Annotated in this window: 115 protein-coding genes, 1 tRNA gene and 5 pseudogenes; 56 read left to right on the forward strand and 65 right to left on the reverse strand. The window is 55.8% G+C overall.

The features are described from left to right. The first annotated feature begins 89 nt into the window (after nucleotides 1–89). Nucleotides 90–1025, forward strand: a complete 936-nt coding sequence (locus tag DXY37_RS10185) for a YihY/virulence factor BrkB family protein (protein WP_115126593.1) — start codon at nucleotides 90–92, stop codon at nucleotides 1023–1025. A gap of 49 nt (nucleotides 1026–1074) precedes the next feature. Then, the gene (locus DXY37_RS10190; protein WP_115126594.1) at nucleotides 1075–1425 is read left to right on the forward strand and encodes a hypothetical protein; all 351 of its coding nucleotides are present in this window, start codon (nucleotides 1075–1077) and stop codon (nucleotides 1423–1425) included. 20 nt (nucleotides 1426–1445) lie between these two features. Here the strand turns inward: DXY37_RS10190 and DXY37_RS10195 are convergent, their stop codons facing one another. From DXY37_RS10195 to DXY37_RS10235, 9 genes are all read right to left on the reverse strand, one after another. Beyond that, nucleotides 1446–1817 (reverse strand): DUF2834 domain-containing protein, encoded by a 372-nt coding sequence (locus tag DXY37_RS10195; protein WP_115126672.1) that lies wholly within the window; start codon nucleotides 1815–1817, stop codon nucleotides 1446–1448. Continuing rightward, nucleotides 1810–2091: an exodeoxyribonuclease VII small subunit gene (gene xseB, locus DXY37_RS10200; RefSeq protein WP_115126595.1), complete on the reverse strand. Its 282-nt coding sequence runs from the start codon at nucleotides 2089–2091 to the stop codon at nucleotides 1810–1812. The genes DXY37_RS10195 and xseB overlap by 8 nt, the downstream gene beginning before the upstream one ends. Nucleotides 2092–2135: 44 nt before the next feature. Further along, a complete protein-coding gene (gene xseA / locus DXY37_RS10205; protein WP_115126596.1) occupies nucleotides 2136–3293 on the reverse strand; it encodes an exodeoxyribonuclease VII large subunit in 1158 nt (385 codons plus the stop codon). Further along, a complete protein-coding gene (locus DXY37_RS10210; RefSeq protein ID WP_369818458.1) occupies nucleotides 3283–3459 on the reverse strand; it encodes a hypothetical protein in 177 nt (58 codons plus the stop codon). The genes xseA and DXY37_RS10210 overlap by 11 nt, the downstream gene beginning before the upstream one ends. Before the next feature lie 114 nt (nucleotides 3460–3573). After that, a complete protein-coding gene (locus DXY37_RS10215) occupies nucleotides 3574–3717 on the reverse strand; it encodes a chlorophyll a/b-binding protein (RefSeq protein ID WP_066911871.1) in 144 nt (47 codons plus the stop codon). A 69-nt stretch (nucleotides 3718–3786) separates the two neighbouring features. Then, complete coding sequence (hrpB, locus tag DXY37_RS10220; protein ID WP_115126597.1) at nucleotides 3787–6324, reverse strand: ATP-dependent helicase HrpB; 2538 nt, start codon at nucleotides 6322–6324, stop codon at nucleotides 3787–3789. Between the two features lie 15 nt (nucleotides 6325–6339). Beyond that, on the reverse strand, nucleotides 6340–6594 hold the full coding sequence (locus tag DXY37_RS10225) for a hypothetical protein (RefSeq protein WP_115126598.1): 255 nt from the start codon (nucleotides 6592–6594) through the stop codon (nucleotides 6340–6342). Further along, nucleotides 6572–6955, reverse strand: a complete 384-nt coding sequence (locus DXY37_RS10230) for a hypothetical protein (protein WP_066911878.1) — start codon at nucleotides 6953–6955, stop codon at nucleotides 6572–6574. The genes DXY37_RS10225 and DXY37_RS10230 overlap by 23 nt, the downstream gene beginning before the upstream one ends. Nucleotides 6956–7011: 56 nt before the next feature. Further along, the gene (locus tag DXY37_RS10235; RefSeq protein ID WP_067096781.1) at nucleotides 7012–7275 is read right to left on the reverse strand and encodes a DUF2973 domain-containing protein; all 264 of its coding nucleotides are present in this window, start codon (nucleotides 7273–7275) and stop codon (nucleotides 7012–7014) included. 192 nt (nucleotides 7276–7467) lie between these two features. Between DXY37_RS10235 and DXY37_RS10240 the strand changes: the two genes are divergently transcribed. After that, nucleotides 7468–8649, forward strand: coding sequence for a trypsin-like peptidase domain-containing protein (locus DXY37_RS10240; protein WP_115126673.1), 1182 nt, complete (start codon nucleotides 7468–7470; stop codon nucleotides 8647–8649). A 6-nt stretch (nucleotides 8650–8655) separates the two neighbouring features. Here the strand turns inward: DXY37_RS10240 and DXY37_RS10245 are convergent, their stop codons facing one another. Beyond that, on the reverse strand, nucleotides 8656–8847 hold the full coding sequence (locus tag DXY37_RS10245) for a hypothetical protein (RefSeq protein ID WP_115126599.1): 192 nt from the start codon (nucleotides 8845–8847) through the stop codon (nucleotides 8656–8658). A 115-nt stretch (nucleotides 8848–8962) separates the two neighbouring features. Further along, nucleotides 8963–10687, reverse strand: coding sequence for an ABC-F family ATP-binding cassette domain-containing protein (locus DXY37_RS10250; RefSeq protein WP_115126600.1), 1725 nt, complete (start codon nucleotides 10685–10687; stop codon nucleotides 8963–8965). 77 nt (nucleotides 10688–10764) lie between these two features. On the opposite strand from DXY37_RS10250, the gene DXY37_RS13375 reads away from it, so the two are divergent. Continuing rightward, nucleotides 10765–10935, forward strand: coding sequence for a hypothetical protein (locus DXY37_RS13375; protein WP_170951851.1), 171 nt, complete (start codon nucleotides 10765–10767; stop codon nucleotides 10933–10935). On the opposite strand, the gene DXY37_RS10255 is transcribed toward DXY37_RS13375, so the two are convergent. Both DXY37_RS10255 and DXY37_RS10260 read right to left on the reverse strand, forming a co-directional pair. Further along, nucleotides 10913–11140, reverse strand: coding sequence for a hypothetical protein (locus tag DXY37_RS10255; RefSeq protein WP_115126601.1), 228 nt, complete (start codon nucleotides 11138–11140; stop codon nucleotides 10913–10915). The two genes, DXY37_RS13375 and DXY37_RS10255, sit on opposite strands and share 23 nt — an antisense overlap. 63 nt (nucleotides 11141–11203) lie before the next feature. After that, the gene (locus DXY37_RS10260; RefSeq protein WP_067096697.1) at nucleotides 11204–11518 is read right to left on the reverse strand and encodes a hypothetical protein; all 315 of its coding nucleotides are present in this window, start codon (nucleotides 11516–11518) and stop codon (nucleotides 11204–11206) included. A 140-nt stretch (nucleotides 11519–11658) separates the two neighbouring features. Here DXY37_RS10260 and DXY37_RS10265 point away from each other — a divergent pair, with 140 nt between their 5' ends. Beyond that, nucleotides 11659–11952 (forward strand): hypothetical protein, encoded by a 294-nt coding sequence (locus tag DXY37_RS10265; protein WP_115126602.1) that lies wholly within the window; start codon nucleotides 11659–11661, stop codon nucleotides 11950–11952. A 6-nt stretch (nucleotides 11953–11958) separates the two neighbouring features. Here DXY37_RS10265 and DXY37_RS10270 read toward each other — a convergent pair whose 3' ends face one another. From DXY37_RS10270 to DXY37_RS10295, 6 genes are read right to left on the reverse strand one after another with little or no spacing between them, the layout of a single operon-like run. Beyond that, nucleotides 11959–13113, reverse strand: coding sequence for an anhydro-N-acetylmuramic acid kinase (locus tag DXY37_RS10270; RefSeq protein WP_115126603.1), 1155 nt, complete (start codon nucleotides 13111–13113; stop codon nucleotides 11959–11961). Nucleotides 13114–13121: 8 nt separating this feature from the next. After that, nucleotides 13122–13826, reverse strand: coding sequence for a TrkA family potassium uptake protein (locus DXY37_RS10275; RefSeq protein ID WP_067096688.1), 705 nt, complete (start codon nucleotides 13824–13826; stop codon nucleotides 13122–13124). 24 nt (nucleotides 13827–13850) lie between these two features. Then, complete coding sequence (locus tag DXY37_RS10280) at nucleotides 13851–15254, reverse strand: TrkH family potassium uptake protein (protein ID WP_115126604.1); 1404 nt, start codon at nucleotides 15252–15254, stop codon at nucleotides 13851–13853. A gap of 4 nt (nucleotides 15255–15258) precedes the next feature. Next, on the reverse strand, nucleotides 15259–17103 hold the full coding sequence (locus DXY37_RS10285; protein WP_115126605.1) for an SLC13 family permease: 1845 nt from the start codon (nucleotides 17101–17103) through the stop codon (nucleotides 15259–15261). Continuing rightward, nucleotides 17096–18808 (reverse strand): GTPase HflX, encoded by a 1713-nt coding sequence (gene hflX, locus DXY37_RS10290; protein ID WP_115126606.1) that lies wholly within the window; start codon nucleotides 18806–18808, stop codon nucleotides 17096–17098. The genes DXY37_RS10285 and hflX overlap by 8 nt, the downstream gene beginning before the upstream one ends. Beyond that, nucleotides 18805–19977 carry an NAD(P)/FAD-dependent oxidoreductase gene (locus DXY37_RS10295; protein ID WP_115126607.1) on the reverse strand — a complete coding sequence of 391 codons (1173 nt, stop codon included), beginning with the start codon at nucleotides 19975–19977 and terminating at the stop codon, nucleotides 18805–18807. Before DXY37_RS10295 ends, hflX begins: the two co-directional genes overlap by 4 nt. A gap of 69 nt (nucleotides 19978–20046) precedes the next feature. Between DXY37_RS10295 and DXY37_RS10300 the strand changes: the two genes are divergently transcribed. Together DXY37_RS10300 and DXY37_RS10305 are read left to right on the forward strand one after the other, a co-directional pair. Further along, nucleotides 20047–20820 carry a phosphoadenylyl-sulfate reductase gene (locus DXY37_RS10300; RefSeq protein ID WP_115126608.1) on the forward strand — a complete coding sequence of 258 codons (774 nt, stop codon included), beginning with the start codon at nucleotides 20047–20049 and terminating at the stop codon, nucleotides 20818–20820. Nucleotides 20821–20822: 2 nt separating this feature from the next. Next, complete coding sequence (locus DXY37_RS10305; RefSeq protein WP_115126609.1) at nucleotides 20823–21551, forward strand: type III pantothenate kinase; 729 nt, start codon at nucleotides 20823–20825, stop codon at nucleotides 21549–21551. Here the strand turns inward: DXY37_RS10305 and bcp are convergent. Then, nucleotides 21499–21966 (reverse strand): thioredoxin-dependent thiol peroxidase, encoded by a 468-nt coding sequence (bcp, locus tag DXY37_RS10310; RefSeq protein WP_115126610.1) that lies wholly within the window; start codon nucleotides 21964–21966, stop codon nucleotides 21499–21501. The two genes, DXY37_RS10305 and bcp, sit on opposite strands and share 53 nt — an antisense overlap. Here bcp and DXY37_RS10315 point away from each other — a divergent pair. Both DXY37_RS10315 and DXY37_RS10320 read left to right on the forward strand, forming a co-directional pair. Next, complete coding sequence (locus DXY37_RS10315; RefSeq protein WP_244277080.1) at nucleotides 21965–22633, forward strand: 4'-phosphopantetheinyl transferase superfamily protein; 669 nt, start codon at nucleotides 21965–21967, stop codon at nucleotides 22631–22633. The genes bcp and DXY37_RS10315 overlap by 2 nt on opposite strands. Before the next feature lie 230 nt (nucleotides 22634–22863). Continuing rightward, nucleotides 22864–23487, forward strand: coding sequence for an alpha/beta hydrolase (locus DXY37_RS10320; RefSeq protein ID WP_115126611.1), 624 nt, complete (start codon nucleotides 22864–22866; stop codon nucleotides 23485–23487). A gap of 90 nt (nucleotides 23488–23577) precedes the next feature. Here the strand turns inward: DXY37_RS10320 and DXY37_RS10325 are convergent, their stop codons facing one another. Continuing rightward, nucleotides 23578–25782, reverse strand: a complete 2205-nt coding sequence (locus DXY37_RS10325; protein WP_115126675.1) for an AAA family ATPase — start codon at nucleotides 25780–25782, stop codon at nucleotides 23578–23580. A gap of 146 nt (nucleotides 25783–25928) precedes the next feature. On the opposite strand from DXY37_RS10325, the gene DXY37_RS10330 reads away from it, so the two are divergent. The 3 genes from DXY37_RS10330 to DXY37_RS10340 are packed head-to-tail and all read left to right on the forward strand — an operon-like array spanning nucleotide 25929 to nucleotide 30708. Then, entirely contained in the window at nucleotides 25929–26990 is a 1062-nt protein-coding gene (locus tag DXY37_RS10330) for an efflux RND transporter periplasmic adaptor subunit (protein WP_170951861.1), read from the forward strand. A gap of 11 nt (nucleotides 26991–27001) precedes the next feature. Continuing rightward, nucleotides 27002–30403, forward strand: coding sequence for an efflux RND transporter permease subunit (locus DXY37_RS10335; RefSeq protein ID WP_115126612.1), 3402 nt, complete (start codon nucleotides 27002–27004; stop codon nucleotides 30401–30403). Then, on the forward strand, nucleotides 30400–30708 hold the full coding sequence (locus DXY37_RS10340; protein ID WP_115126613.1) for a hypothetical protein: 309 nt from the start codon (nucleotides 30400–30402) through the stop codon (nucleotides 30706–30708). The genes DXY37_RS10335 and DXY37_RS10340 overlap by 4 nt, the downstream gene beginning before the upstream one ends. A gap of 3 nt (nucleotides 30709–30711) precedes the next feature. Here DXY37_RS10340 and DXY37_RS10345 read toward each other — a convergent pair whose 3' ends face one another. Further along, on the reverse strand, nucleotides 30712–32370 hold the full coding sequence (locus DXY37_RS10345; protein ID WP_115126614.1) for an alpha-D-glucose phosphate-specific phosphoglucomutase: 1659 nt from the start codon (nucleotides 32368–32370) through the stop codon (nucleotides 30712–30714). Nucleotides 32371–32545: 175 nt separating this feature from the next. Further along, a complete protein-coding gene (locus tag DXY37_RS10350; protein ID WP_244277082.1) occupies nucleotides 32546–32917 on the reverse strand; it encodes a hypothetical protein in 372 nt (123 codons plus the stop codon). A gap of 632 nt (nucleotides 32918–33549) precedes the next feature. Here DXY37_RS10350 and DXY37_RS10355 point away from each other — a divergent pair. Then, entirely contained in the window at nucleotides 33550–34464 is a 915-nt protein-coding gene (locus DXY37_RS10355; RefSeq protein ID WP_170951852.1) for a LysR substrate-binding domain-containing protein, read from the forward strand. Between the two features lie 39 nt (nucleotides 34465–34503). On the opposite strand, the pseudogene DXY37_RS10360 reads toward DXY37_RS10355, so the two are convergent. Next, nucleotides 34504–34773: pseudogene (locus DXY37_RS10360) on the reverse strand (phospholipase D-like domain-containing protein); the annotation flags it as partial. Nucleotides 34774–34983: 210 nt separating this feature from the next. Between DXY37_RS10360 and DXY37_RS13540 the strand changes: the two are divergent. Then, nucleotides 34984–35199, forward strand: a complete 216-nt coding sequence (locus DXY37_RS13540) for a hypothetical protein (protein ID WP_179948840.1) — start codon at nucleotides 34984–34986, stop codon at nucleotides 35197–35199. 543 nt (nucleotides 35200–35742) lie between these two features. Here DXY37_RS13540 and DXY37_RS10370 read toward each other — a convergent pair. From DXY37_RS10370 to sufR, 10 genes and pseudogenes are all read right to left on the reverse strand, one after another. Beyond that, nucleotides 35743–36714, reverse strand: a complete 972-nt coding sequence (locus DXY37_RS10370) for a hypothetical protein (RefSeq protein ID WP_115126616.1) — start codon at nucleotides 36712–36714, stop codon at nucleotides 35743–35745. A 52-nt stretch (nucleotides 36715–36766) separates the two neighbouring features. Continuing rightward, complete coding sequence (locus DXY37_RS13780; protein WP_371638120.1) at nucleotides 36767–37444, reverse strand: phospholipase D-like domain-containing protein; 678 nt, start codon at nucleotides 37442–37444, stop codon at nucleotides 36767–36769. A gap of 6 nt (nucleotides 37445–37450) precedes the next feature. Beyond that, nucleotides 37451–37954: pseudogene (locus DXY37_RS13785) on the reverse strand (phospholipase D-like domain-containing protein); the annotation flags it as partial. Continuing rightward, nucleotides 37955–38230 (reverse strand): hypothetical protein, encoded by a 276-nt coding sequence (locus DXY37_RS13790; protein WP_371638108.1) that lies wholly within the window; start codon nucleotides 38228–38230, stop codon nucleotides 37955–37957. It abuts the pseudogene before it with no gap. A gap of 16 nt (nucleotides 38231–38246) precedes the next feature. Then, a complete protein-coding gene (locus tag DXY37_RS10380) occupies nucleotides 38247–38429 on the reverse strand; it encodes a hypothetical protein (protein ID WP_170951853.1) in 183 nt (60 codons plus the stop codon). A 10-nt stretch (nucleotides 38430–38439) separates the two neighbouring features. Then, nucleotides 38440–39513 (reverse strand): DUF4912 domain-containing protein, encoded by a 1074-nt coding sequence (locus DXY37_RS10385; RefSeq protein WP_115126617.1) that lies wholly within the window; start codon nucleotides 39511–39513, stop codon nucleotides 38440–38442. A gap of 194 nt (nucleotides 39514–39707) precedes the next feature. Continuing rightward, on the reverse strand, nucleotides 39708–40466 hold the full coding sequence (locus DXY37_RS10390) for a phycobilisome rod-core linker polypeptide (protein WP_067096647.1): 759 nt from the start codon (nucleotides 40464–40466) through the stop codon (nucleotides 39708–39710). Nucleotides 40467–40559: 93 nt separating this feature from the next. Continuing rightward, nucleotides 40560–41150, reverse strand: coding sequence for a phycobiliprotein lyase (locus DXY37_RS10395; protein ID WP_115126678.1), 591 nt, complete (start codon nucleotides 41148–41150; stop codon nucleotides 40560–40562). Between the two features lie 78 nt (nucleotides 41151–41228). Beyond that, nucleotides 41229–41612 (reverse strand): hypothetical protein, encoded by a 384-nt coding sequence (locus DXY37_RS10400; protein ID WP_244277083.1) that lies wholly within the window; start codon nucleotides 41610–41612, stop codon nucleotides 41229–41231. Beyond that, entirely contained in the window at nucleotides 41609–42283 is a 675-nt protein-coding gene (sufR, locus tag DXY37_RS10405) for an iron-sulfur cluster biosynthesis transcriptional regulator SufR (RefSeq protein WP_115126618.1), read from the reverse strand. The genes DXY37_RS10400 and sufR overlap by 4 nt, the downstream gene beginning before the upstream one ends. Nucleotides 42284–42752: 469 nt before the next feature. On the opposite strand from sufR, the gene DXY37_RS10415 reads away from it, so the two are divergent. The 7 genes from DXY37_RS10415 to DXY37_RS10445 all read left to right on the forward strand — a co-directional run bounded on the left by DXY37_RS10415 (nucleotide 42753) and on the right by DXY37_RS10445 (nucleotide 49571). After that, nucleotides 42753–42938: a ferredoxin-thioredoxin reductase catalytic domain-containing protein gene (locus DXY37_RS10415; RefSeq protein WP_115126680.1), complete on the forward strand. Its 186-nt coding sequence runs from the start codon at nucleotides 42753–42755 to the stop codon at nucleotides 42936–42938. Then, nucleotides 42935–44374 carry a Fe-S cluster assembly protein SufB gene (sufB, locus tag DXY37_RS10420; protein ID WP_067096636.1) on the forward strand — a complete coding sequence of 480 codons (1440 nt, stop codon included), beginning with the start codon at nucleotides 42935–42937 and terminating at the stop codon, nucleotides 44372–44374. Before DXY37_RS10415 ends, sufB begins: the two co-directional genes overlap by 4 nt. A gap of 54 nt (nucleotides 44375–44428) precedes the next feature. Then, the gene (gene sufC, locus DXY37_RS10425) at nucleotides 44429–45217 is read left to right on the forward strand and encodes a Fe-S cluster assembly ATPase SufC (protein ID WP_115126620.1); all 789 of its coding nucleotides are present in this window, start codon (nucleotides 44429–44431) and stop codon (nucleotides 45215–45217) included. Nucleotides 45218–45219: 2 nt separating this feature from the next. Next, a complete protein-coding gene (locus DXY37_RS10430) occupies nucleotides 45220–46416 on the forward strand; it encodes a SufD family Fe-S cluster assembly protein (RefSeq protein ID WP_115126621.1) in 1197 nt (398 codons plus the stop codon). Then, complete coding sequence (locus DXY37_RS10435; RefSeq protein WP_115126622.1) at nucleotides 46413–47681, forward strand: SufS family cysteine desulfurase; 1269 nt, start codon at nucleotides 46413–46415, stop codon at nucleotides 47679–47681. The genes DXY37_RS10430 and DXY37_RS10435 overlap by 4 nt, the downstream gene beginning before the upstream one ends. A gap of 110 nt (nucleotides 47682–47791) precedes the next feature. Next, entirely contained in the window at nucleotides 47792–48904 is a 1113-nt protein-coding gene (gene mtnA, locus DXY37_RS10440) for an S-methyl-5-thioribose-1-phosphate isomerase (RefSeq protein WP_115126623.1), read from the forward strand. Then, nucleotides 48891–49571, forward strand: coding sequence for a class II aldolase/adducin family protein (locus DXY37_RS10445; RefSeq protein ID WP_115126624.1), 681 nt, complete (start codon nucleotides 48891–48893; stop codon nucleotides 49569–49571). The genes mtnA and DXY37_RS10445 overlap by 14 nt, the downstream gene beginning before the upstream one ends. Here DXY37_RS10445 and DXY37_RS10450 read toward each other — a convergent pair. After that, nucleotides 49556–51469, reverse strand: a complete 1914-nt coding sequence (locus DXY37_RS10450) for a prolyl oligopeptidase family serine peptidase (RefSeq protein ID WP_115126625.1) — start codon at nucleotides 51467–51469, stop codon at nucleotides 49556–49558. The genes DXY37_RS10445 and DXY37_RS10450 overlap by 16 nt on opposite strands. Before the next feature lie 65 nt (nucleotides 51470–51534). Here DXY37_RS10450 and def point away from each other — a divergent pair, with 65 nt between their 5' ends. The 5 genes from def (at nucleotide 51535) to DXY37_RS13380 (ending at nucleotide 53525) form a co-directional block, all read left to right on the forward strand. Continuing rightward, nucleotides 51535–52140, forward strand: coding sequence for a peptide deformylase (def, locus tag DXY37_RS10455; protein ID WP_115126626.1), 606 nt, complete (start codon nucleotides 51535–51537; stop codon nucleotides 52138–52140). A gap of 4 nt (nucleotides 52141–52144) precedes the next feature. Continuing rightward, nucleotides 52145–52342, forward strand: a complete 198-nt coding sequence (locus DXY37_RS10460; RefSeq protein ID WP_115126627.1) for a hypothetical protein — start codon at nucleotides 52145–52147, stop codon at nucleotides 52340–52342. Nucleotides 52343–52399: 57 nt separating this feature from the next. After that, nucleotides 52400–53008, forward strand: coding sequence for a DUF3747 domain-containing protein (locus DXY37_RS10465; protein ID WP_115126628.1), 609 nt, complete (start codon nucleotides 52400–52402; stop codon nucleotides 53006–53008). Between the two features lie 53 nt (nucleotides 53009–53061). Then, complete coding sequence (rpsU, locus tag DXY37_RS10470; protein WP_006043142.1) at nucleotides 53062–53232, forward strand: 30S ribosomal protein S21; 171 nt, start codon at nucleotides 53062–53064, stop codon at nucleotides 53230–53232. A 149-nt stretch (nucleotides 53233–53381) separates the two neighbouring features. Next, a complete protein-coding gene (locus DXY37_RS13380) occupies nucleotides 53382–53525 on the forward strand; it encodes a hypothetical protein (protein WP_170951854.1) in 144 nt (47 codons plus the stop codon). Between the two features lie 31 nt (nucleotides 53526–53556). Here DXY37_RS13380 and DXY37_RS13795 read toward each other — a convergent pair whose 3' ends face one another. Further along, nucleotides 53557–53652 (reverse strand): hypothetical protein, encoded by a 96-nt coding sequence (locus DXY37_RS13795; protein WP_371638122.1) that lies wholly within the window; start codon nucleotides 53650–53652, stop codon nucleotides 53557–53559. 161 nt (nucleotides 53653–53813) lie between these two features. Between DXY37_RS13795 and DXY37_RS10480 the strand changes: the two genes are divergently transcribed. From DXY37_RS10480 to DXY37_RS10490, 3 genes are read left to right on the forward strand one after another with little or no spacing between them, the layout of a single operon-like run. Beyond that, nucleotides 53814–54155, forward strand: coding sequence for a histidine triad nucleotide-binding protein (locus DXY37_RS10480; RefSeq protein ID WP_115126630.1), 342 nt, complete (start codon nucleotides 53814–53816; stop codon nucleotides 54153–54155). Nucleotides 54156–54179: 24 nt separating this feature from the next. Beyond that, nucleotides 54180–56165, forward strand: coding sequence for an ABC transporter ATP-binding protein/permease (locus tag DXY37_RS10485; RefSeq protein WP_115126631.1), 1986 nt, complete (start codon nucleotides 54180–54182; stop codon nucleotides 56163–56165). Nucleotides 56166–56175: 10 nt separating this feature from the next. Next, complete coding sequence (locus tag DXY37_RS10490) at nucleotides 56176–56391, forward strand: chlorophyll a/b-binding protein (RefSeq protein WP_115126632.1); 216 nt, start codon at nucleotides 56176–56178, stop codon at nucleotides 56389–56391. 14 nt (nucleotides 56392–56405) lie between these two features. Here the strand turns inward: DXY37_RS10490 and DXY37_RS10495 are convergent, their stop codons facing one another. From DXY37_RS10495 to psbX, 4 genes are all read right to left on the reverse strand, one after another. After that, nucleotides 56406–56894, reverse strand: coding sequence for a hypothetical protein (locus DXY37_RS10495; protein ID WP_115126633.1), 489 nt, complete (start codon nucleotides 56892–56894; stop codon nucleotides 56406–56408). Further along, on the reverse strand, nucleotides 56891–57379 hold the full coding sequence (locus DXY37_RS10500) for a Tol biopolymer transporter periplasmic protein (protein WP_170951855.1): 489 nt from the start codon (nucleotides 57377–57379) through the stop codon (nucleotides 56891–56893). The genes DXY37_RS10495 and DXY37_RS10500 overlap by 4 nt, the downstream gene beginning before the upstream one ends. Nucleotides 57380–57417: 38 nt before the next feature. Further along, complete coding sequence (locus DXY37_RS10505; protein ID WP_115126635.1) at nucleotides 57418–58395, reverse strand: Ycf66 family protein; 978 nt, start codon at nucleotides 58393–58395, stop codon at nucleotides 57418–57420. A gap of 81 nt (nucleotides 58396–58476) precedes the next feature. Then, nucleotides 58477–58599 carry a photosystem II reaction center X protein gene (gene psbX / locus DXY37_RS10510; RefSeq protein WP_066910860.1) on the reverse strand — a complete coding sequence of 41 codons (123 nt, stop codon included), beginning with the start codon at nucleotides 58597–58599 and terminating at the stop codon, nucleotides 58477–58479. An 89-nt stretch (nucleotides 58600–58688) separates the two neighbouring features. Between psbX and DXY37_RS10515 the strand changes: the two genes are divergently transcribed. Next, nucleotides 58689–59018, forward strand: coding sequence for a YggT family protein (locus DXY37_RS10515; RefSeq protein WP_115126681.1), 330 nt, complete (start codon nucleotides 58689–58691; stop codon nucleotides 59016–59018). Nucleotides 59019–59039: 21 nt separating this feature from the next. Here the strand turns inward: DXY37_RS10515 and accC are convergent, their stop codons facing one another. Beyond that, nucleotides 59040–60386 carry an acetyl-CoA carboxylase biotin carboxylase subunit gene (gene accC / locus DXY37_RS10520; protein WP_115126636.1) on the reverse strand — a complete coding sequence of 449 codons (1347 nt, stop codon included), beginning with the start codon at nucleotides 60384–60386 and terminating at the stop codon, nucleotides 59040–59042. A gap of 148 nt (nucleotides 60387–60534) precedes the next feature. Between accC and DXY37_RS10525 the strand changes: the two genes are divergently transcribed. The 3 genes from DXY37_RS10525 (at nucleotide 60535) to msrB (ending at nucleotide 62384) form a co-directional block, all read left to right on the forward strand. Beyond that, nucleotides 60535–60616 (forward strand) — tRNA-Leu (locus tag DXY37_RS10525). A gap of 29 nt (nucleotides 60617–60645) precedes the next feature. Further along, a complete protein-coding gene (locus tag DXY37_RS10530) occupies nucleotides 60646–61932 on the forward strand; it encodes a glycosyl transferase (RefSeq protein ID WP_115126637.1) in 1287 nt (428 codons plus the stop codon). A gap of 26 nt (nucleotides 61933–61958) precedes the next feature. Continuing rightward, nucleotides 61959–62384 carry a peptide-methionine (R)-S-oxide reductase MsrB gene (gene msrB, locus DXY37_RS10535; protein WP_115126638.1) on the forward strand — a complete coding sequence of 142 codons (426 nt, stop codon included), beginning with the start codon at nucleotides 61959–61961 and terminating at the stop codon, nucleotides 62382–62384. A 42-nt stretch (nucleotides 62385–62426) separates the two neighbouring features. Here msrB and DXY37_RS10540 read toward each other — a convergent pair whose 3' ends face one another. The 3 genes from DXY37_RS10540 to DXY37_RS10550 all read right to left on the reverse strand — a co-directional run bounded on the left by DXY37_RS10540 (nucleotide 62427) and on the right by DXY37_RS10550 (nucleotide 67732). Next, entirely contained in the window at nucleotides 62427–63602 is a 1176-nt protein-coding gene (locus DXY37_RS10540; RefSeq protein WP_115126639.1) for a PRC-barrel domain-containing protein, read from the reverse strand. Between the two features lie 60 nt (nucleotides 63603–63662). Next, a complete protein-coding gene (gene smc, locus DXY37_RS10545) occupies nucleotides 63663–67214 on the reverse strand; it encodes a chromosome segregation protein SMC (RefSeq protein ID WP_244277085.1) in 3552 nt (1183 codons plus the stop codon). A 131-nt stretch (nucleotides 67215–67345) separates the two neighbouring features. After that, the gene (locus DXY37_RS10550) at nucleotides 67346–67732 is read right to left on the reverse strand and encodes a hypothetical protein (protein ID WP_170951862.1); all 387 of its coding nucleotides are present in this window, start codon (nucleotides 67730–67732) and stop codon (nucleotides 67346–67348) included. 61 nt (nucleotides 67733–67793) lie between these two features. Here DXY37_RS10550 and DXY37_RS10555 point away from each other — a divergent pair, with 61 nt between their 5' ends. Both DXY37_RS10555 and DXY37_RS10560 read left to right on the forward strand, forming a co-directional pair. After that, entirely contained in the window at nucleotides 67794–68234 is a 441-nt protein-coding gene (locus DXY37_RS10555; RefSeq protein WP_115126640.1) for a hypothetical protein, read from the forward strand. Next, entirely contained in the window at nucleotides 68231–68629 is a 399-nt protein-coding gene (locus DXY37_RS10560; protein WP_115126641.1) for a phage holin family protein, read from the forward strand. The genes DXY37_RS10555 and DXY37_RS10560 overlap by 4 nt, the downstream gene beginning before the upstream one ends. Nucleotides 68630–68643: 14 nt before the next feature. Here DXY37_RS10560 and DXY37_RS10565 read toward each other — a convergent pair whose 3' ends face one another. Both DXY37_RS10565 and DXY37_RS13385 read right to left on the reverse strand, forming a co-directional pair. Beyond that, entirely contained in the window at nucleotides 68644–69837 is a 1194-nt protein-coding gene (locus DXY37_RS10565) for a class I SAM-dependent RNA methyltransferase (protein ID WP_244277087.1), read from the reverse strand. Nucleotides 69838–70128: 291 nt separating this feature from the next. Continuing rightward, nucleotides 70129–70413 (reverse strand): hypothetical protein, encoded by a 285-nt coding sequence (locus DXY37_RS13385; RefSeq protein WP_170951856.1) that lies wholly within the window; start codon nucleotides 70411–70413, stop codon nucleotides 70129–70131. A 63-nt stretch (nucleotides 70414–70476) separates the two neighbouring features. Between DXY37_RS13385 and DXY37_RS13695 the strand changes: the two genes are divergently transcribed. The 3 genes and pseudogenes from DXY37_RS13695 to DXY37_RS10590 form a co-directional block, all read left to right on the forward strand. Beyond that, nucleotides 70477–70608, forward strand: a complete 132-nt coding sequence (locus tag DXY37_RS13695) for a hypothetical protein (protein ID WP_256377377.1) — start codon at nucleotides 70477–70479, stop codon at nucleotides 70606–70608. Between the two features lie 131 nt (nucleotides 70609–70739). Further along, on the forward strand, nucleotides 70740–71105 hold the full coding sequence (locus DXY37_RS10580) for a DUF805 domain-containing protein (protein ID WP_115126643.1): 366 nt from the start codon (nucleotides 70740–70742) through the stop codon (nucleotides 71103–71105). A gap of 650 nt (nucleotides 71106–71755) precedes the next feature. Continuing rightward, a pseudogene (locus DXY37_RS10590) lies at nucleotides 71756–71890 on the forward strand (DUF3104 domain-containing protein); the annotation flags it as partial. Between the two features lie 164 nt (nucleotides 71891–72054). Here DXY37_RS10590 and DXY37_RS10595 read toward each other — a convergent pair. Both DXY37_RS10595 and DXY37_RS13390 read right to left on the reverse strand, forming a co-directional pair. Then, on the reverse strand, nucleotides 72055–72933 hold the full coding sequence (locus tag DXY37_RS10595; protein WP_115126646.1) for a glycosyltransferase family 32 protein: 879 nt from the start codon (nucleotides 72931–72933) through the stop codon (nucleotides 72055–72057). 1651 nt (nucleotides 72934–74584) lie between these two features. Then, entirely contained in the window at nucleotides 74585–74725 is a 141-nt protein-coding gene (locus DXY37_RS13390) for a hypothetical protein (RefSeq protein WP_170951858.1), read from the reverse strand. A 318-nt stretch (nucleotides 74726–75043) separates the two neighbouring features. On the opposite strand from DXY37_RS13390, the gene DXY37_RS10610 reads away from it, so the two are divergent. Further along, on the forward strand, nucleotides 75044–75268 hold the full coding sequence (locus DXY37_RS10610; protein WP_067096734.1) for a hypothetical protein: 225 nt from the start codon (nucleotides 75044–75046) through the stop codon (nucleotides 75266–75268). A 52-nt stretch (nucleotides 75269–75320) separates the two neighbouring features. Then, nucleotides 75321–75449, forward strand: coding sequence for a hypothetical protein (locus DXY37_RS13700; RefSeq protein ID WP_256377378.1), 129 nt, complete (start codon nucleotides 75321–75323; stop codon nucleotides 75447–75449). 122 nt (nucleotides 75450–75571) lie between these two features. Here the strand turns inward: DXY37_RS13700 and DXY37_RS10615 are convergent, their stop codons facing one another. Beyond that, nucleotides 75572–75913, reverse strand: coding sequence for a hypothetical protein (locus tag DXY37_RS10615; RefSeq protein WP_067096462.1), 342 nt, complete (start codon nucleotides 75911–75913; stop codon nucleotides 75572–75574). 987 nt (nucleotides 75914–76900) lie between these two features. Between DXY37_RS10615 and DXY37_RS10620 the strand changes: the two genes are divergently transcribed. After that, on the forward strand, nucleotides 76901–77182 hold the full coding sequence (locus tag DXY37_RS10620) for a DUF3764 family protein (protein ID WP_115126649.1): 282 nt from the start codon (nucleotides 76901–76903) through the stop codon (nucleotides 77180–77182). Nucleotides 77183–78052: 870 nt separating this feature from the next. Here the strand turns inward: DXY37_RS10620 and DXY37_RS10625 are convergent. Next, nucleotides 78053–78709 carry a response regulator transcription factor gene (locus DXY37_RS10625; RefSeq protein WP_115126650.1) on the reverse strand — a complete coding sequence of 219 codons (657 nt, stop codon included), beginning with the start codon at nucleotides 78707–78709 and terminating at the stop codon, nucleotides 78053–78055. Between the two features lie 1087 nt (nucleotides 78710–79796). After that, nucleotides 79797–79883, reverse strand: a pseudogene (psbE, locus tag DXY37_RS13800) (cytochrome b559 subunit alpha); the annotation flags it as partial. A 115-nt stretch (nucleotides 79884–79998) separates the two neighbouring features. On the opposite strand from psbE, the gene DXY37_RS10635 reads away from it, so the two are divergent. The 7 genes from DXY37_RS10635 to DXY37_RS10670 all read left to right on the forward strand — a co-directional run bounded on the left by DXY37_RS10635 (nucleotide 79999) and on the right by DXY37_RS10670 (nucleotide 88024). After that, entirely contained in the window at nucleotides 79999–80301 is a 303-nt protein-coding gene (locus tag DXY37_RS10635) for a hypothetical protein (RefSeq protein ID WP_115126651.1), read from the forward strand. Between the two features lie 1113 nt (nucleotides 80302–81414). Continuing rightward, complete coding sequence (locus DXY37_RS10645) at nucleotides 81415–81648, forward strand: Nif11-like leader peptide family natural product precursor (protein ID WP_170951859.1); 234 nt, start codon at nucleotides 81415–81417, stop codon at nucleotides 81646–81648. Between the two features lie 277 nt (nucleotides 81649–81925). Next, a complete protein-coding gene (locus DXY37_RS13105; protein ID WP_136975593.1) occupies nucleotides 81926–82435 on the forward strand; it encodes a hypothetical protein in 510 nt (169 codons plus the stop codon). 450 nt (nucleotides 82436–82885) lie between these two features. Further along, a complete protein-coding gene (locus tag DXY37_RS10650) occupies nucleotides 82886–83158 on the forward strand; it encodes a DUF3303 domain-containing protein (protein WP_115126654.1) in 273 nt (90 codons plus the stop codon). Between the two features lie 1442 nt (nucleotides 83159–84600). Beyond that, nucleotides 84601–85635 (forward strand): chlorophyll a/b binding light-harvesting protein, encoded by a 1035-nt coding sequence (locus tag DXY37_RS10655; RefSeq protein ID WP_115126655.1) that lies wholly within the window; start codon nucleotides 84601–84603, stop codon nucleotides 85633–85635. A gap of 617 nt (nucleotides 85636–86252) precedes the next feature. Beyond that, complete coding sequence (locus DXY37_RS10665) at nucleotides 86253–87062, forward strand: alpha/beta fold hydrolase (protein ID WP_115126657.1); 810 nt, start codon at nucleotides 86253–86255, stop codon at nucleotides 87060–87062. A gap of 2 nt (nucleotides 87063–87064) precedes the next feature. Beyond that, nucleotides 87065–88024: an NAD(P)/FAD-dependent oxidoreductase gene (locus tag DXY37_RS10670; protein WP_115126658.1), complete on the forward strand. Its 960-nt coding sequence runs from the start codon at nucleotides 87065–87067 to the stop codon at nucleotides 88022–88024. Nucleotides 88025–88078: 54 nt separating this feature from the next. Here the strand turns inward: DXY37_RS10670 and fldA are convergent, their stop codons facing one another. The 4 genes from fldA to DXY37_RS10685 form a co-directional block, all read right to left on the reverse strand. Beyond that, nucleotides 88079–88585: a flavodoxin FldA gene (gene fldA, locus DXY37_RS10675; protein WP_115126659.1), complete on the reverse strand. Its 507-nt coding sequence runs from the start codon at nucleotides 88583–88585 to the stop codon at nucleotides 88079–88081. Nucleotides 88586–88739: 154 nt separating this feature from the next. Beyond that, on the reverse strand, nucleotides 88740–88907 hold the full coding sequence (locus DXY37_RS13395; RefSeq protein ID WP_170951860.1) for a hypothetical protein: 168 nt from the start codon (nucleotides 88905–88907) through the stop codon (nucleotides 88740–88742). Between the two features lie 279 nt (nucleotides 88908–89186). Next, nucleotides 89187–90836 carry a SulP family inorganic anion transporter gene (locus DXY37_RS10680; RefSeq protein WP_115126660.1) on the reverse strand — a complete coding sequence of 550 codons (1650 nt, stop codon included), beginning with the start codon at nucleotides 90834–90836 and terminating at the stop codon, nucleotides 89187–89189. A gap of 4 nt (nucleotides 90837–90840) precedes the next feature. Next, on the reverse strand, nucleotides 90841–91209 hold the full coding sequence (locus DXY37_RS10685; protein ID WP_115126661.1) for a hypothetical protein: 369 nt from the start codon (nucleotides 91207–91209) through the stop codon (nucleotides 90841–90843). Between the two features lie 117 nt (nucleotides 91210–91326). Between DXY37_RS10685 and DXY37_RS10690 the strand changes: the two genes are divergently transcribed. From DXY37_RS10690 to DXY37_RS10705, 4 genes are all read left to right on the forward strand, one after another. Beyond that, nucleotides 91327–92289: a DnaJ C-terminal domain-containing protein gene (locus DXY37_RS10690; protein WP_115126662.1), complete on the forward strand. Its 963-nt coding sequence runs from the start codon at nucleotides 91327–91329 to the stop codon at nucleotides 92287–92289. A gap of 52 nt (nucleotides 92290–92341) precedes the next feature. Next, nucleotides 92342–93343 (forward strand): porphobilinogen synthase, encoded by a 1002-nt coding sequence (gene hemB, locus DXY37_RS10695; RefSeq protein ID WP_115126663.1) that lies wholly within the window; start codon nucleotides 92342–92344, stop codon nucleotides 93341–93343. A 161-nt stretch (nucleotides 93344–93504) separates the two neighbouring features. After that, nucleotides 93505–93903, forward strand: coding sequence for a VOC family protein (locus DXY37_RS10700; protein ID WP_067096422.1), 399 nt, complete (start codon nucleotides 93505–93507; stop codon nucleotides 93901–93903). Next, nucleotides 93903–96278, forward strand: coding sequence for an endonuclease MutS2 (locus DXY37_RS10705; RefSeq protein ID WP_115126664.1), 2376 nt, complete (start codon nucleotides 93903–93905; stop codon nucleotides 96276–96278). The genes DXY37_RS10700 and DXY37_RS10705 overlap by 1 nt, the downstream gene beginning before the upstream one ends. Before the next feature lie 13 nt (nucleotides 96279–96291). Here DXY37_RS10705 and DXY37_RS10710 read toward each other — a convergent pair whose 3' ends face one another. Further along, entirely contained in the window at nucleotides 96292–97524 is a 1233-nt protein-coding gene (locus tag DXY37_RS10710) for an ABC transporter ATP-binding protein (protein ID WP_115126686.1), read from the reverse strand. A 60-nt stretch (nucleotides 97525–97584) separates the two neighbouring features. Between DXY37_RS10710 and cgtA the strand changes: the two genes are divergently transcribed. Then, nucleotides 97585–98574, forward strand: a complete 990-nt coding sequence (cgtA, locus tag DXY37_RS10715) for an Obg family GTPase CgtA (protein ID WP_115126685.1) — start codon at nucleotides 97585–97587, stop codon at nucleotides 98572–98574. A gap of 116 nt (nucleotides 98575–98690) precedes the next feature. Next, nucleotides 98691–98873: a hypothetical protein gene (locus DXY37_RS10720; RefSeq protein ID WP_115126687.1), complete on the forward strand. Its 183-nt coding sequence runs from the start codon at nucleotides 98691–98693 to the stop codon at nucleotides 98871–98873. Between the two features lie 106 nt (nucleotides 98874–98979). Here the strand turns inward: DXY37_RS10720 and DXY37_RS10725 are convergent, their stop codons facing one another. After that, the gene (locus DXY37_RS10725) at nucleotides 98980–99198 is read right to left on the reverse strand and encodes a CP12 domain-containing protein (protein ID WP_115126665.1); all 219 of its coding nucleotides are present in this window, start codon (nucleotides 99196–99198) and stop codon (nucleotides 98980–98982) included. Between the two features lie 157 nt (nucleotides 99199–99355). Between DXY37_RS10725 and DXY37_RS10730 the strand changes: the two genes are divergently transcribed. Further along, the gene (locus DXY37_RS10730; RefSeq protein ID WP_115126666.1) at nucleotides 99356–99853 is read left to right on the forward strand and encodes a hypothetical protein; all 498 of its coding nucleotides are present in this window, start codon (nucleotides 99356–99358) and stop codon (nucleotides 99851–99853) included. On the opposite strand, the gene DXY37_RS10735 is transcribed toward DXY37_RS10730, so the two are convergent. The 4 genes and pseudogenes from DXY37_RS10735 to DXY37_RS10745 all read right to left on the reverse strand — a co-directional run bounded on the left by DXY37_RS10735 (nucleotide 99834) and on the right by DXY37_RS10745 (nucleotide 103365). Further along, complete coding sequence (locus DXY37_RS10735; protein ID WP_371638125.1) at nucleotides 99834–101246, reverse strand: ABC-F family ATP-binding cassette domain-containing protein; 1413 nt, start codon at nucleotides 101244–101246, stop codon at nucleotides 99834–99836. The two genes, DXY37_RS10730 and DXY37_RS10735, sit on opposite strands and share 20 nt — an antisense overlap. Next, nucleotides 101244–101678, reverse strand: a pseudogene (locus DXY37_RS13805) (ATP-binding cassette domain-containing protein); the annotation flags it as partial. The gene DXY37_RS10735 and the pseudogene DXY37_RS13805, both read right to left, overlap by 3 nt. A gap of 62 nt (nucleotides 101679–101740) precedes the next feature. Continuing rightward, nucleotides 101741–102379: a DUF2301 domain-containing membrane protein gene (locus DXY37_RS10740; RefSeq protein ID WP_115126668.1), complete on the reverse strand. Its 639-nt coding sequence runs from the start codon at nucleotides 102377–102379 to the stop codon at nucleotides 101741–101743. Then, a complete protein-coding gene (locus DXY37_RS10745; RefSeq protein ID WP_115126669.1) occupies nucleotides 102376–103365 on the reverse strand; it encodes a glutathione S-transferase C-terminal domain-containing protein in 990 nt (329 codons plus the stop codon). The genes DXY37_RS10740 and DXY37_RS10745 overlap by 4 nt, the downstream gene beginning before the upstream one ends. A gap of 55 nt (nucleotides 103366–103420) precedes the next feature. Here DXY37_RS10745 and DXY37_RS10750 point away from each other — a divergent pair, with 55 nt between their 5' ends. Next, a complete protein-coding gene (locus DXY37_RS10750) occupies nucleotides 103421–104368 on the forward strand; it encodes an aspartoacylase (protein WP_115126688.1) in 948 nt (315 codons plus the stop codon). Here DXY37_RS10750 and DXY37_RS10755 read toward each other — a convergent pair. The 4 genes from DXY37_RS10755 to DXY37_RS13400 form a co-directional block, all read right to left on the reverse strand. Beyond that, the gene (locus DXY37_RS10755) at nucleotides 104347–104715 is read right to left on the reverse strand and encodes a hypothetical protein (protein WP_115126670.1); all 369 of its coding nucleotides are present in this window, start codon (nucleotides 104713–104715) and stop codon (nucleotides 104347–104349) included. The genes DXY37_RS10750 and DXY37_RS10755 overlap by 22 nt on opposite strands. Before the next feature lie 80 nt (nucleotides 104716–104795). Then, nucleotides 104796–105155, reverse strand: a complete 360-nt coding sequence (locus tag DXY37_RS10760) for a hypothetical protein (RefSeq protein ID WP_244277089.1) — start codon at nucleotides 105153–105155, stop codon at nucleotides 104796–104798. A 114-nt stretch (nucleotides 105156–105269) separates the two neighbouring features. Further along, the gene (locus tag DXY37_RS10765; protein WP_244277091.1) at nucleotides 105270–105584 is read right to left on the reverse strand and encodes a hypothetical protein; all 315 of its coding nucleotides are present in this window, start codon (nucleotides 105582–105584) and stop codon (nucleotides 105270–105272) included. Nucleotides 105585–105658: 74 nt separating this feature from the next. Further along, nucleotides 105659–105817 carry a hypothetical protein gene (locus DXY37_RS13400; protein ID WP_170951850.1) on the reverse strand — a complete coding sequence of 53 codons (159 nt, stop codon included), beginning with the start codon at nucleotides 105815–105817 and terminating at the stop codon, nucleotides 105659–105661. Between the last annotated feature and the right edge of the window lie 106 nt (nucleotides 105818–105923).

A 105923-nucleotide genomic window follows, 5' to 3' on the forward strand; every position in this document is an offset into this window, starting at 1 on the left:
CGCATGTGATGCGAAGAAAGCCACCCTTGAGGGGTGGCTTTTTTTGTGCCCTGGCACGCTAGTTTGGACCGATGACTTCGACAGAATTCATGGCGAAGATGCTGTCGATTCGTCAAATTTGCCGCTCTCTTTGGAGGGCTTGCCTGCGTTGGGCGTCTTTTGATTGTGTTGATCTCAGTGCCGCTTTTGCTTACTACACACTTCAGTCAATCTTCCCGATTCTGTTGATTTCATTGTCTTTGGCGTCCTGGCTTCTGGGACGGCAGCCGAACCTTGATGATCAAATTCTGATCTATGTTAGCGGTTTACTACCGCCTCCTGCGGTTGAGATTATTCGCCAAACTCTTCAGCAACTTGTTTCCCAGGGATTTGGTGCTGGCCTCCTTGGTGCAGCTGTTTTGTTGGTCACTGCTGGCAATGTTTATTTGACATTGCAGCGTGGAGCTGACCGTTTATGGCGTGATGTGTTGCAGCCATTGCCTGATGCATTGCCGCTTGGAGCTCAGGCTTATCGCTTTGTGCGGGTGAGAATCGAAGCCTTTTTCGTTGTAATTTTGATAGGCCTTCTCATCGTTGTTGATCAAATCAGCGTCAATCTGCGAATGGTACCGGCGGCTTTTGTTGATGAACTGGCTCGTTCCTTGCCCTGGCTAACTGATATTTTTCCTGATTTGCCTGTGCTTCAGTTTGGTCGATTGTTGATTCCTTTTCTGGGTTTCTCAGGCATGGCTTTGTTGTTGCAGTTTTTGCTTCCAAGTCGAAAAGTTCCTTTTGTGCCGTTGATTCCTGGCTCTTTGCTGATCGGGTTTTTGCTGACAATCCTCAATCTTGCTGTCAGTCGAAGTGTTTTGTCACTGGGGTCTCGATTTCAAGCTTATGGCTTTATCGGCGGAGTCCTTGTGTTGACATTGTGGGTCTGGATGGTTGGTGTTGTGATTTATTTCGGACAGTGCTGGAGTGTGGAGCTGGCCAATATGCGTATGAAGAAGGGCGGTGATCCGTTCTTTCCAGTCGTTCCAGATTGACCTGAATCAGAGATCATAGAGATCCTTCATTCAACGGGGTTTGGTTGATATGGGTCGACTGCCTCCTCTGATCTGGCTCCTGGCCCTCTTGTTGTTGCTGCCGACGCCTCTCGGTAGAGCATTGATCGATGTGATTGGCGGAGTGGCCTTGGTTCTGCTGACACTCCCTGTGATCCTCGGGGGTGTGGGTTGGATTGGGTGGAAGGTGTTGCAAAGCCGAATGCAGGTTTGTTCCAACTGCGGTTCAGCATCGTTGCAGGCAACCCCAGTTTGTGCTGTTTGTGGGTCTTCTTTTTCAACAGCCGATGCCTCCAGTGTTGCCAACTCGAAGGTTGAAGTTGATTCAACCCCTGCCAGTTCTGTCACGATTGATGTGACTGCGGAAGATGTAGAAAACTGAGGCGGACCTGGTTGCGTTGGTCACTCAGGCATTGGATCGATCGGTTGATTCCCTTTTTCAAGCTCCACAAGACGGCGTTCACGCAAATGCAGAAAGAAGGGTCCACCGCAGGCAAACGACACTGTGATGCAGAGCAGCAAGGAGACCCACCAGCGTTTGACCTGCAAACGGCGCCCTTCAATGGAGATCCAGATGGTGAATGCCGTGGCGCCAATGATCAGATCGCGGCTGAGTGATCGTGACGCTGCAGTCAGATTGGCATCCCTGATGAAGCCACTGAGATCGAAGCCTGAGCCCGTTCCCGTCTGCATAAATTCCAGATTGGCTTGCCAGGGCAAGACGGCACCCACCACGGCCAGAAACAGATAGCTCCAGATCAGAACACTACGCATCATTCCGCTGCTCAAAGGTCTCAGTGGTCAATGTTTCTTGATTGAGTTGAAGAATATTCTGTTCTGTTTGGCTGAGGAGTTGTTCACATCGATTCAGATAAATCTCTGCTCGTTGATAACTGCTCTGAAGTTCGGATATCGGTAGAGCTTCATCCTGAAGCCTTGCTAGGAGCAGGTCGAGAGCCTGAAGCGCCTCCTCATAGTTCAGTGCTTCAGCTTCCTTGCGCCAAGTCGCCTGTGGATCATTGTTGATCGTTTGGGATTTTTTCGGCATGGAGAGAAGTGGGCGTTGGCATCATTCAGAGGGTTTCGTCTGGGTCAGGGGGATCCAATGTTGGCCTGAACGGATTGGACAGTCACTCCGATCTGACCATCTCGAAGCTGAATAACCAGATCGTCATTGGGCTTGGCCTCACTCACCGACTCCAGCACTGTGCCGTTGAGCTGCATCACCTTGGCAAAACCTCGCCTCAACCAGCGATCGGGCGAGAGGGCCTTCAGCATTTGCTGGCGTTGATCCAACTGCAGTCGGCTGCGCTGCAGCACAGTTTGTGGCTGCACACTTTGCAGCAGTTGATGCTTCTGCCGCAGCCGCTCTCGTTCTCGCTTGAATCGCCATCGTTGTTGTTGAACCAACTGCAAACGTTGCTGCCGGACTGTTTGCAAGGCTGAGTCTCGACTCGGGAAGAGGCTGACTATCGCCGCGGTGGGGGTGGCAGCTCGGTGATCCGCCACCAGATCGGCCACGGTGAGGTCGTCCTCGTGTCCCAGGCCTGTCACGACCGGACAGCAGAAAGAGGCAATGGCACGACAGACCTGTTCGTCATCGAACACTATTAGATCCTCTCGGCTTCCTCCTCCTCTGGCCAGAACCAGAGCATCCAGCTTCAACTGAGGCTGCACCTGGTTGAGTTGCTCCAGTGCTGCGCAGATTTGTGGAGCGACGGAGCCCTGAACTGGGATTGGAACAATCAGCAGCTCGGCCAGTGGCCATCGCTCTCTTGCTGTTCTCAGCATGTCCGCCAAGGCTGAGCTGGGCACGCTCGTTAACAGCGCAATTCGAGTTGGGACTAACGGCAGATGTCTTCGTGCTGCTGGATCAATCAACCCTTCTGATGCCAGCAGCGCTTTGACAGCTTCAAAGCGTCGCTCCACGGTGGAGAGACTCGGGCGGATGTCGATGGCCTGTACGGCGAGACTGGCTCGTGCCGCCCAGAAATTCAGCTTTCCCACCACCGTGATGCCGTCTCCGTCCGCCGGCACGTAATCGAGTTGGTTTAACCGTGAGGCCCAGCAGACCACCGTGATGGTGGCCTCCCCATCGGTGAGGTTCATCCAGAGATGTCCCTTTTTGACCTGGGGTCGTGATGCACTGCCCTGGACCAGAAAGCGGGGGGCGAAACCACGCTCGAGCAGTGAGCCGACAGTGCTGTTGAGCTCCTTGACGGAGTAGCTGGGGATAGCGTTAGCGGTCAAGGCGGCGATAGGCGAAACCCCAGTAGATGCAAATAGCACCAGCGATCACACTGAGGATGCGGCCCCATTGCTGGTCCAGCTGGGTCAGCCCGATCGACAGAAGCACCAGTGCACTGCTCAGCAACCTGGCACCATCGCGGCGATTGCCGGCGAAGAAACGGGGCAAGGGCAGAGAACAACTTTGCATACTCTCTCGCAGTGACGGCAGACATTGAAAAACCCCACCGGCAAGCCGATGGGGTTTTGGAGTGCTTATCGATCTCAGTGCGTGATCTCGCAATCAGCCGAGGCCGATCTGGGACAGGATGCCCTGGCCGGTGAGCAGCTCGGTACCCAGGCCGATGACGAAGCCCATCATGGCCAGGCGGCCATTCCAGGTTTCAGCAAAGTTGACGAAGCCGAAGCGGGATGCGTTGTCAGACATGGGTCGTAATCCGTGACTTCAACCAATGTAACAAACAATGGAGTTTTGTTGCCTGTCGTGAATGCGACATTACGACCACTTCTTTGACTTGCTAGTAGGAGCAGCTGTCATCGGTGATTCCGGCCACGGGTGTTTCGGGTACCGGCCGCGCATCTCACGACGCACGTCGTCGTAGCTGCCGGCCCAGAAGCCCGCAAGGTCCTTGGTGCGCTGCAAGGGACGGCCAGCTGGGGACAGCAGTTCAAGGGTCACAGGCAATGCTCCGTTCAAAAGGATCGGTCCCTGGCTGCTGCCGAACATTTCTTGCAGCTTCACCGACAGCACGGCGTCGTCATCTCCGTAAGTCACTCTGGCGTCTCTGCCGCTCGGAATCCTCAGCCGCTCGGGAAGCAAGGTGTCCAGTTCCCGTCGCTGTGCCCAGCTGAGATCACTCCACAACGCTTCGATCAGGTCGTCGCTGTTCAGTTCTTGCCAGCTCCTGCAGCTCAGGCTGGCCTCATTGATCCAACGCTCAGGTGCTCTCTGGAGTTCTTGGAGTGTGCGATTGGGCCATGGCCCTCCCAGGTGGATGTGGGCAATCTGAAGGCGCCGACGCAGCTGTTCGCAGCGTTCAGTCCAAGGGAGAGGGTGGAGGCCATGGTCGCGAAGGTGCTGCAGCAACGCATGGCTCACCAGATCGGCCGAGGGGCGGGGCAGCTGCTGGCGCTGCAATTCGATCGCACCAAGGTTCAGCACTCGCTCAGCGCGGAGTCCCTGCTGTTTGTCGTTCCACACGACCTGTTCGTGCCACCCCACCTGTTCAGAGGCGATGTCTTCGAGATAAAGACGGCTGATGGGCACTGCCAGGCGAATGCGTGCATCTCGCTCCTTGAGATCAAGTCGGGCGATGGCCAGGGCCTCGGCGCTGCATAAGGGGTCTGATGTTGGTAGTAGAGCGCCACGACCCTGTCGCAGCAGGAATGCTCCTAGTCGTTCTGGTCGAGCCAGGGCAAGCCACTCGGGGAATGCCGTGGCGATCAGCCGGGCGACAGCGAGGTCCTCTGGGTCGTTCAAGGCCAACGGCGTCTCTGGTGGCTTGATCCGACGCAGTTGTCTTTGCCACTGCCGGCTCTGCTGGCGCATGCTGCCGAGGCTGTCGTGAAGATTGGAGCGCGCTGTGTCTCTCAGCCGCTGCAGACGATGGCCGATGTCACACCCATGATCCCGGCTTCCGGGGAGATCCTTTTCACTCAGTAGCGCAGCCAGATCGCAGGCCAGTGCTTCAAGTCCCCAACGCCTCGCTTGGATCAACATCAGCCCCAGCCTTGGGTGCATGCCGAACGCTGCCACTTGTTGGCCAATGGCTGTGATCCGCCCCTGATCCGTCAGCAGTTTCAGCTGCTTTAGCTGTTGCTGCCCTTCCTGGAATAGTGGTTTTGGTGGTGGCTCCAGCCAGTCGAGCTCTTCTCCCAGACCAGCACCCCACTGAGCCAGGTCAAGAACGGTGGGTTGTGGATCGGCCCGTTGCAGTTCCGGAGGGTCTTGGGCTGGTCGGCGTTGCTCGTCAGCCGCTGACCAAAGGCGCACGCAGCGTCCGGGTCCCTGACGACCGGCTCGTCCCCGCCTCTGATCCGCGCTGGCAACGCTGGCTGGTACGGTCACCAACCCCTCCATGCCGGTGCCTGGATCAAAACGTGTGTGGCGATTCAAGCCCGCATCCACCACGAGACGTATGCCATCCAGGGTGAGAGAGCTTTCCGCGATGGATGTCGACAGCACAATGCGTCCCTGCCAGCGCTGGTCGCAGGATCTGAGGATTTCGGTCTGAAGTTTGAGGGAGAGCTGGCCGTGCAGTGTCAGCACCTGCCACTTCTGCAGATGCTGCACTCCCACGAGCTTCTGCCGGCACCGTTCGATCTCACGCACACCGGGGAGAAAGACGAGCACCCCAGGGGGAGTGTCTCCCGTGTGACGACCCTGTTCGAGCTCGATCAATTCCTCTTCGAGCACCCTCAGCACATGCGTTTCAAGCTGCTCTTTGTTGCGAGGCGGGCAATGGCGTGTCTCCACCGGGAACGCTTGTCCCTGACTGGTGAGCGTGTCAGCAGCATCGAACTGAGCACTCAGCGCCTCGACCTCGAGGGTCGCTGACATCAGCAGAAGCTTGAGATCCGGCCTCAGCAGGCGTCTGGCTTCTCGCAGCAGTGCAAGGGCCACGTCACTGTCGCGGCGGCGCTCGTGGAATTCATCGAAGATCACAACTCCCACCCCAGGTAGGTCAGGCTGTGACTGAAGACGCCGCAGGAACAGCCCGTCAGTGATGGCTTCGATGGTCGTGGCGTCTGAGCGTTGCTGTTCGTTGCGGACTGAGTACCCCACGCGTTTGCCCACTGGTTCGCCGATGGACTCAGCCAGTCGTGTTGCTGCCGCTTTCGCCGCCAGTCGTCGCGGCTCAATCAGCAGGATGCTTCCCTCAGCTCGCGGAGCATCGACCAGTTCCCCCATCAATGCCAGAGGAACTCGGGTGGTCTTGCCTGCTCCAGGTGGTGCCTGAAGGATCAGCATTCCTGAGCTGTGGAGTCGAGCGCAGAGCTCAGGCAGAAGACCATCAATGGGAAAGGAACCCAAGGGCGACGATCGGCGTCAGCTGACGAAGTTGATTATCCCCAGCAGCAAAATGCTGGTCAATGCGCCCATTGCAGTTAGTAAGCGGATGAGCGGTGCGCTGCGATGTTTCAGCGTGGCCATGAAGAAATCCTTAAAGGCCTGACCAGAGTTTTTTACCCCGATGTTGACCGGCTTGGCTGTATCTGTTGGCACGGCGTTACACGTCACGAGCTGCCGAAGGGAGACCGTGCCAGCAGCCTGAGGGCGGTCAGCGCACGTGGCGAGCCCCATCAACCGGGTGGTAATCCTCTCCGGTGAGTTCCTCGTAGACGATCGCAGGCAGTCCTGTCTCGAACATCGTCTGCAGGGCTTCTTTTAAGTAGGGGTTCCAGCCACCGGTGCTGACCTGGCCATGCCTGACAGTCCAGTCCCAGGTGCCCTGAAGATCCCTGGGGATTCGCCCTTCGCGGTCGCGTCGAGCGACAAGATCGAGTGATTCCACCAGCCCCACCTGGATTGGATCCTTGCCGTAGGCGGGCGTCAGGCTGAGTTCCAACCGCACAGGATCTTCCTTGAGAAGGCGCAGTCGAAAGCGGGGAGGGAGTTTCACGGATTTGATCACCGCGGCAACGATCCGTGTTCTTTGATCCAACAGGAGGTTCCCCCTACGAGTCCGAGTCGAGCTGCCGCGCAGCTTTCTTACCTAACCTATTCATTGGGGCGCACACCAGGTTCGCCAGCCTCATCTTCACCACTGAATCGAACGGTAAGTAGGTCCTCCTCGGTCAATCGGCCATCACCATCGAGAAGTTCCGGGTGAATGGTCACTTTGCCCGTTCGGTCTGAAGGGGTTTCAGTCGTTCCTGGAGAACGCACAGCTGCGCTGAATCCGCGTCCCATCACCCGGAAGGCTTGCCACAGCAAGGCCAGGAAGACCAATCCGTAAATCAGGGGAAAAAGACTGCTGATCATGGGATGACGGCGGTTGTCGAGCTGGGACACACCCTCTCTTGCCCCCCATCATCGCTATTGCTCGCCCAGTTGTGCTCGTTCATGGCGCACTGTTTGGTTGCATCTGGTCATGGAATCAAGGGAGAGCCCCCCTATCCGCAGTGGATTGCCCTCATTAAGGTCAGTTTCTCGTCATTCCTCATTGCCCTCTCCATGGCTGTGGCACCCACCATTTCTGTCAAGAAGCCGGCTTCGGTGACGCGTGTCCGCCGCAGGGTCCTGCCTTTGATGATGGGGCTGTCGTTGGCGGCTCCGGTTGGGCTGGTCTTACCGCAGCGGAGTGCTCTGGCCGCGCCTCAGGTTCCAGCTTCAGCGGGTCTGGCAGCTCAATCCTTTGTGGCAGCGGCCGTTGCGAAAAGCGGTCCTGCAGTGGTCACGCTGGAAACGCAGCGAACGGTGCGAACAGCCCGTGGGTCTGGGTTACCAAATGGACTGTTAATGGATCCCTTCTTTCAACGATTCTTCGGCTTGCAGGGCTCGGCGGCCCCCAGAGCCCGAGTCGAACGTGGTCAGGGCAGTGGTGTGATCTTCGATGGGCAGGGACTGGTGCTGACCAACGCCCATGTCGTTGAGAACACGGATCGGGTGATGGTGGGATTGCCTGATGGCAGACGCGTGTCCGGCCAGGTGTTGGGTCAGGACTCGGTGACCGATCTCGCGGTCGTGAAGCTCCAGGGAGGAGGTCTCTGGCCAACCGCTCCGCTTGGCGATTCGGATCGGTTGCGCGTTGGCGACTGGGCCATAGCTGTCGGCAATCCTTTCGGGCTTGAGAACACCGTGACCCTGGGAATCGTGAGCAACCTCAACAGGAACGTGTCCCAGCTTGGAATCCAGGGCAAACGTCTGGATCTGATTCAGACCGATGCGGCGATCAACCCTGGGAACTCCGGTGGCCCTTTGCTCAATTCCGCGGGTGAGGTCGTGGGGATCAACACATTGGTGCGCTCGGGTCCTGGCGCCGGCCTTGGATTCGCGATCCCGATCAACAGGGCCAAAACGATCGCCTTGCAGCTGGTGAACCAGGGACGAGCCAGTCACCCCATGGTGGGGATCGGTTTGTCGACGATTCCAGCGTCAATGCCTGGCGGGACCGTGCCACCCGGCGCAGTGGTCCGCTCGGTGATGCCTGGTGGACCAGGAGCTCTGGCCGGCCTTCAGGTCAACGATGTCATCGTGTCAGTGGACGGACAGGCCGTGCGTAATCCAGCTGAAGTGGTGACAGCCATTGATCGCAGCGGGGTTGGTCAGCCACTGATCCTCAGCGTGCAGCGACGGGGAAGGCAACTGCCAGTAACGGTGAGGCCCGTTGAGATGCGTGCTCTGAAGATGCCCTGATCTGGGTCAGGCGTCATCTGCATCCTTCAGTTGCTCGACGCAGCGTGTGATGCATTCACCATCGTCTAGGGAGCATGTGGTGATGCACTCGAAATAGGTTTCCACGGCATCCCATGTCTGCTCATGGTCGCCTGCTGGATTGGGGCTGCTCAGGTTGACGTCTTGGATACCGGCGGACTGCAGTTCAGCGTTTCTCATCGAGTGCCGGGATCGGTGATGTCAGCCTATGCACACGTTCAGGGCGGGTAAAGCGAAATAAGTCTTCCTGCCTAACAGTTCGTGAAGTTTCGTCTTGCGTGCCGTTGGATTGGACTTACGCCGCACTTTTACGTTTCGCGTCTCGCTCTTTCTGCTTCTCGCGTTTGGCCTTTCTCTTTGCGTCCTGTTGCGCCTGCCTGAGGGCGGCTTCGGCGGCCTCTTTCTCTTCGGCTTTCTTTTCAACGTAATAGGAGTAATCCCCTCGATAAAGCACGAGTTCGCCATCCCGCAGCTCAACGATGCGATTGGCCACACGGGAGATGAAATACCGATCGTGAGACACGAGCAATGCCGCTCCCTCGTAGGCGCAGAGAGCGTCTTCCAGCATCTGCTTGGCTGGGATGTCGAGATGGTTGGTGGGCTCGTCCAACACCAGGAGATTGCAAGGTGTCAGCAGCATCAGGGCCAGTGCAAGCCGTGCCTTCTCGCCACCGCTGAGCTTGCCGACCTCTTTAAAGACGGTGTCGTTGCTGAAGCAGAAGCTGCCCAGCAGCGAGCGCACCTGGGTCTGCGTCCAGTCCGGTACCGCTTCAAACATGGTGTCGATCACGGTTTTGCTCAGGTCCAGAGCCTCTGCCTGGTTTTGTTCGAAATAACGCGCGATCACGTTGTGTTCGCCTAGGCGGGCAGATCCCTCATCCGGTGACTCCATCCCCATGATCAGTCGCAGAAGCGTGGATTTGCCCGCTCCGTTCGGCCCGACAAAAGCAATGCGATCCCCTCGCTCCACCTCGAGTTCCGCTCCGAGAAAGAGGATTTGGTCGCCGTAGCTGTGGGTGAGGTTCTCCATCAGAGCGACTTGGGCGCCGGACCGGGGTGCATCCGGGAACCGAAAACTTGGTCCGCCAACACTTTCGATTGGAGCGTCCACCAGCTCCACCTTGTCGAGCTGTTTTTCCCTGCTCTTGGCCTGGGTGCTTCGCGTGGCACTAGCCCTGAATCGATCGATGTAGGCCTGCTGGGTGGCGATCTCCTTCTGTTGACGGTCGAAGGCCGCCTGAGTCGCCTCCTTTTCCAGCTGCTTCTGTTCCAGATGCGCGGTGTAATTGCCGAGATAACTTTTGGAGATTCCCCTTTCGGTGGCGACGATCTGGTTGCAGACGCGATCGAGAAAGGTTCGATCGTGACTGATGACCACCAGGGCTGCTGTTTGTTCTTGCAGGTAGCCCTCAAGCCACTGGATTGTTTCCACATCCAGGTGGTTGGTTGGCTCATCGAGCAGCAGTAGATCCGGTTCCTGAAGAAGAATCTTGCCGAGGGCGATGCGCATCTGCCAGCCACCCGAATAGTCCCCGACCTGACACTCCGCACTTTCTGGCGTGAAGCCGATTGTGGGCAGCAGCTTGTCGATGCGGGCATCCAGTTCGTAGCCATGCAGGGCTTCGAATCGGTTTTGCAGTTGTCCCAGCTCGTGGATCAACTCATCGAGGTGGTCGGGATCTTCAGCTGCTTGGTCAGAGCCCATTGCCTCCTCGACTTCGCGCTGGCGGTTCAGCACCGTGGCGGCTTCCCCAAACGCCTGAAAGAGTTCCTGCCGCACTGAGCGATTGGGGTCGACATCAAATTCCTGCTGCAGGAATGCGATGCGTGGTTCCCCCTGGCGAACGACCGAGCCGCTGGTCGGCTCTTCATGGCCCGCGATCAACCGCATCTGAGTCGATTTGCCTGCGCCGTTGACACCCACAAGGCCAATGCGATCGCCTGGTTTGATCTCCCAGGTGACGTCCCGAAGCACTTCCCCTGTGGGATAGATCTTGCTGACGTGCTCGAGTCGCAGCACCGGCGAAGACGCAGAGAAACTCAATCATCTCGCGTCGAGGTGTGGGCAGACTGTGCTCATAGAGAGAAGCTGCGTTGATGCGAAGGCTGGAGCAGGTCGCCGCCCTGGTAGTGGCCGCAGGGCTGGCTCTGGTGAGTTACTGGTTGTTCTTCAGCTGGGCCGGGGGAGGTGGCAGCAGGGATCGTCTGCCTGTTCCGGCTTCACCCAGCCAGTCCAGCCAACTGATCAGAGACCGCCTCTCGCTTTGACCAGCCACTGTTTGCTGAGTTCGTCATCCAGGCTGTTGATGAACGCCTTGACCTCGTCATGGGTCACTGAAAGGTTCATCTGTTCTCCCACCTGACAGATGGTCTGAACGGCTCCTTCAGGATTCTGAAGAGCCTGCCTGAACAAAGCGCGTGTCAGATCCCGGTCCTGTTCGATTTTTGCGTAGAGCTCTGCAGCGTTGCTCATGGCGCACCACCATCTCCATCAACCCTATCCATGCCCGCCCTGAGCGCCCATGGCCCTTCTCTGTTAGGCAGCTTGGTCGAGATCGGCTTCCTTGAGGCCCGCTGCGGAGGCATCCTCCATGCTGCGCGCATCCATGCAGAGAACCTTGCGGAGCTGCGCATAGTTGGCCGCCTGGGACACCCTTCCTTCCTGGACAGCTCCGTATTCAGCTCGCTGCAGCACATGGTGCAGGTGTGTGAGCAGATAGGAACTAATCACAGCTGAGACCAGTACATCGCTGTTTTCAGCGGCACGGCGGGATCGACGCGAGCCGCCAGCCCTTCGGTTGCGAGGTGCTGGCTGGCGGGTGCTGGGGGCCTGGCTGGTTGTGCGTGGCATGGCAGTCCTGGCGGAATCGTTGAAGTGCAGTCCTGGGGTGATGAGCCGCGTGGAAGGGGTGAATCGATGACCGCATCATAGTGCTGGATACTACCCTTGCGCATCTCAGTACACTTTTAGGTATCTCTGTCTCACGGTTCGTGGCGACCCGCCAAACCTCATCCAGCGGGAAGCCGAAATCGCCCCGGATTCAGGTGGTTCTGCCCGAAGATCTCTGTCTTCGCCTTACAGCTCTTGCTGAGCAGGAGTCCCGAACCGTCAGCAACATGGCCAAAGTGTTGATTCAGCAGGGGGTTCAGAGGCTGGAGCAGGCGGGTTCCTCAGTGGTGCCAGCTCCGACATCCACGGAGCGATTGCGTTCCGCTCTCGAGGCGCAGCAGCCTCGTCGACTCCGTGGCGCTCCCAGGCGGTTGCGGTTGCACCGACCCGACTGAGAGGGTTCAGGCCGGTTCGGCGCGGACCCCCAGAACACAGCTGCGTTGAGATCCAGTGATCGATGGCGCATTGCCTGGATGATTGCGGTGATGCCACCAGGCCAGCAGCGCGAACACCATGGCTTCGCGCGTCTCGCATGGCAGTCCCAGCTCGTCGCTTGGGCGCACTCTGAGGCCATGGCAACGCGCTTGCAATTCCCGCATCAGAGTTCTGTTGCGGCGACCTCCACCGGCCACCACCATCTCTACTGGCAGGGGAAGATCGAGATCGCTCAGATGCTGTAGATCCTGAGCTACCACTGCAGCTGTCAACGCTGTGAGTGTCGCCATCTGGTCTTCGGGGCAGGCCGGTTGGAGCTCGCTGAGCCTCCGTTCCAGATCCTTGCGACCGAACAGCTCCCGACCGGTCGACTTCGGTGCTCTCTTCAGGAAATAGGGCTCACGGAGCCAGCTCGTCAGCGGTTCATCCATCACCTGCCCCAGCGCAGCCATGGCTCCGTTCTTGTCACAGCGCTCTTTCCCATCGCTAAAGACGGTCATCGCTAGGTCAATCAGGCTGTTGGCGGGGCCGCAGTCCCAGCCGAGCACAGGTTTTTTCCGGTCTGGACCGCGTGATGGGGGAATCAGGGTGATGTTGGCGATGCCGCCGAGATTCAGCAGTGCCCGCCAGCCTTCGATCCTGCCGATCAGAGCCGCATCGGCCATGGGTACCAGGGGTGCACCCTGCCCTCCCAGAGCCAAGTCAGCGGCTCGGAAGTCGTACACCACAGGTCGCTGCAGTATTTGTGCGAGCAGCGGACCCTGAAGCATCTGCCAGCTGCTCCCACGCCGGCTCTGGCCTCTTGTGTCGCAGTCAGGTGGGCGGTGCCAGATGGTTTGACCATGGCAGCCGACGAGGCTGGCTGAACGATCGGGATCGCATGCTTCAGCAGCCTTTGCCTGATGATCAGTTATCGCTTCAGCCAGTTCTAGAAAGGCCGCTGCAGGCGTTGCTTCACCCTGGGCCACGGCCAGCATGCGCTTGCGTAGATCTGAGGGATAAGAGCAGAAAGCACTGTGGATCAGGCTCCAGCGTGGGCGGCTTGTTAGTCCACTGAACTCAGCAAGAACGGCATCCACTCCATCGGCGCTGGTGCCGCTCATTAGCCCAAGAACGCGCATGATTCCGCTCAGGTGCGGGGGAGGTTCTGGAGGTCATCCGTCAAACCCATCACCACCAGAACGTGGCCTTCCATCAGAACGTGTGTTGCGGGTGGATTCACCATCAGGTCGGCAGCCGGGCCGGCTGCCAGCACATTGACGCGGTAGTTCTTACGCAGGTTGAGATCGCGCAGTGAGAGTCCAACAAAGCGCTCCGGCACTTTGATCTCCTCGATCGAGTTGAGCTCGTCGAGCTCCAACCGCTCCATCAGATTGGGACGAACTAGTTCAAGACCCAGGCGCTCTCCTTGCATCCGAGAAGGAAACACCACGCGGTCGGCACCAACGCGTTTCAGCATTTTTTCGTGTAGATCGCTGGTGGCCCTCGCAATCACCCGGCGCACTCGAGTGCCCTCGCTGTCTTTGGCGATCAGGGTGGCTGTGATGCTGGCTTCGATCGGTTCGCTGATCGCCACGACCACGGTGTCCATGTCGAGGATGCCGGCTTCCCTGAGCGATTCCTCGTCGGTGCAGTCGAGGACCCTTGCTTCGATCGACGGCTCAAGTTGCCGGAGTTCCTCGATCGCCTTCGGGGAACGATCCACAGCAAGCACGTCTGCTCCGCTCTGCATCAACTGGCGGCAAACAGCACTGCCGAAGCGTCCGACGCCCACGATGCCAAAGCTGCGGGGGTCGCTGTCTTCAGCAGGCGACCAGTGCCACCAATCCCTCATCGCATTAGCCCCAACGAGTCGCGTTCAGACATAGAGATCCTCTCGGGGATAACCAATCCGATTCTGGCGCTGCAGCTGGTTTCGGTCGAAGCTCTCCCAGATGGCACTCAGCAGCAGCAGGATCCCCAGTCGGCCCACAAACATTCCCACCACCAGGATCAGCTGACCAAAGCGCCCGAGCTGTTCAGTGACGCCCAGGTCCATCCCCACGGTGGCAAAGGCTGAGATGCAAGTGAACAGAAGTTCCAGGAAGGTGAGTGGCTCTTCGCCATTCTGATTGGTGGTGAGGGCAAGAAGTAGTGCCATCACCAGCACAAACATCAGCGATGCCATCACGATGCTGACGGCCCTCAGCACCACCTTGTCGGGAATCTGACGATGCCGGATGACGACATCATCCTGACCGCGAAGTGTGGATCGCGTAGCGGCCATCAGTGCTGCCACCGTGGTGGTCTTGATGCCTCCACCAGTGCCTCCAGGGCTGGCTCCGATGAACATCAGGGCCATCAGCAGCAAGAGTCCGGAGTCGGAAACACTGTGTTCGGAGAGTGGAACAGTGGTGAAGCCCGCTGTTCGAGCACTCACGGATTCGAAGAGGGCGCTCATCAGCCGCTCAGGCCAGCCCATCGTGGTGAGGATGTGCCCTTTTGAGAGGGATTCAGTCAGCAGTAACCCGAAGGTCCCGATCAGGATCAGCAGAATCGAGGTTCTTAGCACCAGTCGTGTGTGAAGACTGAGATTGCGGCGTTTAAGTCGTTGACGGTTGCTCCAGAGATCGCTGGTCACACGCCAGCCGAGTCCACCCAGAACGATGAGCAGCATGATGACGGCATTCACAACCCGATTTGTTCGGTAGCTCTCGAGGCTGTCGTTCCAGAGGCCGAACCCCGCGTTGTTGTAGGCCGAGATGCTGTGAAACACCGATGCCCACAGCCTTTCTCCACCCGCAGGAAGGTCTGAAAAACCGTAGGTGTAGAGCACAACGGCGCCCACCATGATCAGCACCGCTGCAGTGAGGGCAATGCTTCTGAACGTGCCGCCGACGCCACCCACGCCGAATTGATCGAGGGTCTGGCCACGATCCAGGCGACGTCGTAGGGAAGCTCCCCGCACCACAAATCCCTGCAGGAAGGTGGTGATCGCCATCAGTCCGAGGCCTCCCACCAGGATCATGACCGCCAGAACGCCTTGGCCGACGACGGTCAGATCCTTGCCGACGTCGATCACGGTGAGACCTGTCACGGTGACCGCGGAGGTTGCTGTAAATAAGGCTTCCCAGAGTCCGACACTCGTGCTGGAGCAGAGCGGGCTGGACAGCAGCAGTGTCCCGAGGGTGATCACCAGCAATCCCGTCACCACAGTGAACTGGGGCACGGTGAGGCGCCGGTACCAAGCCTGAGTGCGATGAATGGCCCGAGGCAGTGCCATGCGCTTAGCCTCCTCCCGCCTGGGCAAGGATCAGTCCTGGAACCAGGAAGGTCATCAGCAACGTGAGACCGGCTCCGTAGCGAGCCACATCGAAAAAGCGGTAACGCCCTGGTCCGAAAACCATCAGGTTGGTCTGGTATCCCATCGGAGTGAGAAACGACTGACTGGCTCCAAACAGCACAGTGAGCAACAGAGCCTGGGGGGTAAGACTCAGAGAGGGTGCGAGCTGCGTGGCCACAGGTACCAGCAGTGCAACCGAGGCGGCGTTGCTCATCACGCTGGTAATCAGATTGGTGGCCAGAAAAATCACCAGTAACGCCCAGTAAGCCGGCCAGTTCAGGAGCAGCCTCTCCATGTCGGATGCCATGGCATTGGCCAAGCCACTGGTCTGCAGAGCCACACTGAAGCTGGAAAGAGATCCGAGCAGAAGAATCACATCCAGTCTGATCGAGCGCTGAACCTCTCCTGTTCTTAGGCATCCCATCAGCACCAGCAGCACAACTGCCATCAGCACTGCCGCAACCAGGGGCACGGCGGTGACTGTGGGCACCAGCAGCATCAGAGCCGTAATGGTCACGGCCTGGGGCTTGCGACGGATGGTGGGTAAATCGTTTTCAAGCTGGTCGAGCACCAGCAGATCGTTGCTGGCCTGTAGCCCTCGGATCGCATCCAGAGGGGCTTGCAGCAGCAGCACATCGCCCTCACGCAGAACGGCCTGGCCAAGTCGCTCCTGAACCGTTTGCTGGCCTCGCCGGAGTGCAAGCACCGTTGCGTTATGGCGTTGTCGAAAGCGCAGCTCCCGCAGACTTGCACCAGCCAAAGTGGACCCAGCTGGCAGAAGAACCTCCACGGTTTTCTGACCGTTTGCGCCTTCGCTGGACAGGGCTGGCTCCGCTTTGACTAAGTCGAGATGATCAGCGGAAGGACGATTGGCGGAGGCCAGCTGAATCGTGTGGTCCTGTTGCAGGCGAAGCAGATCTGCGCGTGTGACCCTCAGCAATAGGCGGTCTTCCGCCTCGATGCAGCGGTCGGCAAGGGGTGGAAGGATTCGCTCGCCACCTCTCTGCAGCTCGAGAACGTCGACATCGAAGCGACGTTGCAGCCTGCTGTGCCTCAGGGTCTGTCCGACAAGCGAGGATGAACCTGGGATGGTGACTTCGGTGAAGTATCCAGTCAGCGACTGGTTAGTGCTGAGCTGATTATCGGGCACATTTCGGTCTGGCAGCAGGGCGCGAGGGGCAAGCAGCATGTAGCTCGCACCGGCGAGCCACACCGGCACGCCGATGGCGCTGAAGCTGAAGAGATCCAGGGACCCATAGCCCAGTTGTTGGCTGACGTCACTGGCCAGCAGATTCACGGAGCTGCCCAGCAGGGTCAGGGTGCCGCCCAGCAGTGTGGCGAATGACAGAGGTAGAAGAACCCTGGATGGTGCGATCCCTCGCTTTTGGCACCAGCTCTCCAGCACCGGAAGCAGGCTGGCCACAATCGGGGTGTTTGGCACCACGCCAGAGATCGGTGCCACCACCAGGGTCAGCAGACCCACCATGCGCCTGGGAGTACGGATGCGTTCGGAGGCAATCAGTTCTCTCAGGCGATCAAGGGCGCCGCTGCGGAACAGGGCTGCTGAAACGGCGAACAGTCCCATCAGCGTGATCAATGCTGGGCTGCCGAAGCCGCTCAGGGCCTGTAGAGGGGTCAGCACTCCGCCAATCATCAGCAGCGAGACACTGAGCAGCCCCACCAGCTCTGGTGCCATGGCTCCGCTGATGAAGAGGGCCACCGCGATCAACAGCACAGCAAGTGTGATCAGAGCGTCTCCGTTCTGCAGAGCGGCACTGAGCTCAACCATTGGGGGGTGCGCCTGTTGGCTCCGTGACAGGTGGGCTGACTGTTTCTGGTGTGGACTCCCAGAACGTCTGTTCAAGCCATGTTCGCAGACCCTTCAGGCCTGTCCCCTGCGTGGCGGAGAGGTAGAGGGCTTCGGGCTCCAGTTCACGGATCCGCTGCAAAGCTCCTGCATCACATCGGTCGATCTGGTTGGCCAGCACCTGTCTGGGCTGCTTACAGCCAAGACTGTCGAGGATGGAGTGCACAGCTTTGAGTTGTCCCTGCCAATCGGGATCTCCGAGATCCACCACCAGCAGGAGCTGGTCTGCATTGCGGGTTTCCTCCAGCGTGGCCATGAAGGCTTGCATCAACGGGGCCGGCAGTTCACGGATAAATCCCACCGTGTCGGTGATCAACAGCTCGCGGGGTCCTGCTCCAGCCCTCGGCAAGCAGAGCCGACGTGTCGTGGGATCGAGGGTCGCGAACAAAATATTTTCGGCTTGGACCGGGCCTCCTTGAGCGCGATCACACAGCGCATTGAGCAGCGATGACTTGCCGGCATTCGTATACCCAACGAGAGCTACACCGGGAATGTCCTGACGTCGCTCTCTGAGCCGGGCTCGGTGTGCTCCCAGTTGGCGTAATTCCCGGCCTAGGTGTTCGATGCGTCGGCTGATGGCACGCTTGTCTTTTTCAAGCTGGGTTTCTCCAGGTCCGCGGGTGCCAATGCCACCCCCCTGCCGAGACAGGCTCAATCCGCGTCCGGCAAGTCTTGGCAGTCTGTAGCGGAGTTGGGCCAGTTCCACTTGCAGGCGACCTGCAGCACTGGAGGCCCGCTGGGCAAAAATGTCGAGGATCAGCTCGCTGCGATCCATGACGGGACTATCCAGTAACCGTTCCAGGTTCCTGGCTTGAACAGGGGTGAGCTCTCTGTCGGTGATCACGAGCGTGGCGCCGTGCTTGCGGATGTCCAGAGCAGCCTCTTGCAGTTTGCCTGTGCCCCAGAGGGTCTGAGGATTGATCTGTCCCTGACGCTGGCGGCAGACGGCAACTGTTCTTGCACCGGCACTGCGGGCCAACCCTTCCAGTTCGGCCAGCTCACGCTCGTTCCGTGCTGGGTCCGTGCCGGTGAGCGTGAGCAGCAGCACCTGGTCCACCGTTGCCGTGTGCTCCTGCGCTGACTGAAAGGGTTCGCCATGCGGGTCTCCTTGCCCCGCAGGGGTGTCGCAGTGGCAGAGCATCGTTAGATCGCCCGTTTCGCCACAACTCCAGCCGCTCTCTGCTTGGGGATTTGGAACCCAGAGGGCACCGGAACGGATGCCACTGGGAGAGATCACTGCCTGATAACGCAGCCACGACTGCGGCTGAACATCCAGGGCGATCACCGCATCGCGACCATCAGGGACCAGCTCCGGAGAACGCCGTTCATGCAGCGTGCTGATCAGGCGCCATTGCCTGGGGCGGCGCCTGGAGCCGCCCTGAAGATGTCGGTCCAGTCGATCGGATTCTCCGAGAGGGCCAACCCAAAGCAGTCGGCAGACGCCACGGTCGTCGATCAGCAGATGCAGTGTTTCCTCGAGCTTCACAGCCAGTTCGGCAAGCCGCTCCAGCGTGAAAACGTCGGCGCCGGACTCATCGGGGTGGCGACGATGGCTGAGACGATCCAGCTGTTTGAGCTGTGATGGACGCAGCCCCCTGGTTCGTCCTGCCAGGTGAGCCTGTTTCAAGGACTGACCAGCCAGGCTCCGGCTGCGCGAAGCCCCAGCGACAGACCTGGTAACCGGGTCAGATAGGTAAGTCGGCGTAGCTTGAAGGCCAGAGGACCGGCAAGGGTGAGGCCTAGGCCGGTGATCGAGGCATCGCCAATGCCGAGGCTGAGCATTTCGCCAAGATCGTTGAACACAAAAGTGTTTTCATCACGGTCCCGCAGCTTTGCCTTCAGCTCCTGAGCTGCAAATTGACCTTGCTGGATGGCTGCCTGAGCCGAATGAGGCCAGCTGGAAAGCTCATCCGCATCAGGATTCACAGCAATATCTCCGAGAGCCAGAACCTCCGGATAACCCTGCAGGCGGAGCGATTCAGTCACTGGCAGTCGCCCCTGATGGAGCTCCAACTTGGGAGAGATGTCAGGAATGCTGGGACGGCTGCCTGCGGTCCAGATCAGTCCGTCATGATTCTGCTGGGACGAGCCCTGTGCTCCGCTCAGCATCACCGAAGTCGCTGTCACAGACTCCACTTTGGTGTTGAGGTGAACCGTGACACCACGCTTCTTCAAGGCTTTCTCGGCCTGCTCCCTGTTAAAGGCTTTCGATCTTGGCAGGATCTGATCACCGAGCTCAACGAGTTGCACTGTGGCGGCACCGTTGAGCATGTCCACGAGCTTGCAAGCCAGTTCAACCCCCGTGGCACCCGCACCAGCAATCACCAGGGAGCTCGTGCCTGATGGGCGCCGACGCAGCTCCTGCACTCGCTCCTGCAAAGGTTGTATATCGGAGAGAGTATGGAAATTCAGGGCGTTATCGCGGACTCCTTGGATTCCAAAGTCTTCGGGTTGTGCACCTGTTGCGATCACAAGCTGGCTGTAATGCAGGGCGTGCCCCGATGCTGTGGTGACGGACCGGGCATCGAGGTCGATGGAGCTGGCACGGTCTTGTAGGTGACTAATCCCATGTCCCTGCAGCAATGATGCGTAGTCAGGCGCAACCTCCCATCCCTTCAGCTCTCCGCTCATTAATTCGTAGAGGAGGGGAACGAAGACGAAGCGGTCACGAGGTTCGATCAGCACGACCGCTGGTCTTGGATGCAGGCGACTGAAGGCAAGCGCCGTTGACAATCCGGCAAATCCACCACCGATCACCACGATCGGTTGAATTTGCCCGCTGGCAGGGGGAGTCAAGGCATTCTCTGGTGCGTGTTGAAACCATAGGCAGACCTGTGGTCACCTCGGCATTGGAGGATGGAGTGCATGAGCCAGGGCACCACAGACATGATCAGCACCGCTGGTGGTGTGGATTCCGGCACGGCGGCTGCCGGTCTCGAAACCCTGCGCGCGGAGCTGGAGCCGCTGGAGCCTCAGCAGCGTCTGCAGTGGGCACTCAATCGATTCGGGTCTGGCTTCGCGATGACCACCAGCTTTGGGATCCAGTCGTCTGTCTTGCTGCACATGCTCAGCCGCCTCTCCGGAGGAGAGACCGTGCCTGTGATCTGGGTGGACACGGGATATCTGCCCGCAGAGACCTATCGCTATGCCAGCACTCTCTGCGAGCGACTGGGCACTCGGCTCGTTGTGGCGCAGTCTTCGATCTCTCCTGCCCGCATGGAAGCAGTACACGGCAGGCTCTGGGAGACCGGACGCGAGCAGGACCTCGATCTGTATCTGCGTCTCCGCAAAGTGGAGCCGCTGGAGGAAGCACTGAGTGGACGTGAGGTGAGCTGCTGGGCCAGTGGTGTGCGACGCGGCCAGACAGAGCTGCGCAAGACCATGACCGTGCTCGATCCGATTCGTGAGCGTCTGTCTCTACGCCCCTTGTTGCGTTGGACCAATCGGGATGTCTTCTATTACATGCAGGAGCATGACCTGCCTCAGCATCCGCTCTTCGATCAGGGGTATTCCACCGTTGGCGACTGGCACTCCAGTGCTCCAGACGGCCTTGAGTCCGAGGGCCGCGGCACTCGCTTCGGTGGACAGCGTCAGGAGTGCGGAATCCACGTGCCCGGAGTGATGGGCGATGGCATCTGATCATGGCCTCTGAGCAGCGCTGTCTGCTGATCGGCAACAGTCGCTGGCACTGGGCCGAGCAATCCAGGAGCGGTGTCTGGAGCTACAGCCATTCCCAGCCGCAACTGTCGCTGTTGGAGGGATCTCCACCACTTGGCTCGTGGGCGGCAGTGGGACCTGTACCTGCCCATTCTGTGCTCAGGCCGGACTGGCGTCTCTGCCTGGATGCGATTCCGCTTCGCAATGTCCCGGACTGGCTTGGCATCGATAGGGCGCTGGCGGGATGGGGCGCCTGGACCCAGTCAGCAGAGGCTGGCCCATTGATGGTTGTTGATGCCGGCACTGTGCTCAGCCTCACGCGCGTGAATGCAGACGGTGCCTTCAATGGCGGCTGGCTTGCGGCCGGATTGAGGCTGCAGTTGCAGGCCATGGCAGCAGGCACTCAGGCGCTGACAGATCCTCACTACCAGAGGCAGGATCCCTGCGATGGCCTGTCATTCCCCAGGGATTCGTGTGAGGCGATGCGCCGGGGAGTGATCGAAAGTCTTGTCGGCTTGATTCTCCGCGCCCAGGACCTCGATCCTTCTCCGCTTTGGCTCTGCGGCGGTGATGCTCCGCTGCTGGTGCAAGCTCTGCAGACCCAGGGGCTTGAGCTGAATCATGCCCCTGAACTGGTGATGCAGTCGCTGGTGACGCTGGTCAGCCCAGCCCCAGATCGCTCAGCACTTGATCAGCCATTGAATCGGCTTTGACCTTTCTGTAGATCAACTCAATCTTGCCTTCAGCATCCACCACGAAGGTATGACGCATCATTCCCATGAATTCACGGCCCATGAATTTTTTCAGGCCGTAGCTTTCGTAGCTGCTGGCCACTGCGCATGGTTCTTCGTCGGTGAGCAGGGTGAAGGGGAGTTCTTGCTTGCCAATGAAGCGTGTGTGCGATGCAGCGTTGTCTTTGCTGATGCCCAGCACCTTGATGCCATTGGCCTTGAGATCGCTCCAGCGGTCGCGGAAGTTGCAAGCTTCTTTGGTGCAGCCTGGCGTCGCATCCTTGGGATAGAAATAGATCACTACTCGCTGTCCTTTCAGGGATGAAAGCGTGAGGGGATCGCCGTTCTCATCTGGAAGTGTGAAGTCAGGGGCGGGATCGCCGATCTGCAGAGTCATGGATAACCGGACTGTCGGCGGCAGCGTAACTGCGTTGTGGATGCAGCAGATCGGTCTTGATGCTTCGGCTGGCGACCTTGTTGTGAGCAGCCAGGAGCGTGCTTGTGCCGCAGGGCTGACGGCGTCTCGGGCAAAGCAGTTCCTGGCCTCACGCGGCTGGATGCGCAGTTGTCTGTCTTCCCTGCATGGTGTTGACCCTTTGGAGGTGCCGCTGACCGCACCACCGGGTGCTCCACCTCGGCTTCCGGATGGGTGGGGCTATGTCAGTCTCAGCCACTGTGCTGATGCCTGTCTGCTGGGTTGGTCTCAACAGCCCATCGGAGTAGACCTTGAGCGTGCCGATCGAAAGATCCATGCGGCGGCGGCTTTAGTGCGCCGTTTTTTCACCGAGTTCGAGCAGGGTGAGCTGATGGAGCTGGAAGGCGACCAGCTGCGACAGCAGGTATTGGACCGATGGCTGCTGAAGGAGGCTGCGATCAAGTGGCAACAAGGTTCTTTGGCGCAGGATCTTGGTTTTTGGGAGGTGGCCTCCAACCTTCGGACTGCTGTGCATCACGGTTTGAATCTCAAGGTTGCTGCCCAGTTGTGGTCACAGGGGGAATGGCGACTTGGGGTTGCCGTTTCTGAGAAGGAATTTCTGCAGGACTGTCTGCTCTGCGCAGCGTGAACAATCTTCAGCTCAATCGACATGAATGTTGCTTGGGATGGATTCCACTGAATGAAGGAATCAACGTCGACGCTTCGCTGCAAGATCCATGCATCTACTGAGATGCATGAGTCTTGCCGAGATGGTCCTTGTGAGGCGAATTTGTCCTCATCTGCGCTTTTAGGCGGTGATTTTGTTGGCAAGTCTTTTTCCTGTGGATAGGATTAAAAAGACGTCTTTTCTCGCCGTCCGTGTTCACCCGTTTTGCAGCCGGCGCTCTCGCCGCCGCTTCCATTTCCACTCTGGCTGTCGCCGCTGAAGCTGGCACCAAGCGCCCCGTGCGCTGGGTCTCAGGTGGCGCTGTCTGGACCACCAAAGCCTCATCTTTCGCCAAGTTCTTCAACGACGGCGAAATCACTGACCGTGCTCTTGAAGCAGGCATCAACAACTCCGGTTGGACTGCTGATGAAATCCAAGAGGGCATGACCAAGAGCTACGACGTAGATCTGGTTGGTGTGTCTCGCTTCCTGTACTCCGCCGATGGCGTGAAGTTCCTGGACGACCAGACCCGCAGCTACTTCCCCTACTGGCAGAAGAAGAAGACCGCCGTGGTCGCTCTTCGCTCCGCCATCATCCTCGATGCAGCTGATGGAGAAATCTCTTCTGCCGGCATCATGCGGCAGTTGCCCGTTGACTTCCGTCTGAATGACAACGGCGTTTCTGACGGTGCTCAGAACGTTTGTAAGGACGGTCTCAACGAGCCTCAGTCCACATCCCTGTTGTCCTGGTATGTGTTCCTGCCCGCATGCGTGCAGGCCAACCAGATCCTCCCCGCTGAGCCTGTTCGTACCGCACCTGTTCGCGGCCTCTGGTGATTGTTGGGAACCCTCACCGGTTCAACAACTTTCTTCTTTCAGCTCCGGCTCTGCCGGAGCTTTTTTTATGACAGCTTTTGATGGAAGGTCTCAGGCCAGTCGACCTTCGATTCGCCAGTGACGAAGACTCTGGGGGAGATGGTTGCCACGTTGCTGTAAAAGTTCGCGGCGCAGCTCTGATAGTTCGATTTCACTGGCTTCACCGGTTTTTTCGAGAGCCTTTCGGTAAGGACGGTCTTCTCCGAGCCATCGTTCGATCAGGCTCGGCTCAACCGAGAGCTTCAGGGATTCTTGCCAGCTGCTCTGGTTTGTGACCCAGCCGCAGCGCTCAAGCTGGCTCAGCAGCCTCTGACGCTGTTCCTCTTGGCTCAGCCAGATGGATTCCAGAGCAGCCAGGGTCTGCAGTGATGACATCGATGTGCTCGCTCTCTTTCCACTGATGAGCAGCTCCAGCAGTCCCCCTGCGGGCCCAAGTTTGGGTTCACTCAGCAACAGCCTCAGTTGGGCGCCGCTTGTCGAGCGGGAGCTCACCCGGGCCCAGAACGTTTCAAAGTCAGGACCATTGAGATCCTCCTGATTCAGCCGCCCGCCCACCACTTCGAACTGGTGATCCGGGCTCAGTCGTTCCAGGTCGGAAGCATCGGCCAGTATGGCCGGATGATTGAGAGGATCAAGCAACTGCAGCTGTGCTTCCAGTCGTCGTTGTTCTGTTGAAGATGCACAGAGAATCGTGAGTCCTCCTTCGGCAACGGCTCCGAGGGGATCAAGCGACCAGAGCAGCGAACGCCCGCCAAGGATCAATACGCGATCCGTGCGCTGCCAGCAGAGATCGGACCACAGTTTCTGCCTCAGCTCCTGAAGTCGTTCGCCATCCACGGACAGTTGACGTTGCAGCCACCGCTCCAGCTGTGGTTGCTCCGGTCCGCTGCTCACCAACAGCGGGTGTTCGTCGACAGCCTCAGCGGAGGCTGCGAGCTGAGCAGCGCGCCGTTCAAGCATCCGTTCGCGTCGTTGTCCTTCCCAGCCCTGGCGACTCGGTGACCAGAAGGCTTCACCCTGAAGGGCACTGGGCAAATACTGCTGAGCCACCCAGTGTTCACGAAAAGCGTGGGGGTAGCGATAGCCCTTGCCGTCACCAAAGGCATCGCCATCGCGGTTGGCGTCGCGCAAATGGGCAGGCACTTCCTGACGCTGTGCTTCACGCACCTGACGCAGTGCTTCGAACATGCCGCTAGTGCTGTTGCTTTTTTCAGTGCATGCCAGGTAAAGAGCTGCCTGGGCCAATGGATACAGTCCCTCCGGCAGGCCAATGCGCTCAAAGGCCGCGGCGCAGGCTTCGACCACCACCACGGCCTGGGGGTCCGCGAGGCCCACGTCTTCCCCAGCTGAGATCAGCATGCGCCGGAAAATGAAACGGGGGTTTTCACCGGCTTCAATCATCCGTGCCAGCCAGAACAGCGCTGCGTCGGCGTCCGAGCCCCTCAGGGATTTGATGAATGCGCTGATCGTGTCGAAGTGCGCATCACCCTGCTTGTCGTAGAGCACGGCGCGCTGCTGAATGGATTCCTCAGCAATGCCAAGGTTGATGGCGATCACGCCATCCTGATTTTCAGGGGTGCTCTCCACTGCGAGCTCAAGTGCATTGAGCAGGCTGCGTGCGTCACCTCCCGCCACATTGACGAGATGGGCCGAGGCCTCAGCGCTGATCTCTACATGACGGTCGCCATAGCCACGCTCTTTGTCGTGCAGTGCAGTCACTAGCAAACGACTGAGGTCGTCCGGGCCCAAGCTCTGCAGACGGAACAACCTGGACCGACTGACCAGCGCCTTGTTGACTTCGAAAAAGGGGTTTTCTGTCGTGGCACCGATCAGGGTGAGTGTGCCGTTCTCCACCCATGGCAGTAATGCATCCTGCTGGGCGCTGTTGAAGCGATGCACCTCATCGATAAACAGGATGGTGCGCAGTCCATGGCGTTCAAGTCGCTGACTGGCATCGGTCACTTCGGAGCGCAAGTCTTTCACGCCCGCCAGCACGGCATTGAGAGAGCTGAAATGGGCTCGTGTGTGGTTGGCAATGATTCGCGCCAGGGTGGTCTTTCCGACTCCCGGCGGGCCATGCAGGATCAGATTGCCGACACGATCGGCTGAGATGGCTCGCCGCAGCAGGCGACCCTCCGCCAGGATTGCTGCTTGACCCACGAATTCATCGAGATTGCGTGGCCGCAGGCGATCGGCGAGGGGAGCCTGCCGCTGCCGAGCTGCTTCGCCGTGATGGCTGAACAGATCCTGTTTCAGAGGTCCGCCCAAGGCGTCGATTCCCGGTGAGACGATTCTTGCTCAAGTTGAGCCTTTGGCATCAAGAGCGCCGTCATAATGCGGCCGACAGAGTCTTGACTGTGCGTCTCAACCGACCCCTGATCCCCTTGGTCCTGACGGCCTTCATGCTCGCTGCCTGCGGTAAGGGCGGCGATGCGCAGAGGCCCCTTCCAGAAGTGAAGCAGGCCGCTGTTAGCGAGGCTGTGTTCACGGAGGATGTCGACACAGTCAGCACCCTGGAGGCCGGCGATCTGGTTCAGCTTGCGGCTCAGGCATCAGGCCGGATCATTGAATTGAAGATCACTCAGGGAGATCGGGTGACTGCAGGTCAGTTGCTCATGACCCTTGATCAAGCTCAGGAGCAGGCCAAACTAGCCGGGTTGAAAGCCAAAGAGCAGAGGGATCTGCTGGAGCTGAAACGCTATGAATTTTTGGTGCCGCTTGGTGCCGCGGAAGCCTCCGAGCGTGATCAGCGGCGCGCAATTTATATCGCCTCGCGAGAAGAGGTCAGAGCTCAAGAGGCCACGCTGGCTTACAGCAATCTGCAGTCACCGATCGCTGGAACTGTGGCGGACGTCACCGTTCAGGTCGGGGATGTGGTGAGAAATGGAGACCCATTCACCAAGTTGATTCGCAACAACATCCTGGAGGCCAGGGTGGAGGTGCCGTCTATCTATGCCAGTCGCATCAGGCTGGGTCTACCGGTGTTGCTCAGTCTTCCGGGTCGCAATGAGGTGATGGCAAGCAGCTCGGTGATGTCGGTTGATCCTGGGATCAACTCCGGAACCCAGGCCCTTCTGGTGCGGGCTCAATTTCCCAACCCAGATGGCAGGCTGCGCAACGGTCAGAGGTTGCGGACCAGGGTTCAGCTCGACTCCCGTCAGCAGCCATCCGTTCCCTTCGCTGCCGTGACGCAGACGTCCGGTCAGAGTTTTGTGTTCCGTCTTGGCACTCTCAAGGAGCTTGAAGCGCAGCCTGGTAAGGCTGATCTGGCCAGGATCAAACGGGGGATTGAGCGGGGCGTGATTCCTTCCGCCACCTTGTTTGCGCTGCAAACGCCTGTCAATCTCGGTGCCCTCCAGAACAATCGCTATCCGGTCACTAAAGGTTTGAAGCTGGGCCAGCACGTAATCACCAGCAATCTTCTGAGCCTGCGTCACGGTGTGCCGGTGAAGGTGCAGAACTGAGCGACTGAGTCATGTCCGCCTCTAATAATTTCATCACCAGGCCCGTTCTCACAACGGTCTGCAGCATTCTGATCGTGATCGTGGGATTGATTGCGATCCCAATTCTTCCGATCGAAAACCTCCCGGACATCGCTCCTCCCACCGTCAAAGTGAGGGCCAACTACACCGGTGCCGATGCCATCTCTGTTGAGGAGGGTGTCACCAGTGTTCTTGAGCAGCAGATCAACGGTGTCGAGAACATGGACTTCATTAAGTCCAACAGTTCCGCCGACGGGGTCAGCTCCATTGATGTGGCTTTCGCTAGCGGCACCAACGGTGACATCAACCAGGTCAATGTTCAGAACCGTGTGGCTCTGGCAGAACCGCAACTCCCTGAGGAGGTGCGCAAGGCCGGCGTGAGCGTCAATAAAGCGTCCAACTCGATTCTGCTCGTTTACAACTTTGGCAGCGCGGATCCTGATCAGATCACCTACAGCGCTGAGACGATCAGTGGGCTGCTGGATCTGAACCTCACCGATGCCATCAAGCGGGTGAGCGGTGTTGGCGACCTCACCTACTTCGGCAATCGAAAACTGGCGTTTCGGCTGTGGCTTGACCCCGACAAGCTCACCAGTTTTGGCCTCACCTCCACCGATGTGGTCAACCAGTTGTCCAGCCAGAATCGTCTTGTCGCCGCCGGCCAGGTTGGTGGTGAGCCCTCCCCGAAAGGGCAGCAGTTCACCTTCACCGTGCAATTGCAGGGCCGCCTGCGCAGCGTTGAGGAATTCGAGCAGATGGTGGTGCGAACCGCTGAGGAGGGAGGGTTGGTGCGCCTCCGAGATGTGGGCAGCGTCCAACTTGGTGGTGAGTCCTATGCCGTGAGCGCGACCGATCTTCAGGGTGTTCCGTCTGTTGGTTTGGCTGTTTATCAGCTCTCGGGCAGTAATGCTCTCGAGGTCTCCGACGGCGTGAAGCAGGTGTTGGCGAACTTTGAGATGACCATGCCTGTGGGCATGAAGATGGAGAAGATCTACGACAACACCGACTTCATCAGCGCCTCCATCCAGGGCGTGGTGAATTCCCTGCGGGACGCGGTGGTGCTTGTGGTTCTGATTCTTTTTCTGTTTCTTCAGAACTGGAAGGCCACGCTTGTTCCGGGGATCGCGATCCCTGTGGCATTGATCGGCACCTTTGGTCTGGTCCTTGGCTTCGGCTTTTCCCTGAATCAGCTGACGCTGTTCGGTCTGGTGCTTGCCACGGGTCTCGTGGTAGACGATGCGATCACCGTGATCGAGGACACCTCCACCAAAAAATCGGAGGGGATGACGGCGTTGGAGGCAGCGAAAGCCACCATGGACGAGCTGTTCTCAGCGATCATCGCCACCTCGCTGGTGAAGTTCGCAGTGTTCCTGCCAGTTCTGTTTTTTCCTGGCGCGACGGGAACGATTTACAAACAGTTCGCAGCCACGGTGATCTTCTCGATCGCCATCTCCACCTTCAACGCTCTCACCTTCTCACCGATGTTGTCAGCACTGCTGCTGGCGCGTGAATCAAAGGATCCTGGACGGCGGAGCTATGCCATCGCCGGCACGGTGATCGGTTTTGTGTATGGATTGCTGGTGGTCGGTGCTGGAGCACCTCTGGTGCTGATCCCGATGGCTGTTGGTGCCTTGATTGGTCTGCTGCTGGGGCGCTTGATCGATCGACCGGTCACACTGCCTTTCACCTTTGGTGGAGCCATGACCGGCTTGATTCTTGTGGGGGTCAGTCGGGTCATTCCAGTAACGCTCTATCCAGCTCTAGGCCTCACCCTGGGTTGGTTCACACCGATCATTTTCGCCAAGTTCAATAGCGCTTATGCCGTGATGGAGAGCCGCTACGCCTCCGCTTTGGAGTGGGCTCTCGGTCGTCGCCGACTGGTGATGAGCATCCTCGGCATCGGCATCCTGCTTACGGCCGTTGCTTTTCGGGCCATTCCCGGCGGGTTTGTGCCGATCGAAGATCAGGGTTATGCAATTGGCGTGGTGCAAGCGCCGGAGGGCGTCTCCACTCAGGTCACTGAAGCGATTAACCAGCAGGTGGCTGCCGTACTGCGTACGGAAAAGAACATCACTGCGGCATCAGTGTTTAGCGGTGCAAGCCTGGATGGCAACAGTCCCAACAAGGGCCTGTTCTTCTTTGGCACCAGGAACTGGTCCGAGCGAAAGCAACGCGATCAGACCGTGGGTGCGATCGTGGAGAGGCTCAATCAAAAGCTCGCCCGTTCGGTGGATGGTGCCAGGGTGTTTGTTGTTGAACCTCCTGCCATCCCTGGCTATGGCACTGGCGGTGGATTCGAGTTTCAGCTTCTCGATCAGAGTGGTGGGGCCTACAGCCTGGCTGATTTTTATGGCACGGCAGGGCAACTGATCCAGGCGGGTAACGCAGACCCCGATCTCAACCGTGTCTACACGCTGTTCGCTCCTGAATCGCCACAGATCGAGATTCAGGTGGATCGCGATCGCATGGCCGCGGTTGACGTTGACTTCGGAGCTGCCATGCAGACCTTCAGTATCAATTTCGGCGGCCTCTATGTGAACGACACCTTTCAGGAGGGCAAAGTGCGTCGGGTTTACGTGCAGGCTGATGCTGAAAGCCGTGCGACTCCCGAGCGCCTTTCAGCCTTGTACGTCAAAAGCTCTAACGGTGATCTGATTTCGCTCGCGGAGTTTTTCAGCGTGCGTGAAACGCTCGGCCCCACGGTGGTGCCTCATTTCAATCTCTATCGAGCCATCAAGATCGAAGGGACGCCTGCGGCTGGAAAGAGCTCTGGTCAGGCGATTACAGCGATGAAGGGGATCTTTGAGACCATCAATCCGCAGGGCCTCAGCTTCGACTGGACTGGGATTTCTCGTGAGGAAGTGAAGGCCGGTGCCTTGGCGGTGGTGATCTTTGCGCTTGGCATCCTGGCGGTGTATCTGGTGCTGTCGGCGCAATACGAAAGCTATTCCGATCCGCTGATCATTCTGATGACCGTACCGACAGCCATGCTGGGAGCACTCGCCTTCCTGGCCTTGCGGGGTGAGGTGCTCAATGTCTATGCCCAGGTGGGTCTGGTGATGTTGATCGGCCTGGCTGCTGGCAACGGAATCCTGATCGTGGATATGGCGAATCAGCGGATGCAGGCTGGTGCCGATGCACTGGAGGCTGCACGTTTTGCCGCAGGTTCCCGCCTCAGGCCGATCTTGATGACAGCGATTTCCTCACTGTTCGGGTTCATGCCGCTCGTCTTCGCCAGTGGTGCCGGCGCCCGTAGTCAGACGTCCCTCGGAGCTGTTGTGTTTGGTGGTCTATTGATTGCCACCGTTCTGTCGCTCTTCGTTGTGCCGGTGTTTTATGTCGTTCTTAAGTCTTTGCTTGGGCCTACGCAGGACTCGAGACTGAGTAGCTCATGAGACGCGATCTGAAGCCCCAATCCTGCAACTCTGCGCCTTCTGGATTCAACGGTTTCAAGGTGCTCTGGGCTTCCTTCATCGGTGCCGGCATCGGCGTCATCCTCACGATTTTTCTCGGCACATTCATTCGCAATACACCGGCCGAGATTCCTCGCACCAGATTGCTTTATCTCCGAGGCGTCGTGATTGCCTCCGCCATGCTGTTTGGCTCATCGATCGAGAGCATGCGTCAGCTCCAGGAGAGTGCATCCGAGGAGGAGTATCGCTCTCAGAAGACGACTTGGCAGGGGCAGCGGCGTCGCTGACGCTCAGGTGATCACGGTGGGGCAGTCCATTCCTGTGCGCTGCTGAATCTCCGCCAGCGAGTTGATGCTGCTGATCATGTCGGCCAAGGCGATCTGGGGATCCTGATGGAGATCACCACTGCTTGGTACATAGCTCTCGAGATACACCCTGATGGTGGCTCCCTTGGTTCCAGTGCCAGAGAGGCGCACGACAACGCGGCTGCAGTCCTCCAAAAGGATGCGCAGGCCCTGGCCCTGGGTGACCGACTGGTCCACAGGGTCGGTGTAACTGAAATTGTCGGCCCCAGTGATGGTGCGACCGGCGAAGGGTTGGCCGATCAGACCAGGCAGGAGGCCTTCGAGACGGTCATACAAACCATGGGCTGCGTCGGTGGGCACTGCCTCATAGTCATGACGTGAGTAGTAGTGCCGCCCAAAGCGCTCCCAGTGGCTGCTCATGATGTCCGCCACGCTGCAACGACGCACTGCGAGGATCTGCAACCAGAACAGCACGGCCCAAAGACCGTCTTTTTCACGCACGTGGTTGCTGCCAGTGCCGAAACTTTCTTCGCCGCAGAGCGTGATGCGGCCGGCATCCAACAGATTTCCGAAGAACTTCCAGCCGGTTGGCGTCTCGAAGCATTCAATGCCCAGTTCCTTCGCCACCACATCAACAGCGGAGCTGGTTGGCATGGAGCGCGCGACGCCTGCCAGGCCTGAGGCATAGGCCGGAGCCAGCGTGGCGTTGGCCGTGAGGACGGCCAGGCTGTCGCTGGGATTCACAAAACAGTGGTGACCGAGGATCATGTTGCGGTCGCCGTCACCGTCGCAGGCTGCACCGAAGCGGTAGTCGTCTCCCTTGAGGAGAAGATCCGCCAGATCGTGGGCGTACGTGAGGTTGGGATCCGGATGCTCGCCGCCGAAATCTTCAAGTGGAATGCCATTGCGCACGCTGCCGGCTGGTGCTCCCAGCAGATCCTCGAAGACACGTTTGGCGTAGGGGCCAGTGACAGCGTGCATCGCGTCGAAGGCCAGCGGGAAATCGTTGCGCAGCAGACCCCTGATCTGATCGAAATCGAACAGTTGCTGCATCAATGCCACAAAGTCATCGACCCCATCGATGATCTCAACCTCCATGGCACCGATGTGGTGTGTTCCTGGAGTCCCGAGACTCAGCTCGGGAGCTTCAAAAGTGGCGTATTGCTCCAGTGACTTGGTGCACTCGAACACCGCATCGGTGAAGGATCCTGGTGTGGGGCCACCGTTGGCTCCATTCACCTTCACTCCGAAATCGCCATTGGGGCCGCCTGGATTGTGGCTGGCTGAAAGGATGATCCCGCCAATGGCCTCGCGCTTGCGGATCAGGTTGGACGCGGCTGGTGTGGAGAGAATGCCATCGGTGGTGATGATCACCTTGCTCAGGCCATGGGCTGCAGCCATGCGCAGGATCACATTGATGGCACGCAGATTGCCGTAACGGCCATCGCCTCCGAGCACCAACGTGCCTCCTTGCACGCCCGGAAGGGTGCGAAACACAGCCTCAACGAAACTTTCGAGATAGTGCGGTTGCTCAAACTGAGCACTGCTTTTGCGCAATCCGGAGGTGCCCGGCTTCTGGTCGGTGAAAGGGGCTTCGAGCCGCACGAAGATTGGAGCGGGTTCTGCCGAGGCGGAGGCGGTCATCCCTGACGGGAGCGGATAGGGAACCTTTACACGCCAGATGCTGTTCAGGGTTGTCGGCGCGACCAGTTGTCGCAGCTACTTTTCAGGCGTCAAGGCTTCTGAAGCGTTATGGAGATCGATCACCCCAACCACGGCCCTCTCTATATGTGAGCAGTAACAGAAGGTGTTTGAGCACTTAAGTCTTGGCTGGTGCAGCAGGTTGCTTCGGTTTCTCGGGTGCTGAACAGACCAACGTCAGACGGCGTGCCGGTCGATCGATACTGTCGCGGCGCTGGAAGCTGTTGGTGGTGACTACCTGTGAGGCCTGAACCAATTCCCAGACGGTGTCTTTGCAGGCAGCCGACAGTCTGGGATTGTCCATGAGCGGATCGGCAAGGCTGCGAGTCTTGCTACAGCTCTCCCGGTCGTTGGCGCGCGAACAGCTATAGGCCAGTAGCTGGAGTGAACGCAGTTCTTCTCTGGTCGGGAAAGGAACCTTTTGTGGCTTCGCTTGAGCTGTTGAGGGCAGCAGCAAGGCCAAGCCCAAAAGGAACAGTGGCAGTCTCACGGGGATGGCTTATCACGTCGCGGCATTCTGACCTGAGATCGGTCATGTCGACGATTTCAGAAACGCAGATCAGTGATTGATCTTTGAGCTGGGGTGAGATGTCTTTTAAGCCATTGTCTGGATTGATCAATGTCTGATTTGAGCCAGATTCACTCAAATCCCTGAAGGTTTTGCAGCATCATCTGGTGTTTATGTGGGGAGTTGATCTTGATCGTGGCCAAGTGATACTGCGAAGTTGATAATTCGCATAGGGCAGTTCGCTCTTTTGGATTCTAACCTAAGGTTCGTATTTTCCTTGAAGGGTTTACAGAGGTTGCTTGATTCACTGGTGATGAAATTTTCTGTTTTCAGCGTCTTGTCTCATCGCCTTTGCGCAAGCCAATAAAAACTGTCCGTTAATTTTAAGTCATTTTTGGTGACTGCTCGATGTTTAACGCATCGAGCTATGCATCTATGTCTATTGCTTCAGTGATAGTTTTTGATAAAATCTGGGTATCGTTGGCTAAGGCTATTCATGCTTTTCAATTCAGGTCTATGCGTCTTTTGCATAAATTCCCTGGAATTTTACTTCGCCTCTAGTATTTATTTGCTTCAGTGATGTTTGAAGTTTTGTCACTTCTTGACATTGGCTAATGTTTGACGTTTTTCGTCTTTCGTGTCTCGATTATCTGATTTGGCTGCGTTCTGGTAAGGATGCCGCTTCAGGTTTGAATTGCAATCAAGCAACAGTTTCTCGAAATGCTAAATCCGTTGCGGAGTTTCTTGATCTGGATCCTTGTAAGTTAGAAGGAGAGTGGAGCTTAAGTGGTGACCTATCTCTTCTGAATGCTGAGCGTAAAGTGCATCAGCTTTATCGCTGGGCTTATGGCAAGTCGATGAGAATAGATGCTGTTTATGGAGTTGGTTCTGATTATTTAACTGAACTTCCCCAGCCTTGGGTATGTGGGCCATCTAACTTTTTGAATGTGAGCTACCCATTGGCACTCCTTAGAGAATCCATTTTGGATGCGTGGCTGGGTTGTTATCCAGATGTGCCAGTTGATGATGATGAGTTTGTTGTGATTAACCTCACTCGTTACCCATCTGTTTTTTTAGTTGATCAGCAGCATCCACTGTTGCAACGCAAAGTAGAGTTGAATTTAGATGATCTACAAGATTTCCCTGTTTTATCATTGCCTGATGGTGCATTTCCCAAGATCCAGCATCATTTGAAAGGATTGGGCTTTCAACGTTCAACTGTTGGAGCAGTTCGGCATGAGGTCAGTCGTTGGGAGGGACGAACTGAAGATCAGGTGACGATCAGTTACGGCACAGTTCATACGATTGGGAATTTCCATGGCAAAAAAGTTCCTTTGCCTCTATCCACAGGTCTGACTGTGGGCGACTCATTGGTGGTCAGGCGCTGCTTTGCTGATTCGGACTATTTCAGGCAGCTGTTGCTCTCTCTGAGTCAACGCGCTCAGTCACTTTCAGACTCCTTAGATGATTTGGAGTGTTGTTCTGATCCATTTGATTGGTTATCAAAATCAAGTACTGCTGAGCCCTGAGTCAGCTTCCAAGTCAATTGCGCCTCAGTCCTGACAATCTCAGCTCCTCTCCACCCCGCTCCCATATTTGGCACGCTGCCGATCCAGCTTGCGTTGGATGTGCTGCGTGATCCCTCGCTCAGCACTTCGCCATATCCGATTCAATTCACGAGTGAAATGGGCGGCAAGCGTGGGTGAGTGAATCACCAGCAGGGTTTCATCATTGGTATGAGCGGCAGCGGGTGACCAGTTGAAGGATCCCGTGATCACTTTTTTGTTGTCGATCACGGTGAACTTGTGATGCAACTTGTCGCCGCGAGCGAGGCGGGGGTGCCGATGCCTGTTATGCCAGTGCTTTTGAAGGAATCGCTCAGGGACGCTCAGGATTCTCATGGGTCCATAAGCCAGAACCCAAGCCAGGAGGGCACTTGATCTCGCGTTGAGACCCCCAAGGGCTACGAAGGGCTACTGGATCAATGGATCGGGCTTGGCTTTTGCTGGATGTCAGCCCTAAGTCCAAATCCCATGCAAGGAAGAGGGATGTTGAAGAAGCCGCCGAGGGTGAGGGACAACAACTGTGCTCTCCAAGTCAGATTGAGGCTGGAAGGGCGGGACCATTTCATCAATCGCCTTGGTCGTTTTGACGATCCAGTCGCCGAAGCCAGGGGGCAAGCCATCTGCGCTGAGATCTGGCGGGATGCCCAGCAGGGGGATTTGGATCTTTCCCTGAATCGATACCGCCCATTGGTGGAGTGAAGAGACCAGGATTTGCTCGATGCCCTCAGGTCATTGGTAGAGGACAAGAGGCAGGCAAGGGTCACGCATGCCTATCGGGTGGTGCAGTGGTTTGGCTTGCCGATCAGGACCAGGGCAGAGGTTGATCGCTTCCTTGCGTGGATGAATGCAGAGGGATTAGCTGCATCCACCCAGTCCATGGTTCTCAGCACGATTCGGTCCGTGCAACATTGCCACCGAAGAATTGATCTAGAAGATTGTGTGATTCTCTTGATTAACCTTTGGCGCTAAGCATGGGAAATAATGATTTAGCCTGTTTTTGAAGTAATCACTGTGTTCTCATCTGTTTGATTCCAGGTGACTGGCGTGTTGTTAAGCTTCCCTTCTACGTCTTTAGATTAGATTTCGACAATCCCGCTTTTGTAGAGGTCGTATGACGATTTAAATCTGTCTTCCAATACTTCGTCAAGAATTGCATGCCTTTTGATCTTGTCGATAACGTAGATCTACTCCGATGCCTGTTGTTTCCTTCTCGCGAACATAATGGCTTATGTTTTCATGCCCTTAGTTTCTAGGGTCAACAACCTTGCCGAACTCAGTATTGGTAACGACTGTTGATCCATCTTTGGAAAAGAGCGTGAAGGTCCTCGTCTCTTTTTGAACTGATCCATCTGGATAGACAAAGGTCATGATCCCGCTAAGGTTGATAAAAGACCCACTCACACTATCGACAGTTAGATTTGAAATATTGACCCGTTCGAATTGCCTGAAGAATGCTGGATCATACATTCGTTCGGCAGCCCCAGTCATATATTTAAATGCTCGTTGAGTGTCATTGTTAGACATTGCTTCTACCCATTCTTGAATCACGTAGATTGCACTATCTATTGTTGTTAGCGAGTCAAAGCGAGCCTTTCCTCGCTCGAGTTCATTGTTGTCGTTTCTATCCGTAGATTCCTCTTGGCGATTGTTGAAGGATCTCTGTAGGGATTGATCCTTGCTCGTTTGTTGTGTTTGGCTCTTTTCTTCTGTTTTTTCTTGGTCGCCTCCGATCCACCGATCCTCAGAGAACAGCCAGAACTTGCAACGGGAAAGACCCACTCCCATTTCTTCTGAGGTAACCACGCCGCGTACTGCAACACGTATCCCTTTGCGGAGTTCGCGGACTTCGGGGGCGCTACGAGGTTTCGAGCAGCTCACGGATGAAAAGCTGTACTCCCCACCAGTGATAATGATGCTGACATTCTTTTCGTCAAATAGAGAGTCGTCAATGCTGCCGATATATCCAGTGAGCTCAACAGGTTGATTCATGTATTTGTTCTCAGCCATTACTGAGTTTGCTTCGAATTCCTCAGAGATTGCTTCAACACTTAGATTCGCGATGGGTTGATCTATGTCGAGATTTCTAATCCTATTCTTCTTTGCTTCTTCCGCTGCCTGCTCTGCCTTGTGCTCCTCGGCAATTTCTTGAAGTTCTGCACAGCCTGTTGTGAGAAGCAATGAACTTGCGGCAAGGATGCTTAGAGCAATTTTCATGACCCCAAAATTTGCTGATACGGGAATTTAGGTCATTATCTCTCTTGTTCTCTCAGCCCCTCTCCAACCCACTCCCACATTTGGCTCTCTGTCGATCCAGCTTTCGTTGTATTCGCGGCGTGATCCCTAGCTCAGCACTGCGCCACATCCGATTCATCTCACGAGTGAAATGAGCGGCAATCTTGGGTGACTTAATGACCAGCAGGGTTTCATCGTTGGTGTGAGCGGCAGCGGTTGACCAGTTGAAGCTGCCTGTGATAACTGTTTTGTTGTCGATCACTGCGAACTTGTGGTGCAACTTGTCACCCCTGGCCAGTCTTGGGGTGCCGACGGTTTGCATTGGCGTTTTGAGAGGCCGATTGTCTGCCTCCAGTTTGCAAAAACGGTCGGGGAGTTCCACTCCCAGCAAATCAAGCGCCTCTGAAAAAGAGCGGCTTGCGAAGCTTGGATCCGCCAGGAGTCGAATATCGATGTCAGTACTCATTTGCTCTGTCAAAACATTGGTAGGGCTTTGGTCTGAAAACACAAACAGCGCCATGCCGATACTCCGCTTCGCTGCAGCCAGCTGCTCACGGATCAAGATCAGTCCATGTTCTGGGCTTGTCTTTGAGTGAGGGGCAGACAGCACGTGCATTGCTATTCCATTCACTCGAACAGCCTTCAAGCCTTGGTTGTCTTTGCTGCGTCCGAATTGACTGTTCTGTTCGCCTCCTGGACCATCGCCCCACATCTGTTCAAACTCTGCTCGGAATAACCCAGCCTGTTCGGAGCTTCGGATGCTCAGTAGGTGATTGATATTGCCGCGGCTGCGTGACGCCCCCGCGTCACCATGCATGCCTGAGCTGGTGAAGTTGGCACTGTCTGTGATCACCAGAGACCGATCCACCACAACGAATTTGTGATGCATCAGGCCACTGCCTCGGCTGCCGTCTTCGCTGTCATCGATCATCGGTATGCCAGCGCGCTTTAGGAGTGGGATGGCATCTCCAGCCAATCGTTCCTCAGCAGTGAGCCTGCCGTCACGATTGCTGTCTGCCAGTCATTGCAATCGCTGCTTCCGTCGCCTGCTGTGAGCTGATAAATCGCTGGGATGCTGTTTCGACCAGGGCCAGCTGTAGTTGTTCTCCAGCACCACCTGAACGCGGACCCCTCGATGCTTCGCTCGAATCAGCGCGTTGGCGATCTGCGGAAGTGTCAGTTCCTGAATGGCCATCAGCACTTCCTCCTTGGCCGCATTGATCTATGTGATCAATTGTTCCTCGAGGTTGTCGCAGTTACGCAAGCCGCCGTTCAGCGGATTGCGGTATCTCCCGCTGTCTCGATGATTGAAGTGCAGCTGGAAGTTCTGCGGTAAGGGCAGATCAGGCATACCTACTCCCACCACTTGGCCTGCCTGGCTGCAGCTCAGCAACACTGGTGTCAGCAGAGGCAATAAGCCAAGTAGATGAACATGTTTCAGCAGCCTGTTCAGCACGTGCTGGGTTTCGGCTGCTGACAGTGTTCCACCACCCACCATCTTGCTGACGACTCCGTCAGTGAGGCATTTCAGAGGTTTTCAGCATCCCCACAAACCAGAGGCTGCTGAGCACGAGTGCCAAGCCAACACCGGCTCCAATTCCGACTTTTGCCATCGTGAGAGGCACAAGAACCGGGAATGCAACGGCCCCTGCAACGGGGGTAATGGCCACAATCCAGCGCAGGGCTTTTCGGTTCACTCCCACAGGATCAGAACCACTCAGCTTTGGCTTCGCTGGCAGGGTTGCTGTTGTCTTCTGGGGTCACGCGCTCGAAGTTGAGCGTGATGTTGCGCTTCTGCTCACCGTCCGCAGCGATCGCTTCAACGGCGTAGGTCTGCTCGCCGTCACGGAATGGAACCTGGATGCGGAAGGTTCCATCGCTGGAGAGAGGAACTTCCTCTCCGCCGATGGTCAGGCGGGCGGAAGGATCAGTGGCGCCGTAAACAATCAGCTCCGCATCAGCCACCAGCCAGAAGGTGCGTTGGCGAGGGGCCACTCCTCCGAGACCTGACTCATTGAGGCCGCTTGCCCATAAGCCAGCGCCTGAATCACTGAGACCACGCTGATCCCCGGAGAGTGAGTCCTGTTCGTGCAGAACTTCTGAACCGACTCGGCGGCTGCGGAAGTGAGTGGTTGCACTTTGATAGAGACGCTCGTGCAAGCCGCTGTCAGTGGGCTCGAAGCTGGGTGTGCTGACTGGTGCCGGTGCAGGAGCAGCGGTTTCGAGGCTGAAAGGTACGAACTGATCGAGGATCTGGTCGCTGGGGTGGAGGGCCGGAACCCTGGCCACAGACGAGAAGGCCAGAGAGATCCATTGGCTGCCCGCGCGGAAGCCGAGTTCAACGCGGTAATCGCGGTCGCAGAGAGGCACGGGCAGGTACCACTCGGTGCTGTGACTATCGACAGGCACTTCCTGGAGGGTGTGGGGGTGCGCCGAGCCGTCCTGCAGGCCCGTGACATCAGCCAGGCGAAGATTCAGGTGTGCTGCGCCTTCGCTTTGAGCGCGGCGACGGTCGTCGTCTGAGATCTCCCAGAACACATAAGCCCATTGGGGGTCTCTGGGGAGGAAAACAACGCGGGTCTCGGACGAGGGGCGCGAGGGTGGATTGAGCTCCGCTTCGATGGCCTTGAGATCACCGCCACGACGTTCCTGCTTTTCGGCAATCGCGGAGACCAGGTCTTCCTTGCTTTTGCGGCTGTAGAGAGTGACGCCGAGATCACTGGCCATCTGACGCAGCTGACGCAGGGTCATGCGGGCGAGGGATGTGATGGCTTGCGTCACGGTCGGGCTACCGGGTTTCTTTGGGATCAGTTTGCTCGAAAGTCCTGGTTTTCAGGGAGCTTGATCGCTCGTGGTCAGCATCTTCTGACTGCATGAGCTCCCCAGACCGCATCCATTTCAGGTCTCACGCTGCAGACAAAAAAGCGGAGCCCCACAGGGGACTCCGCTCAAACATCTTCGCCTGGGGACGCGATTCAGCGGCCAATGCTGCGGTAAGGAACTTTCGAGAGATAATCCATCTCGAGGTTGCCTTCGGGAGAGGCTGAGCCTGCGACGGCCATGCCTCGAACCCAAGGCAGATAATCTTCGCTGAAACCACCTCGGGAGCGGTTGGCGCGTGCCGGAAGGCTCTTGGCTTTGCCGGTGTAGATGATCTTGGGGAAACCGAGAATTCCCCGGTAGTACTCGTCGTAGCGAGGGGTGGTGATATTGAAGGGTGTCTCACCCAACTCCCTTCCGGGAAGCACGCGATTGCGTTGGAAGGGAACGTTGTCGTAGCCGAAGGCGTCGAGATATTCCTCACTGTCGAGAAGTGCATCCACGATGCCTTCGACGCCCTTGGTCGCAATCACAATCGACCAGGAGATCTCCTCGGAGCGACCGTGGGTCTTGCGTCCCAGAATTTTCTGGACAAGGTGACGAACCACTTTGTAGTTCGAGTTGAAGCCGTAAAACGTTCTTTTAAAAGTGTCCGAGAGACACAACCCGCGGATGAAGTCGCGAACGGTGATCTGCCCATCACGCAGCTGTGATTCCAGGAAGCTGTCGCGGTCGCTCTTGAACGCGTGAAAGAAGATCTGGCGGTAAGCCGACTCGATCACCGTCTCGATGTTGTCAGCGTCCATCGAGATGTCCATCTGAAGGGAACGCTGGGTTTCTTCAGAAGCAACGCTGAGAGCTGCGACGCGATTGTTTTGCGTGGTTGGTGCGTACTGAAGAAGAGGAATGGCCACTCGAGACGGAACACACTGGCTGGATCGTATAAGTGGGAGTCATCACACTCCCTTGCGGCCTCCGGCCTACTCACAGTCCGTAACAGAGGACACTCACCAGCCGAAGGGTGATACGAGCGCTGTCATCCCTTGCGAGCCGGTGGTTGAGCTGTCGTTTTTGAGCCTGGTTTCCACGCAGAAGGATGCGTTGTTGGATAGACCCTCAACCGTGCTGGAACGAATACGCACGTCCGGGCCGGAGAAACTAAAGCGTTCCCAGACGGTCATCATTTCGTAACTCGTGCAGAGAATCAGCCCATCCCGGTCGTCCATCTCGAAGGTCGACGTTGCTGGCGCTTTTTCTGCGTAGCCCTGATCGCGGAGCATGGTGCCGGAGCGAGCGGTCTCACTGTCTCCGATCAACGCGAAGCAGGTTTCACCGTCGTGAGCATCGCCATCGCGGTCCCAGGCCATCGAGGCGCTCCAGCGCACGTAGCTGCCGCCAATGATCAGTCCAGGATCCTGCTGGTGCTGGTGTGCCATGGCCAGCAAACGTTCATCATTCAGTTCCAGGTCTTCGACCACGATGAGCGAGCCGCCTGCTTCGCTGCGACGGTGCAAAAGGTGATGCACGCTCCGTTGAGAACGCCAGCTTCCGCAGCTCAGTCGAAAGAATGTCGGCGCGTCGGGGATGTCCAGGGTCATCGGCTGCGGACGGTCTCTCTTGGATGATCGCAGGAGAGCGATCGGTTCGCGATGTTCGGAGTGCATCCAGCAATCGGTTCACTCCAAGCTCGACAAGCGCTGACGGCTGTTTGCTTCGGCGTGTTGGATCAAATCGTTGAGCTGGAGCTCGAGTGGAGTGAGCTGCAGCTGGCTGGCGAGCTCTTCAAGCTGGCTCGCAATCACCGTGAACTGCATCATCAGCTGTTCCCGGAAGTCCGCGTCGTTGGCCAGCTGAGGCTGGCAATCACACCAGTCCTGCCAGTGATCCCGCGTTGGCAAAGGCCCTTGCTGCAGCGGCATGGCGATCTGCTGAAACGTCGCCAGACAGTGGGCCTGCAGCCGCAGAAGGTGGCGGTCGACGGCGGGCAGAAGCGTGGCGTCGATGCGTTCGATCTGCTGCCGGTCCAATGGGCCTGAAACCGGCGCTGGATCGATGCTCACGGGTGGGATCCGGGTGTGGATTCGTTGGAGATCGCGCCTGATGGGCTGATCTGAAAACCGCAGGAATGTCCTGATTCCAGCCTCCAGTGCACTCTTTCCACCCGACAGTCAGGGAATGTCATCCGAATCAGTTGAAGTTCCTGGTCGCAGACAGCCGGAAATTCTTCAGCGATTCTCTGGACGGAGCAATGAAATTCATTGATGCACCAGCCGTGCCCGTTCTCCGCTTGCACCATTTCGCTGACATACCCTTCATTGCTGCGCAGGCTGACCAATCTGCGAATGCGTTGTTCAAGCGGTCCTTCGCCGACTTGGTGCCTGTACTGATGTGCTTTCTCGTGGGCCTGTCGTTCGAGCAGGGTTGCCAAGGTCTCAGGCGGCAGGCTTGTCGCCATCGACTCGAGCAGATTCAGCGCAAAGGTGTCGCTGCTATCTGGAAAGTGTTGATGGCCTTGCTGCGTGAGTCTCCATTGGTTGGTAGGCCGACCCGGTCCAGCCGTGATCGAGCTCGCTTCGACCAGTCCTTCTTCTTCCAGGGTGCGCAGATGACGGCGCATCGCCTGAACCGAGATCCCCAGTTCGTTGGCCAGAGCACCAGCACTGATCTCACCCTGCCGCAGGAGCAAGGTGAGCGTTGCTTCACGAGTGGGAGCCTGAGCTGACGCGCCCATGAGATCGGGGTGATAGTTTCACCATGCCACGGGAACGCGCCAATTGCCTTGGGTCATGCCGGGGTAGTCGTGGAGAACAATCTCAGAACAAGGTTTGGTCGCTGCAACGTCCGCCGAACTGCTTGCTCTTGATTCTTCGCATTGGATCAGGGCGGTAACCTCCTCTGTTGGTGACAACAGCGTGCATCCATTGATGTCAGTCCAGGCTTCCATTGGGTGATCGCCTGGATCAACTGTTCCTAAAAGAGGCTCTGGATGCCGAGGCGATCACGACCTGACCCAGGTGGGGTGGTGCCTGTCTGGGCATCGTTTTTTAGTGGCGCCGCGCCGGCAGGGTTTTCCCGTTAGAACCGACGTCCGTCACAATGGTCACATGGTCGGGTGATGGATCCGTGCTCTAGGCTCCAAATACGAAACCATTTTGTTTCGTATCTCCCTGGCTCCGACACTCTTGCCAACGTTCGCCGCCATGACTGAAGCCCTCGCCGGCAATCAAGAGCCAATCACGGAGATCTTGGACGTCATTCTCAATATTGCTGAGACCGTCGCGAAACGCACTAATACTTCCTTCTTTGGCGATCGAGATGTTCTGGCCATAGTTCAGAAGGAGCTGGCCCGTCATAAAAACGACCTGGGGGGAGCTCTTTGCTCATGACGTCCACTTCCACGCGAGATCTCGTTAGCCAGCCGTACAAGTACGGCTTTGTTACTGATATCGAGACTGAAAAGATCTCCAAGGGCCTGAGCGAGGAGATCGTGCGACTCATCTCCAGCAAGAAAGAAGAGCCTGAGTTTCTTCTTCGCTTCCGTCTCAAGGCTTTCCGGCATTGGCTCACACTTGAAGAGCCTGACTGGGCTGAGCTGGGTTACGACCCGATTGATTATCAAGACATCGTTTATTACGCAGCTCCCAAGCAGCAGGTTAAAAAGAGCTCACTCGAAGAAGTTGACCCCAAGCTGCTTGAGACTTTCGACAAACTTGGGATTCCTTTAAGTGAACAGAAACGCTTGAGCAATGTCGCTGTTGACGCCGTTTTTGACAGTGTTTCGATTGCCACCACTTATAAGGAAAAACTTGCTGAGCATGGCGTTGTGTTCTGTTCCTTTAGTGAAGCTGTTAAAGAACATCCAGAGTTGATTGAGCGATATCTCGGCTCTGTGGTGCCGAGTAATGATAATTATTTTGCAGCTCTGAACTCCGCTGTTTTTAGTGATGGTTCCTTTGTATTTATCCCTAAAGGTGTTGAGTGTCCGATGGAGCTTTCCACCTATTTCCGGATCAACTCAGGAGATACTGGGCAGTTCGAGCGCACCCTGATCGTGGCGGAGGAAGGTGCTTCCGTGAGTTACCTCGAGGGTTGCACTGCCCCGATGTTCGACACTAATCAACTCCACGCGGCGGTGGTTGAACTGGTGACCCTTGATGATGCGTCGATCAAGTATTCCACCGTTCAGAACTGGTATGCCGGTGACGAGAACGGCGTTGGCGGTATCTACAACTTTGTGACCAAACGCGGTCAGTGTCGTGGTGCACGCAGCCGCATCAGCTGGACTCAGGTGGAGACCGGTTCAGCGATTACTTGGAAGTATCCCAGTTGTTTGCTACAGGGGGCAGATTCTGTTGGTGAATTTTATTCAGTAGCCCTCACCAATAACAAACAGCAGGCTGATACCGGCACAAAAATGGTGCATATCGGTGCACGGACCCGTTCCACCATCGTCAGCAAAGGGATCAGTGCCGGCAATTCCAGTAACAGTTACCGCGGGTTGGTGCAGATCGGACCTGCGGCAAAAGGTGCGCGCAATTACAGCCAGTGCGATTCGATGTTGATTGGAGATCAAGCTGCAGCCAACACCTATCCCTATATCCGCTCTCAGCAGCCTGAATCTGCGGTGGAGCATGAGGCCAGCACCTGCCGAATCTCAGAAGATCAGCTCTTCTATCTGCAGAGCCGCGGCATCGGGTTCGAGGAGGCCGTCTCGATGATGGTCAGTGGTTTCTGCCGTGATGTGTTCAACCAGCTGCCGATGGAGTTTGCCGCCGAAGCCGACAAACTTCTGGCCCTGAAGCTTGAAGGGTCTGTGGGTTAAACCCTCCTTTCAGGCTCAATTTCTGACGATCATCTTCCCTGTTCTGTTTTAACTGTGATTCGCCCCGACGCTGAGCTTCTTCTCGACATCAATGATCTGCATGCATCTGTAGAGGATCAACCCATCCTCAAAGGCGTGAATCTGCAGATCAGAGCCGGTGAAATTCACGCGATCATGGGCCGAAACGGCAGCGGTAAAAGCACCCTCTCCAAAGTTCTGGCCGGCCATCCCGCTTATCAGGTCACCGGCGGCAGTGTTCGTTACCGCGGAGAAGACCTGTTCGAACTGGAGGCAGAAGAGCGTGCTCGGCTTGGTGTGTTCCTGAGCTTTCAATATCCAGTTGAGATCCCCGGCGTCAGCAATCTGGAATTTCTGCGCGTGTCCACCAACGCCAGGCGCGAAAAGCGGGGTCAGGAAGAACTCGACACCTTCGACTTTGAAGACCACGTGCGCGAGAAGCTCAAGGTGGTGCAGATGGATCCTGCATTCCTCGAGCGCAGCGTCAACCAGGGCTTCTCCGGTGGTGAGAAGAAGCGCAATGAAATCCTGCAGATGGCACTGCTGGAACCGGTGGTAGCGATCCTGGATGAAACCGATTCCGGTCTGGATATTGATGCTCTGCGCATCGTGGCAGGTGGTGTGAATCAGCTCTCCAGTGAGCAGAACGCCACGATCCTGATCACGCATTACCAGAGATTGCTCGATGAAATCACCCCCGATTACGTGCATGTGATGGCCGCCGGCCGCATCCTGCGCACCGGTGGCCGTGATCTGGCTATCGAGCTGGAGAAAACTGGCTACGACTGGGTTGATAAGCAGCTCGCCGCCGAGGGAGTGGCCTGATCATGGTGAGCAGTGTGCTGGCACCGGTGCAGCAGCGAGGACGGGAAGCCCTCCAAAGGCTGGGACTGCCCACCCGTAAACAGGAAGCCTGGCGACTCACCGATCTCAAACGTCTTGAGGTCTTAGCCACACTTCCCGAGGTCAGCGAGACCTCCAACCCCTTGATGCCTGAGGTGTCAGATGGTGTGACGCGGCTGGTGCTCGGAGGACAGATGGATCCTCTGGAAGGTGTTTCGCTTCCGGAGGGCGTGACCCCTCTCACTGATGTTGAGGTGAATCGTCACCTCGGCCAGATCCTGGATCACTGCGGCTGCGCCGAGGCCTGGCCCGTTGAGCTCAATCATGCTCACAGCCAGCACGTTCTCGCTCTGCGGGTTTGCGGCAAGGTCTCCGCTCTGGAACTTGTGCTTGCCACCGGGGCTGGTCTGACTGCCACTCGGGTGTTGTTGCTGCTGGAGTCGAATGCGGAGCTGGAGCTTCTGGAGGTCTTCCCATCAGGATCCTCATCCTCTGATGCGCAATGCGCTCATAGCCATGTGCTGGAGGTGCATCTGGGGCAAGACGCGCGGTTGAATCACGGTGTTCTTGCTAGTGGCAACGGTGACGCTTCGCTGATGGCGCACCTTGCTATCGAACAGGAGCCTCGCAGCCACTATGCGTTGACCAGCGTTTGTCGAGGCTGGAGATTCGGGCGCCTCGAACCGCGTGCGCTGCAACTAGAGGGGCAAGCCACCACAGGGATTCATGGCCTCTCATTGACAACAGCTGACGAACAATTCGCGACGCACAGCAGCATGCGTTTCGATGGTCCTGAGGGTGAGCTGGATCAGTTGCAGAAAGCTGTTGCGGCTGATCGCTCCCACAGCATTTTCAACGGTGCTATTCAGGTGCCCAGAGCGGCACAGCGGACGGATGCAGCCCAACTCAGTCGAAGTCTGCTGCTGTCGCGGCGTGCGCGTGTTGACGCCAAGCCTGAGCTGGAAATCATTGCCGACGATGTGAAGTGCGCACATGGCGCCACGATCAGCCAGCTGCAGCAGGAGGAACTTTTCTACCTTCGGAGTCGAGGAGTTGACGGCGACGAAGCAGCTGCCTTGCTACTCAGAGGTTTTTGTTGCGAAGTGGTGGATCGCCTGCCAGGAGCTGCCAAGGCCTGGATGGCTTCCGGAGCGATCGCTGACCCCTCTCGACCCCTATGACCACACTGTCTCGTGATACCGGCGTCTCTCTAGCGGAACGGACTCGTTCTGATTTCCCGATTCTTGATCAGCGATCGTCTCAGGGCGACCCTCTGATCTATCTCGATCACGCCGCCACGAGCCAGAAACCCCGGGTGGTTCTCGAAGCGCTTCAGGCCTACTACTCCCGTGATAACGCCAATGTGCATCGAGGTGCACACCAGCTCAGTGCCAGGGCCACCGAGGATTTTGAGGCGGCACGCACCACCACCGCCGCCTTTGTCGGAGCGGCTGGTCCGCAGGAGATTGTGTTTACCCGCAATGCCACGGAGGCCATCAACCTCGTAGCCCGCAGCTGGGGTAACGCCAATCTGCGTGAAGGGGATGAGATTCTGCTCACATTGATGGAGCACCACAGCAACCTGGTGCCCTGGCAACTCCTGGCTCAGCGAACGGGCTGTGTTCTGCGCCACGTCGGGGTCACCGAAACAGGTGAACTGGATCTTGACGATTTCCGCTCCAAACTCAGCGATCGCACACGACTGGTCAGCCTTGTGCACATCAGCAACACCCTGGGTTGTTGTAACCCTCTGGAGCTGGTGATTCCGGCAGCACATGCAGCCGGTGCATTGGTACTGGTGGATGCCTGTCAGAGCCTTGCTCATCAACGCACTTCGGTTTCGGCTTTGGGAGCTGATTTCCTGGTGGGTTCATCGCACAAGCTCTGTGGACCCACCGGGATGGGTTTCCTCTGGGCGAAAGAAGCCCTGCTGGAGGCGATGCCGCCCTTCCTTGGCGGTGGAGAAATGATTCAGGACGTGTATATGGATCACAGCACTTGGGCTGATCTTCCGTACAAGTTCGAGGCCGGCACGCCCGCCATTGGTGAGGCCGTGGGGATGGGCGCTGCGCTCAACTATCTCGAGCAGATCGGTCTTGAAAACATCGCCGCTTGGGAAGCGCAACTCACGCTGCATCTGTTCAATCGTCTGCAGGCGATTGACGGTCTGCGCATTCTTGGCCCAACGCCTCAGCAACAGCCTGGTCGTGGTGCTCTCGCCACCTTTCTTGTGGATGGTGTTCATGCGAACGACATCGCCGCCATGCTCGATCTTGCTGGGATCTGCATTCGCAGCGGACATCACTGCTGTCAGCCACTGCACCGCCACTATCAAGTCACCGGTTCAGCCCGCGCCAGCCTCAGCTTCATCACAACGATGGCGGAGATCGATCGCTTCGCCGATGAGCTGCAGGGCGTGATCACATTTTTCCGTGAGAATTCCTGAGCCATGGGCATGGCCTTGGCCATGAGTCGCTGCCATCACGGGTTGAGTGCTTCGCGGGGATGCTGTGAAGCGGACAGGCAGATTGGCCCAGGTCTATCGACGCGATCCGGATGAATATTGATGGACAGGCCTGGCGCACCATCGGACTGGAACCGGACGGTCGCTCGGTCTGGGTGATTGATCAGACCCAGCTACCCCATCGCTTCGGAACCCGCTCCCTCAGCAGCTGTGAGCAGGCGGCTGCAGCCATCAGCACCATGGTGGTTCGTGGCGCTCCGTTGATCGGGGTGACCGGTGCCTATGGCCTGATGCTGGCTTTGCAGAATGACGCCAGTGATGCAGCCCTGGCGGCGGCATTTGACCAACTCAATGCCACGCGCCCCACAGCTGTGAATCTGCGCTGGGCGCTGGAGCGTGTGCGTGATCGTGTGTTGGCGTTGCCTCCGGCGAAACGGGCAGTTGCCGCTCGGGAGGAGGCCGGTTTGATCGCTAATGAGGATGTGGCCATGTGCTCCGCCATCGGTGACCACGGCCTCGAGATCATCCAGCGGCTCGCGGCGGCCAGGCCAGAAGTCCGCAAGAACAAGCCTTTCCAGGTGTTGACCCACTGCAATGCTGGCTGGCTGGCCACGGTTGACTGGGGTACGGCATTAGCCCCGATCTACAAGGCCCGACGCGCCGGTCTTGATCTTCATGTCTGGGTGGATGAGACCCGACCCCGCAACCAGGGTGCATCGCTCACGGCCTACGAGCTCGGCAGAGAAGGAGTTCCCCACACCGTGATTGTGGACAACGCTGGAGGTCACCTAATGCAGAACGGTGAAGTGGATGCGGTGATTGTGGGAACGGATCGCACCACCCGACGCGGAGATGTCTGCAACAAGATCGGGACCTATCTGAAGGCCCTGGCGGCTTATGACAACGCGGTGCCGTTCTATGTGGCGCTCCCCGCATCAACCATCGACTGGAGCCTGGATGACGGGGTGGCGGAGATCCCGATCGAAGCCCGCTCCCCCCAGGAGGTCACAGCAATTCAGGGCCGTCTGCTCGATGGACCAGCGGCAGGCACTCTGGCTCAGGTGCAGCTCACACCCAATGGCAGTGATGGCTTCAACCCTGCCTTTGATGTGACTCCTGCCCGGCTTGTCACTGCGCTGATTACCGATCGGGGTGTGGCGGATGCCAGTGAGGAGGGGCTGAAGAGTCTGTATGGCTGTGGCTGATCGTTTTGATGATCAGGCGCTGCGGCAGCAGCTGGTGACTGTGGCGCGCCGCATGAATGGCACAGGCCTCAATCAGGGCACTTCCGGCAACCTCTCGGTTCGGATTGAGGAGGGGATTTTGGTCACTCCCAGTTCCCTTCCTTATGAACAGATGGAGGTTGGTGATCTGGTGGCACTGGATCTGTCTGGACAACCCCTGAAAGAGAAGCAGCGGCGACCTTCGTCGGAATGGCGCCTTCATGCGGATGTGCTCAGCTGCCGCCCCGAAGCCATGGCGGTGCTTCATTGCCACCCGATTCATGCCACGGCATTGGCCTGCCATGACCGCGGCATTCCTGCATTTCACTACATGGTTGCCGTAGCTGGCGGTGATGAGATCCGTTGTGCTCCCTACGCCACTTTCGGGACGAAGGAACTCTCCGACAACGTGGTGAATGCTCTTGCCCAACGCAATGCTTGTCTGCTGGCCAGGCACGGAATGGTGACGCTTGGGAAAGATCTGGAGTCCGCATTACGAGTGGCGGTTGAGGTGGAGACCCTGGCGCGGATGTATCTGCAGGCTCTGCAGTTGGGGGAGCCTCCGCTGCTGTCCATGCAGCAGATGCAAGCGGTGCATGCCCAGTTCCGCGGCCTTCACTACGGTCAAGCGGATCAGAGCCCGAGCTGACGACGGAAGAAACGCTCAGTTGCCTCCAGAACCTGCACCTTCACGGCACTGTCGCGGAAGCCATGACCTTCCTCTGCAAAGGTCTGCACCTCGACAGGAAGCCCATTGCTGCTTAGAGCGGCGGCCATGCGTTCCGTTTGTTCCGGCACCACCACCTTGTCCTTCAGACCCTGGAAAAAGATCACTGGGCAGCGAATGGATTGCGCATGCTGGAGCGGTGAGCGCTGCTCATAGCGGGCCCGCTCCTCAGGCCAGGCCCCTACAAGCGAGTCGAGATAGCGGGCCTCAAAGCGGTGTGTCTCCGAAGCCAGAGAGGTGAGGTCGCTGACGGCGTAGCGGCATGCTCCTGCCCGGAACACATCGGTGAAGCAGAGGCAGGCCAGGGTGGTGAATCCACCGGCGCTACCTCCTTCGATGGCGATCTTGTGCGGATGGGCCTGGCCGTCCTCCACAAGAGCCATTGCAGCGGCGGCGCAGTCCTGGACGTCCACGACCCCCCAGCCGCTGTTCAGTCTGTCCCGGTAAGCCCGCCCGAATCCGGTGGACCCTCCGTAATTGACATCCACCACTCCCCAGCCTCGGGTTGTCCAGAACTGGATGCCAAGGTTGAGGCCGCGGCCAGCCATGGCGGTTGGTCCGCTGTGGCTTTTTACAAGTAAGGGCGTCTCGCTGCTGGCTCCACCCAGGGGCGGGTAGTACCAGGCGTGAGTGCGCAGGTTGCCGGCGCCTTCAAACCACAACGGTTCTGCGCTGCTGATGGCTTCGATCGGTAGTGCGGCCTCGCCGGCTGGAGTGTGCTGCCAATCACCGGTGCTCAACTCCAGCTCCAGCAGACCCTGGCCGATCTGGGAGTTGCTGGCGATCACCACGGCCCGTCCTGCGTCGGCATGGAGATCGGCTAGATCATCGAAGGGCTGATCCAGATTGAGGATCGTGCCGTCGCTTCTCAGCTGCTTCAGCTCCCAGCGTCCTTCAGAGCAAATCGCTGCCAGTAGCTGCTCGCCATCCCAGGCACTGGTGCTCATGCCAAACACCCACTGGGGCATGGCGGTTTCCGCCTGCATGGGCCATGGACGCTCCCAGTGGCGCTTTCCGCTGGCGGGATCGGCAAGCCGCATCAGGTTCCACCAACCACTGCTGTCTTCGGCAACGACCAGGCTGCCGTCGGGTTGCCACAGGGGTTGAAACACTGAGATGGCCTGCTTAGCTTCCGGTCGGCTCCCGGCCAGCGTCTGCACCCGCATCAGCTGCCCCTCTGGCGAGAGGCAGGCGCAACGAAGCTCGCTCGCATCCCAGGGCATGGCGGGCTGTCGCCATTCCACCCAGGCCAGCTGGTTTCCATCCGCGCTGAGCGCTGGATAGCCGAAGAAATCATCGGCTGTGTGAAGCACCTGGGGATGTTGATCGCTCTGACTCAGGGCAACGCTCACCAGCTGGTCACGGCCGTTGCACTCCATCACTCCCAACCAGCGCAGCCGTGTTTGATCAATCAGGCCTCCTCCCAGGGCCCATGCGCCAGGTGCGCTGATGCGAATTGGTTGTGCCTCCGCTTTGAGGGCTGAGCAATCCTCACTGCCCAATCCATGCCAGGTCTGCTGCCAGAGACAGCCGTCGCCGTCGTCGATCCAGGTCAGTAGTAGTGCGTCTCCCATCAGGGCCACGGCCATGGCCCCACCGCCGTATTCATGAATTCGGCAGCGCAGGTTGGCGGGTGCTGCCGTCAGTTCCCTCGCGGTTGCATCTGTCTGGAGCCAGGGGCGGATCATGGCTGTGGTCCGTCCTTTTTCATGAGGTCTCTGCTCCAGCCAGAGCACCCAGTTGCCAAGGATCCGTGGTGATTTCAAAACTGGTAGGCGTCCGAGGGCAGTCCTTGCGGACAGGGGCTGGGGACGGCTCATGACTGCAATCCGATGCTCAAAGGAGACTGCCTAAGATCAGCACAGATCGGACGGAGTCTGAGACCTTGGCCAGGAGCTTCGCCCAGTTGGCACGTTCTGCGGAGAAGACCAGCTCCTCGGTGGCAGTGCCTAAGAAGGTCTTAGACACGCCTCCGCTTCAGATCCACACCATGGGTGATGAGGCGCTGAGGGTTGATGCCCGTCGGATCGGCAAGGTCGATGAGTCGGTGAGGGATCTGGTTCGGGACATGCTGCGCAGCATGTACACCGCTCGGGGGATCGGCCTAGCTGCTCCTCAGGTTGGTATTCACCAGCAGTTGCTTGTGATCGATCTCGATCCGGAGAATTCCACGACTCCGCCATTGGTGTTGATCAATCCTGAGATCGTGTCGGCCAGTGCAAGCCTCGACACCTACGAGGAGGGATGCCTCAGCATTCCCGGCGTGTATCTCAATGTGGTGAGACCCAGTGCAGTGCAGGTGGGCTTCCGCGATGAGATGGGTCGCCCGCGCACGATGAAGGCCGATGGCCTGATGGCTCGCTGCATTCAGCATGAAATGGATCACCTCACTGGTGTGTTGTTTGTTGATCGGGTGACCGACGCCAGTGAGCTCAGCAAAGAGCTCAATGACCATGGCTTCCAGTCGTCCGACGTGCGTTCCATCCCCTGATTCCATGCCGATGAAACCCCTTGCAGGGCTGTTCCTGGCCCTGGCCTGTGTGCTCGGCATCGCTGCCACAGGAAGTGTTTTTGAACTCGCCTATGGCGATCCCGATCTGGGTGTCACGCTTACCCGATTGATCCTGGGGCTGACACTCCCGGCCACGGTTGGGTCACTTCTGGTTGCGATTCGACTCAACAAACCGGCCTGATCGAGGCAGCCGAAGAGCCTCGGCACTTTTACGATCCAGGCACATTCTTTTGCTTCGATGGCCCGTTTACGGATCGCCGCTGCCGCTCTCTCGGTATTCGGTGCCACTGTCGCCACAGGACTGATCTCCTCGGTGCGTGCTCAGGGCTCCCTGTTCACAACCGCTGAGGTCGATGAAACCAAATTTGTTTTGGTCTCGGCTCCGATCGGTTCCGGTGAACGGTCCCAGCTGAATATCTATGAGCAACGCACGAGTGCTCGCCCCTGCTACTCGGTGAGTGGAGTGGCTCCAGGAGTGGTGGATCCGTTGCTGGCAACCTTTGACTTCACGGGTATCTGCAATCGCTATATCGACGGCAACGGTTATTCGCTGCGCATCGGCGCTGACGACCTGGGCACCAGCTATCGCCTAACGGTGATCAAGTCGGCGAATGACGTTCAGTTGATGGCTGTGCCAACGCGTAATCCATCGGAACCCACTTTTTTGGTGGCTCGGGCAGGCGGCTTCGGCAACAATTTCGTTCAACTGAAGCTCGAGCCCGGTTGGCGGCTGATGCGCCGTCAATACGGCAAGCGCACCCTCGGACATCTCTATGTGTATCGCGACGGCGTGCAGTCGGATTCAGAAAGTGCGGCTGAGACAGCTGTCCCTGAACAAACCGAATAGACCCCTTGAGGTCACTTGCTAGGTTAGTGCGCTGGAAATCTCTTGCTTGTTGAATGACTCAGGTCACGGTCGGCGAAAACGAAGGCATCGAATCGGCGTTGCGTCGCTTCAAGCGTCAGGTCTCCAAGGCTGGAATCTTCGCTGACCTCAAGCGTCTGCGTCACCACGAAACACCGATCGAGAAGTACAAGCGCAAAGCTCAGCAGCGTCGCCGCCGTCGCTGAACCCGATTCGGCCGCTGAGTCGATCAACGTCTCAGCGGGTTGGTGGTGCAGTTTTAGTTTTTAAACAAGGGCCAAAAACCCGTATTTCGGCCTGTTGGCTTCCTACTCTGTTTTGCTGAGACTGAAAGAAGAGATGAGGAATCAACACCATGGGTCGCTCAATCAATGCATTCCGCTCCTGGATGGCTGAAACCCTTTCCCATGCCATGGGAAATCCCAGAGAGGAGAAGATGACCGTTCCTCCGGCCATCGGACCTCAGCCTTATCGGGATGATCCCAGGTCAGCTCGATGACCAGTTGAGCCTGGTGTTGTCTGGGCCCTGGTCAGCTCCATGGCTCAGCAACATCGAAACTTCTGAGACGAAGGGCAGAGGCCAGATTCTCAATGGACACCTGGTCACTGGCACGGAGGTCAGCCACTGTCCTGGCAACCCTGGAGCTAGATCCACCTCGACGGTCACAGGAATGGCGTCGAAACCGAGTAGTGACGCACTGAGGCAGCGTGCCAGCATTGAACTGATGAGCGGTCATGGATCTGATGCCCTGCCTGTCCCATCACCTGCCCCCCCAGCCCCTTTGCCATGGCCGAGGACACGATCTTTTCCCGCATCCTGCGGGGTGAGATTCCCTGCGATGAGGTCTATAGCGATGAGCATTGCCTCGCCTTTCGCGACATCGCTCCCCAGGCTCCCGTTCACGTACTCGTAATCCCACGTGAACCGCTTGTGGGTCTCCAGGATGTCGGCGAAGAGCACGCCGCTCTGCTTGGACATCTATTGCTTGTTGCGGCCCGAGTGGCCAAGAAGGAGGGGCTCAAGGATTGGCGAACGGTGATCAATAGCGGTGCCGCTGCCGGTCAGACCGTGTTTCATCTGCATGTGCACGTGATCGGAGGTCGTTCGCTCGCATGGCCACCTGGCTAGGGCTGAGTTGGTCAGAATGGCGTCATGATCTCTTCCCCTTTGGCGCCTTTGTCTGGCTTGCCAGGTCAGCTGCGAAAGCTTCGCAATCTTGCGCAGCCATTTTTTCTTCCTCTTGATCAGGCCTCTGGCTGGCAGTTTTCAGGGCTGCTGCTCTCGCTGTTGTTCTGCGTCGGGGGGCTTGTGTTGGCGGCTCTCACCGGCTTGATCAATCTTTTGGAGCAACTGCTTCCAGTACTCACAGAGAAATATTTCGGCGGCATCAGCACCACGATTGATGGCATCTGGAGCGGTTGGTGGGGTGTTGTTTTTACGGCATTATTCCTAATTGGAGCAGGTTCATTCCTGTTGATGCGCCAGCAGCTGCGTAACAGGCGCTGGCTGCATTGGTTGTTGCTGGGCGCCATTGTGTTGATGCTTTTGACTGTTAATGGAATCAATGCTGGCATTGGTTTTATTGCTCGTGATATCACCAACGCACTGGTTGCAAAGCAGGAAGCAGGTTTCAACCGGATCCTTGCGATTTATGCTGCTTGTTTTATCGTTGCACTTCCCATTCGCACTGCCCAAATTTATTTCACGGCGAAGCTTGGCTTGATCTGGCGAGATTGGTTGTCGAGTGGATTGGTTGATGAATATCTGACTAATCGAGCTTATTATGTTTTAAATCCCAATGATGAGCAGGCAACTGGCCTCGATAATCCTGACCAGAGAATCACTGATGATGTAAAGGCATTTACGGAGCAGAGCCTTCTTTTCACTCTTGGCATATTTGATGCGGTCTTGACATTTTCACTCAATATCATAATTCTTTGGAGTATCAGTCAGAGGTTGACGTTCTCGCTTTTTGCGTATGCGCTTTTCACTACAGCATTACTTGTTTACGCAGGTCGTCGTCTAGTTCGGATTAATTTTGATCAGCTGCGCTATGAAGCTAACTTCAGGTACGGGTTAGTGCACATACGAAATAATGCCGAATCCATTGCTTTCTATTCGGGCGAAGAGCCAGAGAAGCAGGAGACGATTCGAAGGTTGGGTACGGTTGTCGATAACTTCAACCTTCTGATCGTTTGGCAGGTAATTATCAGTGCCATGCAGCGATCAGTGGGGTATGCCGGAGTCTTTTTCCCTTATCTGATCATGGCAGGCCCTTATTTCGCCGGAGAGATTGATTATGGCCGTTTTGTGCAGGCTGGTTTCGCTTTCAACATGGTTGAAGGATCCCTTCTCTTTGTTGTGAATCGGATCGATGAGCTGGCCAAATTCACTGCAGGTGTGACGCGGCTTGAAGGATTTCAGAGCCAGGTTGAACAGGTTAGTCGTGACGCAGTTGATGTTTCAGTTGGTCAAAAAGTGTCCAGTTCGATTGTGATTCGCAATGCCGATCTAACGCCTCCTGGCAGCGATATGCCCATCTTGCGAGATCTCAGCCTCAGTGTTGGTGAGGATGATCGTTTGCTTGTTGTTGGTCCTTCCGGTTGCGGCAAGACATCACTGCTACGCATGATCAGTGGTCTCTGGGCTCCAAGTCAGGGTGAAGTGGAGCGACCGGCCACCGGAGATCTCCTCTTCATTCCTCAGAAGCCATACATGCTGTTGGGGTCTTTGCGAGAGCAACTTTGCTATCCCACTGATGAGAGTCGTTACAGCGATGAACAACTGCGCCATGTCCTTGAAGAAGTAAATCTCGGAACACTGCTGAATCGATACCCCGATCTGGACATCAAGCAGGACTGGCCCAGAATTTTGTCCCTTGGCGAGCAGCAGCGGCTCGCATTCGGTCGGCTTCTGCTCAACGCACCACGTTTCGTCGTGCTTGATGAGGCAACCAGTGCGTTGGATGTGGCGACAGAGGATCGTCTCTACAAACTCCTGCGTGAGCGTGAACTTTCGGTGATCAGCATTGGCCATAGACCGACCCTCAAAAACTTCCACGAAAGTGTTTTAGCTCTTGATGGCCAGGGCGGATGGCAACTCCTCCCTGCCACTAGCTATGACTTTGGACATCCTTGACCCCGCCAGGATGACTAGCAGCAGTGCCGACGCGAGTGCAAAGGACCGAGATTCTGAGTCGATCCCGACCACTAGCGCCACGACAACCGATGTTCCTGCATTCGGCTGGAGCGGCTATGCAGAGCGTGTCAATGGCCGTTTCGCCATGATCGGCTTTCTTTCAGTGCTGCTTGTGGAAGCGCTGAGCCACGACACCTTCCTGCATTGGTCCGGTCTGGTGCCCTGAGTGGCAATCGTTGATCAAGGTAAACGGATCAGATCCACATCCCATCGCCCCTGGCGGCTCACCTGCACAGCAAGGAGACGTCCTGACCCATCCAGGCTGACCTCTCTGGGAACTCCTGCGGGTTCCACGGGTAAGCGTTTCAGGATTCCCACACCACGGCGGTAGAGCATCATTTCCGTGCGTCCATCTCGGCTGCGGATTAGGGCAATGCGATTGCCATCAGCGCTGACGCTGACACTGATCGGCTGGGCATCCGCCTGATTGATGCCAGGAAGCGGTACCGGCTGACCGTTGCGTAGATCTACAAGCTCGACGCGCTCCCGACCGTTGCGACTGGCGATCGACGCCAACCAGCGGTTGCCCATGGAGGGCCATCGCCGGCTGTCTGAACTGCGCTGCAGGGCACTGCTGATGCCACGCTCGGGGCGTAGACCGGATGGACCACAGCCCATCAGGCAAAGCCCTAGCAGCAGTGCCATCAATCGCGGCCATTGAGCTCTCATGGCTGAAGCTCTGTCGGATTTGAGCGGTGTAGCCCACCGCGTAGATCCGGTTCGAGCAGTCCGCTGAGATCAAGCAGTTCCACCTGCCAACGTCCTCGATCGGCGGTCTGCACCGCTAGCTGACGTCCATCGGGCGAGAGGCTCAGTCGCACGGGAGCACGACCTGAGGGGAGGCGAAGCGGATGGGCTCGGCCACTGAGTCGGTCTTCGATCAAAACAAGCCGTCGGTTGCCGCGCTGAATGATCACCGCCAGATAGCGACCGTTCCAACTCAGGGAAGGAGAGCTGTGGGGCTGTTGCCCGTTGAGATGGCGCAGCTGCAGACGATCGCCGCCACGAAGGTTCTTTAACTGCACGGTCGGTCTGCCGCGCTGGTCAACAATCACTGCCAGTTTGCTGCCGTCTCCACTGAGGGCGGGCTCCTGCTGCTGTTCAGGCAGAAGGGAACTTGGAGCCCGCTGAGTTCTGCCGCTACACCCGGCCATCAGCAGGCCAATCAGCAGCAGCAGCGCAGGGGAGCGGATCAGTCGTCGAAGCGGGAGCTGTTGTCCCGTGGACGCGAACTGCGGGGAGGCGTTCGTCCTGAATCCTGGGGACGCTTGTCGGGCGGGGTCTCCTGGCCAGGCTGACGTCTGCTTGGGCTGTAGGCCGCATCTTCAGCAGCTTGACGGAACGGTGTGCCTTGAGGAACTCCAGGCGGTGTTGTCGCTGCTGAGCGATTGATAAAAGGAGAACGGGACACTGATCCCTGTGACTCCTCGGATGGGCGAGGTGAGGCTGTGCGAGCGGAAGATGCACGGGGCGAGGCGGTTGAAGGTCCTCCTTCGCGGGCAGAAGCAGCGCTGGGCCTGCTGCCGCGTCGCTGGTCCTCCCGCTGATTACGGCGATCACCGAAGCTGGGGCCCGTGGATGGGCGGTCGTCATCTCGATTGCCGAAGCGGGCCATGCGGCGATCCTGCTCGCTGTCCTGCCTCCAGCTGGAGGGCTCTTCAGGCCTGCCACGTCTTCGACTGGCGGCTTGCTCAGGAATCGCAGCTCTGGAATTTCGGCGTGGGCGGTAGAAGTCGTCCTCCTGGCCTTCATTGCGATCAAATTCCTGGCCTGCGAAGCGGCGTCTCAGTGGCTGAGGTTCGTCGAAGCTGTCGTAGGAGTCGTCGTACCCGCCGCGCATTCCCGGGGCTTGCCCCCTGGCGGGCGGTTCGTCATCGAAGTAGGCCGAGCGGCGTGCTTGCTCTGCTGAGATTCCTCGCAAACGAACGCTCTCGTAGGCGAAGAAAACCGTTGTGCCGGCCAACAAAAACTGTCCGAACTGGAGAATTGGGTCAAGTCTCCAGCCCTGGAAGAAGAGAATTCCGCCGCAGAGCAGGCCGATGGCTGCAAAAAAAACGTCGTAATCGCGGGCGAGAGCAGGCTTGAAGCTGCGCATGAAATACAGCATTGCGCCGCCAACGGCCAGCACGATGCCAACGATGCTGGCCCAATTAAGACTGGCGTTAACCACGATTAGGACCTCGAAAAGCGTTCACCGGATTCTTCGAAAACGGGAACTGTTGATTCAAGTTTACGAAGCGCGCCAGTCCCTTCAGAGCTTTCGGTCCACCTGGTCGGTTTGGCTGAAGAGGAACAGTGCGATAGAAGCAGGCACCACCACGATCACGGCACCCGCGACCAGGCTGAGAAGGAAATTGGTGAGGGAAGGAGTCATAGCGATCGGGCCGGAACCAAACCCTGGATTCAAGGCAAGAGCGATCTTAGGGATCGTTGGCGACTTTCTACGATGCTGATCCCGTTGCTTTGAGCTTTGTGACGCCGACCCTGCTTCAGGTTCTGCCGACAGTGCATCTGATCCTGGGTCTGCTGCTGGCCGCATGGAGCTTGATGTTTCTGATGCGGATCGTGCTCACCTGGTATCCCAAGGCCGACTCCAACACAGGGGTCTGGGCTGTGGTGATCTGGCTCACAGAGCCTGTGCTGGCCCTCACACGCCGTGTTGTGGCACCGATCGGGGGTGTGGATGTAACACCGGTCATCTGGCTCGGCTTGGTAAGCCTCGTTCGTGAGCTGTTGGTGGGCCAGCAGGGTGTGCTTTCACAGATCCTTATGCGTTCCCAAGCCATCGTTTGAACCGCAGAGTTCAGCTCCAGCTCAGGGGAGCATTTCCTGTTCAACGAATTTGGTGTGGACGTCGCCGTTGATGAATTCCGGTCGTTCGATCATCTCTAGGTGGAAGTCGACCGTTGTGGGGATTCCCGTGACGGCGCATTCATTCAGGGCTCGCTTCATGCGTGACAACGCATGGGTGCGATCAGTTCCCCAAACGATCAGTTTGCCGATCAGAGAGTCGTAAAAGGGTGGGATGTCGTAACCGGTGTACACGTGACTGTCGACGCGCACTCCAGGACCTCCAGGGGGTAACCAACCGGTGATCCGTCCCGGTGCGGGGCGGAAGTTGTGGCGCGCATCCTCTGCATTGATGCGGCACTCGATCGCGTGACCACGCAACTGAATGTCTTTTTGAAGAACGCTGATCGGCTCGCCTCCGGCGATCCGCAGCTGCTCAGTGATGAGGTCAACGCCTGTAACCATCTCAGTAACAGGGTGCTCGACCTGGATGCGGGTGTTCATTTCCATGAAATAGAACCCACCGCTGCGGTCCAGCAGGAACTCGACGGTTCCGGCGCCCTCATAGTCAATGCTGCGTGCTGCAGCCACAGCCGCTTCGCCCATGCGTCGACGCAGCTCAGGGTCAAGGGCAGGGCTGGGAGCCTCTTCCAGCAGTTTCTGGTGGCGGCGCTGAATCGAGCAGTCACGTTCGCCGAGATGAACAACGTTGCCGTGGCGATCGGCCAACACCTGCACTTCAACGTGACGCGGGCGGTCGATGAATTTCTCCATGTACAGCCCAGGGTTCCCGAAGGCTGCTTCTGCCTCACCCTGTGCTGCCTTGAAGAGCGTGTCGAGCTCATCAGGGCTCTGGACGAGGCGCATGCCTCGGCCTCCGCCACCGGCCGTGGCCTTGATCATCACGGGGTAACCCATGCTGGCTGCGAGTTCAGCCGCTTCCTTGGTTCCTGAAAGCAAACCTTCGCTGCCGGGAACGGTGGGAACACCCACCGATTGCATTGTGGTTTTAGCGGTGGACTTATCGCCCATCGAGCGGATCGCGTGGGGCGACGGTCCCACAAAGATGAGGCCGTGGTCGCGGCACATTTCCGCGAACTTGTCGTTTTCGGCCAGAAATCCGTAGCCGGGATGGATGGCGTCAACGCCCCTGGAGGTGGCTGCCGCAAGAATGTTGGGAACGTTCAGATAGCTGCGGTTGCTGGGGCCTTCGCCAACACAAACCGCCTCATCTGCCAGTTGAACGTGGAGAGCGTTGCGATCAACGGTGCTGTAAACCGCAACCGTGGCGATCCCCATCTCCCGGCAGCTCCTCAGAATTCTGAGAGCAATTTCGCCGCGGTTGGCGATCAGCACCTTGCCGATGGGCATCCCGCAGTTACCAGGCCAGGGCGGATCGTATCAGTGTCCGTGCGTGGGCGTTCATCCCTTCCCTGAAGGGTCAGCCGGGAGAGCATTAACGGGCACCCCAGCCGGTATGATCGATCCCCGATGAAGCCCGAGGGGCTGAATCGACCACGCGGATGTGGTGGAATTGGTAGACACGCACGTTTGAGGGGCGTGTGGCTTCGGCCTTGCGAGTTCAAGTCTCGCCATCCGCATTTCTTTTCCAAAAGCTGATCCGCTTCGCTTGACGTTCCGATCCACGGATCCAACGCTCTCTGTGGTGTTCGTGTCCAACGGACCCGGCGAGCTGAGCACCTGGGTTCGCCCGTTGGCGGAACAGCTGCACCAACAATTGCTGCTCAGGCCCAGAGCCATGCATTCGCCTCTCGGCCTGAGGTTGGTGCTGGTGCCATGCCCCAACGCCACAGGCATGGAAGCTGAGGCTGCCGGCCGCTGGCAGCAGTTTGATCGCATTATTCCTGCGGCTCAATTTTGGTTTCTGTTGCTTCATCCGGCTCGGTTCGGTCAATGGCCCGCTCAAGGAGTGGTGGTCTTTCTCGGTGGCGATCAGTTCTGGAGTGTGTTGCTCTCCGCACGACTGGGTTATCGACACATCACCTACGCCGAATGGGTGGCCCGTTGGCCGCGTTGGAATGACCGCATTGCGGCGATGGCTCCGGAGGTGCAACAGCAGTTGCCGAAGCGCTTTCGTTCGCGTTGCAGGGTTGTGGGCGATCTGATGGCCGACCTCTCCAGCCATGCCAGAGCAAGCGATCCTTTGCCTGAAGGGGAATGGGTTGCGCTGCTGCCGGGATCCAAGCCAGCCAAACTCAGCGTGGGTGTTCCTTTTCTGTTTGAAACCGCCGATCGATTGAGGGCGCAACGCCAAGGCTGTCGATTCCTTTTGCCCGTTGCACCCACCACCAGTGCTGAGGACCTGCTCCGTTACTTAGGCCCTGCCAATCGCATCGCGGAGGGTTATACGGCCGTTGTCAGCGAGGTGCTCCCCCCCGGGGATGGCTGGCCCTGGAGGCGCCTGCTGACCGAGGCCGGCACACTCATTCATCTGCAGGAGGACCCGCCTGCCCATGGAGTGCTGAGTCAATGCTCACTGGCACTCACCACGGTGGGTGCCAACACGGCTGAACTGGGAGCTCTGGGAGTGCCCATGATTGTGCTGGTGCCCACCCAGCATCTGGGTGTGATGCAGGCCTGGGACGGTTGGATGGGCCTGTTGGCTCGCTTGCCTGGACTACGGCGACTGATCGGCCTTCTGCTCAGCGCCTGGAGGATGAGAAACCATGGTCTGATGGCCTGGCCGAATATTTCCGCAGGCCGGATGGTGGTTCCTGAGCGGGTTGGCGCCATCACACCCGAGCAGATTGCAGCCGAGGCATCGGGCTGGTTGCAGCAACCTGAGCGGCTGCAGGGTCAGCGCGAAGATCTTAGGGCGCTGCGGGGACAGCCGGGAGCGGTGGCGGCTCTGGCTGAAGAGGTGAGGAGCCTGCTGCCAAAGGCTCTTTCCGACTAGCTTTTATATGCAGCTCCGATCAGTGCATGACCACGCCATCAACCTCCGGCAGCGATCGCCTTGAACGCTCCCCTGAGGAGTGGAAGCAGCGGCTGACTCCTGAGCAGTTCCAGGTGGCTCGCCGAGGAGGCACTGAACGGGCCTTCACTGGTGCTTACTGGAATCACAAGGGAGACGGCATCTACCACTGCATCTGTTGCGATACCCCTTTGTTCAGCTCCAGCACCAAATTTGAATCCGGTACCGGTTGGCCCAGTTTCTGGCAGGCAGTCAGTTCCGGGGCCATCGTCACCAAGGAAGATTTCAGCCATGGAATGGTGCGCAGAGAAATCCTCTGTGCACGCTGTGATTCGCATCTGGGACACGTCTTCAGCGATGGACCAGCACCCACGGGACAGCGTTACTGCGTCAACAGCGTGTCACTGCAGTTCAAGGATGGTGCTCATTCCTGAACGGATTGTTTCTGATCAGACTCTTGCGCTGCCCTGATTGATTCACCAGGGATCTTCAACAGGCTCGCCGGAAGCCTGCTCTGGAGGCTCGTTATTCCATGGTTCGCGCGCTTTCGGCTCCAGATCTAGGGGTTGGCGCTCCATGGATTGCATCTCCATCGGTTCCACGTCCAGTGGCGCTCCAGGGCGTTCGACAGGCCGTCTGGACGCCGGACGGGGACGCTCGTCATAGAGAGGACGTTCTCCATAGCTGGATGGATCACGTTCACCGATGGGGTTTGCATAGCGGGAGGGCTCGGGCTCCCTATAAGCCCGTTCTTCCTGGTCTTGACTCCGGTAACGACGATCGTCAAGCTCCGGCTCGCGCCTTGGATAGCGCACTGGCTCCCTGTAGGACTCGGGTTCATCGATGGACAGTTCATCCAGGTAGCGGCGACGGCGCATCTCCTGTTCCCGTGGCTGTTCCAGCTCCACATATTCCAGTTCCGGCTGTTCGGCCTCAAACCGTTCGCTCTGAGAGGCCTCAAGTTGGCGGGGTGACGTTTCAGCTGGCTGACCAGAGCTCAGTTGGTTCTCGACGGGCACAACATTGAGGCGGTAGCGCTCCCTCTCCTGCTCCTCCCAGCTGGCACCTCCCACTCCCAGCTTTTCCAGGAATCCACTATTGAGCTGTTTGAGTTTGTCTTCGGCGCCCTCGTAAACGATGATCCGGTCAGCACCGCTGCTAACAATCTCGTCGACCGGAATCTCCCAGGTGCTCAGCACCCCTTCACCCAGCAGTGGCACACCCAAAGCCCCCATCACCAGGGTGGTCAGTTCACCGGTTTCGATGTCGAACGAGAAGCCCAGAACTCGGCCGAGTTGCTGCCCTGATTCCGTGATGACCTGGCAATTGATGATGCGGCTGTAACGATCAGCGGAAAAGCCTTCGCTCAGGGAGTCGGCTGAGTCGACAAGGATCACATCCCCCACCTGGCGGATGCGGTCGAGGGGCATCCAGCGCGGTAGGCCAGGCAGGAACCTGGTGAGCGGGTTATCGCGCAATCCCAGGGCTACCACTTCACGGCGGTCAATATCCACGACCACTTCTCCCACAACGCCCAGGCGACGTCCGCTGTCGCGGGTGATGACCTGCGTACCCATCAGTTCCGACCTCAACCAGAGGCGGTCACTGGGCACGTTCGCCAGGGGGTCATTCGGAGTTGACGACAAGCTCAACCGCGGGCCTCAGCCGGAGGGATGCGTGACATTTTGGCGCAAGGACCCCGCGCTGGCTGTTCAGGCTGCATCGGGAAGTCCCACCACCTGAGTGTGGGCACCGCGGGCCTGGGTCACGCCAATGGTGCGAGTGGAAGCTCCGATCATGGGGCGGCGGTGGCTCACCACCAGGAACTGAGCCTGTTCAGCCTGGCGAGCAATCAGGGCTGCCAGACGTTCCACATTGACGCCATCCAGGAAGCTGTCCACCTCATCGAGCGCATAGAACGGCGATGGGCGGAAGCGCTGCAGAGCGAATAGAAAGCTGAGTGCGGTGAGCGACTTCTCTCCACCAGACATTGCCGCCAAGCGTCTGACGGCTTTGCCCTTGGGATGGGCCACGAGTGTGAGGCCACCCTCGAGCGGATCGTCTGGATTGTCGAGTTGAAGCTTGCCATCGCCATCAGAAAGGCTGGCGAAGATTTCGCGGAAATGGCTGTCGACCGCCTCAAAGGCTTCCATGAAGGCTTCCTGACGCAGCGTGGCCACGGTTTCAATCCTCAGCAACAGCTCTTCCCGCTCTTGGCTGAGTACATCCAGCCGTTCGCCCAGGTCGCCCAGACGTTGTTCAAGTTCTTCTAGTTCTTCCAGGGCCAGCATGTTGACCGGTTCCAGGGCTTCCATCCGCAACTGCAATTGCTGCAGGCGTTCCTGAAGGCTCTCCAGACCACTTTCACGCAGCTCGTCGGTGATCTCCGGCAGGGGATCAGGCAGCGTTGCCCGCAGCTCTTCCAATCGCAGTCCGCCATTGCGCAGCTGCTCCTCGAGTGAGCTGCGCTCCTCACGAAGGCGCTCCAGTTCCCAGCGGGCCTGCTGCAGTGCTTGCCGCTGTTCAGCGACGGCAGCCTCGGCTTCATCTCTGGCGCGTCGTTCTTCCCCGAATCGGGTTTGCAGTTCCTGCTGCTGAGTTTCCAGCGCATCCCTGCGGGTCTTCAACGCCTGTTGCTGTTCACGCCACCGGCCATGCGCTTCTGAGAGAGCCTGAACCGCCTGCTGAAGCGATGTTTCCTCCCGCTCAATCGCCTGCTGCTGATCTCCGAGCCTCTGTTGTGAGAGCTGTCGGTCGCGTTCTTTCTGCAGCAGTGCATCGCGTTGCTGCCGTGCGGCCTCAAGACCAGAATCCACTCGCTCTAGGTCCTGCTGCAGAGCTTGCCAGCCTTCAGCATCATCACTGGCTTCGAGGCTGGATTCCTGGGAATTGAGCTGATTGAGTTGCGTTTGCAGCGGGTTCAGGCTCGTCTCGAGCTGATCCAGCCTGAGGCGGTGTTTCTGCTGGGCTTGCTGCAGCTCGCTGAGTTTGCGCTGACGCTGCTGCACGCGTTCAAGCAGTGGTCCATGGGAACGCTTGGCAGCCTGGCGTTCTGCTTCCAGAGCGGCCTGGCGCTGTTCCAGCTGCCGCAATGAGGGCCGCTGCTGATCCACGGCCTCCACCAGCCTCTGTTCTTCCCGCCGACAGGCGGCCAGGCTCTCTCCCAGCTCCAGCAGTCGCTGACGCAGGGGGGCCGCTTCATCGCCATCACTGCTGGCGCCGAAGCTAAGCCCCCCTCCGCGCTGCGAGAAGCTTCCGCCGGTCATGGCCCCACTTTTTTCAAGCAATTCACCCTCGAGGGTGACGGCCCGTGAACGGCCCAGGAATTGTCTGGCACTGTTCAGATCGCTGAACACCTGAGTGTCACCGAAGACGTATGCGAACACGTCTGCATAAATCGCTTCGTAGCGCATCAGGTCGACAGCGCGTCCCATCAGGCCACTCCCTTCATCCGCCTGGGGCCGGCGTCCACGAGCCGTAGTAGCCATCGCTCCCGCGCCAGGAGCTCGGATCTTGTTGAGCGGCAGGAAGGTGAGTCGACCGGCGCGGCGACTTTTCAGCAGATCAATCGCGCGAGCCGCAATGCGGTCATCGTCCACCACCACCTGAGCCATCCTTGCGCCGGCAGCCACTTCAAGGGCCAGGCGATGGCGTTCATCAACTTCACCAAGCTGCGCAACATGGCCATGAATTCCTTCCAGGCCCGATTCCAGCAGCAGCCTCAGTGCGCCAGTGCCCCTGCTTTCCTGAAGAGCTTCCCGACGGCTGTCGTGGCGGGCAATGTCGCGCTCGAGCCGTGTCTGTTCCTGCTCGAGTCTGGAACGGGTGCGTTGCTGGATCGCGACCGACTCCAGCAGTTGCTGAAGTTGCTCTCTGCCGCTGCGAATCGACTCCAGCAGCGTCTGCCACTCCTGCTCGAGCTGCTCCAGCAGGGTCTGGACCCGCTGATCTTCCGCCCCGTCCTGATCTCTGTCCTGTTCCATCTCCAGTTGTCGCTCTTCGTCCTGCCGGAGCCGTTCCAGCAGCTGTTGGCGTTCCTCCTGAAGCGGTGTGACGCGACCTTGAAGCTCCTGGCGTTGGCCGGAGCGCTGCTTTTGCTCTTCGAGCCAGGTGCCTGAGCGGCCTGCCACTTCTCCCAGCCGCCGCCGGGAGAGCTCCACGGCTGCTTCGGCATCTCTGCAGTCCTGCTCGGCTTTCTCCAGTAATCCGTTGTTGGTGTTGAGGCGTAGGTCTTCCGTTTCAGCCTGCAGCTGGCCGCGGCGAGCTTGCAGCTGATGGCGTAGTCCCTGCAGGCGTTCTCCCTCCTGCTGATGCTGGCTTGCCTGCCGTTCCAGTTCGCGGCTCTGTGGATCCAGCCCTGCCAGTTCTGCCTGCACACTCAGCAGCTGGTCTTCGCCGAGGGCTTTGACGCTCTCCTGAAGGGTCTGCAGTCGTCCCGCCGCATCCTGAAGGCTGAGATCGCGTTGCTCGATCGAGCGGGCATCGCTCTCCTCCTTGGCGCTGAGCTGTTCTTGTCGCTGCTGAAGGCGTCGGCGCTCAGTCTGAGCCGCTTCGAAGGCCAACACCAGCTCCTGCCTGCGGCCCTGCTGGAGCTGGTCCTTGAGTTCCTGATAAGCCCTGGCTTTGGCGCAGTCTTTTTCAAGCCGCTGTCGGGCCGTCAGCAGTTCCTGCTCAACGATGCGGCAACGCTCCTGGCGCTCCTGCACCTCATCGAGCTTGCGCCGGGTCTGTTCAATGCGGGTGTCGAACAGCGCCACACCGGCCAGCTCATCGATCAGGCCACGCCGATCGCGGTTGCTCATCGAAACGATGCGGGTCACGTCCCCCTGCATCACCACATTGCTGCCCTCAGGGTCGATGCGCAGTCGGCGCAGCTGGGTTTGCAATTGCTGGAGGTTGCACGGGACCCCATCCGCGCTGTAGCTACTGCTGTAGGAGCCTCCTGGCATCACCCGCAACTTGCGCGTGACGGTCCACTCCGTCTGATCTGAACGGATCCAAGGACCCTCCTCAGGAGGTTCCAGTCCTTCCTCGGCGGCGTCAGGCTGCCATTCAGAGAGGTCGAAACGAACACTCACTGTCGTTTCTGCTGATTTGCCGGCCTTCAGCACATTGCTATTCACCAGATCTGGCAGGCGATCGGCACGCATCCCTTTGCTGTTGGCCAGGCCAAGACAGAACAGCACTCCATCGAGGATGTTGCTCTTGCCAGATCCGTTCGGCCCGGTCACCACCGTGAAACCGGGTTCCAGGGGGATGCTCATCGCTCCCCCGAAGGACTTGAACTGTGTCAGCCCGACCTGATTGATGTGGACCAACAGGGGCAACGGCTGTCAGCCATCTGAAATTAGCGGAGCCTTGAAAAAGCTCAAGTGCTCTTTGCAGTGCAGCTGTCTTATGGCGTGCGCATGCGGCATCGCTCTGCTGTGATTTCCAGAACAACCGGTTCGCTCAGGCCAATCACAGCCATTCCTTCCAGCTCCACATGGATGGGTTGATTGGGATCAGCGGGCAAGGCGCTTCGCATTGCGCCTGCCACGACGCGACGTGCCCAACCCCTGTTGCCGGATACGGAAGCTGCCTCCCGATCGAGCCATACCAGTCGGTGCGGGGGCAACGCTGTGGCTTGCACCGCAGGACCGTCCAATTGCGGAATTGCCTCTAAGCGCCAGCTGCGGCAGCTGTCTCCGTCCTCGAGCAACAGATCGAGGTGGCAGCCGCCCGGGTCATCCGGGGCCCCTAAATGCTCCAACAGGGCGTAGCGCAACTGATGGCCCACCAATGCCAATGGGTGTCATCTCAGAGTTACCACCCCTACCCTGCGGTAGGCCGTCAGGATCGCCATGGATTCAGCACCCTCATCAGCCGATGCGCCTGCGGACACACAGGATCTGGCCTACCGCTTTCGGGATCGCTTTGAGAGTCTCTTGCCAGAGATCCAAAAGCTCTGGCCTGAAGTCACCCATCAAGCACTTGAAGCCACCCGCGGCAGTTTCGATGAGGTGGTTCATCTGATTTCTGCCCAGAGCGACCGGGCAGCGAGCCTTGTCACTGTTCAGCTTGAGGAGTTGCTCCATCAGGCCGGAGATCGCACCCGCAACCTCGCTGACAACCTTGATCCGTTGGAGGAGCAGCTTGAGCATCTGCTCGATGAGCTCAACCGCACTCTCAGGCCGAAGCTTGAGAAACCGGTGCGCGACAGACCCATGATGTCACTGGCGGTTGCTGCTGGTGTAGGGATTCTGGTGGGTGCCCTACTGACCGGTGGACGGAGATCCTCATGAGTGAACTGCCCCGTTCCGAGCAATCGCGCTCCAGAGGACTTGGCGCTGCCGCCCGGGTCACAGCACTCGCAGGCTCAGTGATGGATCTGCATGTCCGTATTGCTTTGCAGGAGGTGGATCGCGAGAAACGGCGCCTGATCAGTGGCGGTGTGTTTCTTGCCATGGGGGGCACGCTGATGCTGCTCGCCCTTGTGGCTGTTGAAGCCGCCCTACTGGTGTGGATGCAGGAATCCTGGGGTTGGTCGTTGATCCAAGCGCTGTTGGCGATGGCGATCCTCAATGTGGTGGTAGCCGGATTCAGCCTGCGGATTGGCGGTCAGCTCGCCAAAGGGCCGTATCTACCTCAGACACTGGAAGGTCTGATGCGAACTACGAGGGCTGTTCTCGGTAAATAATGAATCGTCTGTGTTCAATTCCCCTGAAGGACTGGATCCGATGAGCGCCTGTTCAGCTCGTAGTGCAGCCAGCGGCAATCCAATCCACCGTTGTTCACGGGGATTCTGCGCTTTGCCTTGAGGCGCAGAGCTGCGGTTAATTCTCGATTGCCGCTGAGCAGCCACAGATCCCAGCCGCCGTAATCTTTTTTCAACACTGCTCCGAGCTCTCTGTAGAGCTCTTGGAGCTCAGTGGTGTGGCCCAGTCGCACCCCATAGGGCGGATTGCAGACCACCACGCCGTGGTCTGCCTCCGGAGCCGGTGCATCCCTGAAATCGGCTTCAACGATTTCGATCACGTCCTCCAGACCCGCTGCGCTGATGTTGTCGCGTGCCTGTTGGGCAATCTTTGAGTCCTGCTCATAGCCCAGGATTCGTGGTGGATTGTTGACGGGCTGCTGCCGTTTCTGGGCTCTGTGTTGTTCTGCCTGCCACTGATCTGGATCGAAATCCGCCCATGACTCCAGGAGGAAGTTGCGATGCAGAGCAGGGAATCGCTGCAGTGCCATCGCGGCAGCTTCAATCAGCAGCGTTCCTGAACCGCAGCAGGGATCGGTGAGTGGGGTGCTTCCGTCCCAGCCAGTCAGTCTGATCAGCCCTGCGGCAAGGTTCTCTTTCAGTGGAGCCACCCCCACGGCGGCTCGGTATCCCCTGCGGTGCAGGCTGCCGCCGCTGCCATCCAGGCTCAAGCTCGCATCACCACGATGCAGGTGAACATGCAGGCAGAGATCGGGTTCGTCCAGATCGATCGACGACCGCTCCCCCCACAGATCACGCTGGCGATCAATCAAGGCATTTTTCACTTGGAGCGCTGTGAAGTGGCTGTGGTTTAGCCCGGGAGCAGTTCCGGTCACATCCACCCGAAAGCTCATCGACGGATGCAGCCAGCGTTCCCAGTCGAGGGCCTGCTGAACTCCGTCGTAAAGCGAATCGCGACCGTCGCAGCGGAAGCGTGCCATCTCCCGCAACAACCTGAAGGGCAGCCGGCATTGCAGGTGAAGCCTGTAGAAACAGGCCATGTCGGCTTGAAATGCTGCGGCACGACGTAATGGTGTGACCTCTTTGGCACCGAGTGTCTGCAATTCCTGGCTGCCGATCTCCTCGAGACCTTGGGGCAACACGGCGACGCCATGAATCAACTGCGGCGCATGTCGGTACCCACTCCCCAAGACTCCCTGCTCCGCTTCACCACTGCTGTCAGAATGACAACGTCCGGTCTCGACCGGACTAGGTGATCCACACCAGTGTTTCGGACAGCGGTTCGATTCCGCTCAGCTCCATTCCCCCTTCTCGGGGCTGCAATGGTTTCGACGGGGCATAAGGAGGGTGACTGAAGCCTGCTCGGTAAGAGCAAACCCGTAACTGCGAACAACATCGTTCGTTTCTCCCGTCAAGCAGCCCCTGTTGCTGCCTGACCCTTAAGGGAGATGGGGTGAAGTCAGCCTTATCACCCAATTGACTCACGAGGGCTGGAAGGCCCTCACCACCATTCCGCCGCAAGCGAAGTCGGGATTACGCCATTCCCGGAAAATAGCGGTGATGCCAAAAGTGATGCCAGCATCCCGCCTGTCTTTGCAGGTATGGATAAGGCCGAGGCGTTGGCTTATGTCAGCCGTCTGTTTGATGCCGCGCAGGCCGGCGCCGTCATCTGGGGAGACCGTCTCCTCCTCAAGCGTTTCCTCGCGCAATGCAGTCGCACTGGCTCCGCGGAGACCCAGGAGGGCTACAGGCGCGAGCTGCGGCATTGTTTGCGTTCTGCTTATAGGCAGAGAGTGATTGAATTTACGGTTGATTTTGTTCGTGAGCTGATGTCTGCTGCCGGCGAAGGCGTCAAACACAAGCAGCCGTCAGTCACTGTTGGGGCGTGTCGTCAGTTGGATGCGCTGCTGGGGCTCGGGGTGAACAGCAGCAACCTTGGTCGCTATGGCTGGCGGCGCTGATCAATCAGCAAAGGGGCAGAGAAGAGCCTGAGGTCTGGAGGGTCTAGATGCCAAATGTCGAATAAAACGATTCGTGGCTGAACCTATTGATGACTTCTATAAAAGGTCATTAGGACACAGCATCGTTTTTCATGGGACCTGTAGAAGCATTCACCACGGCTTGGAAAAAGTCCTTTACCTACGGCGGTAAAGCAACAAGAGCCGAGTATTGGTGGTTCTATCTCGTTAACTTGATTGCCATATTAGGGGTTTATGTGCTGACGGGGATTCCTGCTGGCAATATCTCGGTAGATATCGTTTCTTCTCTATTCATTATTTATGCATTGGCAAGTGTTTTCCCCAATCTCTCGATTGGAGTTCGTCGCCTCCGTGATATAGGCAAAAAATGGACGTGGATTTTTATTAGCTTTGTCCCCTTCATTGGTGGCATCTGGTTCATTATTTTGATGTGCCAACCCAGCGGAAAGTACGAAACAGGTCAAGCGTCAAACATGTGAAATAGTTCAGGGGCATGCCAAATAAGGACCGCCCACTTGTTGATCGCCATGCACCGAAGAACGGTGTCGGCTGACTGACAATCGACCCATCAGACACCTCCACGGCAATGAAGGTTTTCGCAGCAGTCCTTCTGGCTCTCGCCGCCAGCTGTCACGTCAGCGCTGAACCTTCTCCCGGTCCTTCCCAAGAGTCGATTCCTGATTTGGAAGCCCGTCAACAGGCCCTGAAACTTCTCTGCCCCATCGCACAGAAAGCTGGAGGCGGCTGGGGAGACGACAACATCAACAGAGGCATAGCCTCTATCCAGTACGGGGAAGATTGGCCACCAAACCGGGCTCAGTTCTCGGCTTACAAACTCTGTTTGATCAGGGGCTACTCGAAGTGACCGATTGCTCATTCTCGGTGGGTCATCGTCGAGACCAGACCGCTACGGGGTGGTGGTCAACCAGTCATCAGACGGATGCTCAGGCACAACTCCATCGAAGCATGGGAAACGATGTAGAAGTCAGGCGGTTGGAAGCGTTGCCCTCCCAGGTGTTGACTACTGAAATCGCAGCTAGGTAATGCCCGGCATCGCAATGCTGGTTCAGCCGATCCAAACTCCAAGCAGGATCCCGATGATTAGACCTGAAAACCAGACAAAGATTGGTGGATGGGAGAGGTGATCCACTGCGACGGCGCTGCCCTTGATCCAAAGACCCACAACCTGTCCCAGATCGCCGATGTGGATTCAGGCGTAATCCGCTCGGCCAACGCTGATCTGGTGAAGCACATCCTGCCTTGATGAGACTTCAGCTTCTTTTGGACATCTTTGTCCCGCAGACATAAGTCGTCAGTGAAATCGCGATGTATCCGAGAAAAAGGTTGGTTGCATGAGCTGCATCACCTTGCCATTCGGTCGGTTCAATTCTGCCAGCACCAATACAAGGTAGAGCGTAGTAATTTGCTTTACTGATATAGATTCAGTCGATACTGAAGCAATTTAAGCAAAACTTTTAGACGAGCCTTGAGACCAACTTTTTTCATTTTTTTTGATTTATAGCTGTAGTCTGCAAAGGTTTTTTGCTGCCGACTTCTCACGTCTATGATTAAGCTCAAATCATTCGTATCAATTGCATCTAGGATAGAAGGCGCTTCGCAAGAGCTGTGATCCCAGTAGTGAACTGCAACCGAATCAAAGTCCCGATTTTTAATTTGACGCATAATTAATTCTATTGACTTCGCATTGACCATCACCCTTGGATTGGTTAGATCAGGTATTGGATAGATTAAACGTCTTGGAATAATATTAATTTCTTTTCTCCAGCTTTTTTCAGTTAGCAGCTTAGACCAAGCCATTGGGCCATAGCTTCTCTTGACCTCGAGAGGCTTCTTGTCATTTACGGAATTACCAGCATCAATAAGATGCTTGTATGCATGCATTCTTGGAGGAGAAGCAAAAAAAGCATTGCATAGTTTTTGCTTAAATGAGGGATGTATAAACCCATGCGAAAAAGGCTCAAAAGCGGCATTTATCCTGTCATTTTTAATGCAATTCCATTTCTCAAATGGGACAAGGCATTCAAAGTCAATGTCAACATAAATTCCGCCAAAGTGATACAAAGCAAGAAGCCTGAAAAAATCAGCTTTTATAATTCCTAGTTGAAAATTCTCGATTCGACCCAAGTATTCCGGGTAGTATCGATCTACAAAAGTTTGAATATCCTCGTCTGACCAAAGAATATAATCAAAGCCTGGGTTTAGGTTCTTCCAGGATTCAATGCAAAAAAGAGTTTTAATTGGTGGCCGACTTGTTTTCCAGGTTTGATGTATTATCTTCGGAATCATGCTCTATGAATAAAATTTCACATTATATTAACTCAAGAGCTCAGCTTCGCAGCATCCGGTAATAACTATGGCGTCTATCGCGCACCTTTAGTTAGTTCTCCGGCAGCGGGTCGATGGCAACAGCAGAAGTCATTAATCCAATCAAAGGTGGCGAAGCTTTGGGCTGACGTCAGTCCACTCATGATGCCGGGCGTTGGTTGGTTGCGCTCGCTTGCGGCAATGCTGCTTCAGCCGATCCAAGCTCCAAGCAGGATTCCGATAATTAGGCCTGAAAACCAGACAAGCGCCCCCATTTGGTACTCACCTAGACCCAATTTCTTTTTGATCCAGAAGTAGGCATCGCGATCTGCACCAACCATTGCCTTGAGGGGGTTCTTAGTCATTTACTTGATTGCAATTGTGTGGATGGTCCCTCATCCAAGTCCACAACGCCATCGCAGCCTGGGAAACAATGCTGAAAACAGGTTGCTGGAAGCGTTGCCAGCCTGCATGGTGACTCTGCCCAGTCACTAGAGCTAGTGACCACACCACCCATGGCGTTTTGCCAAAAAAAAACCTGTCGCAATGACAGGCCGGGTGATGGGGTCCCGAAACATAGCTCGACACGCCACCACATCCAGTGTTCAGGCACCTGCAGAGCGCACTTTTAAGGAAATTCTCTGGATCCTTGAGAAAGTGCAGACGTACACCATCGGTAGTAGATGGCATGTACTATTTGGCCATCACCACTAGTTGTGGTGGGCCGGGTGATGGGGATTATCTGGCTCGGAACGCTCCTTAAGGGGGCGTTTTTTATGGCCAGCAACAAGCAGGTTGTACCCGCTCAAATACACAAGGCAAGACCTATTTGGGGGATGCGTGATCTGGGTGATGACTATTGCTCCAGCCACCAAGCATCGTCCTCCCAGGTCCGAGCCCGAGCCTTAGTACTAGTTGGCTTGCGCTTCTTGGTTTTGGCCTCTTCAAGGATCACCGGAGGTGGAGAAACCAAGAATGGCTGGACCCGTATCTCCTTGCTTCTCACTTGATAGGGAATCACCTGCAGGCGAATGGGTCCCGCAGCCTGTCCAGGTAGGCCAGTCAGAACCAATAGTGCAAGCAATGCCCTTCGCATGCCTCATCCAATAAATGCTGCACATTATTGACCACAAACACCGATTCCTCAGTGCCACAGATGCATACTTCGCCACAGCGCCATCGAAGCCTTGGGAACCATGCAGAAGTTAGACCGGTGAAAGAGATGCCAGGCCAGGTTGCGGATGATGCACCGCCTTGCGGCCTCAATATTTTTCCGAGAGAGTATTTGTACTCACTGCTCCTTCATGACAAGCGAGAACCTTCTTGTTCTATTCGTCAGCTTTTCTTGCGCCTGCCTTGTAATGAGTATCTACAAAATGAATCGCCCTGCTGAGGGCTGAAAAGCAGGCTGGTAGCACTCCCTCGCATCAAGATATGCACAGTTCAGTCTTCAAAGGACCGCCAAGAGCGCCTGCTTTGGTCACTTACCAAGACGATGACCCTGGCCAGAACCCAGGCAAGTGCCATACCTAGCAGGATTGAGAGCAGTGTTTCCACAGCAAAACTATTGAGGTCACCAGCAAGCGCTGGATGAACCCAATATGCCTTTCAGATCTGGGGTTTAGAGCGACAGTTAACGATCAGTCGCGTGCAGGTTTGCCCTTGTCTTGACGGTGTTGGTCTTGGCCGCAGCTTTTGAAGCTAGAGCCGCTTCCAGACGCTGCAGCTGCGCATCGCGCAATGCAGCGGGAATGCTGAGTGTCAGGTCAGTCATTGATTGGCGTTCCCGACTGCTTCAAGCTCAGGGCTTAATGCTGTCGAAAGGGGGCCTTTAGATCTGAGAACTCGCGAAACATAAACAACCCGCGGCGCCAGACCAGGTAGCAAAAATGCTCAAGTCAGCGGTTTGCAACATAAGCATCAACAAGCTGCATCAACTCCAATCCAACGGCAAATGCCCACTGGGTTGCTGCGAGACCAGACTATGGCGGGGTGGGGGGCAACCAGTCATCAGACCATGGAGCGGCCACTTGAGCTGTGTTCCACAGTCATTTGATGGTGGTCAGGAACCACCAACAGGCAGAGTGTGTGGATGAATCAGCCAAGTCTTCAAAAACTTCGATCACTCCGACTCGATGCACTAGCCCGTGACGACAGGGCTGTGGCTGATCTCAACGCTCGAATCTCCAACTCTCCCGACTATCTGGTGGAGGAGCTGATGAACAAGCATGGGTGGCCTGCCCATGAGGCCCTTTGCGCTGTTCAGCAACTACAAGAGAAAGTTCTTCGCAACACAACAGAGCAGGCTGCAGCCTGAGTCGTGATGTTGAGCATGGTGTTGTGCTCATGGGATGACGAGCCAATGACTCATGGATGAGGACACCAGCAAAACAACCAAAACGGTCTGGTTCTTGGCGATCGGTCTGAACGTGATCGCTTGGGGCGGCTATCTCGTGCTTACCAGAGTGATGGGAATCACCTTTGATTCGGTTCGTTAGAGCCTGAGCTCACGTTTCGTCTTCGCAGCTCAGAGCGAGCAGAAGAGATCGGATGTCTGATCGACCAAGAAGCCTTGTGAAGGCCTAGATCGAACAGATCCAGGCCAGTGTCCTGATGGTGCTCAGAACTTGCGCGGATAAGGGGGATTCCCAGCCAGTTCGACGTTGATCTCTTTGCAGATATTCATCCATGCTCCAAGTCCAAAGTTCACACCGTTTGGACCGTCGATGAAATCCTGGAACTGCTGCGCAGTGATGTCCTCACGCACTTCCCAGATGCAGAACGCAGGTCCTTCTGGACCAACCGGGCAGAAGCAATGGTTATAGAAACCATCCTTCAAATTATTCGCGACTGCCTCATCCCAGCCTCCTCCTGGAGCCATGGCTTTCTGAGCTGTCTCCCACCATTGCTGGGCTTTCCCGGCCCGAAACTCATGGTGAACATGGAAGAACTTAGATGCCATCAATCGATGCCGAGTGCCGTTCGATCATCGCCTTTCCCTGCTGTTGCCCTCGTATCTGAAGCTTCTCAATAAGGTTTTGATCTTCGAACGGTTGAGGTGGCAGTTTGTAACGAATCCAAAAAGATCGAGAGGTGTCCTTTTTTTGGTTTCTCGACCAACCAACGCCAGCTTGCTCGATGAGGGGAATCGCCTGGTGCAGCGCTTAAGAGGAAGACCTCGGTGATTTTTGCCAAAATTTAATGATCCAGGTATTGCTGACTTCATTGTTCCCAATCCTGCCTCTTTAGCTTGAAATTAGTTTGGTTTGTTCAATAAAAATGAATGCATTTCCGTGTATCAAAAGCAAAATTAAGGCTGAAATGCTCTTAGTTTTTGTGACCTTACTTGAAATTTGCTACAGAGCTTATGGGTGCATCTGAATTGAGATCACCACACCAGTTGACACTTCTTTCTGACTTGAGACTCTTTCTTTCGCCACTGCGAAATCTCAGATTTGACTGATGACTCGATAATGACATGCCAGCGTTTTGTGTCGCTCGGCCTTACTCTTTTTGGATTGGTGCTGTTTGATTTGCAAGTCTGCAGCTGGGGCCAATTTGACATGCTAATGCGCGAAATGGCTTGTGAACTCCCTCATGGATAAATTCACCAATTTGTTCGGCATGGGCAGTGTGGATTTCCATTCGAATCGTGCCTCTTCCAGAGTTCTAGAGTTGCCTCGGGAACAGTCAAGGTGGGATAACAATTTCTCCTCATGCCGCAGCAACCTGGTTGCTCAATAGTTAAATCGCAGGGCATTCAACTTTGGTCAGCCTCTGCTTCATACGCAGAAGCTTGCTGGGATTTGTTCCAGAGCTACTTCCACTTGATAGCGTTGGCGAGTGCAGCCTTCTTGGACGACGCGATGATTGCTGATCTGGCTCGTTCGATGCCATCAAAGCTCTCACTGCATATCCTTGGCTGAATCAACTTTTGGTCTAATTAGAAATGATCGAAACCACTGTTCTCGATTTTGAGCTCAGCAATACCTTCCAAGAATACAAAGCCTATATGGAAGCACCTGAGCAGCAGGTCATGTTCTCAGAAACGGGTGTCAAGATTTTCTATCTCGGTGTTTCTCAGGAAAACCCAAAAAGGGCAACCGTCATATTTCAAGGGCCGGAAAATATTCTGTATGACATTTTCATGAATCCGCAGACCAAGCCAATCGTTGAGGCTTCTGACCATATTTATGAAGAGACGGTAATCACGCGTTGGCTTGCTGATTAGATCTTTAGCGAAACAGTGGTTTTTGCTGGTTTAGGAGAGTCACACCTCCCTAGCTGCTTGATGATGCAAGTTATGTATCTTTGGTTTGTTCTTGATTTATTTTAAGAATCTGTTGTAAGTATTGGATTTATATGTTTGCGAGGTCAGTAAAACTATAATTTTTTGATTTGTGATATTGACGGTGAGGTCGGCTGAGGCCCATTTGCAAACCGTATTTTATTGTTTGGCAGGTATTTTGAGATAGTCCTTTGATTATCTTTGCCATAGCTATCATTAGTCTTGGTAAAGAGTTACAGCAGTAGTTCTTTACTACGCAGATTGCTTTGAATTCTCAGGAAGTTGCTTTAGCGCTTTTGTAGAGACTGAGCGTGAAGCAGGCTGCCCCAAAGCTCACTACAAGAACCAGAAGATCAGTTATTCCAAACATAGTGGTCAAGAAATTTACAGAAGTTTACGCAAGCCGCTGCGAAGTGTAAAGGCCTCTGTGGGATTGATCGTCGGTCTGGTGATCGCGCTTGGCGACCTCGCTTGATCTTTTGGAGTGACCTATGAGGGTTGGTTTTGAGACAAGCCTGGCTTTCACAGCCAGAACTTTGTCCAGAGAATCATTTGCGACAACTCACTGAGCTGTCTGGTTGATTTTGTAAATGCTCAGAACGAGGCAGGCTGTCGAAAAGCTGACGAATAGAACAAGCAGATTTGAACTCGTCATAGAGTTGAACTAAGTACAAATACTCTAAGAGTTCAATCCGTCTGTTGCGAGTGGCTTGGTTGCTCGAATGGCAGACGTCATCGCAAGACTGTTCAAGATTGATTCATGCCCTCAAGAGAGTCGTTGCGCTTACTGAGTTATATCAGCTTGATCAGAACTTAAATATCGACTTCGAGCAAACCATGAGTGAGAGCAAAAACAGCAGCTTGGGTTCGATCTCTAACTCTCAGCTTCTGGATTGTAGTACTGACATGACTTTTGACTGTTTCTGAAGACAAGAATAACGATTCTGCGATTTCAGAATTTTTCATTCCTTGGATAATGCAGTGCAGAACCTCACGCTCGCGCTCAGACAATGGATCGATGAGCTCAGGAGGTTGTTTGATCGTTGCTGTAGCGGCTGCACGAACTGATTTCGGATAATAGACACCACCATTGTTTGTCGTGGTCAGTGCATTAATGAAGTCTCCATGCCCTGATCCCACCGATGATATGAACATAACTCCATCTGCTCCAGCATCCATCGCTTCATGGACAACATCAGTTGTTTCTCGCCCTAGAAAAATCAGGGCAGTAATTTTGGGATTGTGTGTTTTGACTCTTTCTACAAGACGAATACCATATCCCTTCTCAAGATCTTCACTTGTAATCAAAAGTTCAGGGTTGAATTTTAGCTGTAAGTTTAGTCCTTCCTCTTCAGTGGTTCCCCCACCAATCAGTGATTTTAGAATAGGCGTGCAAAGACATAAAGCGGTCAGTGTTAATCTGTTCTTACTACAAACCAAAACTTTTTTCTGCTTAACAGTGCTTGGCATCGATCAGCAGCTTGCTTAAGCGGAAGTTCGTTTGGGTTGATGAGCACGCGCTGGACATCTTTTTGATCAAGCTAGTGAGTCCGTGGCTTGAATGCAATTCATTGTGGCCTCACACAGCCTGAACATTTCATGTGATGATCTCTAAGGCTCAATACGGGAGCATTCCCGATTTTGGTGACTTGTGTTGATCAACCAATACTCAATGATGCGTCATGAGGCAATAGACGTTCTCGCTTTGACCAGCATCAGCCTCAGTATTACTGCATAGGCGCCAATACATCAACTTATTTTAACGAACGATGCTCATTAGTATGGTGGATTGGAATACATCAATTTAAACTTTTTAATCAATATTCTTAGCTCAGTTTTCCCCTCACGCTGAAGTGGCGCCTTACGTGTGGTCGCTTGTTCTGTCATTTGGAATGGTGATTTTGAGTATTGCACCGCTTTATATGGCTCGCTTTAAAGCTCAGTTTGAGATGAGTGATCTTTCGCCTCTACGCGCAACGTTTGATCGTTATCCCGCCTGGGGGAAAAGAGCCAGCTGGGCTTTTGGTCTGCTTTGCAGTGGCTTTCTTTACGGTGTCTGTTTGTCAGCCTTAATTTAAACTTGAGGAACTCTCTGATCATTTGAGTTCTCTACTCTTGTGATTGAGCTTGTACTTAAATGTTGTCAAATTGATGACAAAACCTTCATTTTATTGATAATTGACATTTTGTATTTGCGTTGATTCTAGTATTTCTCATGTTCAAGATAGTTGGCAAATTTGCGGATCATATCGATGCAGAACTGTCGATCGACTCCGTGGACTGTTTTCCAGCTTTCGTACATCACACTTAGATCTTCCCAGGCATTGTCATAGACAGTTTTTGGGTAGTTATGTTGCTTTGAACGATCCACGTGTTGATTCCTGTTCGTTGCTATTAGCATTTTCTTTCTAAATAGTAGCCACTTGTTATTAGTAGCGTTGCTATTGGATGAGTTATCATCTCGAAATTCATAAATTATATAGAATAGTCGTCACTATTTGACGACACATTGCATGGATTGCTATCAGCACCAAATTCTGTTTTTGACCATTGCTCAGAACGTGTCGTAAGCCAGTCCTGTTGAGACGAATAGAAAGCCTGCAATAAAAATGCCAGCGTAGATCAGCATGATCCGCGTGTTCACCCGATGACTTTCGAACCGAAGTCATAAATAGCAACGGTCAATTCACCACCCATGTGTTGCTGAGCACTAAGGAGAGCGAAGAACGGGTCTTATGATCAGATGTCTTTTTGGTTAGATGCAAAAATTACTATCTTTGATCAGCAGTTTGTTTCAGTGGCTCTCTAAAGCTCTGAAAGGTGGTGAAAGCTGGTTCTTAGTCATTGATCAGGCCGTTGCTGCTCAGGAAGAATTTGCGAATCAGCAAAGGCAACTTGAGCAGCGACGAGATCAATCGATTCGTCACGATAAATTTAATCGGCGTTATGAATCCCAGTGTTTTGTGTCATCAGATCGCCTGACGTTTTATGAAATTTGGATGACGTTGAATCCGATTTCTGTCTTTATGTTTTTGCGATATGCCCTTAGTGATGTTGTCTAACAAGCTAATCATGATTTTATTGTATGTCTTTGCGTCTAAAATTATTACTAGTTGACCTCGCTCTTGCGGTGATTTAAGACTTTATTGGCGTGACGATCAGCTGTTAGAGCGTCTTGATTTTGAACTCAGCTCTTGAGCCCGCTGTCGTCGTGGACTTTGTTGTGCTCCAGTTTTTGCTCCAAGTCCGATGCACGGAAAAGCCTTCTTCGTATGAATTCATGAAGTTCTATAATGACTGCAATTGAGCTTTGAACCATTAGCGACCTTTCTCCAAAGCGCATTCCTGCGCGTACCCTCCGACGCGGTTACATCAATGAGTTCTTGAGTATGGCCAAAACTGTTCAACCACAGGGCTTTGCACCACAGGACATTGATGATTTAGAGGGTTTTGATTATATGGATATTGCCTCGCGGGTTAAAAAATAAATAGTGTCATGACATTAAAGCAGTCATTTCGCAGAATTTAATTGACTTGTTTGTATTAACTAAGTCTTAAACGATGATTTCAGTGCAGGATCGTCCATAAGCCCCACCTGCTGTGACCATCAGTACATTGCGTGAGTCGTTAGTTTGTCTATCATAAACTCAGTTTATAAATGCCTTTATGCATTTTGCTATCCCTACTGACGAAAATATTGATCTTATTTGGACGCATATTGTTAAAGCTATGAGTAGTGGCTCCAATCATCTTGTCTGCCCCAATGCTTCTAGCTTTGTCACAACTAAAGATGGTCTTGAATGTATAGTCCGTAGTGCTAGTGGAGTTTTACTAGCTAATTGTTATTCTGAAGACGATCGAATGGGTGGTCGTCGATGGACTATTAATCTTGTTAAATGAAGATATACGCTGAAATTTGCTCATTGTTTCGTTTGTGAGACCTAAGTCTTTCGGTCTTGTCTTTGCCTAAAGCTTAAAAATAGCTTGCTCTTGGTTGCGTCTGTTGCTACCGCTTTCACTGAGTTTTAAATTTAACTTATTCAATAAAGCTAAACAGTTGATGTAACTATCTTAATTTAAGATAGTTATTCGTTTGTAATTGGCGTGTCAATTGCTTGTATCTTGAGATTCCTTTCGATCTGTTTATGAACTCTTGCGAGACAGTGCCCTTTTATATGGGGAGATTTCAGCAGTGTCAGCAGTCAGAACAAGATCTTTGTGCTTTCCTTTCTAGGCTCAAGGATGATGCGACTCTTCAGCAAAAAATCGCTCAGGCGAATAATGAAGATCATGTCGTTGCGATTGCCTTGGCCGAGGGCTTTGTTCTTGATAAAGAAAAGTTTTGGCTATATGAATCCAAGCGATTCAAGAGATGTGTTGAGCGGCGTGGCTTCTATTCAAAACAATAATCGAACCTCTCTTTGAATACTTGTTTTGTTGACATCTAGAATTTACCTTCTTGCGAGATTGCCTACGTTATTTTTGTTCAATGATTCAGTCGGAGTTTGACAGTTTGTTATGAACACTCTGATGATGCTAGATCTATGCATGCAAAAGTAATGATTGCACTTGATTGATTTTAATCAATTGATTAAATTTTGCGTGCTGCTTTTCTTGTCGTAGCGCGATCTCAGTGATTCAATCGATACATGACTTTGCTAATTTGCGTTTGCTATTTTCCCTGACATGCAGCATTGTGCACAAGAGATTGCATTTATTATGATTTTTATGAAAAACACTATTCTGTCAATTGTTTTCATCTTTTGCTTGTCTTTTTTCACAGTTGTTCCTTCTGTCGAGTCGCTCGACCTTGAATTAAGCCAGCTTGATCTCGCGAAATGTGATACTGCTGATCCTGCCTCTAAACAGCCAAAAGGCTATCGTTCAGGGTGCTATATATTGGATGGTGAGATTAAAAGCACTGCTAAAAGTTTGATCAAGGATGTTGATGTTTTTGCGTTTATCTATGATGCTTCTGGCGAAGAAGTGCTGCCTAATCGTCCTAGGATAGGTTCTATTAATAATGTGCCAGTAGGAACCAGTCAATTCTCTGTGCGTGTGCCAATTCCATCATTTGCTGTTCCTCCATTTACGATTAAAAAAGCAAAAGCTAAAGTCGCAATACCAGTTCCAACAATATCTAAGGATTCTTCTGATGAGGATATTCTACCTCTCGAACGTAGTATCGAAGGCTAATCCTGAAGATCGATCTTTGTTAATCAAACCTATCTCTGTTTGTTTACATAAGGTCAGACCGCTGGATGGTCTTCCATTATTGAACCTTAAATTCTTGGTTTTCTGATTTTTTTGCCTATAGCCAAGCTCCTCTGCTGTTTCTTGATTGCAAATGTCTGCATATGGTGAACTTGCAGGTATCAAACCTTGGCTTAGTGCCTCGCGCTAGATAAGTGTTTTTACCTAGAGTGATCGGGTTGCATCAATAACGTGTTTGTTGCGCTTGGTCTATTCCTCGCTTTTGGGGTTGGCTTGTTTGTGTTGTCATTGTTTGAGTGATCCCGATTGATTCATTGGCTTTTATGTCCTCGTTACTTGCGTGGATTATATTGATAGTGACAATTCAGATCCGTTCACAACTATCTTTTTTGTCCATTTTGTGCGATCCTGTCCAGGTCAATTTTTTTTCTTATGACTTTTTTGATGCATTGGTCTTTTAAGACTGGATATCATGAGATTGCAGCCAAGAAGTTTTTATCAACAGGAGCGCCTTTCCCAGCCTGTCAATCTTGGAAGCGCTTTCATGGCCCAGGTTCTGTCGAAGGTTGGATCTTAGTCGAGGCGGATAATGCTGATGCATGTTATGAACATGCTGCTGAATGGGCAGAATATCTTGACTGGGAAGTGACTCCTGTTCTGACTGATGATCAGGCTGGTCCTCTGATTGCTAAGGCATACAGCTAATCCTAGATTTTGCGCACAATGCTTCACTCGAATAGAGAGGAGCATTGTGTTTTCTAAATGTCCTTTTTGAAGGATCTAGTTCCATAATTTGTCGATATTCTATCTTCTAGCCTGCTTCTTGCATATGCTTTTCGACTATCTAATTTGTTTTGTAGTGATGCATCGACATAATCTGGGAGTGATGACTGACTTGTCGTCGACCATTGTTCAATATGCTGTTTTTTTGCTGTTAGTTTTTGCCCGCATGACACTTAGTGAGTTTTGCCAGTGGCTGAAACTCGATCGATCGGTGCCTTTGCTGACTTATTTTTAGTTTTTGTAGCATCTAACTCCTTCGCTTGAACTTGATGATTCTCAGCTCTGTTAAAAATGTTGAGATCTTCGCTTGCTTCTCGTCCACAATTAGATTGCGACTTGGATAATCGCTGCTCTATCAGTCTTTATGGCTGTTTTGAGTATGATGCAGGTGGGCACCGGCATCTGGATTAAGGAGTTGTCGGGCTGACAACTCCTCAATCCGTTCTTGACTTCCTTCAAGATGTTTGGCTTCATGGTTTTGATTGTTGATCAATCAATTCCAACTCTTCTTAGTTTTTGATGCATAGATTAGAGCTTTTACGGTCTAGGTAGGTTTTGTGGATTAATGACAAAGCACTTAATATCGCGCATGATTGATTTTGGTGACACAAATAGATGTTCTGAGATTGTTTTGTAAGACCATCCCTGTTGCCTTAGTGCCATAGCAATTCTTACGCGTTTACTTCGCCAACCCCCACTTGGCCCTAGTCGTCGAGATATTTGATTCGATGAACCCACTGACATTCTTGGATTATCAGATGTTCGATTATCGGCTTTTAATCGATCTTTCTGTGTCAACAATGATTGTTTCCATGGTAGATTTTGAATCTTGTATTTTTACCTAGCTGCTTGCTTGCAAAGTTGTTGCTGTTTTTTAATCTAGTTTTTAATATTTCATAAGTTTGGTTGTCTCATTTATTTCAACTTGGCGTGTGCATTTTGCCACTACTGGTCTTTGCTGCTTGGGCTCCAATGGCCATCATTCAGATTTAGTTCGCATTTATTTTTGCTTCATATTTTCATTGAAGCTTTTTAAATTCTACTTAATTTGTGACTGCTGAAAGTATTTTTCTGGATTCATGATCGTTTCATAGTCCTTGCTCTAGGTCATGTTTTGCTGCTCTTAAGGTATGGCGTCTCTCGTTCCTACAACACTTAAGTCATTCCACCTAGCAATATTTACTTTTCACAAGCTTTCTCTTTTTTTTGTGACGTTCCGTTGGCGCGGCTGTCATACGCTACGAGCTTGGGTTAAAAAAGGGTTTGAGGCCTGTCTCATAAATTTTTAGCTTGAAAACTATTGTTAACGGACGATTAGAGCAAATTGATCGGTTATTAGGTTGTGATTGCCTTTCATTTTCCCAATGCAATCGTATGGAAATTCATCAGTCACATATGACTGGTGGGCGGGAAATTCTGGAGTAGCGAAGCGCTCCGGCTCTTTCATCGCTGCGCATGCTGCACATGCCGGTCTCATCATGTTCTGGGCCGGAGCATTCACTCTTTTTGAACTCGCTCGATACGACGGCTCCCTGCCGATGGGTGAGCAGGGTTTGATTTTGATTCCTCACTTGGCTGGTTTGGGGCTCGGTGTTGGGGATGGTGGAGTCATCGTCGACTCACAGCCCCTGATTGTCGTTGCTGCTACGCACCTTGTTTCCTCCGCAGTTCTGGGTGCTGCTGGTATTTGGCATACTCTTCGTGCTCCTAAGGATCTTTCCGAAGCAACTGGGCGCGCTAAAAAGTTCGATTTCAGCTGGGATGATCCCAAGAAACTCACTTTTATCCTCGGTCATCACCTGATTTTCCTTGGTTTGGGTGTCATCGCCTTCGTTGAATGGGCTCGAGTCCACGGCATTTACGATGCTTCGCTTGGAGCAGTTCGTACTGTTGAGCCCAATATTGATCTGGGCATGGTTTGGGGCTATCAGACCAACTTCCTGACGATCAGTAGTTTGGAAGATGTGATGGGTGGTCATGCTGTTCTTGCGTTCATTCTCACAATTGGTGGCGTTTGGCATATCATCAGTTCCCCTTTCGGTCCTTTCAAAAAAGTCCTGATTTACAACGGTGAGTCGATCCTTTCTTACTCACTGGCGGGCATCGCACTGATGGGTTTTGTGACAGCGATCTGGTGTGCTCAAAATACAACGATTTATCCCGTCGAATTGTATGGCGCTCCCTTGAAACTGAATTTCGCTTTCTCCCCTTATTTCACCGACACGTCTACTCTTCCGGGAGATGCCCACACGGCTCGTGCGTGGTTGGCGAATACACACTTCTATCTTGCTTTCTTCTTCCTTCAGGGACATCTCTGGCATGCTCTCAGGGGCATGGGTTTCAACTTCAAGAGCGTTGTAAATGCTTTTGAATCCATGGATAAGGCAAAAATCAACTGATTCCTTATTTCGGTCAGTTCACTTCAAAAGCCCCTGTTTAAGGGGCTTTTTTTTGTCTGTTTTTTCCTGACCCTTGATACTTGTTTTCTTGAATCATTGTGTGTTGTCGCAATAGGTGTTGTACACCTCAGATGTACAACTAGAGTCCTTTTGATGCTTGCTTGAACCTTGCGCAGACAGAGCCTCAGGATGTTTCGATCCGTTCACCTGCGTTCGGTGCCTCTGGTGTCATCTTTTTTTGGCTAATTGGCGAACTGCTTGATAAGACCCCTCCGCATGATTCATTTGATACTCCTAAGCCTGCCTCTATGCATTTAGGTTTGCTTAAGGATTGTGTGTTGCTCTCATGTCCAATAGTCAATCTGCATTGCTCGCCACTCATTCCAAGGTGGTTGATTTATATCTTGAGACAACATGTGCTGGTTTTATCTCTGACAGCGCTTATCAGTCTCTGATTTGTCTTGAGCAGTCGGCCGATAAGATCGATCAGAAGCTCATCAAGCACCTCAAGCAGAGGATTTCACAAGGATCAATCTCTGTTGCTAGTCCTGCGACATAGTCGCCTTGTCTACGTAGCGTGACTCCATTTTATACGACGGCTTGTTAGCTGTGCTTCGATGCCAGTGCCGCACTCTTTCAAACTAAATGAAATGGTGCAACATATGCCTCAAGACAAGGTCCTTTGGATTGATCTGCAACCGACCTTGCATTGTCTCAATAAACGTGTTGCTCAATTACTAAGTCGATCGTTTGCGGTACAGCGATGGTCTTTTCAGCATGATCTTGATGAGTCGTGCTCTGTGGCCACGGTGCATGACCTGCTTCGTCAGACCCTTGTGGCTTCTCCTGAGCCGATGCACCTTGTTGGCCACGGTATTAGTGGCACGGTTGCTTGTCTTTTCGCAGAAAAGTACCCTGACCTGGTAAAATCTCTTACACTGCTTTCTGTTGATACCCTCTCAGTCAACCACTGGTCCTCTCACTACTTGGACATGCGGAGTCAATTGCCATCTTCAAGGCAAGCCATTTTGAGACATTTGTCGTCTTTGCTCTTCTCCCATCAAAATCCTCGTGCAGTTGAGGTGCTTCCTTGCCTTTTGGCAAAATGTTTAGACAATGAATTTACTCAAGGTTCTATTGTTAATCAACAGCATATTCCAGATTTAAATACACCTAAAGAGGTTCCAACTTTTATTTTGAATGGTGAAAGCGATTTTGTTGTTGACACTAATTCACGCGACCGATGGTCTAAATCGCTAAAATCTGGAGATCGATTTGTTTGCATGGAAAAAGGTCGCCATTTCTTTCAGTTTGACCAATCTCAACATGTAGCCCAATTGATTACAGCATTCATTCAAATGGTTCCTGGTCCATGGATTGACCGTGAGCTTAGTTCCAATGACTTTACTTCTCTCGCTCGGAGTTAATTATGTCGGATATTTTTGAAGCTGATGTCATCATTGTTGGCGGTGGTCCAGCTGGCTGCGCCTGTGCCCTCTACACAGCGCGCTCTTCATTGAAGACTTATATTTTAGATAAAAATCCAGCCGTTGGTGCCCTTGCAATTACCCACAAAATTGCAAATTATCCTGGCGTTCCAGCAGATACTTCTGGTGCTGATTTGCTCAAAACAATGAGAGATCAGGCAATTAGTTACGGTGCGGATTATCAGCAGGTTCAAGTCTATGGAATTGACTTATCTGGCTCTGAAAAAACTGTTTATACCCCTGAAGGAACCTTTAAAGGGAAGACTCTTGTTCTAGCAACTGGAGCAATGGGACGAACATCAACACTTCCCGGTGAAGATCAGTTTCTTGGTCGAGGTGTCAGTTACTGCGCCACGTGTGATGGTGCATTTTATAAAAATCAACAAGTTGCAGTTTATGGATCGAATCAGGAGGCTATTGATGAGGCTCTTGTTTTAACCAAATTTGCTTCAACTGTTCATTGGATCACGAATAGTAAGCCAAATACAAATTGCACCGGCCTCTCTCAGCTTCAATCTGCGCCAAACGTGAAGCACTGGAAGCGAACACGGTTGACTTCTGTGGATGGTGACGATTCTGGGGTAACTGCAGTTAAGCTCCAAGAATCAGGTAAGGACGAAGATACTCAATTGGACGTGAATGGTGTTTTTGTTTACTCGTCTGGCAGTTTACCAATTACCGATTATTTGCATGGTCAGATTCCTTTGACCGAAGAAGGTGGTGTTCAAGTCAACGATGACATGATGACGGGAATGGATGGTGTTTGGGCGATTGGCGATATTCGCAATACCCCTTTCAAGCAGGCCGTTGTTGCTTGCTCGGATGGTTGCATTGCGGCAATGTCGATCGATAAATTCCTAAACCAGCGTAAAGAAATCAGAGTTGATTGGGTACACCGCTAATAAGCAATAAAAAAAGCGCCCTAGGGCGCTTTTAATTTATTCTCTGATCGATGATCAGGCTTCTGAATTGATTTGTGCGACCCAGGAAGAGAGGCGTTGGTCGGTGAGTTCAGACTCGTTGTCTTCGTCGATAGGCAGTCCACAGAACTTACCGTCGATCACACTCTTTGACTCATCAAAGGTATAACCTTCAGGAGATACTTGACCGATCATTTTTGCGCCAGATTTTTGGAATGCGCTATACAGCTCTTCCATGGCGTCACAGAAATAGTCGCCGTAACCTGAGGAGTCGCCCAGTCCGAGAATCGCAACGGGCTTACCAGCAAAATCTTGACCAGGAATTTCAGTAATCAGGTCGTCCCAGGCTGTACCTGAACGTGCTTCATCGGCACCTGTATTCCAGGTTGGAATGCAGCAGACGAGAGCTTCTGCAGAAGCCAATTCGTCGACACCGCTGACGCTGTCTACATCTTTGGCATCAGTCCCCAGAAGTTCCTTCAGGCGATCGGCAATATCTTCCGTTTTGCCCGTTGATGTTGCAAAGAAAATCGTGAAAGCCATAGGAATTGGATAACTGAATCATCATCCTTGCTTCAGGCCAAGGTTGTTCCCGCTTTTGACGCGCTTCTTAGTTCTATGTGACACGCTTGCCTGTAATTTTGCTACAAGCTTGTGACATTTTGTGTTGAACTTGCTGTTTTTAGCGCGACTCTCGTCACATCTGCAACGGCATCCCTTTTGGCGATGTCATTTCACGGTATTCCGACAATGCCTGATCGAATCCAGCCTCTCTGACGCGCTGCAGCCATTTCTTGCGATTCAGTGAATCAGATTCGATGTAGTCAATAAACGCTTCCAGGGCTTGCTTTCCCGTCAATGCCATGACTAACTTTCTTTCTGGCGTAACTTTATCCTTCGCTGGTCTTATCGCCGCTTTTGCTTTTACTTGACTATGTATCGATTGTCATGGGTTTAGCTTGTGGCCTGGATGGCCATTATTGTGCTGATGATTTTTATTCAGTCTTCTGTTCACTTGTGATATGTTGCTGTTTGCATTCCGCTTCAGACTTGCTTCGCTGTTCATTGATTTATTGATAAATTTTCTCTTTGCCTCTTAATGACTTGCCTTGTTTTCTAAGGGTATTTCGTCTTATTCCTGGAGTCAGTTGTTTGTCTTGTTGATCCAGTGCACTGCTTGATCTAATGCTTCAAGCCTTTCGTCGATTAGATGTTTGATTCCAAATTGCGCCAGCCTTTGTTTGACTTTCCCGCTTGCCCCCGTCACCAGGACTCTGCGCTGCTGTCGTTCAGCCTCTTTAACCATTCTCTCGATGGCAAGGCTTGCTGTGACGCCTAGATGTGGCACATCTGTGATGTCGAGAAGTAGCACTTTGTATTGCCTTACAAGCATCATTCGTTCACTAATTCCCTTCGCTGCACCGAAACTTAGCGGGCCTTGCATTCGGAACAGAATTAGATCATCACCACAGCGTTTCATTAAACCCTGCTCTTGCGTCGTCAGATGCCCCGTTCCGGTGTTCATGTTGCCGAGCTGATGATTCGTCAGCGATTCAATCGTTAGCAAATTGGCCACGAACATTCCTACAAGAACGGCCCCGATGAGATCCCAGAACACCGTCATCAAGAGGACTCCCCACATCACCAGTGCCGTTTTGTACGACAGCCTGTGAGCTCGAAGCAGGAAGCCCCAGTCGATGATGTCCAGCCCGACCTTGATCAGGATTCCCGCCAGCAGTGCTGTTGGGATGCTTTCGGCAAGAGGGCCGGCTCCTAGCAACAAGACAAGCAGCATCACGGAGTGCGTCATGCCTGACAGCGGTGTTCGTCCGCCTGATCGGATGTTGATCACAGTTCTCATCGTTGCCCCTGCACCTGGGAGCCCGCTGAACAGTCCTGAGATGCCGTTGGCAATGCCTTGACCCACCAGTTCCCGGTCTGATCGATGGCGGGTTTGGCTGATGTTGTCAGCCACTAGCGATGTGAGTAACGAGTCAATCGCTCCGAGCACAGCAAGCACCAAACCCGCTTTGAGTAAGAGCGGGAGGTGGTTGCTCCAGTTTGGAGCGCTGAACCTCAGTCCTCCTTCAGGGATCGAACCGATGCGTGGTAGGTCTTCTGGAAATAGCCACAGTGCGAGTGGCGTGATCAGCAGAAGCCCCAACAATGGTGAGGGGATCACTTTGGTCACCCGTCTTGGTGCGGCGAACACCACAACCAGTGTCGCGATGCCGACCGCCACTGCTGCGGGGTTGGGCGTGAAATTGCTGCTCACCATTTGCAGCGAGGACACCACTCCTCCCTGGCTGCTGATCCCCAACAGAGGGCCAATCTGGAGGCACAGAATGATCACGCCGATCCCCGACATGAACCCGGAGACCACGGAATAGGGAACCAGAGTGATGTATCGCCCGAGGCGAAGCACCCCCATCAGGATCTGCAGTAATCCTCCAAGAACGACTGCGGCCATCACCATGGCAAGCATGTCTCCCTGGCTGAGCTCCCGGCTTGCTCCGACTGCCGCGAGACTGCTGACCACACCTGCCACCGTGACACTCATCGGGCCTGTAGGTCCGCTCACTTGGGCCGGTGTTCCGCCAAACAGTGCCGCAAAAAAGCCTGTGATGATCGCTCCGTAGAGACCGTAAATCGCCCCTCCTGGGCCTAGCGCTGCATTGCCGAATGCCAGGGCCAGTGGCAGTGCCACGACTGCAGCAGTGACACCACCTGTGAGATCTCCCCGCCAGTGTCGCCATTGAAAGCCGTTGATCAGGGAACGCCTGCTCGCGGTCATCGTGTTAGGGGGTCCGGGGCATTCCAGACCAGATCCTTAGGCCCTCCAGGGATTGCACACCTTCCCGCCGCTCACCGTTGGGCAGGATCCAGGTGGGATAAGCCCGGATTTCCTCTTGTTTGCAGGCAGCCGCTTGGATTGGTAGTTCCTCGGGTTTCCCGCATTCCACGTAGGGAAGACGGATTGCCGCATCGCCAAATAGTCGTGTTTGGTACTGACATGCTGGGCAGCGCCAGGAACCGTAATAAATGACCTTGGTTCGGCTCAGAAAGTCAGCCAGAGCGCCGGGATCGGGACCTGCTTTGGCTGTGCCACTGCCAATGAAGGCGATGTTGAGGCTGCTGAGTGCGCCAAGCAGAAGAACTTTGAGCATTTGCGAAATGTACGTGCGTTCCGACGTACGGGCATCCGGCCTCCTTCATCGGTGCCGAACCCCGGACGGAACTGGGACACTGAGACCAATCGGAGCTCTTGGAGCGCAGCGATCACCATGGCCGGCAGTGGATACCGCGATTACTTCAAGGTGCTCGGGGTAGAGCGCAGTGCTGATGCCGATGCGATCAAGCGGGCTTTTCGCAAGTTGGCGCGTCAATATCACCCCGATGTGAATCCCGGCGATGCCAATGCTGAGGCCAAATTCAAGGAGGTGAGCGAAGCCTATGAGGTGCTTTCCGATCCGGATAAGCGCCGCAGATATGAACAGTTTGGTCAGTACTGGAATCAGGCCGGAGCTCCTGGTGCTGGAGCGGGTGCCGGAGGGTTTGATGTTGATTTTGGCCGCTACGGCAACTTCGACGATTTCATCAATGACCTGCTGGGTCGTTTCGGCGGCCCTGGTAATGCAGGCTTTGGAGGCGCTCCAGGCGGATTCGCCGGCGGTGGTGGTTTCCCCCGAGGGGCTTCGAGGACTCCCTTGAATCTCGATGCTGAAGCCAGTGTGAAAGTGACCTTCGCCGAGGCTTTCCGCGGTGCTGAGCGAACTCTCTCTGTGAATGATGAGAGGGTTCAAGTCAGGATCCCTGCCGGGGTCAAAACAGGATCCAGGCTTCGGCTCAAAGGCAAGGGGAATTTGCAGCCGGGAACCGGACGCCGCGGAGATCTCTATCTCAATCTCGAGGTGCAGGCGCACCCGGTCTGGCGTCTCGATGGTGATCAGCTACGTGCGGACCTGCCCGTCTCCATTGATGAGCTTGCTCTAGGTGGCCTGGTGAAGGTCATGACACCTGACGGTGAGGCTGAGGTTTCGATTCCCGTCGGTACATCGCCTGGCAGGAGCCTGCGTCTGAAAGGGAAAGGTTGGCCCTTGAAAGCCGGTCGTGGTGATCTGCTCCTCAATCTCAGCGTGCAGTGGCCCAGCCAATGGTCGGATCAGCAGCGCAATCTGCTGGAGCAGCTCAGAGAAGCCCGAACCGACGATCCCCGTAGCGACTGGCTACAGAGCGCTCGTCTTTGAGACCCTGACGGCTGTTGACGCTTACGATCTCCTGCACCGATCAAGGCTGCTGATGGACCTCACCTACCGCCCGCGTCGCCTGCGCCGCTCGCCGGCGTTGCGAGCCATGGTCCGTGAAAACACTCTCTCCCCAGCAGACTTCATTTATCCGTTGTTTGTGCATGAAGGTGCTGGAGTGGAGCCGATTGGCGCCATGCCGGGCTCCAGTCGCTGGAGCCTTGATCAACTCACTGGTGAGGTGAAACGTGCCTGGGATCTGGGCATCCGTTGCGTGGTGCTTTTCCCCAAGGTGGCTGAAGGACTTAAAACTGAGGACGGGGCTGAGTGCTTTAACGAAAATGGTCTGATCCCTCGTGCAATCCGCCAGCTGAAACAGGAGATCCCTGAGATGGCGATCATGACGGATGTCGCCCTGGATCCTTACTCCTGTGATGGCCATGACGGCATCGTGAGTGAGCAAGGCGTTGTGCTCAACGATGAAACCATTGAGCAGCTTTGCAAACAGGCTGTGATGCAGGCCCGTGCAGGTGCTGATCTCATCGGGCCCAGCGACATGATGGATGGTCGAGTCGGTGCCATCCGCGAAGCCCTTGACGATGAAGGCTTTGAGCATGTCGGTGTGATCAGCTACACGGCTAAATATTCATCCGCTTATTACGGCCCCTTTCGCGAAGCACTGGATTCAGCCCCGCGCGCGACGGGTAGCAAGCCGATTCCTAAAAACAAGGACACTTATCAGATGGATCCTGCCAATGCCAGGGAAGCCATCACAGAGGCCCAACTCGATGAACAGGAAGGGGCCGACATCATGATGGTGAAGCCAGGTCTTGCTTACCTCGACATCATTCATCGACTCCGTTTGGAGTCGGAGCTGCCCATCGCTGCCTACAACGTCAGTGGTGAATATTCGATGGTCAAGGCAGCGGCCGAGAAGGGATGGATTGATGAGCGATCCGTGGTTCTCGAGACGCTGCTCAGCTTTAAAAGGGCTGGAGCTGATCTGATCCTCACTTATCACGCTTGCGATGCCGCTGAATGGTTAAAGCAGGGATGATCTTGTTGACCAGGAGCTGAGATTGGCAGTCTCTGGTGTGGTTCGCCTGAGCACTCGTTCGTTTCTGAGGGCTTTCGATCCGTTCCTGGATTGAATTCACAGTCAGGCCACCGCTCCGGGGTCTGCGACCTACAGAATATGTGGGCTGAATGAGATCGTTCATGTCTGCCGTGCAGCGCCTTGGTCATGTCGCCATCCGCGTCAGCGACATGGAACGAGCTGTGAGTTTTTACACCGGCCTAGGCATGCGCATGGTTTGGGAGGCCAACGACTGGTGCTACCTCGAAGCTGGTGATTCCCGCGATGGTCTGGCTTTGCTGGGCCCTAAATACAAGGCTGCAGGTCCCCATTTCGCCTTCCATTTCCGCGATCGTGCAGAAGTGGATGTCGTTCATGACCGCTTGAAGGCTTCAGGTGTCGCGGTGGGTGGTGTTCATGACCATCGCGACGGCACGGCATCCTTTTACCTACGCGATCCCGAAGGCAACTGGTTGGAGATGCTCTATGAGCCTCCAGGGGGAATCCCCACCAATCAACCTGGAGTCGCTCAGCCCGATTGATGTCCGCCCTTGAAGAAACACTGGAGCTGCTCGAGTGGCCGCGCCTCTGCCAGCATCTCTCTACCTTCACCAGCACGCTCCAGGGGCGACGTCACTGCTGCCAAGGTTTACTGCCGGAATCTCTTCCTGAAAGCCTCATCCTTCAGGCGAAAACGCAGGAGATGGCAAGCCTGGATGGCCTTTTAGATGGAGGCCTCAGCTTCCAAGGGGTGGCTGATCTTGATCGGATTCTGCTGCGTTGCAGCAAGGGAGGTGTTGCCTCCGGTGAGGAGCTGCTCGCAGTTGCCGACACCCTGGCTGCAGCGCGTCGTCTGCGCCGACAGATCGATGACCCTGATCTCAGGCCGGTGTGCACTGCTCTGCTCTCGGATGTGGCCACCTTGCCGGAGCTGGAACAACGCCTGAAGTTCGCCATTGAAGAAGGAGGTCGCGTCGCCGATCGCGCCAGTGCCTCGCTGGAGGGACTCCGTCGGCAATGGCAAGAGCTGCGGTCACGCAGGCGCGACAAGTTGCAGGATGTGATCCGCCGCTGGGCAGCACATCTTCATGACACGGTGATCGCTCAGCGGCATGGACGACCTGTGCTCGCTGTGAAAGCTGGAGCTGGTGGCCAGTGTCCAGGCATGGTTCATGACAGTTCTGCCTCGGGCAGCACAGTGTTCGTCGAGCCCAAGTCGGTTGTCGATCTGGGGAATCGGTTGGCGGATCTCGACGGCAGGATCCGTGAGGAGGAGCAGCGTGTTCTCGCTGAACTCAGTGCTGCTGTTTCTGAGCAGGTCGATGGTTTGCTCGCACTGATGGCGGTGCTGTTGGAGCTAGATGTGGCTCTGGCACGAGGTCGTTACGGGCAATGGCTAGGTGCTGTTCCCCCTCGGCTCGAGGCCGCAAGTGATGCTCCGTTCACACTGCAGAATTTGCGTCATCCTCTGCTGGTGTGGCAGGAGCGCAAAGAGCAGGGGCCATCGGTCGTTCCCGTCAGCGTTGATGTCTCGGCTTCTCTGAGGGTGGTTGCGATCACGGGCCCTAACACCGGTGGCAAGACCGTCACGCTCAAAAGTCTTGGGCTTGCTGCACTGATGGCACGTGCAGGGCTCTGGCTCCCCTGCACTGGCAGCCCAACCCTGCCTTGGTGTGCCCAGGTTCTCGCTGATATCGGCGATGAGCAATCACTGCAGCAGAGTTTGTCCACCTTTAGTGGCCATATCAAGCGCATCAGTAGCATTCTGGAGTCGATCGGCTCGAGTCCAGCTCCTGCTTTGGTGCTGCTTGATGAAGTGGGAGCTGGGACTGATCCCAGCGAAGGCAGTGCTCTGGCCACGGCTTTGTTACGTGAGCTGGCAGATCGTGCCAGGCTCACCGTGGCCACGACCCATTTTGGTGAGCTCAAGGCTCTCAAGTACAACGATCCCCGTTTTGAGAATGCTTCGGTTGCTTTCGATAGTGAAAGCCTCTCTCCGACGTACCACTTGCTCTGGGGAATTCCTGGTCGAAGTAATGCTCTCGCCATCGCCACGCGGCTCGGTCTAGATGCAGGGGTGATTGATCAAGCTCGCAGCCTTCTCTCACCACGCGGGGATGGGGAAGCCAACACTGTGATCCGTGGACTAGAGGAACAACGTCAGCGTCAGCAGGCTGCTGCCGAGGATGCAGCTGCCTTGTTGGCCCGAACTGAACTTCTGCATGAAGAACTGCTGAAGCGTTGGGAGACACAGAAACAACATTCCGCTGAACGGCAGGAACGGGGCAGGCAGCGCCTCGAGACCTCGATTCGCTCAGGGCAGAAGGAAGTACGGCAGCTCATCCGTCGTCTCCGTGACGATCAGGCCGATGGTGAAACGGCACGGAAAGCTGGTCAGCGTCTGCGCAAGCTCGAGGACCGTCATCGACCTGAGCAAGAGCGACGGCAGCATCTGGGTTGGCGCCCTCAGGTGGGTGATCGCATCCGTGTTCTGGCACTCGGCAAAGCTGCTGAGGTGCTGGCTGTTTCCGACGATGGCTTGCAGCTGAATGTGCGCTGTGGGGTGATGCGAAGCACCGTTGAGCTTTCAGCTGTGGAGAGTCTTGATGGCCGCAAACCTGAACCTCCAGCACCAGTGGTTCAGATCAAGGCGCGCCGAGGCAGTGGCGCTGCTGAGGTGCGGACCTCACGCAACACAATTGATGTGCGTGGCATGCGTGTGCATGAAGCTGAGGCTGCTGTTGACGACGTTCTGCGAGGGGCAAATGGCCCTGTTTGGGTGATCCATGGCATCGGCACCGGTCGCCTCAAACGTGGCTTGCGTGACTGGTTGGCTTCACTGGACTACGTGGAGCGTGTGCTGGATGCTGAGCAGGGTGATGGTGGCGCTGGATGCAGTGTCATCTGGGTGCACTGAAGAGGGCTTCGCTTCAGGTCAGATTGGGAAGCACCGGTGTGTCGTCTCGTTCTGATGGGGGTGTCGGCATGGGAATGGCGTCCCCCTGGTCGTCAAATAGGCGCCACCCATGGGGATCAGCATCGAGATGAATACGACTGCCTGGTATTGCTCTGAGACCCGGATCTGCCCTGACCTGCACCAAGTGTTCCCCATCGAGCAGCCTGCAAGTGATCAGCTGTTCGTTGCCCAGCACTTCACTGTGACTGACGTCTGCCTGCAGGTTTCGGTTGGTGGCAGGTGCCACCTTGAGATCTTCGGGACGAATGCCGCCATGGAGCCGTTGGCCCTCGAGACCTGCCAATGCCGCACTGAGGGGACCCTCCACACTCACCCGGCGTTCGCCCAGGTGGAGTGTCTGGCTGCGACCCACCTGGACTGGCAGCACATTCATGGGAGGGCTGCCGATGAACTGAGCCACAAACAGGTTTGATGGCCAGCGGTAGAGCTCCATCGGTGTGCCCAGTTGCTGAAGCCGACCCTGATTGAGCACGGCGATCCGGTGACCCATGGTCATGGCCTCCACCTGATCGTGGGTCACGTAGAGAGTGGTGGTCCCCAGCTGACGCTGGAGGTCCACGATGCGAGTACGGGTGCTGCCGCGCAGCTTGGCATCGAGATTGCTCAGCGGTTCGTCCATCAGAAAGACATCCGGCTGACGCGCCATGGCTCGCCCGAGAGCCACCCGTTGTTTCTGACCACCGGATAACTCCTTGGGCCGTCGATCCAGCAGTTGATCCAATTCGAGAGCCCGGGCCACCTCCAGCACCCGATGCTCCACCTTCGCTTCCCGTTCAGATCGGACTTGAAGCAGGCGCGGCAGCTCGCGTGTGCTGCGATGCAATTGGTCATGGAGCTGCTCGATGGCACGGCGGCGGCGGCTGCGACGCAGTCCGAACCCGAGGTTGTCGCGAACGCTGAGATGCGGATACAGCGCATAGCTCTGGAACACCATCGCCACATTGCGCTTAGCAGGCCTCAGCTTGGTTACAGCTTGCTGCCCCACCAGGATTTCACCCGCACTGGGTGTCTCAAGGCCTGCCATCAGCCTGAGCAAGGTGCTCTTACCGCAGCCGGAAGGACCGACCAGAACCAGAAATTCACCATCTTCAATCGACAGTGAGAGGTCACGAATCACCTCGACGGGCCCCTCACCACCACGACCTGGATAGCTCTTGCTGAGCGCCTCGAAGCGAACGCCGGCCAAGCTCAATCTCCCGTGCCTTGCGATCCTAGGGTTGGTGACTGGTCCCGATCGAAGCTTTTCGTGCAGTTCATCGACCAGGCGCGCATCACCGTCCGTGGCGGCCGTGGGGGTGATGGCATCGTGGCCTTCCGTCGTGAGAAGTACGTTCCAGCCGGTGGTCCCTCAGGCGGTGATGGGGGGCATGGATCCCACGTGGTCCTCGAGGCTGACTCGAATCTTCAGACGCTGCTGGATTTCAAGTACAAGCGATTGTTTGCCGGTACTGATGGTCGTCGGGGCGGCCCCAATCGCTGTACCGGTGCGTCTGGCCAGCCTCTGGTCATTCATGTTCCCTGCGGAACGGAGGTGCGACATCTCACCACCGGCATCCTCATGGGTGATCTGACCGCGCCTGGAGAGCAACTCATGGTGGCGTTCGGAGGCCGCGGCGGTCTGGGAAATGCCCACTATCTGAGCAACCGCAACCGTGCGCCCGAAAAGTGCACTGAAGGTCGCGACGGAGAGGAGTGGCCTCTCCAGCTTGAATTGAAGCTGCTGGCCGAGGTCGGGATCATCGGTTTGCCTAATGCCGGCAAAAGCACGTTGATCAGCGTCTTGTCTGCAGCCCGTCCCAAGATCGCCGATTACCCCTTCACTACCTTGGTGCCCAATCTCGGTGTGGTGCGCCGTCCGACCGGAGATGGCACGGTCTTTGCCGATATTCCTGGCCTGATTGCCGGTGCCGCCCAGGGTGCCGGACTCGGGCATGATTTTCTTCGCCACATCGAGCGCACCCGCCTGCTGATTCACGTGGTGGATGGAGGGGCGGATGATCCGCTGGGTGATCTGAAGGTGGTGGAGAAGGAGTTAGAGGCTTATGGCCATGGCCTAGTGGATCGTCAGCGCTTGCTCGTCGTGAACAAGCTTGAGCTTCTGGATGAGTCGGGTCGCGACGCATTAGTGGAGGTTCTGGAACAAGAAAGTGGCCGAAGGCCACTGTTGATTTCAGCTGTGATGGGTCAAGGACTGAAAGATCTGTTGAATCAGGTCTGGATGGAACTTGGCGTCTGAGCCATTCGCTTCATCCATTGACTTCATCCATTTGTCGAGAAGCGTGTTCGGGCTCCAACGAAGACTTGTGCGTTCAGCGTTGGATGGCGATAACGGGAACAATGAGAGAACGTCCGATGACCTTCTTCACCTGTTTCGACAACCAGGGCCAGTTGATCGCTCGCTGTCAAACGCCCCAGCAAATCGAGGCCCTGCGCCGTCGCGGTCGTCCAATTGCCGGAGTGCATGCCATGAAGCCAGAGGAAGCCGTGGTGTGCAGCCTCACAGGCAGCCCTGCCGATTTCAACGAAGATCAGTGACCCACGCGGCATGGTTCACCATGCCGGGCCCTTGATCGTGGCTGCTCAATAAAAAAGCGGGAAATGATCCCCGCTTTTTTATTGAGTTGATCGTGCAGCTCACGATTCAGTCGTCATAAACGCGGCACTCATCAGCTTCCGGGTTGTTTTCGCAATAGAGCTCAATGGGAGTGGGATCGTGGCTGTCGCCGGGATGCTCCTTCTTGTAGTCCTGCAGGGACTCAAGCTCTTCGCTGAAGTGGCGAACCTTGGCATCGTTGCCCTCTGCCATGGCAGCTTCGAGCTCGCTCTGGTCCTTCTTGATGTGTTCGTCGATGGATTTCATGGAGTCGTTGGCGTGTCCCAACCAATTTCGACGCCCACACCATACGGCCGTTGCGCCGTGCTGCCAGCTGCCAGACATCAGACCTCGTTTCCGTATCAACACTCATGACCTGGTCGGGTGACCTCGGCTACCAGCAAAGAAGAAAGGGTTCGTGGTCATGGTGCGAATCAGGCAACGACAGGGGCGCCACTTCATGGATGAAGAGGGCCGCATGTTCTGGATTAATGGTCCGGAGAACTTCTGCTATCTCTCAGAACAGCGTCAATGGCGTTGCGGTCTGAGCTTTCAGGAGGTTCTTGAGTGGAAGCAATGTGCTCCTTCCGGGCTGGTGAGTCAGCGCTTCAGCTCACTACAGGCCGCCTGCGAGGCCTTCGAGCACAACCAGATTTTTTGGTCGCATGATCTTTACCTGCGTCGCATGGGTGACCAGATGGCCTTGCATCGCTCAGCGGACGATTACCGCCCCACCGTGATGAAACTGGCGGAAGCCTCTGGTCGGGCAGTGAGACCTGCGCCGTGGAGTGGTCGCACCTCCACGCCATTGAGTTGTCCTGTTCCCTTGATGAACTCCAAGGTGGGTCTGGTTGGTGACTCTGGCGGAGAACTGACGCATCCCCGTCGTCGTCGCCGTTCTCTCAGGGAACCAGTTCACTGAGTTCCAGCCAGCGTTCTTCACTGGTTTCGAGCGCTTCCAGCAGGCTGGCCAAATCGTGGCTCAGGCTGGTGAGATCGCCCTGGCCGCTGGAGATGGCTTGCTCGAGGTCTGCTTTGCGCTGCTCCATCAGAGGTAGTTCATGTTCCAGTGATTCCAGTTCTCGTGATTCCTTAAAACTGCGTCGACGTGGACCCTGGCTCTTCGAAGTCAGCTCTTTGCTGGTTTGCTCCTCATTGGAGCGATTGCGGTTGCCTTCAGCCGCGGCACTCTTTTCTTGGTTCCGGCGATGGTCAAGAAAGGCGCTGTAGTTGCCTTCAAAACGCTGCAGACGTCCTTGCTCGAAGCAGAACAGACGATCGACGGTTCGATCCAGAAAGTAGCGGTCGTGAGAGACCACCACCACACATCCGCGAAAGTCTTCGAGCAGGTCTTCCAGAACGCTCAGCGTTTGAACATCGAGATCGTTGGTGGGTTCATCCAGCAGCAAAACGTTGGGAGCCTGAATCAGCATTCGACACAGACTCAGCCGTCGTCGCTCCCCTCCTGACAACTTGCTGAGCGGACTGTGCTGCTGAGCGGGCGGGAATAGAAATCGCTCCAACAGCTGGGAGGCACTCAGTTGCTCTCCTCCTAAATCAATTCGAGATGCGGCCTCTTCGACGAATTCGATCACCTTGCGCTCGAGTCCACGCCCTTCTGTGAGTGCATCGGTGTGTTGATCGAGATAGCCGAGATGCACTGTTTCCCCAAGGCGGAGACTGCCAGCAGTGGCTTGCCGCCGTCCGGCGATCAGGTCCAGCAGGGTGGATTTGCCGCTGCCATTGGGTCCGATGATGCCGACCCGATCCTCGGGACTGAAGCTGTAGGTGAAATCCTTCAGAAGGACCGGGCCGTCGGCCTGGCCATCTGCGGTGACCGTCAATTGCTCAGCTTCGATCGCGAGCTTGCCGATTCGACGGCTGACGCTGCTCATCTCCAGTTGGCTGCGATTGGTTTTCGGGGGTGCTGCCCGCATCTCCTCGATTCGCTGAATCCGAGCTTTCTGCTTGGTGCTCCGCGCCTTGGGGCCCTGACGCAGCCAGGCCAGTTCCCGTCGCATCACGCTCTTGAACCGGGCAGCTTCAGCGGCTTCTGAGACCTCCTGGTCAGCTTTGCGCCGCAGATAAGCGCTGTAATTCCCATCAATGCTGGAGGCCTGTCCCCTCTCCACTTCCACAATTCGGCGTGTCACACGGTCGAGCACATAACGGTCGTGGGTGACGAGCACCACAGCTCCTGGGTACCGATCCAACCAGCTCTGCAGCCATTCCACAGCCGCTGCATCCAGATGGTTTGTCGGTTCGTCTAGGAGAAGCACATCTGGGCCGGCAACCAGTGCCGAGGCCAGGCCCACTCGCTTGCGATAGCCCCCGGATAAATCCTCCACCGGGCGGTGTAGATCGCTGATTCCTAGGCGCTGCAGCACTTCCTGGCACTGTTGCTCAAGCCCCCAGGCTCCCTCCTCGTCCATGCGTTCGCTCAGAGCACCGAGTTCTCGCATCAGCGTTGTGTCGTCAGGAGACTGGGCCACCGCCTCAGAGACGGCGCTGAAGCGCAGCAGGAGCTCCCGCTTTTCTCCACAGCCGGCCAGCACCTGTTCCAGCACGGTGAGCCCAGGCTCCACCGTGCTGTCCTGACCAACCAGCTCAATTCTCAGACGGGAGGAACAGCGCCGCTCTCCGCCTCCAAGTGGTTCCTTTCCTGACAGAACCCGCAGAAGAGTGGATTTACCGGCTCCATTCGGTCCGATCAATCCAACCCTGTCCCCTTCACGGATATGCAGCGTGAGGTCCTCGAACAGGGTTCGGATGCCGAAATCTTTGGAAGCATCAACCAGGCTGATCAGACTCACGAGCCTGCGCCCTCGCGCTGGGCGTCTAGATAAGCAAACACGCTCTTGTCTCCGACATCAGCTGCTGCATCCATGCCGAATTTCCGCACGGCGAGCACGACCAGCAGCAGCCCGGCGACCAGCACCAACATCCCGCAGGCGCCGTTGCCAACCAGCCCCAGCAGCCGTCCCAGAAGAGCTATAGGAAGGAGCAATGTGAGGCCCACGGCCTCCGGACGACGAAAGCAGAAGAATTCCTTGAAGCCGATCCCGGTAAGAGCTGCAAACATCGGTCCAATGGCCAGGAGCCATCGGGGTTGGATTGCCAGCGTGTTGAGGGCTTCATGGGCTGATGTTTGAAGCATCAGCACCAGCCACCCCAGACAGCCAAGCAGCCAAAACAGCTGCAGCGCTTGATGCAGCGGTCGCAGATAAATGTGAATCCACTGCAGGGCCAGCCCGAGGCTGACGCCAAGAGGCAGAAGCCAAAGCCATGCCCAATGCCCCCCCACCAGCCACCACTGCAGCAGCCCGGCGCTCAGTGAGATGCCGCTGACCAGCAGACAGATCCTGTAACGCTGAACCTCCTCTCTATCCGTCGACGTGATGGTGAAAGGTCCATACATTCCGTCGAACTGGGGATCGGCGGTTGTCATGGCTGGGGAATGGTGCTGTTCACCAGTGTGCTCAGCTTCGGGCCTTGCGGAACGATTCCGCCGGGATTCAGAGGAAAGAGGGCGCCGAAGTAGTCATGGCGCCAGGCTGCAGCGTCGCAGGTAGCGTCCACTCCAGGCAAAGCCATGAACCGTTGTCGCCATTTCCACAGTTCAGGCAGCATCCAAAGGGGTTTTGCGCTGCATCCGAACAGGGGGGCGTAGACAGCCTCCCAGCGAATCAGGGTTGGGAACAGGCGGACGTCGGCAAGTGTCAGGGTTGTACCGCAAAGCCATGGACCCTCCTTGCTAAGACTTCGTTCAAGCTCCTCAAGAGCATCAGCCATGGCGGCACTTGCCTGTTCGTAGGCCGACTGGTTCCGGGCAAAGCCGCAGCGGTAAACCCCGTCGTTCACTGCTGGCTGTAGAAGCTGCTGCCAGCTTTCAATCCGTTCCTGCAGGCTGACAGGAGCCAGGTCGGGGGCTTCAGGTGCTGTAGGCCAGCGATTCAGAGCCGAGGTGAGTGGCGTGCTGTCGTTGCCGAGAAGCCGTGGCTGGTGTTGTTCGTTGCGGCCAGGATCAACCAGCACCGGCACCGTCGCTCGCAGACTGGGTTCCGCCCCGCAGCGGCGATACAGCTCCAACAGGGTGGTGCAGCCCAGCCAGCTGGGATCCAGTCGCCATCGTCCCTCCTCGTGGTCAGCCTTGGCGGTGATCACCTCGAGACTGCTCTCAAGACCTCGCAGCTTCACCATCAGCCAGGTGCGGTGTGCCCACGGACAGCTGCGTCCGATCAGCAGCCGCGGTCGTCGGTTTGGGTCCCGTTCCTTCAGATCCTCTGCCTCCGGGACCGACGTTTGCATCGGAGCGCTGTCTGGCCTTTGGTAGTTGCCCTGGTCATCCGCGGGCCCTAGCCCTGTCATCAGGCGTTGCCACTGCCACTGCCAGCCCTTTCGCACACTGCGAACGATCAGTGGAGGAATCGACATCACGGTTCCGTTTCACGGCATTGTCCTTCAGGCTGTGGATGAGTGCAGCGACCTGATGGCAAGCCCCCGAGTGCTGGTGGTGGCTGGTACCCACGGCAATGAAGTCAATGCTCCCTGGCTTCTGGAGCAATGGGCTGTTCAGAAGGAGCTGATTGACGCGTGTGGATGTGTTGTCCAAACAGTGATTGGTAATCCGGAGGCCCGCGCCGTAGGTCGTCGTTATTGCGATCGCGATCTCAATCGTTCCTTCCGTCCCGATCTCCTGCAGCAAAGCGCGACCAACCCCGAGCAGTGCGATCGTGAAATGCTGAGAGCTCTGGAACTGCAGCGCAAGTTCGGGCCTGAGGGCCAAACACCCTGTGACCTGGTGGTTGACCTGCACAGCACCACAGCTGCGATGGGTAACTGCCTGGTGGTGTACGGCCGCAGGCCAGCTGACCTGGCCTTAGCTGCGCTGGTCCAGTCATCTCTGGGGCTACAGGTCTATCTGCATGAAGCCGATGTCGCGCAACAGGGTTTCATGGTGGAGCGCTGGCCCTGCGGACTTGTGATTGAAGTGGGGCCAGTGCCTCAAAGTGTTCGCAGGCATGACATCGTTCAACAGACGCAGCTGGCGCTTCAGGCGGTGTTTGAGGCCATTGCGGAAGTCGTCTCAGGCCGAGCCTGTTACCCAAAGAAGCTGGTGCTCCACCGTCACCTCAAAAGCCTTGATCTGCCTCGAGATGCTTCAGGTGAGGCGGCTGCACTGATTCACCCGCAGCTTCAGGACCGCGATTGGATCCCCCTTCGCTGCGGTGATCCGCTGTTTGTTTCGGCTCAGGGAACAACCATTGCCTATGAGGGTCCGGACGGATCTATCCCTGTCTTCATCAATGAAGCGGCTTACGCGGAAAAGGCCATTGCCCTCAGCCTCACGAGCCGTGAGGAATGGCCCCTGTCCCAGAGCTGGACAGAGGCACTTGCTCTTTTGCTGAAAGGGAATCAGCGCGGTGATCCGTTGTAAATGATGCTGAGGACACTGCGACCGTCTGGAGCAATCTGAATTTCGGTTTCCGTGGTGGCATCGCTGCCGTCTTCAGGCCAGCCCGGATCTCCACCAAGGAAGCTGAAGGTGTAACCGCTGGGAGAGTCATCGACAAGACAATCTCCGCCGCCCGAGCTGGTCTTGAACATGCAGGGCTGGGGGCGGTAGACGCTGAGCCCACCGTTCTCGGTCACAGCTGTGTTGCGCGCCAGATTTAAGGCACGCACCTGGGAGGCTGGCACTGCTGCCTGTGCCATGACTGGGGCGCCTGTAAGAGCGCCTGTCCCAGCGATCACAGCCAGGGCGGTTACTGAAGAGAGGTTCATGACCTTAGTTAAGTCTTTTCTATCGGAGACAAAGCAACAGCGTCTGTCAACTAATCCGTTGTGGTCTGTTGACCGGGGATTCAGGGGATCGGACCGTTGTAAGGAACAGCCAGGATCCGTTCTCCGTCTTGTGAGACGAGCACTCTCGTTTCCAAAGTGGGACGCGGGGGAGATTGCTGCTGCCAGCCTGGTGGGCCGCCGAGGAAACCGAACAGAAAACCCTGATCCGATTTGGAGATCAGGCATGAGCTTGCCCCTGTCTCATACATGCATGCTGCGGCGCGGTAGGACGCGAGCCCACCGTTCAAAGACTCCGCTCGCATCCTTGCGAGGTTCGCTGCCTTCGGCTGTGCGACTGGCAAAGAGGGTGCATCTTGCACAGCACCGATGCCTCCCAGGCAGAGCGCAAGCCCAGTGGCGGCTGTCAGCAGTCGGTTCATGGGTGTCCTGTCTGCGCTCACAGCCTGATGCCCATGGTTCGTGAATGGTGTTTCTCGGGACTGAGAAAGCATGTCTCGCTGTGACTGGTGATCCAATTCACTCCCTAAAGATGCTTATCCACAGGCCCATGTGCCCTGTTCGAGCGTGCAGGGCAAGCTGCTGACTTTGCCATTTTCCCAATAGATCCTCAGCCGATCGTCGGCGGTGCCGCTGCGGAAGGTGATGGATTTGATCGGCCCGGGTGGGACACGCTCTCCACTGTCATCACTACCAGGCATGTTTTTGCTGACCAGTCGTTCAAGCTGGTCGACACGGTTTTGCAGCTCGCTGATTTGCTCGTCGTGACTGATGTTTGTTGATGGCTGAGTGTCAGCCCGTTTCTGGCAGGCACCGGTCAGAGCCGCTGTCATGACGGCGGTGAGAGCCATGGCCAGCGATCGAACGGCGGGGGCTGAAGACGGATGCATGGCCGCGGCGTTATGGATTGATTCAGTGTGCGTGTTCAGCCAGTTTCGACCAGCCGTTCACTCCAGTAAACGACTGCGCCCTGAGATTCCAGTTCATGACGCCTGTGGCGCGCTGCCTTGGTGGGAACGGTTTCCTCAAGACGCTGTCCTGCGATCAACCAACGAATGAGGACCACAGGCGTCTCCTGAGACACAACCTGAGAATCTTAAGCGATCCTTTAGGGGCTTTGGCTTTGGGCGGGTCGCGCCTGAGCGAGGTCTCAATGGTTCTTCACGTCGGCTTCATAAAGCAAGCGACAT

Source organism: Synechococcus sp. GEYO (assembly GCF_900473955.1).
Taxonomy (GTDB): Bacteria; Cyanobacteriota; Cyanobacteriia; order PCC-6307; family Cyanobiaceae; genus Synechococcus_C.

Excerpts from the sequence above, each read along its gene's own strand:
- sufB (WP_067096636.1), top strand. The coding sequence starts at position 42,935 with ATGACGTCCACTTCCACGCGAGATCTCGTTAGCCAGCCGTACAAGTAC.
- DXY37_RS10190 (WP_115126594.1), top strand. The coding sequence starts at position 1,075 with ATGGGTCGACTGCCTCCTCTGATCTGGCTCCTGGCCCTCTTGTTGTTG.
- DXY37_RS10235 (WP_067096781.1), bottom strand. The coding sequence starts at position 7,275 with ATGATCAGCAGTCTTTTTCCCCTGATTTACGGATTGGTCTTCCTGGCC.
- bcp (WP_115126610.1), bottom strand. The coding sequence starts at position 21,966 with ATGACTCTGCAGATCGGCGATCCCGCCCCTGACTTCACACTTCCAGAT.
- DXY37_RS13695 (WP_256377377.1), top strand. The coding sequence starts at position 70,477 with ATGTCTGCTGCCGGCGAAGGCGTCAAACACAAGCAGCCGTCAGTCACT.
- DXY37_RS10500 (WP_170951855.1), bottom strand. The coding sequence starts at position 57,379 with ATGGCCGGGTGTAGCGGCAGAACTCAGCGGGCTCCAAGTTCCCTTCTG.
- DXY37_RS10720 (WP_115126687.1), top strand. The coding sequence starts at position 98,691 with ATGACCTTCTTCACCTGTTTCGACAACCAGGGCCAGTTGATCGCTCGC.
- DXY37_RS10595 (WP_115126646.1), bottom strand. The coding sequence starts at position 72,933 with ATGATTCCGAAGATAATACATCAAACCTGGAAAACAAGTCGGCCACCA.
- DXY37_RS10315 (WP_244277080.1), top strand. The coding sequence starts at position 21,965 with ATGGATAACCGGACTGTCGGCGGCAGCGTAACTGCGTTGTGGATGCAG.
- DXY37_RS10355 (WP_170951852.1), top strand. The coding sequence starts at position 33,550 with ATGTTTGACGTTTTTCGTCTTTCGTGTCTCGATTATCTGATTTGGCTG.
- DXY37_RS10765 (WP_244277091.1), bottom strand. The coding sequence starts at position 105,584 with ATGGCTCTCACCGCCGTCATGACAGCGGCTCTGACCGGTGCCTGCCAG.
- DXY37_RS13780 (WP_371638120.1), bottom strand. The coding sequence starts at position 37,444 with ATGTGGGGCGATGGTCCAGGAGGCGAACAGAACAGTCAATTCGGACGC.
- psbX (WP_066910860.1), bottom strand. The coding sequence starts at position 58,599 with ATGACTCCTTCCCTCACCAATTTCCTTCTCAGCCTGGTCGCGGGTGCC.
- DXY37_RS10415 (WP_115126680.1), top strand. The coding sequence starts at position 42,753 with ATGACTGAAGCCCTCGCCGGCAATCAAGAGCCAATCACGGAGATCTTG.
- DXY37_RS10645 (WP_170951859.1), top strand. The coding sequence starts at position 81,415 with ATGGGGAGATTTCAGCAGTGTCAGCAGTCAGAACAAGATCTTTGTGCT.
- DXY37_RS10335 (WP_115126612.1), top strand. The coding sequence starts at position 27,002 with ATGTCCGCCTCTAATAATTTCATCACCAGGCCCGTTCTCACAACGGTC.
- DXY37_RS10215 (WP_066911871.1), bottom strand. The coding sequence starts at position 3,717 with ATGTCTGACAACGCATCCCGCTTCGGCTTCGTCAACTTTGCTGAAACC.
- DXY37_RS13700 (WP_256377378.1), top strand. The coding sequence starts at position 75,321 with ATGGATGAGGACACCAGCAAAACAACCAAAACGGTCTGGTTCTTGGCG.
- rpsU (WP_006043142.1), top strand. The coding sequence starts at position 53,062 with ATGACTCAGGTCACGGTCGGCGAAAACGAAGGCATCGAATCGGCGTTG.
- DXY37_RS10490 (WP_115126632.1), top strand. The coding sequence starts at position 56,176 with ATGACTAGCAGCAGTGCCGACGCGAGTGCAAAGGACCGAGATTCTGAG.
- DXY37_RS10280 (WP_115126604.1), bottom strand. The coding sequence starts at position 15,254 with ATGGCACTGCCTCGGGCCATTCATCGCACTCAGGCTTGGTACCGGCGC.
- DXY37_RS10650 (WP_115126654.1), top strand. The coding sequence starts at position 82,886 with ATGACTTTTTTGATGCATTGGTCTTTTAAGACTGGATATCATGAGATT.
- DXY37_RS10185 (WP_115126593.1), top strand. The coding sequence starts at position 90 with ATGGCGAAGATGCTGTCGATTCGTCAAATTTGCCGCTCTCTTTGGAGG.
- DXY37_RS10755 (WP_115126670.1), bottom strand. The coding sequence starts at position 104,715 with ATGAACCTCTCTTCAGTAACCGCCCTGGCTGTGATCGCTGGGACAGGC.
- DXY37_RS10370 (WP_115126616.1), bottom strand. The coding sequence starts at position 36,714 with ATGAAAATTGCTCTAAGCATCCTTGCCGCAAGTTCATTGCTTCTCACA.
- DXY37_RS10330 (WP_170951861.1), top strand. The coding sequence starts at position 25,929 with ATGCTCGCTGCCTGCGGTAAGGGCGGCGATGCGCAGAGGCCCCTTCCA.
- xseB (WP_115126595.1), bottom strand. The coding sequence starts at position 2,091 with ATGCCGAAAAAATCCCAAACGATCAACAATGATCCACAGGCGACTTGG.
- DXY37_RS13395 (WP_170951860.1), bottom strand. The coding sequence starts at position 88,907 with ATGGCATTGACGGGAAAGCAAGCCCTGGAAGCGTTTATTGACTACATC.
- fldA (WP_115126659.1), bottom strand. The coding sequence starts at position 88,585 with ATGGCTTTCACGATTTTCTTTGCAACATCAACGGGCAAAACGGAAGAT.
- DXY37_RS10670 (WP_115126658.1), top strand. The coding sequence starts at position 87,065 with ATGTCGGATATTTTTGAAGCTGATGTCATCATTGTTGGCGGTGGTCCA.
- DXY37_RS10270 (WP_115126603.1), bottom strand. The coding sequence starts at position 13,113 with ATGCGCGTTCTTGGGCTAATGAGCGGCACCAGCGCCGATGGAGTGGAT.
- DXY37_RS10580 (WP_115126643.1), top strand. The coding sequence starts at position 70,740 with ATGGGACCTGTAGAAGCATTCACCACGGCTTGGAAAAAGTCCTTTACC.
- sufR (WP_115126618.1), bottom strand. The coding sequence starts at position 42,283 with ATGGGCGCGTCAGCTCAGGCTCCCACTCGTGAAGCAACGCTCACCTTG.
- DXY37_RS10450 (WP_115126625.1), bottom strand. The coding sequence starts at position 51,469 with ATGAGCCGTCCCCAGCCCCTGTCCGCAAGGACTGCCCTCGGACGCCTA.
- DXY37_RS10260 (WP_067096697.1), bottom strand. The coding sequence starts at position 11,518 with ATGCCACGCACAACCAGCCAGGCCCCCAGCACCCGCCAGCCAGCACCT.
- DXY37_RS10395 (WP_115126678.1), bottom strand. The coding sequence starts at position 41,150 with ATGACCCTGGACATCCCCGACGCGCCGACATTCTTTCGACTGAGCTGC.
- hemB (WP_115126663.1), top strand. The coding sequence starts at position 92,342 with ATGGACCTCACCTACCGCCCGCGTCGCCTGCGCCGCTCGCCGGCGTTG.
- DXY37_RS10240 (WP_115126673.1), top strand. The coding sequence starts at position 7,468 with ATGGCTGTGGCACCCACCATTTCTGTCAAGAAGCCGGCTTCGGTGACG.
- DXY37_RS10465 (WP_115126628.1), top strand. The coding sequence starts at position 52,400 with ATGGCCCGTTTACGGATCGCCGCTGCCGCTCTCTCGGTATTCGGTGCC.
- DXY37_RS10705 (WP_115126664.1), top strand. The coding sequence starts at position 93,903 with ATGTCCGCCCTTGAAGAAACACTGGAGCTGCTCGAGTGGCCGCGCCTC.
- DXY37_RS13390 (WP_170951858.1), bottom strand. The coding sequence starts at position 74,725 with ATGACTGACCTGACACTCAGCATTCCCGCTGCATTGCGCGATGCGCAG.
- accC (WP_115126636.1), bottom strand. The coding sequence starts at position 60,386 with ATGCCCATCGGCAAGGTGCTGATCGCCAACCGCGGCGAAATTGCTCTC.
- DXY37_RS10275 (WP_067096688.1), bottom strand. The coding sequence starts at position 13,826 with ATGAGGGATTGGTGGCACTGGTCGCCTGCTGAAGACAGCGACCCCCGC.
- msrB (WP_115126638.1), top strand. The coding sequence starts at position 61,959 with ATGACCACGCCATCAACCTCCGGCAGCGATCGCCTTGAACGCTCCCCT.
- DXY37_RS10725 (WP_115126665.1), bottom strand. The coding sequence starts at position 99,198 with ATGAAATCCATCGACGAACACATCAAGAAGGACCAGAGCGAGCTCGAA.
- DXY37_RS13105 (WP_136975593.1), top strand. The coding sequence starts at position 81,926 with ATGCAGCATTGTGCACAAGAGATTGCATTTATTATGATTTTTATGAAA.
- DXY37_RS10195 (WP_115126672.1), bottom strand. The coding sequence starts at position 1,817 with ATGCGTAGTGTTCTGATCTGGAGCTATCTGTTTCTGGCCGTGGTGGGT.
- DXY37_RS10340 (WP_115126613.1), top strand. The coding sequence starts at position 30,400 with ATGAGACGCGATCTGAAGCCCCAATCCTGCAACTCTGCGCCTTCTGGA.
- DXY37_RS10300 (WP_115126608.1), top strand. The coding sequence starts at position 20,047 with ATGAGCCAGGGCACCACAGACATGATCAGCACCGCTGGTGGTGTGGAT.
- DXY37_RS13790 (WP_371638108.1), bottom strand. The coding sequence starts at position 38,230 with ATGGTGGGTGGTGGAACACTGTCAGCAGCCGAAACCCAGCACGTGCTG.
- smc (WP_244277085.1), bottom strand. The coding sequence starts at position 67,214 with ATGAGCATCCCCCTGGAACCCGGTTTCACGGTGGTGACCGGGCCGAAC.
- DXY37_RS10635 (WP_115126651.1), top strand. The coding sequence starts at position 79,999 with ATGCAAAAATTACTATCTTTGATCAGCAGTTTGTTTCAGTGGCTCTCT.
- DXY37_RS13375 (WP_170951851.1), top strand. The coding sequence starts at position 10,765 with ATGCGAAGGCTGGAGCAGGTCGCCGCCCTGGTAGTGGCCGCAGGGCTG.
- DXY37_RS10625 (WP_115126650.1), bottom strand. The coding sequence starts at position 78,709 with ATGCCAAGCACTGTTAAGCAGAAAAAAGTTTTGGTTTGTAGTAAGAAC.
- DXY37_RS10745 (WP_115126669.1), bottom strand. The coding sequence starts at position 103,365 with ATGTCGATTCCTCCACTGATCGTTCGCAGTGTGCGAAAGGGCTGGCAG.
- DXY37_RS10560 (WP_115126641.1), top strand. The coding sequence starts at position 68,231 with ATGAGTGAACTGCCCCGTTCCGAGCAATCGCGCTCCAGAGGACTTGGC.
- DXY37_RS10555 (WP_115126640.1), top strand. The coding sequence starts at position 67,794 with ATGGATTCAGCACCCTCATCAGCCGATGCGCCTGCGGACACACAGGAT.
- DXY37_RS10740 (WP_115126668.1), bottom strand. The coding sequence starts at position 102,379 with ATGACAACCGCCGATCCCCAGTTCGACGGAATGTATGGACCTTTCACC.
- DXY37_RS10690 (WP_115126662.1), top strand. The coding sequence starts at position 91,327 with ATGGCCGGCAGTGGATACCGCGATTACTTCAAGGTGCTCGGGGTAGAG.
- DXY37_RS10485 (WP_115126631.1), top strand. The coding sequence starts at position 54,180 with ATGATCTCTTCCCCTTTGGCGCCTTTGTCTGGCTTGCCAGGTCAGCTG.
- DXY37_RS10610 (WP_067096734.1), top strand. The coding sequence starts at position 75,044 with ATGAATCAGCCAAGTCTTCAAAAACTTCGATCACTCCGACTCGATGCA.
- DXY37_RS10480 (WP_115126630.1), top strand. The coding sequence starts at position 53,814 with ATGGCCGAGGACACGATCTTTTCCCGCATCCTGCGGGGTGAGATTCCC.
- DXY37_RS10495 (WP_115126633.1), bottom strand. The coding sequence starts at position 56,894 with ATGAGAGCTCAATGGCCGCGATTGATGGCACTGCTGCTAGGGCTTTGC.
- DXY37_RS10615 (WP_067096462.1), bottom strand. The coding sequence starts at position 75,913 with ATGGCATCTAAGTTCTTCCATGTTCACCATGAGTTTCGGGCCGGGAAA.
- DXY37_RS10665 (WP_115126657.1), top strand. The coding sequence starts at position 86,253 with ATGCCAGTGCCGCACTCTTTCAAACTAAATGAAATGGTGCAACATATG.
- DXY37_RS13385 (WP_170951856.1), bottom strand. The coding sequence starts at position 70,413 with ATGCCGCAGCTCGCGCCTGTAGCCCTCCTGGGTCTCCGCGGAGCCAGT.
- DXY37_RS10225 (WP_115126598.1), bottom strand. The coding sequence starts at position 6,594 with ATGGGGCTCGCCACGTGCGCTGACCGCCCTCAGGCTGCTGGCACGGTC.
- DXY37_RS10700 (WP_067096422.1), top strand. The coding sequence starts at position 93,505 with ATGTCTGCCGTGCAGCGCCTTGGTCATGTCGCCATCCGCGTCAGCGAC.
- DXY37_RS10345 (WP_115126614.1), bottom strand. The coding sequence starts at position 32,370 with ATGACCGCCTCCGCCTCGGCAGAACCCGCTCCAATCTTCGTGCGGCTC.
- DXY37_RS13380 (WP_170951854.1), top strand. The coding sequence starts at position 53,382 with ATGGGTCGCTCAATCAATGCATTCCGCTCCTGGATGGCTGAAACCCTT.
- DXY37_RS10445 (WP_115126624.1), top strand. The coding sequence starts at position 48,891 with ATGGCTGTGGCTGATCGTTTTGATGATCAGGCGCTGCGGCAGCAGCTG.
- DXY37_RS10245 (WP_115126599.1), bottom strand. The coding sequence starts at position 8,847 with ATGAGAAACGCTGAACTGCAGTCCGCCGGTATCCAAGACGTCAACCTG.
- mtnA (WP_115126623.1), top strand. The coding sequence starts at position 47,792 with ATGAATATTGATGGACAGGCCTGGCGCACCATCGGACTGGAACCGGAC.
- DXY37_RS10750 (WP_115126688.1), top strand. The coding sequence starts at position 103,421 with ATGGCAAGCCCCCGAGTGCTGGTGGTGGCTGGTACCCACGGCAATGAA.
- DXY37_RS10620 (WP_115126649.1), top strand. The coding sequence starts at position 76,901 with ATGATCGAAACCACTGTTCTCGATTTTGAGCTCAGCAATACCTTCCAA.
- DXY37_RS10680 (WP_115126660.1), bottom strand. The coding sequence starts at position 90,836 with ATGACCGCGAGCAGGCGTTCCCTGATCAACGGCTTTCAATGGCGACAC.
- DXY37_RS13540 (WP_179948840.1), top strand. The coding sequence starts at position 34,984 with ATGTTGAAGAAGCCGCCGAGGGTGAGGGACAACAACTGTGCTCTCCAA.
- DXY37_RS10460 (WP_115126627.1), top strand. The coding sequence starts at position 52,145 with ATGCCGATGAAACCCCTTGCAGGGCTGTTCCTGGCCCTGGCCTGTGTG.
- DXY37_RS10730 (WP_115126666.1), top strand. The coding sequence starts at position 99,356 with ATGGTGCGAATCAGGCAACGACAGGGGCGCCACTTCATGGATGAAGAG.
- DXY37_RS10305 (WP_115126609.1), top strand. The coding sequence starts at position 20,823 with ATGGCCTCTGAGCAGCGCTGTCTGCTGATCGGCAACAGTCGCTGGCAC.
- DXY37_RS10255 (WP_115126601.1), bottom strand. The coding sequence starts at position 11,140 with ATGAGCAACGCTGCAGAGCTCTACGCAAAAATCGAACAGGACCGGGAT.
- DXY37_RS10435 (WP_115126622.1), top strand. The coding sequence starts at position 46,413 with ATGACCACACTGTCTCGTGATACCGGCGTCTCTCTAGCGGAACGGACT.
- DXY37_RS10760 (WP_244277089.1), bottom strand. The coding sequence starts at position 105,155 with ATGAACCGACTGCTGACAGCCGCCACTGGGCTTGCGCTCTGCCTGGGA.
- DXY37_RS10655 (WP_115126655.1), top strand. The coding sequence starts at position 84,601 with ATGCAATCGTATGGAAATTCATCAGTCACATATGACTGGTGGGCGGGA.
- DXY37_RS10285 (WP_115126605.1), bottom strand. The coding sequence starts at position 17,103 with ATGGTTGAGCTCAGTGCCGCTCTGCAGAACGGAGACGCTCTGATCACA.
- DXY37_RS10685 (WP_115126661.1), bottom strand. The coding sequence starts at position 91,209 with ATGCTCAAAGTTCTTCTGCTTGGCGCACTCAGCAGCCTCAACATCGCC.
- DXY37_RS10430 (WP_115126621.1), top strand. The coding sequence starts at position 45,220 with ATGGTGAGCAGTGTGCTGGCACCGGTGCAGCAGCGAGGACGGGAAGCC.